Below are 115343 nucleotides of genomic sequence, written 5' to 3' on the forward strand. Positions count from 1 at the left end.
TCTCGGCCTTGCGGTCGGCCGGGACGTTTCCGTCATCGGCCACGATGACGAACTTCCCTTCCTGCGCCCGCACACGCTCGACCCGCCCTTGACCGTGACCCGCAGCCCGATTCGCAAGGCGGGAGAGCGTGTTGCCGATTTCGCCATCCGTCTTGCCACCGGTACGCCGATTGACCGGCTTGCCGAAATCAAGCCCGTGGATCTGGTCTATCGCGGGTCGACGGCCGCGCCGGAGGTCCGGTGATCGTCTCAAGTCCGTCGTGAGTGGTGACGTATTTTTTAAAATGTCAAAGCTTTGATATTATTGAAATAATTAAATTTGTTTGACGTAATGGTAAAATAATCTCTTGCGCGTTTCGCGCCAAGGTGGAATTCTTGCCGCGATCCGATCGCCCCTGTCCGATCTGCCGCCGGCGCCTGGTATGTGCTCCGACGCGCAGGGGACGCGCGACCAACAGGGAGGAAGCAGATGACCGCTGCCATCGTGGGCTGGGCCCATACGCCGTTTGGAAAGCATGCCGAGGAAACCGTTGAAAGCCTGATCATCAGGGTCGCGCGCGACGCGCTTGCGGACGCGGGGCTGGAGGCCGGCGACGTCGACGAAATCGTTCTCGGTCATTTCAACGCGGGCTTTTCGGAACAGGATTTCACCGCTTCCCTGGTGTTGCAGGCCGACCCGGCGCTGCGCTTCAAGAAGGCGACGCGGGTCGAGAACGCCTGTGCCACCGGATCGGCGGCGGTGCATCAGGGCGTGCGCGCCGTGACATCCGGCGAGGCGCGGGTCGTGCTGGTGGTTGGCGTCGAGCAGATGACGACCACCCCCGGACCTGAGATCGGCCGCAATCTGCTCAAGGCCTCCTATTTGCCGGAGGACGGTGACACGCCGGCCGGCTTTGCCGGCGTGTTCGGCAAGATCGCGCAGGGATATTTCCAGAAGTACGGCGACAAGTCCGACGCGCTCGCCGCGATTGCCGCCAAGAACCACAGGAACGGCGTGAACAATCCTTACGCCCAGATGCGCAAGGATCTCGGCTTCGACTTCTGCCGCACCGAGAGCGAGAAGAACCCCTTTGTCGCCGGCCCCTTGAAGCGCACCGACTGTTCGCTCGTTTCCGACGGCGCCGCGGCGCTGGTGCTCACCGATGTCGAAACCGCGCTCGGCCGCGACAAGGCGGTTGCCTTCCGCAGCCTCGCCCATGCGCAGGACTTCCTGCCGATGTCGAAGCGCGACATCCTGAGCTTCGAGGGCTGCGGCGCGGCCTGGAGCCGGGCGCTCGACAAGGCGGGCCTTGGCATCGAGGATCTGTCTTTCGTCGAGACCCACGACTGTTTCACCATTGCCGAACTGATCGAATACGAGGCGATGGGCCTGACGAAGCCGGGCGAAGGGCATCGCGCCATTCTTGAAGGATGGACCGAGGCAGGCGGCAAGCTGCCGGTCAATCCCTCCGGCGGTCTGAAGGCCAAGGGACATCCTATCGGAGCAACGGGCGTATCCATGCACGTTCTGAGCGCCATGCAGCTTACGGGTCGCGCCGGAGACATTCAGGTCAAGGGCGCTGAACTCGGCGGCATCTTCAACATGGGCGGCGCGGCTGTCGCCAACTATGTGTCGGTGCTCCAGCCGCTGCGTTAGGCGGCTTTAGCGGCCTGCGAGGGTCAAAACGGGAGGCGCGATCACCGCGCGCCTTCCGGTCATCGCCTGCCTGTCGGGGGGGGCGCCCTAGATCAGGCTTGCCTCCATTTGCCGCGCCAGATCGAGCAGGTCGAAGGCGATGACGTCCCACGCATCGACAGGCGCGAGATCGGATGTCTGGCCCTTGCCGAACTCCTTCGGTCTGGAGAAGAAACCTGTCTTTAGGCCGGCTGCACGCCCTGCGTCGAGGTCGCGATTGTGGGCGGACACCAGCATGACGTCGCCGGGGTCCAGTCCGATTGCCGCCGCGGAGCGTCTGTACATCCCGGGTGCCGATAGACGGCCAGGTGCCATTTCGGCCCCGAGGATCAGGTCCCACGGCAGTCCGGCGCTTTTGGCAAGCCAGGTCATCATCGAGATCGAGGCATGGGTGCAAGGGGCGATGACGTATTCGCGCCGGAGCGAGCGCAGACCCGGAACGCTGTCCGGCCAGGGGCGCAAGTGTTCCCAGCTTCGCTCGAGTGTCGCCTTTTCCTTGTCGCCCAGGCGATGCGTGAGTTCCGCCTTCTCCACGACCGCGGCCAGAGTCTGGCAGTGGATGGCATCGAGACCCGCATAAGGCATGGAGGCATTTTGGTCCGCGACGGCGTCGATGAGGTGGGAGGCGATCTCTGCGCGCCAGGCGTCGGCGAGGTCAAAAGGCTTGATATCGGCACCGGATTTGGCGAACGCCCTGTCGAAGGCGTTCGCGATTCCGCTTCTCCAGTCCACCACCGTCCCGAAAACGTCGAAGAAAATTGCTTTGACCACGGCATTCACTCATATCGCATTATGGAAGGACTCTCGGTAGAATGCATGTCTGAGGTTGCTTGTTTCAATTAATCAACCTTTGGTGTATTTTGCGAGTAAAATAATAGCATCACAAAATATGATTCGACACGATAAAGAACTGGAAATTTCTGTGAAACTATTGCGAGTGATGTTCATTTCCATTTAGTGTCAATTGATTTTGTTTTTTTCAAACGACAATCAAATCTTTTATCTTTCGGTTGTGGTTAACAAAAGTATGCAATTCTGACTTTGAGTTTTTTCTTCTGAGAAGCGTATAAGAGGATGCGGGTCCAAGCAAATACTGATTGTCGTCGCCGACGAAACCGGATGTCCGTCTTTTTGTTGGTTGTGGCTCGGGTCGTGTTTCGGCTGGAGATGATTTTTCTCTCTTCGTCCGTGCGATTGAAATGCCATGCCCGGCGTTCCGCAGGCGCAGGCCTTATGTGTTGGCGATATCCAATGCAGCCGGAGCCTGCTTTTCATGTTGCGTCAGTCCGATCGGAAACTTGATGTGTTCCCCGCCTTTCAAAAGGTCGCGGGCCGCCGTGTGGTCGTGGTTGGCGGCGGCGAGGAGGCCGCGGCCAAGCTCCGGCTTCTGTCTGAGACCTCCGCCGCGCTTGAGGTGATTTCGCCCGCCGTCGACCACGCTCTTGCTGCTGCCATCGAGAAGACCGGGGCGACCTGGCATCGCACGGCGTTTCGCCCTGCCTTGTTGACCGGCGCCGCCCTTGCCTTTGCGGCAAGCGGCGACGAGGGGGCGGATACGGCCGTGGTCAACGCCGCCCGTGTCTTCGGCATTCCGGCGAATGCGGTCGACCGCCCCGAGCTTTGCGACTTCTACGTCGGCGCCCTGGTGAACCGGGCGCCGGTCGCCATCGCCATCACCTCGACGGGCGTCGGGCCGGTGCTTGCGCGCCACATCCGCGCGCGCATCGAGGCCATGCTGCCCGGCACGACCGGCGATCTGGCGCGCCTCGCCGAAAGCTTCCGCGACACCGTTGCCCGCGTGATCGAGGCCGGCCCGGCGCGCCGCCGCTTCTGGGCACGGTTCTTTTCCGGAAGCGTTGCCGCAAACCTTCAGGCCGGCCGCCCGGACGTGGCGCGCTCCGAGGCGCAGCGTCTCCTGAACACCCGCAATGACGAGCCGGGCTTCGTCTGGCTCGTCGGCGCCGGTCCCGGCGCGGAAGATCTGCTCACCCTGCGTGCCCAGCGCCTGCTCCAGGAAGCCGACGTGATCGTGCATGACGCGCTTGTCCCCGATGCGGTTGTGGCCATGGGGCGGCGCGATGCCGAGCGCATTGCGGTCGGCAAGCGCAAGGGCGCGCATTCCGTGCCGCAGGACGAGATTAACGCAATTCTGGTGCGCGAGGCCTCCGCCGGGCGCCGGGTCGTGCGTTTGAAGAGCGGCGACCCGCTGGTGTTCGGCCGGGCCGGCGAGGAGCTGGCCGCACTCCACGCGGCGGGCATCGGCTGCGATATCGTTCCGGGCGTTACGGCGGCCCTTGCGGCCGCCGCGAGCGCACGCATTCCGCTGACCCTGCGCGGCGTCGCCTCGCAACTTGTCTTCGCGACCGGACATGACAAGGACGGCGACACGCTCCCCGCCTGGGCGGACCTTGCGCTGAACGGAGCCACGGTCGCTGTCTACATGGGGCGCACCGTGGCGGCGCGGGTCGCGGCACGACTGATCAAAGCCGGTCTGCCTGCGAAAACGCCGGTCGCCGTGATCGAGAACGCCGCGCAGCGCGACGAGCGTCTGCTGTCCGGATCGCTCGGCGACCTTGGAACGGTCGCGACGCGCGATGACATCGACGGGCCGGTGCTGATCGTGGTCGGCGCGGTCGTCGGCCATGCGGATCTCGCCGCCAGCCAGCCGTTCCGTCCGGCCGAGGCGCTGCGCGCCATCGCGGCCGCGTGACGAAATCTCTTTGAAAGGATCTCTCACATGAAGGCACTCACCGCAAACCGGCTGATCGACGGCGAGGTCGTCTGGCTCGGCCGGTCCGGCCAATGGGTCGAGATGTTGCATTCGGCGTGGGGTCTGGAAACCCCGGAAGCGGAAGCCGAAGCGATGGCCATCGGCGCGCAGGCCGTGACCGAGCGGCTTCTGGTCGACCCTTATCTCATCGATCTGCGGCGCACCGAAGATGGCATCGAGGCGGTGCGCTTCCGCGAGCGGATCCGCGCGAAGGGGCCGACAACCCGCCCCGATCTCGGCAAGCAGGCACGGCGCGAAACCTCGGCCGCATGACGGCATTGGACGACGCAGCGCGCCTTCAGGAGACATGACATGTACCGCTACGACGAATTCGACACCGACTTCGTGTCGGCCCGGGTGGAACAGTTCACCGATCAGGTACGCCGCCGCCTTGCCGGCGATCTGGACGAGGACCAGTTCAAGCCGCTGCGGCTGATGAACGGCGTCTACCTGCAGCTGCACGCCTACATGCTGCGGGTGGCGATCCCCTATGGCACGTTGAACGGCGCGCAGATGCGCAAGCTCGCCTATGTCGCGCGCACCTATGATCGCGGCTACGGGCACTTCACGACGCGTCAGAACATCCAGTTCAACTGGCCGCGGCTGAAGGACATTCCGGCCATTCTGGAAGAGCTGGCCAAGGTCGAGATGCATGCGATCCAGACGTCGGGCAACTGCATTCGCAACGTGACCGCAGATCATTTCTCGGGGGCCGCCGCCGACGAGATCCTCGATCCGCGCCCCTATGCGGAAATCCTGCGGCAGTGGTCCTCGCTGCACCCGGAGTTTTCCTTCCTGCCGCGCAAGTTCAAGATCGCCGTGACCGGCGCGCCGCACGACCGCGCCGCCGTGCAGGTGCACGACATCGGCCTGCAGGCCAAGCGCGATGCAAACGGCAATGTCGGCTTTGCCGTCTTTGTGGGCGGCGGGCTGGGACGCACGCCGATGATCGCACGCAAGGTGCGCGATTTCCTGCCCGAAGAGGAGCTGCTGGCCTATTGCGAGGCGATCCTGCGCGTCTACAATCGTTACGGTCGGCGCGACAACAAGTACAAGGCGCGCATCAAGATCCTCGTCCACGAGACGGGCGTGGAGACGCTGAAGGCCGATATCGAGCACGCGTTCGAGGAAATCCGCCACGGCGTGCTGCGGCTTCCCCAGGACGAGATCGACCGCATCACCGATTACTTCGCAGCCCCCGCCTTCGCCGCGGGCGCGGACGCAGACGCCCTCGACCGGGCGACCGCCGCCGATCCGGCGCTTGCCGCCTTTGTCGAGCGCAACCTCCAACCTCACAAGGCGCCCGGTTACGCAAGCGTCACCATCTCGCTGAAGCCCATCGGCAAGGCGCCGGGCGATGCAACCGCCGACCAGATGGACGCAGTGGCGGCGCTTGCCGAACGCTACGGTCACGACGAGATCCGCGTCAGCCACGAGCAGAACCTGGTGTTGCCGCATGTGCGCAAGGCGGATGTTCCGGCCGTTTTCGAGGGGCTGAAGGACACCGGTCTGGCGGAGGCCAATGCCGGCCTCGTCACCGACATCATCGCTTGTCCCGGCATGGACTTCTGCGCGCTCGCCACCGCGCGGTCGATCCCGGTCGCCCAGCGCATCTCCGAACGTTTCGGGACGCCGGATCGCCAGCGCGACATCGGCGACCTCAAGATCAAGATCTCCGGCTGCATCAACGCCTGCGGTCATCACCACGTCGGCCATATCGGCATCCTCGGCGTGGAGAAGAAGGGCGAGGAATACTACCAGATCACGCTCGGCGGCTCGGGCGACGAGAACAGCGCGATTGGCGAGATCATCGGCCGGGGCTTTTCCTACGAGGAAGTCGTCGACGCCGTCGAGACGCTGGTCGACACTTACATCGGTCTGCGCGACGCACCGGATGAGGATTTCCTGGCCGCCTATCGCAGGGTGGGCGACGCCCCGTTCAAGGAGGCGCTCTATGGGACGGCATGAGGCCCTTGCGGCAATCGACGACCCGGGCGATCTCGCGGCAAGGCTCGCTGCCCGCTTCGACGGCGCGCCGGCGGAAGAGGTGATCGCAGCGGCACGGGAGCACTTTGCAAGCGGGCTTGCGCTGGTTTCTTCCTTCGGCGCGGAATCGGCGGTGCTCTTGCATCTCGCCGCCCGCGTCGACGCGAGCCTGCCGGTGCTCTTCATCGACACCGGCAAGCTTTTCCCGGCAACGCTGCGCTACCGGGACGCGCTGGTCGAGCGCTTCGGCCTCAAGGATGTGCGCGTTCTGAGACCCTCAGTGGAGGATCTTCAGGCGGAAGACCCGACCGGGGCGCTGTGGATGCGCGACACGGATGCCTGTTGCACCATCCGCAAGGTGCGTCCGCTGGCACGCGCCCTCGCGGGCCTCGATGCCTGGGTCTCCGGACGCAAGCGGTTCCAGGCCAGCTCGCGCTCCAATATTCCGTTGTTCGAGGCCGACGGTCCGCGCGTGAAGGTCAATCCGCTCGCCGACTGGGACCCCGGGGATCTGCGCGCCCATATGCAGACGCACGATCTGCCGCCGCATCCGCTTGTCGCGGAAGGCTATCCCTCCATCGGCTGCATGCCCTGCACCAGTCCGGTGGCTGAGGGCGAAGACCCGCGCGCCGGGCGTTGGCGCGGCGGCGAGAAGACGGAATGCGGGATTCATTTTCCGCTTCCGCTGGAAAACGAGAACGGAGCGGGGATCTGACCATGGCGGCACAGCTTTTCAGGGACGGCGCCTTTGTCGCCGACGACTGGCATCACCTGGGTGAAGACGATCCGCTGCCGGACAGCGGCGCCGTGATCCTGCCGCTCGGGCGCTATCTGGAGGTCGTTGCGACGGCGCCGGCGTCTCTCGGGCTCGCGGTGCTGCTGCGCGCAGGCGACGAGCCGGACGCGCTTCAGCCGCATCTTTCGCAGCTTGGGCTGATCGCCGTCGATTTCGCCAAATTCTCCGACGGCCGCGGCTATTCGATCGCGCGGCTGCTGCGCCAGCGCCATGGCTTCGACGGCGAGCTGCGGGCGGTGGGCGACGTGCTGCTCGACCAGATCCCTTTGATGCGCCGCTGCGGGTTTACCGCCTTCGAGATCGTGCACGCGCCAACGCGTCGCGCCCTGGAGGCTGGTCACGATGTCGAGGTGCCGTTATATCTTCAACCTGCGGAGCGGGCCGGCGAGCGTCCGGCGGGCGCGCGCGCTTGGGCGAGGCGCCCGGCGGCGTCTCGGATTTGAAACGCTCCATCGCTGTGTATCCGGCACGCCGGTCGCGATGCACACTTTGACCGGGCGGGCGTGTCAGGCCTGTCGTGAATTGCGGATGTAAGGATGCATGGCATGAATGTGGTCGATCTTTCCGGTACCGCGGCGGATGTCGTTCCCGCCGGCGCAACGGCCGAGACCGTGACCGAGGTCCAGCATTACACCGACGACCTGTTCCGCTTTCGCATGACGCGGCCGGCGAGCTTCCGCTTTCGCTCGGGCGAATTCGTCATGATCGGGCTGATGGTCGGCGAAAAGCCGATCTATCGCGCCTATTCCATCGCCTCGCCTTCCTGGGACGAGGAACTCGAGTTCTTCTCCATCAAGGTGCCGGACGGTCCGCTGACCGAACATCTCGCCAAGATCAGCGTCGGCGACAAGGTGCTCATGAAGAAGAAGCCGACGGGAACGCTCGTCAACGATGCGCTGATCACCGGCAAACGGCTTTACATGTTCTCCACCGGAACGGGCTTTGCGCCTTTCGCAAGCCTCATTCGCGATCCGGAGACCTACGACAAGTTCGACGAGGTCATCGTCACCCATTCCTGCCGCTTCAAGGCGGAGCTTGCCTATTCCATCGACACGGTGGCGGCGGCCAAGGAAGATCCGCTGATCGGCGAGCTCGCCGCCGAGCGCCTGCGGCTCTTCACCTCCACCACGCGCGAGCCGTCTGATCGCATGGGGCGCATCACCACGCTGATTGAGAGTGGTGAATTGTTCGAGGCGCTTGGGCTTCCCCCGCTCGACCCCGAAACCGATCGGGGCATGATCTGCGGCTCCATGGCCATGCTCAAGGACACCAAGGCGTTGCTGGAAGCGCGTGGCCTCACCGAGGGCGCCAACAACAAGCCCGCCGAATTCGTCATCGAGCGCGCCTTCGTCGGTTGAACGCTCGTGAGGGGCGCGCCGACGGGTTGCGCGTGAACGACAGGAAAACGTCGAAAGACGAGGCGCGCGTGCGCATGCAGGACGCGCGCGCCCCGTGCGACGGCTTTCCCGGCCACCGCGGGGGGAGAGGTGGAGCAACGCTGCGCCGACCGCATCACCCCCCGAATGTCGCGCGACCAACAGGCATGTGATGATGGGGGTGCCAAGCTCCCTTTCGATCCGGCGCGACCGGTCGTGCTTGCGGCTTGCCAACTGCGCATGCCGGTACCGGCGTGCGGCGGTCACTCTGCTTGTTCCCGGCTCACGGCCCCGGCGCGCTTGCGCATGAGGGCGGGCGTTCGCGGTGCTGGAACTTCCGCTGATCCGGACTGTTTTCGAAACGAAGGACGCAAGCGGTCGGGACGCCGAGACCGTTGCGCTCATTCAGGTTCGGCTGTTGCGCCGTCCCGGGCTTTTTGCGTAACCTTGACGTAACGTGCCGGTGCGGCCTTTCGGCCGCCTCCCGGCGATTTCTCCGCAAATCCGAGGATTTTTCCATGTCGATGAACCGTACCGTGCGTCTGGTCAAACGCCCTGCACCGGGCCTTGTCAGTCCGGATTGTTTCGAGGTCCGGGACGAGCCGATTACCGAGCCGGGCGAGGGAGAGTTTCGCCTGCGTGCCGAATATGTTTCGCTCGACCCGGCCATGCGCGGCTGGGTGAACGAAGGCAAGTCCTACGTGCCGCCGGTCGCGCTCGGCGATGTCATGCGCGCCTTTTCCGCCGGCACTGTGGAGGCCTCCAATCATCCCGAGTTTCGCGTCGGCGACAAGGTTGTCGGTCTCTTCGGCGTGCAGACGCACGCGATCTCCGACGGGCGCGGCGTGCAGCGTGTCGACACGGATATCGCGCCGCTGCAAAGCTGGATCGGCGGTCTCGGCATGCCGGGGCTGACGGCCTACTTCGGGCTGTTGCGCGTCGGCGAGGCCAAGGCTGGCGACACGGTGGTGGTCTCGGCCGCGTCGGGTGCGGTCGGCTCGCTCGTCGGCCAGATCGCCAAGCTCAAGGGCTGCCGCGCGGTCGGTATCGCGGGTGGCCCGGAAAAATGCCGGGCGCTGATCGAGGTCGACGGATTCGATGCGGCGGTCGATTACAAGGCGGGCGATCTTGGCGCGCAGCTCGACAAGGCTTGCCCGGACGGCATCGACGTCGATTTCGAAAACGTCGGCGGCGAGATCCTCGACGCCATCCTGCCGCGCATGAATGTCTTCGGACGCATTGCGGTCTGCGGGCTGATCTCGGCCTACACGGCGACCTCGGTGCCGCCGGGACCGGAAAACCTGCGCTATGTGCTCACCCAGCGCCTCAAGATGCAGGGTCTCATCGTCTTCGACTTCGCGCGCGACAATGCGGTCGCGCTTGCCGACCTCGGTGCCTGGGTGAAGGAGGGCAAGCTGAAGCTGCGTGAGGATGTGCGCGAGGGCGGGGTCGACGCCTTTGCCGAGACGCTCAACCTGCTTTACACCGGCGGAAACTTCGGAAAGCTCAGCCTGAAGGTCTGACAGGACCGGCAACCTGGCATCTCGCCATTCTCCTGACACGATGTCGCCGCCATCATTGGGTTGCGGGCAAGCGGTTGGGAGGTTGGCGATGCGGTTTGAGTGGACAGGAAAGAGAGTGCGGGCCGGGGTCGCGGTGGCGGTCCTTGCCGCCGGCATGGCGGTCCTCGCGCCTGCCGCCCAAGCTGCGTCTCTGGACGCCTGCGTCGCCAACATCCGTGCGCAGGCGATCAAGGCCGGTGTCAGCCGGGCGACCGCCGACCGCGCGCTGTCGGGCGTCGCCTACGACGAAAAGGCGGTCCGCTTTTCCCGCAGCCAGCCGGAATACAAGACCCCGATCTGGGACTATCTCGCTTTCCTGGTCGACGAGGAACGCATCGCCGACGGCAAGAAGATGCTCGCCCGTCATCGCAAGACGCTGGCGGGGGTGGAAAAATCCTACGGCGTCGACCGCTATATCGTGCTCGCGGTCTGGGGGGTGGAAAGCGATTACGGCCAGTTTCGCGGCGATTTCCATGTGCCTCATGCGCTTGCCAATGTCGCCTGCAACGGTCGGCGTGCGAAGTATTTCCGCTCCGAGCTGGTCGAGATCCTCAAAATTGTCGACCGGGGCGACGTCAAGCTCAAGGACCTGCAAGGTTCCTGGGCGGGCGCCTTCGGCCAGACCCAGTTCATGCCCTCCACCTACCGCCGGCTTGCGGTCGACCATGACGGCGACGGCCGGCGCGATCTGGTGAATTCCGTTCCCGATGCTCTCGCTTCGACGGCGAATTATCTCAAGAAGGCGGGCTGGGTGACCGGCATGCCCTGGGGCTACGAGGTGCGCCTTCCGAAAGGCTACAAGGGGCCGTCCGGACGCAAGACCCGCGCGACCGTCACCACCTGGGGCAAGCGCGGGATCACCCATCTCGACGGCGGCAAGATCGCGGGCGAAGCGCGCGCCGGTCTCCTGCTTCCGGCCGGCAAAACCGGTCCGGCCTTTCTCGTCTTCAAGAATTTCGACGCGATCTATTCCTACAATGTCGCGGAAAGCTACGCGCTGGCGATCTCGCATCTCGCCGACCGCCTGCGCGGCGCAGGGCCCTTCACGACGCCCTGGCCGACGTCGGACACCGGCCTGTCGCGGGCCGAGCGTCTCAGGCTGCAGGAACTCTTGCTGCGTGCCGGCTACGACATCGGCGAGGCGGACGGGCGTGTCGGTCCGGCGACGCGCGCCGGCATCAAGCAGGCCGAGGCCCGCTTCGGCATGCCGCAGACCGGCCGTCCGGGCCGCAAGATCTACGAGAAGCTCGGAGGCCGCTGAGCGTCTCGGCTCGACCGGGGCCGCCGGGCGCGAGACCTCACCCCTTGCCGGGAATGCCCTTGAAGGCGTCCTTGCCCCACACCCGCTTCACCGTCTCGTCGCGACCGCACGACCAGCGGTAATAGGTGTAGCGCGTGGGGCTCTTTTCGTAGAAATCCTGATGATAGGCTTCGGCCGGATAGAAGGTCGCGGCGTCGAGAACCGGTGTCACGATCTCCGTGTCGAGCCTGTCGGCGGCTTGCGCCTTCGCCCGTTCCGCGACCCGGCGCTGGTCGTCGTCCGTGGCGAAGATCGCCGTGCGGTAGGAGGGGCCGCGGTCGCAGAACTGCCCGCCCGCATCGGTCGGATCGACGCTGCGAAACAGCGCGGCCACCAGCTCCGCATAGCTCACCGTGTCCGCGTCGAAGGTGATGCGCACGGCCTCGTAGTGGCCCGTACCGCCCTTCGTCACCGCCTCGTATGTGGGATTGTCGAGCGTGCCGCCGGTGTAGCCGGAGACCGTTTGCAGGACGCCCGGGATCTTGTCGAAATCGGATTCCACGCACCAGAAGCAGCCGCCGGCGAAAATCGCCGTCTGTTCATCCGCCGCAGCCGCGGGGGTCGGCATGGCGGCCGTCACGGCCGTTGCCAGGAAGAGCGCGCCGATCAGTCCGCTTGCAGCGCGCGTCGCAGATGTCGTTGTCATGGAAATCTCCTTCTGATCGCCAAGCAATTGGCGGTCACGGGGGCGGGGATCAAGTCAAAGCCGTATCACTTCCTCGGGAAGGGCGGGACGGGCACGCGGCCGCCCGAGGCGCCCATTCGGATTGCGGGGGCTGTTGCCATCGGCTACCGTCCGCGCAAGACGGTATTCGTATGACAAACGGGAGGGCGGCTTTGTCCAGCGAAATCAGGCGTTTCCAGGCCGTGATCGACGGCGTCGCCGGAGAGGCGACCGGTGGCCGGCGCATCGACGTGATCGCCCCGAGCACCGGAGAGGCATTCGCCAGCATCCCGCGTTGCGATGCCGGCGACGTGGGGCGCGCGGTGGTTGCCGCGCGCTCTGCCTTGGCGGGCGACGACTGGGGCAGGATGCCGGCGGTGGAGCGCGGGCGCATCCTCACCCGGCTGTCCGGGCTGGTGCTTGCGCATCTCGACGAACTGGCGGCGCTGGAATCGCGCGACACCGGCAAGCCGCTGCGGCAGGGGCGGGCAGATATCGTCAATGCCGCGCGCTATTTCGAATTCTACGGCGGGGCGGCAGACAAGGTCGCCGGCGACACGTTGCCCGCCCAGACCGGCTTCATGGCCATCACGCTGCGTGAGCCGCATGGCGTGGTCGGCTCCATTGTGCCGTGGAACTATCCGGCGCAGATCATGGCGCGGGTCGCGGGTGCGGCCCTTGCCATGGGCAACACGCTGGTGATGAAGCCGGCCGAGGACGCCTGTCTTTCCGTTCTGCGGATCGCCGAACTCGCGCTCGAGGCGGGCCTGCCCGCCGGCGTGTGGAATGTGGTGCCGGGCTATGGCGAGGAGGCGGGCGCTTCGCTTGCCAATCACCCGGGCGTCGATTTTCTCACCTTCACCGGCTCGCCCGACGTCGGCACGCTGATCCAGACGGCGGCGGCCAAGAACCATATCGGCTGCACGCTGGAGCTTGGCGGCAAGTCGCCGCAGATCCTCTTTGGCGACGCCGATCTCGACGCCGCCCTGCCGGTGATCCTGAACGCAATCGTCCAGAATTGCGGCCAGACCTGTTCCGCCGGCAGCCGTCTTCTGGTGGAGGCCGCGCATTTCGAGGCGGTCGTGGAGGAATTGCGTCACCGGTTCCGTGCGCTGGTCAGCGGTCCGCATGACGCCGACCTCGACCTCGGGCCCTTGATCAACGAGGCGCAGGCGCGGCGTGTCGAAGGCTTTGCCGAAGAGGCGGAGGCGTCGGACATCCCGCTGATCGCGGAAGGCGCGATCATGCCGGACAGCCCGGCGGGGGGCTTCTATCAGCCGGCCCGCGTCTATGGCCCGGTGCCGCGCGATGCACGTCTGGCGCGCGAAGAGGTCTTCGGTCCCGTGCTCGCGGTCATTCCCTTCAACGACGAGGCCGAGGCCATCGAGATCGCCAACGGCACGGACTACGGCCTGGTCGCCGGTGTGTGGACCGGCGATGGCGCGCGGGCAATGCGGGTGGCGCGCGCGGTCCGGGCCGGGCAGGTCTTCGTCAATGGCTATGGCGCGGGCGGCGGGGTTGAACTGCCCTTCGGCGGCGTCAAGAAATCCGGCCACGGTCGGGAGAAGGGATTCGAGGCGCTCTACGAGTTCTCGGCCCTCAAGACCGTCGTGTTCAATCACGGATAACCGGCCGACCCTCGAGGCGCGGCAGAAATCGGGAGCGAAAACATGGGTGGACGTCTTGCGGGCAAGGTGGCGATCGTCACCGGCGCGGGGTCGGGTTTCGGCGAGGGCATCGCGAAGCTCTACGCCGGCGAGGGGGCTTCGGTGATTGTCGCCGACGTGAACGGCGAAACGGCCGCGCGCGTCGCCGGCGAGATCGGCGCGAGCGCCCATGCCGTGACCGCGGATGTGGGCAGGCGCGCGGACGTCGAGGCAATGTGCCGGGCCGCGCAGGAGCGCTTCGGCGGGCTGGATGTTCTCGTAAACAACGCCGGCTGCACCCACTGCAACGGCTCGTTGATGGAGGTCGACGAGGACACTTTCGACAGGGTCTTCGCGGTCAATGCCAAGGCGATTTATCTGGCGACCCAGGCGGCGGTGCCGATGCTGAAGGCGCGCGGCGGCGGCGTGATCCTCAACACAGCCTCGACGGCGGGCCTGAGGCCGCGTCCGGGGCTTGTCTGGTACAATGCGTCCAAGGGCTGGGCGATCACCGCGACCAAATCCATGGCCGTCGAGCTTGCTCCCGACAACATCCGCGTCAATGCGCTCTGCCCGGTCGCGGGGGAGACCGGCATGCTGCCGATGTTCCTGGGAGAGGACACGCCGGAAAAGCGGGCGCAATTCGTCGCCAGCATTCCGTTGGGGCGTCTGGCGCAGCCGCGCGATATCGCCAATGCCGCGTTGTGGCTCGCCTCGGACGACGCGGATTTCATCACCGGCGTGGCACTGGAGGTCGATGGCGGGCGCTGTATCTGAGCGCGGGAGAAAAGGGCAAGGCACGCTGACGCGCCTTGCCCCGTGTCTTACTTCTTGAACTTGCGGATTTCGCCGTTGGCGAGCCGGGTGCTGTAGGAATTCAGCTCCTTCTTGACAATCTTCATCAGGAAGTAAATCGCGAAGATGTTCACCACGGCCATGGAGAAGATCGCCGCATCGGAGAAGTCGATCACAGGGCCGAGGCTGGCGGCGGCGCCGATGACGATGAAGATGCAGAAGATCACCTTGAATATCAACTCGGTCGTCTTTCCTTCCCCGAACAGATAGGTCCAGGCCTTCAGGCCGTAGTAGGACCAGGAAATCATGGTCGAGAAGGCGAAGAGCACCACCGCGAGCGCCAGGACATAGGGGAACCACGAAATCGTCGACCCGAAGGCGGCGGAGGTCAGTGCGACGCCCGAGGTGTCGCCGATCGTCTTGATCGAGCCGCCGGCCTCATTGAGGATGAACTGCCCCGTTGCCGGATCGGTGATCAACTGGCCCGAAATGGTGATGACCAGGGCGGTCATCGTGCAGATCACCACCGTGTCGATCAGCGGTTCCAGCAAGGACACGAAGCCTTCCGTGATCGGCTCTTTGGTGCGAACGGCGGAATGCGCGATGGCTGCCGAGCCGACGCCGGCTTCATTGGAGAAGGCGGCCCGCTTGAAGCCCTGGATCAGGGCGCCGACAAGCCCGCCGGCGACGCCGAGACCCGTGAAGGCGCCAGCGAAAATCTGGCCAAAGGCCCAGCCGATCTTGTCGTAGTTGACGAGCAGGATGATCAGCGCCGCGCCGACATAGAGAATGCCCATGAAGGGGACGACCTTTTCCGTCACCCGGGCAATCGACTTGATGCCGCCGACGATCACCGCGAAGACGATGGCGGCGAACACGATGCCCGTGATCCAGCCTGGATAGTCGCCGACGATGCCGGCGATCTGGGCATGCGCCTGGTTGGCCTGGAACATGTTGCCGCCGCCAAGCGCACCCAGGATGCAGAACACGGAAAACATGACGGCGAGAAACTTGCCGCCGGGAAGGCCGAGTTCCGTGAACCCTTTCGACATGTAATACATCGGTCCGCCGGAGACGGTGCCGTCGGGATACTCGTTGCGATACTTCACGCCGAGCGTGCATTCGGTGAACTTCGAGGCCATTCCCATGAGGCCCGCGAGGATCATCCAGAAAGTGGCGCCCGGTCCGCCGATGCCCACGGCAACCGCGACGCCCGCGATGTTGCCGAGCCCGACGGTGCCCGACAAGGCGGTGGCCAGGGCCTGGAAGTGGCTGACCTCGCCCGCGTCCTTCGGGTCGGAATAATCGCCCTTCACCAGCGCGATGGCATGGCCGAAGAAGCGGAACTGGACCAGCCCGAAATAGACGGTGAACACCGAGGCCGCGACGACGAGCCACAGCACGATCCAGGGAAAGGCGGTTCCGGGAAAAGGAGCGAAAATGAAATTGACGAAGGGCCCGGTAACGGCCGCGAAGGTTTGATTGACCTGCTGGTCGATCGACATTGCCTCCTGGGCAAGGGCGGGAGCGGACAGGCCGAAAGCGGCAGCCTGGGCGAGAAGGAGCTTGCTGAAATTCTTCATGACTTCACCTCAGACCACGACGGTGACGGGCACGCTGGCGCTCATCACCAGGTTCGATGTCGCGCTTCCGAAGATGCGCCTGGTGAAGCCGCCCTCGGAGGACCGCCCGACGATGATCTGGTCGGCGCCCTGTTCCTCCGCGAGCGTGTTCAGCGTCTCCGCCACGTCGCCGTGACGAACGATGCCGCTGGCCGCAAATCCGGCATCGCGAAGGCTTTTTACGGCCGGGTCGATGATCCTGCTTGTCGCGGTGGAGAGTTCCTCTTCGCGCCGCTTGTGGCGCTCGGCGTTTTCCTCCTGGGTCTGGAACGAGTAGGGCGACCACTCGATGACGTAGGCGGCAACGAGTTCGCAGTCCCCGATCTGCTTCGCAAGTACCTGGGCATGCGCCATTGCGCGCTCGCCCGATCCGTGGCCGTCCAGGCCGATCAACAGTTTCATTCCCATTTCTTCCTCCTGAATACAGGGTTCCCCGATGGTCAGTTCAAAGCAAAGGTGCGGGCGCGGTTGGAGTCCGCGTCTCTTGCAACCTTGGCGATTCATTATAGGAAAAAAGACTGGTTGATGTGCCTTTTATTAGGCTGTATTAAGGAAAATAACCTAAAAATCAGGAATAAATAGGCAATAAGGCTAAATGGCTAGGCTTTTGGATTCCATCGACCGGCGCATACTGGACGAGCTTCAACGGGATGGACGGCTTTCCATCGTTGAACTGGCAGACCGGGTGGGACTTACGAAAACGCCCTGTGCCCAGCGGGTCCGGCGCCTGGAAAACTCCGGCGTGATCAGCGGTTACAGTGCAAAGCTCGATCCGGTCGAGGTCAACATGAACCACGTCACGATCGTCCAGGTGAACATGATGCAGACCGTCGACACCTCGCTGGACGACTTCAACGAGGCGGTGAAGCGCATCCCGGAAATCCAGACCTGCATGATGATCGCCGGATCATTCGACTATCTGCTTCAGGTTCGCACACGCGACATCGCCCATTTTCGGGCCTTGCTTGGCGAGGAGATCAGCAAGCTGCCGAATGTCATGCAGACGCATTCCTTCGCCGTTCTGGAAACGGTGAAGAACAGCGAGGTCATCGAAATGGCCGAGGAGCACTCGCGGGTGTAGCGGACGCCGTGGCGCCTATGAGGCGACGACGCGGTCCCGGCCGGCGGATTTGGCCGCATAAAGCTGGATATCGGCGGCATGAAGGGCATCTTCCAGTGTCTCCGCGCCGCCGTCGTCGAGGCCGATGCTCAAGGTGACGGTTCCGATCCTGCACAGCGATCCGTCGGAGCTTGTCAGGGCGCGCATGCGCAGGCGCAGATCGTCCAGGAAGCGGGCGCAGGCGTCAGGAGCCAGGTCGGGCAGGATGACGCAGAATTCGTCTCCTCCCAGACGGGCGGGGAATGCTTGCGGCGGGCAGCAGTCGGCAAGCGCGCGCCCGAAGGCCTTGATCAGGGCGTCGCCGGCCTCGTGGCCATGGGTGTCGTTCACACTCTTGAAGCGGTCGATATCGATGGAGGCCACCCGCGCGCCAGCGCCCCTGTGGCGGGCCGCGTCGAAGATCCCGCGCCCCTGGGAAAACAGGTGACGCCGGTTGGAGAGGCCGGTGAGCGCATCGCGGTGGGCCATGTCGGCCAGCGCCTGGATCCGGTCGAGCGTGTCGAGGTTTTGCGAGATCCGGAGCATGAATTCTTCCGGAGTGCATGACTTCGGCAGAAAGTCGTTGGCTCCGGACTTGAGGAAGCGGGCGATGATCTCCGGTCCCGCCTGTCCCGACAGGCCGATCACGGCAAGTTCATGCATGCCGTAACGGGCCCGCAGGTTGCGCAGCAGGTCAAAACCGTCGGTGCTCGGCATGAGGTAGTCGAGCACCACCAGCCGGAGATTGGGAAGCGTGTCGATCAGTGCGAGCGCGGCCGTGTGATCGACCGCCGTGTGGACGTTGAGCTGGTAGAGCCTGAGCCGCCGCGCCACGATCTCCAGGTCGACGCGGCTGTCGTCCACCACCAGCGCATCGATCCTGCGGTTGGCGTAGACGCGCTGCACCAGTGTGGTGACATAGGCAAGGCTGGAGGCATTGTCCTTCAGGATATAGTCGACCACGCCCTTGGCGAGCAGGGTGTCGCGCAGCCGCTCGTCGAACCGGCCGGAGAACACGATGGTCGGCAGACAGGCCGCCATGGTGACGTCGACGATTTCGCCGTCTGGCGCATCGGGAAGCGTCAGGTCGACAAGGGCGACATCCAGGGTGATCGCCGGATCCGCGATCACCCGTTCCGCGTCGGCGCGCGTTGGCACCGAGATCACGTCGAGCCCTGCGGACGTGCTGAGCTGGCGCTTGATCACCCGTTCGAAGAACGGCGTGTCTTCAACAAGGAGAACCTGTCCCATGGCGCATTCTTTCGGTCCTGTGCCGCTCCCGCGACAATGGGAACAATCGTCCTCGAGCGGTTAAGGAAACGTGCATCGGCGGCGGAAGGTTTCACGACGTGATCGCCGTACAACAGAAAACGGCCGGGCACGCGTTGCGCCCGGCCGTCTGTCGTCGATACAAGACTGTCGGGTGCCGCCTCAGGCGGGAACCTTGACCTTCGCCTTGGTGTTGGCGAGCACGTCCTCGATGGTGACGTCGGGAGCCAGTTCAACCACGTCCAGGCCGTCGTCGGTGACGTCGAAGACACCGAAGTTGGTGATGATGCGGTTGACGCATTTCACGCCGGTCAGCGGCAGGGTGCATTCCGGCAGCAGCTTGGGATCGCCGGCCTTGGAGGTGTGATCCATGATCACCACAACGCGCTTGACGCCGGCGACCAGATCCATCGCGCCGCCCATGCCCTTGACCATCTTGCCCGGGATCATCCAGTTCGCCAGATCGCCGGTCTCCGACACTTCCATGGCGCCGAGAATGGCCATGTCGATGTGGCCGCCCCGGATCATCGCGAAGCTGTCGGCGGACGAGAAGAAGCTCGTCTGGGGCAGCTCGGTGATCGTCTGCTTGCCGGCGTTGATCAGGTCGGGGTCGATCTCGTCCTCGGTCGGGAACGGGCCCATGCCGAGCATGCCGTTTTCCGACTGGAGCGTCACGTGGACGCCCTCGGGAATATAGTTGGACACCAGCGTCGGAATGCCGATGCCGAGGTTCACGTAGAAGCCGTCTTCCAGCTCCTGCGCCGCGCGCCGAGCCATGTCATCGCGAGTCCAGGCCATGTCTGTTCTCCTTCGTTTTCTCAGGCTGAGCGCACGGTGCGCTTTTCGATGCGCTTCTCGTGGGTGCCCACGATGATGCGGTCAACGAAAATGCCCGGCGTGTCGATGTGGTCGGGGTTGAGTTCGCCGATCTCGACGACTTCCTCGACCTCCACGACCGTGATCTTGCCGGCGGTGGCCATCTCGGGATTGAAGTTGCGGGCGGTCTTGCGGAAGACGAGGTTGCCTTCCTTGTCCGCCTTCCAGGCCTTGATCAGCGAGAGGTCGGCAACCAGGCCGGTCTCAAGGATGTAGGTCTCGCCGTTGAAGTCCTTGTGTTCCTTGCCTTCGGCAATCAGCGTGCCGACACCGGTCTTGGTGTAGAAACCGGGGATGCCGGCGCCGCCGGCGCGGCAACGCTCCGCCAGAGTGCCCTGCGGGTTGAACTCCAGCTCGAGCTCTCCGTTCAGGTACTGGCGCTCGAATGTTGCATTCTCGCCGACGTAGGAGGAGATCATCTTCTTGATCTGACGGGTCTGCAGGAGAAGCCCGAGGCCGAAGTCGTCGACGCCGGCGTTGTTGGAGATCGCGGTGATTTCCTTCGCGCCATTGTCCCGCAGCGCGACAATCAGGTTCTCGGGAATGCCGCACAGGCCGAAACCGCCGGCCATGATCGTCATTCCGTCGAAAGTTACGCCCTCAAGCGCGGAAGCCGCGTCGGGGTAGATCTTATTCATAGGGATCTCCTTGCATCGGATGAATGCCGGGCGTTCGTCCCAACATGAACCGCTCGTCAGGGGCTTGTGATAACGCCAGAGGCCGCGCACCTCAAGCGCCAAGCGCAGACCGTCCGGTTCCGGACGCCGTCGACGCGGCTTTCGCCTTGAATCATCGCACGATAGAGCCTATTCCCGCACCAGGGGTCGTGCAGCGCGCTCGACGCTCGCCCCCCGCCGGCACAATCGGATCAGGACATGAAACGTCTTCTCGCGTCACTCGCTGCGGTGCTTGTGCTGGGTGCGGTCCTGGTCAGCGCCCCGGCGTTTCTGATTTCCACAGACGCTGCGCGTGCGCGTATAGAAGCGGAGCTTTCCGCCTGGTTCGGCGCGCAGGTGCGTGTCGGCGCACCGCCGCGGGTGGCTGTTTTGCCGCGTCTCAGTCTTGCGCTCGACGACGTCAGCCTGCGGGGAGAGGGCTGGAGCCTGACGGATGCGAGCCTGAGGGCGCGCCTCGATCTGTCCGCGCTTCTGGGCGGAACCACCCGTCTTGCCTCGCTCGTCATTGAAAACCCGCAAATCCGCATCGCTGTGCCGTCGGAAGCGCGCCCCCAGGCGGCGATGGCGGCCGGTCGCGCGTTGCAACGTATCTTGCGTCATCCGCTCACCGTTTCGAATGGCGTTTTGCGAATCGGCGAGGCAAGCGACCCGCTCTTGCGCGAGATCGCGCTGCGGCTTGCCTCGGACGGAGACGGCGCGAGTGTTCGTGGCGCCTTCCTGTTCGCCGACCAGCGGGTCGAGGCCTCCCTGGCGCTGGCAGACACCGCGGTGCTTGCCGGGCAGGGTGCCGGCAGCGTGGTCGCAAGTCTTGCCTCGTCGCTGGCCACGCTGCGCGTCGATGCCATGGCGGGCAAGGGCGGCGCGTCGCACCTCTCGGGAAGTTTCGACCTGTCCACAAGCGATCTGCGCGGCCTGCTGGAGCGGTTCGGTCATGCGCCGGTCGGTGACGCCGCCCTCGGGGTCGCGCGCGTGTCGGGAACCGGATCCGCCTCGCTCTCCGCGCTCGAACTCGATACGGCGCGGGTCGAGCTCGACGGCAATTCCGGCGAGGGGCGCCTGGCGTTGTACGACGGCCACGAGCACCCCCGGCTCGAAGGCACGCTGGCCTTCGAGCGGCTCGATCTGTCCGCCTATCTGCCGGAAGTCCAGGGCGTCGCGCCGGACCCGGACGCGCCGGGGCCGGACTGGCACCGCGTGCCGCTCTATCGGCTGTTGTCGCGCATGGATATCGATTTGCGTCTCTCGACCGCGCGTCTGGTCGCGGGAGAGCTGGAAACCGGTCCGAGTGCCGTGTCGCTGTTGCTGCGCGACGGTGACCTGTCGGTCAACCTGAGCGAGACGCAAGTGGCCGGCGGAACGGGGACGCTGACCGTGCGGGCCCGGCCCGAGACGGAAAGCGGCTATGCCGCGAGCGCGATGCTCATCGGCGAGGATCTGGCCCTCGCGGAAGTCGCCCTGCCCGAAGACGGCCCGCAGTTCGCGGCCGGCAGGGTGCGCGTCCGCATGGACGTGACCGCCCGCGGCGCGACGCTGGCGCATCTTGCCCGGAGCTATCGCGCGGCCATTGCCGCGGATGCGAAAGACATCGAGATCCAAGGCGGCGATCTCGATAGGACGATGGACAGCCTTCTCGCGGGCGAGACCGCGCAGGAGGCCGGCAGCGTGTCACGTTTCGATACGGTTGCCGCGCGGCTCGAGCTGGATGCCGAAGCCTTGCGTGTGAGCGAATTCGATGCGCGAACACCCCGTCACCGGCTGGTCCTTTCGGGCCGGATCGCACGTGCCGACAGCGGGGTTGCGCTGCGTGGATCGGTCGGCCAGCGCCGAGACGACCCGGCAGACGCGACCGCGCCGCCGGCGAAGACGATGCCGGTCCTTGTGCGCGGCACGCTCATGGCCCCGCGCCTTCTGCCCGACATGACCGGTCTGAAGGGCCCGCCGGACCGCTAGGGAATGGCCCGTCGTCCGGTTGACGGCATGGCTTCGCGTGGCCCGCCGGCTCGTGTATGAAAGAGCTGTAAGCTCAAGGGCCGGGGGCGGATTTCTTGCTGCGAATGCTGTCGACACTGTTGAAGATCGGGCTTGCCTCGCTCCTGACCGGCGCGGTGCTGGCCGAATTCGACGTGTCCGCGCAGGATCTTCTGGCGCAAGCCGGCCTCACACCGCAGGACATCGCCGATTTCGCCGTGCGGACCTACCGGTGGGCTTTGCCGAACATCATTCTCGGTTCGCTGATCGTTGTGCCTGTCTGGCTGGTGGTCTACCTGTTCCGGCCGCCGCGCGGCTAGGCCCGGGCCGTCCCTCAGGCCTGTGCCTCGGCCTGGCGCATGTCGCGTTCCTTCAGCACTTCCTGGCGCTTGGTGACGATTGAGGCGGTGACGACGATCACCGTCACCAGCCCGACCAAAATGGTACAGACCGCATTGATTTCCGGTGTCACGCCAAGGCGTACCTGCGAATAGATCTTCATCGGCAGGGTGGTGGCTTCCGGCCCCGTGGTGAAACTTGCGATCACCAGATCGTCGAGCGAGAGGGTGAAGGCCAGCATCCATCCGGCGATGACGCCGGGCAGGATGATCGGCAGTGTCACGGAGAAGAAGGTGCGCAGTGGCGGGCACCCCAGATCCTGGGCCGCTTCCTCCAGCGCCCGGTCGAAGCCGGCGAGCCGCGACTGCACCACCACGGCGACGTAGCACATGGCAAAGGTCGTATGCGCGATCATGATGGTCCAGAAGCCGCGGGCCTGGTCGACGGCGACGAAGAGCAACAGCAGCGACAGGCCGAGGATCACCTCCGGCATGACCAGCGGTGCGTAGACCATGCCCGAAAACAGGGTTCGCCCGACAAAGCGGCCGGAGCGTGCCAGCACGATGGCGGCGAGCGTGCCGAGCGCCGTGGCAAGCGTCGCGGAGAAGAAGGCCACACGCACCGTCACCCAGGCGGCGTCGAGGAGCTGCTGGTTGGAGAGCAGTTCTACATACCACTTGGTGGAAAAGCCGCCCCAGACCGTGACCAGTCGGGATTCGTTGAACGAATAGATCACCAGAAGGACGATCGGCAGGTACAGGAAGGCGAATCCGAGCACCAGCGACGTCACGTTGAACCAGCTTGCCCCCTTGCGCATCAGCGCGGCCCTCCGGGTGTCGCGTTGCCGCTCATTGGCTCTTCTCCATGGCCTTTTGCTGCTGGTTCTGGAACAGCACGATCGGCACCACCAGAATGAGCAGCAGGATCACGGCAACAGCGGAGGAGACCGGCCAGTCGCGATTGGTGAAGAATTCCGTCCACAGGGTCTTGCCGATCATCAGCGTGTCCGAGCCGCCGAGCAGGTCGGGAATGACGAACTCGCCGACGGCGGGAATGAAGACGAGGAAGCATCCCGCGATGATGCCGGGCATGGAGAGCGGGACGGTGATGGTCCAGAAGGTGCGCCACGGCGGACAGCCCAGGTCGCCTGCCGCTTCCAGCAGGCTGATGTCGAGTTTTTCCAGGTTGGCGTAAAGCGGCAGAACCAGGAACGGCAGGTACGAATAGACGATGCCGATGTAGACGGCGATATTGGTGTTGAGGATCGTCAGCGGTTGGTCGATCACGCCGATCCACAGCAGCGCCTGGTTCAGCAGGCCCTCGTTCTTCAGGATACCGATCCAGGCGTAGACGCGGATCAGGAAGCTCGTCCAGAACGGAAGGATCACCAGCATCAGCAGGGTCGCGCGCCATTCCCTGGGCGCGCGCGCCATGCCGTAGGCGATCGGATAGCCGATGATCAGCGTGATCAGCGTCGAGGTCGCGGCGATCTTCACGCTGGAGAGATAGGATTTCCAGTAGAGGTCGTCCTGGGTCAGCCAGATGTAGTTTTCCAGGGAAAACGCCCCGACCGCGTCCACCACGTTGGACCAGCCCTCAGCCAGGTCGATGGTCGGAAGATAGGGCGGGATCGCGACGGCGATTTCCGACAGGGAAATCTTGAAGACGATGAAGAAGGGCGCGAGGAAGAAGACGATCAGCCAGGCGTAGGGAAGGGCGATCAGGAGCCACCCGCCGGCGCTGCGCCTTCGACGGGGCGGGCGCGGAATGTCGCTGCCGGCTGCGGTGGTTGCGACTGACGTCCTGTCCACGCTTGTCATCTGCCGGTCCCTTCGTTCGAAAATGCGCCGGACGTCGCCATGGTGCGGGTCATCGGGTCAGAACGACGCCGGCGTCGCGGTCCCAGGAGAGCCAGACCTTGTCCTCCCAGCTCATCGGGCGTTCCACCACGCGCGAGCGGTTGGCGACCGTCGCGCGCACCGTTTCCTCCTCGGCGATATGCGTGTGGTAGATCGAGACATCGCCGAGATAGCCGATGTCCCAGACCTCGCCGGTGAGCCGGTTTGCAGGACCCTCCGGTTCATCGAAGGAAATCCGCACCTTTTCCGGGCGGATCGCGAACCACACCGTCTCGCCGATGCCGGCCTCGACCGATTGCGCAACCTCGATGGCGCAATCGAACAGCGGCGCGTGCAGCTTCGTCATTTCGCCGTTGCGCGCCACGACCTTGCATTCCATGAGGTTGATATCGCCGATGAAATCCGCGACGAAACGCGAGTTCGGCACCTCGTAGATCTCCGAGGGCGTCGCGATCTGCACGATCCGGCCCTTATCCATCACCGCGATGCGGTCGGCCATGGTCATGGCCTCTTCCTGATCGTGGGTGACGATCACGAAGGTCATGCCGAGGTCCTGTTGCAGGTCGGTGAGTTCGAACTGTGTTTCCTCGCGCAGCTTGCGGTCGAGCGCGCCGAGCGGTTCGTCGAGGAGCAGCACCTTCGGTTTCTTGGCGAGCGAGCGGGCCAGCGCCACGCGCTGGCGCTGGCCGCCGGAAAGCTGGTGCGGCTTGCGTTTGGCGAAGTCCTGGAGCTTGACGAGCGAGAGCATTTCCTCGACACGGCCGGCGATCTCGGCTCTCGGCATGCCTTCCTGCTTGAGGCCGAAGGCGACGTTCGCCTCCACGCTCATATGCGGAAACAGCGCATAGGACTGGAACATCATGTTGACCGGGCGCCGATGCGGCGGGACGCCGGCCAGGTTCTGCCCGTCGAGAAAGATCTCGCCCGCGTTGGGGGTCTCGAAACCGGCGAGCATGCGCATCATCGTGGTCTTGCCGCAGCCCGAGCCACCGAGAAGGGCGAAGAACTCGCGCTCGTGGATCTTCAGGCTGAGGTTGTCGACGGCGGTGAAGTCGCCGAATTTCTTGGTGACGTTGCGGAATTCGATATAGGGCCGGGCCTGGGGATCGTCCCAGGGTGCGAAGTCGCGGCGGATCGGTCCGATCGGTTTCTTGGCCAAGCTCAACCCCTCCCGAGTGGAGCGAATTTGACATTTGAACCCCGTTGGTGGCGAGGCTCCCGCTCAAATGTCAAATTCAACGGCTCCACGAAAGCCATGTATTTATCTGGTGGTTCTTTTGATCCCGACATTTGCTGCGAGGGTGCCCCAAGGGGAGGCAAATGTCGCAATAGAACCACCAGCGGACGTCGTCGGGAGGCCCGTGGTCCGGGCCTCCCGCACACACTCACTGTCCGGTCTTGACCTTTGTCCACTCCCGGGTGCGGGCCCGCATGGCGCGCGGCGACTTGGTGGTGGTGGAGAAGAGGTTGTCGACCGTCTCCTCGCTCGGATAGATCGCCGGATCCTCGAGCACTTCCGTGTCGACGAATTCCTGGCTCGCCTTGTTGCCATTGGCGTAGAATACGTAGTTCGTCGCCTTGGCAACCACGTCGGGGCGCATGATGTAGTCGAGGAAGACATGCGCTTCCTCGGTGTGCGGCGCATCGGCGGGGATCGCCATGTTGTCGAACCACATCATCGCCCCTTCCTTGGGGATGGCATAGTTGACGGTCACGCCGTTGTCGGCCTCCGCGGCGCGGTCGCGGGCCTGAAGCACGTCGCCCGACCAGCCGATCGCCAGACAGATGTCGCCATTGGCGAGCGCATTGATGTACTCGGAGGAATGGAACTTCTGGATGTAGGGGCGCACCTTCATCAGGAGTTCCGTGGCCTTCTTGAAGTCTTCCGGATTGTCGCTGTCCGGGTCGAGGCCGAGGTAATTGAGCGCGGCCGGAAAGATCTCGTCGGCCGTGTCGAGCATGTGCACGCCGCAATCGGCGAACTTCGAGACGACCTCGGGATCGAAGATCATGTCCCAGCTGTCGACCGGCGCGTCGGGCATGCGTTCCTTGATCTTCTCGACGTTGTAGCCGAGGCCGGTGGTGCCCCACATGTAGTTGATGGCATATTCGTTGCCCGGGTCGAACTTCTCGATGCGCTGCATGATCTGCGGCCAGAGATTGTCGTGGTTCTCCAGCTTCGACTTGTCGAGCTTCTGGAAGACGCCGGCCTGGATCTGGCGGCCGAGGAAGGTGCCCGTCGGCACGACGACGTCGTAGCCGGTGCCGCCGGCGAGCAGCTTCGTCTCAAGCATCTCGTTGCTGTCGAAGACGTCGTAAACAACCTTGATCCCGGTTTCCTTGGTGAAATCCTTCAGGATGGATTCGTCGATATAGTCCGACCAGTTGAACACACGCACGGTGCGCTCCTGCGCCGACGCCGTGCCGATCGCCAGGGCGCTTGCGAGCGCCACCCCCGTCAAGAAAAGCTTCTTCATCCCGTTCACCTCCGTTTGGCCCGTGAGCCGGTTTCCGGCCCTGGGCGTTCCGCTCTGTTTGGTGTCCGCGCGCCGGTCTTTGCGGCCGTCTTGTTCTGCGGACCGGCCATCCGCGGGCGGACATGCCCCGCCGGCAGCCTAGAAGCATTTCGCCCGCCGCCTCAAGGGGTGGCGGCGGGCATGCCGTGGAATTCACCGTTTCGCCAACAACTTCCCCCTTGCGTTTGCCGTCGCGAAACGGCACCGCCCGTCAAAGATACGTCTGGCGCTCCAGCGTCGATATTTCGCGCCCGAATGCGAAGAGCTCGTGACGCTTGATGTCGGTAAGCACCTTGTGCATCTCCTCGCCCACCGCTTTCTTCATCTTCTCCGATGCCTCGAAGGCGTCGATCGCCTCGTCCATCCAGGGCGTGAGCCGGGGCGCCGTCTTCTCATAGGCGTTGCCGTCGACGGGCGGGGGCGGCGGCACTTCGCCAAGAACGCCCTCCATCATGCCGGCCAGAACGCCGGTGAGGACGAGATAGGGGTTGGCGTCGGCACCGGCGATCCGGTGCTCGACGCGCGCCGATTCCGGCGTGCCCGCGGGCACGCGGAGCGCCACCGAACGGTTGTCGTGGCCCCAGCAAATCGACGTCGGCGCATAGGATCCGGGCTGCATGCGCCGGAAGCCGTTGAAGGTGGAGACGAACAGCAGATGTGCCTCCGGCATCGTGTCGAGCAGGCCCTTGATGGCATAGCCGAGCCGCGTCTCGCCAGTGTCGGGATTGGCGAAGACGTTGCCGTTGCCGTCTTCCAGCGAGCAATGCACATGCATGCCGTTTCCGGGCCATTCCACGAAGGGCTTGGCCATGAAGGAGGCTTTCAGATTGTGCTTGCGCGCCACGCCCGCGACCAGCCGGCGCAACAGCACCGCATCATCGGCGGCGCGCAGCGGATCGCGGCGATAGTGAAGGTTGAGCTCGAACTGCCCGGGTGCGGCTTCCGACACGGCCGCGTCGGCGGGAATGTCCTGCGCGTCGGCGGATCGGCGGATCTCGTCGACCAGCGGCATGAAAGCCTCAAGGTCGGAGAGCGCATACATGTTCTGGCGCGCCGGGCCGAGGTGGGTCGAAAACACCGGCTGCGGCGCGCCGCTCCAGTCGCCGTCGTCCTGATCCTCGAACAGGTAGAATTCCAGCTCGAAGGCGGCGGTGGCGGTCAGGCCATGGGTGCCGAGCAGGTTTGTCATGCGCGCCAATACATGGCGCGGATCGCACAGGAAGGCGCCGCCGTCGCGGTCGTGCATGGACAAAAGCACCTGCGCCGTCGGCCGCGCCGCCCAGGGCACGGAACGCAGCGTGCCGGGCACGGGCCAGCACACGCCGTCCTTGTCGCCGGTCTCGATGTGCATGCCGGTTTCCTCGACCTCGCGACCCCAGACATCCAGCCCGAAGAGCGAGAAGGGCAGCGCAACGCCGTTCTCGAACACCTTGCGCAGCGCGCTGCCAGGCAGCCACTTGCCCCTGAGCACGCCGTTGCTGTCCGGCAGGATCACTTCCAGCGTGTCCAGATCGGGATGCTCGGCCTCGAAGCGCGCAAGCTCCTCCTGCCAGGCATCGCCAGTGTCCGGACGCGCCCAGGCGGAACGGGACGTGTGAAGCATGAAATCCTCCAGGAGGTCGGGCCGTCGCGGCCACGACAATTGCCGATTGGGTAAAAATGTGATCACGTAGAGACGACCCTGTCAAGCAAGCCCGTTCGGAGGACCGCGACCGCGATGCCCGTTTCCCCTTCCCAGCATGCCGCACCGTCGAGCGATGTGGTGGCGCCGGCGCCGGCGCCGCGCCGGTCCGTTCGCGACGAAGTGGAGCAAAGCCTGCGCGCCGGTCTCCTGTCCGGGCGTTTCGTGCCGGGCCATTCGGTCACCTTGCGCGGGCTGGCGCAGGAGCTGGGGGTCAGCCCCATGCCGGTGCGCGAGGCGGTGCGGGCGCTTTCGGCCGGAAACGCACTGGAAATCCGCAGCAACGGCCGCATCCAGGTGCCGCAAATGACACCGCAACGCTTGTCGGAGATCCTGACCGCACGGCTTCTGCTGGAACCCGAACTGGCGCTGGTCGCGGCTGAAAACCTTGATGCATCCGACGCCGTGGAGCTGCGCAAAATCGACGACCGGGTCGACGAAAGTCTCTCCGGCGGCGACGCGGAAACCTACATGCAGGAGAATTTCGCCTTTCATTTCCATATCTACCGGGCGGCCGGATCGCAGGTTCTGATGCCGCTTGTGGAAAGTCTCTGGTTGCAGTTCGCCCCCTTCATGCGCACGGTCTACGGGCGGGTCGGCACGGCGGCGCTCGACGATCACCACAAGGAGGCGATCGACGCGGTGCGCGGCCGCGACGCGAGGGGGCTGCGCGATGCCGTCGCCGCCGACATCCGCTGCGGCATGGAGCTGCTCGACCGCAGTTCAGGCGAGGGGCTGCAGGACGCGTAGCGGGGAGCTCCGGATTGACATTCGGGCAAATGTGATCACAAATTGGAGGGCCCTGGCTTGCCGCGCAGTCGGCGCCGGGGCGTGCGGCGCGGGACACCCGGCCGCCGTGCGAGGAAAGCAGGTGAAACCGTGAGCAAGAAAAAGAAACCTCAGCCGAAGATCGAGAGCCTGCGCGGCGTTGCCTCTCTGGAGGAGGCGAACACCTGGCTCATCGAGCGGGGCATCGAGGACATCGAGTGTATCGTGCCCGATCTCGCCGGGGTCGCGCGGGGCAAGATGATGCCGACGGAGAAGTTCTTCTCCGGTCCGGTGATGACCATGCCCTCCTCGATCTTCGCGCAGACGATTTCCGGCGACTATCCCCCGGATGACGACCGCTTCCAGCACAATCCGACGGACGGGGACCTGTTCTTCCGGGCCGATTATTCGACGCTGACCACCGTGCCGTGGGAAACCGACCCGACGGCGCAGCTCATTCACGACGCCTACACCCGCGACGGCATTCCGGTGGAAACCGCGCCGCGCAACGTGCTGAAGCGCGTGCTGCAGCTCTATGAAGACGAGGGCTGGGCGCCGATGGTCGCGCCGGAAATGGAATTTTATCTGGTCAAGCCGAACACCGATCCGGACTATCCGCTGGAACCGCCGACGGGCCGCTCCGGGCGTCCGGAAGTGGGGCGGCAGTCCTATTCGATCTCCGCCCTCAACGAGTTCGACGACCTGATCGACGACATCTACGACCTGTCGGAGGCCCAGGGGCTGGAGATCGACACGCTGATCCACGAGGAGGGCGCCGCGCAGATGGAGATCAACCTGCGCCACGGCCATCCGCTGGAGCTGGCCGACCAGGTGTTCCTGTTCAAGCGCACCATTCGCGAGTCGGCGCTGCGTCACAACATGTATGCCACCTTCATGGCCAAGCCGATGTCGAACCAGCCCGGCTCGTCGATGCATATCCATCAGTCGGTGGTGGATGCGAAGACCGGCAAGAACATCTTCTCGATGGACAACGGCGAGGCGAGCCGGGAATTCCTGTCCTTCATCGCCGGCCATCAGGCCTATCTGCCGGCGGTGACGTGCATCATGGCGCCCTATGTGAATTCCTATCGCCGTTACACGCGCGATTCCACGGCACCCGTGAACGTCTTCTGGGGCTACGACAACCGCACGGTCGGCCTGCGGGTTCCCAATTCCAAACCGGAAGCCCGGCGGCTGGAAAACCGCGTGCCGTCGTCGGATGCCAACCCCTATCTGGCGATTGCCGCCTCTCTTGCCTGCGGCTATCTCGGCATCAAGCAGAAGCTGACGCCGGACGAGCCGCGCACCGGCGATTCCAGCGACACGATGCACGCGCTGCCGCGCGGCCTGCTGGAGGCGGTGGCGAAGTTCGGCGAATGCGAGGAATTGCAGGATCTGTTCGGCGAGAAATTCGTCGCGACCTACCGGGCGATCAAGCAGGAGGAGTTCGAGACCTTCATGTCGGTGATCAGCCCCTGGGAACGCGAGTACCTGCTGCTCAACGTCTGAGCGGACGGGACGCGTTCCCCACACACCCCCATACGCGCCTGTTTCGCCACGGGCAGGCGCATAGATACTCACTCGCAGCGCGTCCGCGAGAGGCGCGCCACATTCGGGAGACATCACGCCATGACCGGGGCCTCCAACCTTTATCCGACCCGCGAGCTGCAGGCGCGCGATGCCGCGCATCACATCCACCCCTTCAGCGACACCAAGTCGCTGAATGCGGAAGGGGTGCGCATCGTCACCGGGGCCAAGGGGGTCTGGCTGACGGACAGCGACGGCAACCGTTATCTCGACGGCATGGCGGGCCTTTGGTGCTGCCAGGTGGGCCACGGGCGCGACGAGATCGCCGATGCGGTCAGCCAGCAGATGCGCGAGCTCGATTATTACAACACCTTCTTCAAGACCAGCCATCCGCCCGTGATTGCGTTGTCGGAAAAGCTCGCAGAGCTGTCGCCGCCGCAGTTCAACCGTGTGTTCTTCACCTCTTCGGGATCGGAGGCGAACGACACGGTGTTTCGCATGGTGCGCACCTATTGGGACCGGATGGGCAAGCCGGAGAAGAAGATCATCATCGGGCGCTGGAACGGCTACCACGGCTCGACGCTCGCGGGCACCAGCCTCGGCGGCATGAAGGGCATGCACGAGCAGGGCGACCTGCCCGTGCCCGGCGTGCGCCACATCGCGCAGCCCTACTGGTTCGGCGAAGGCGGCGACATGTCGGCGGACGAATTCGGCCTGTGGGCCGCGCGCGAGCTGGAGCGCGAGATCGATGCCGCCGGCGCCGACAAGATTGCCGCCTTCATCGCGGAGCCGATCCAGGGCGCGGGCGGTGTCATCATCCCGCCGGACACCTATTGGCCGGAAGTGGCGCGCATCTGCAAGGAACGCGACATCCTGCTGGTCGCCGACGAGGTGATCTGCGGCTTCGGGCGTCTCGGCACCTGGTTCGGCTCGCAGTATTACGGCTTCGAGCCGGATCTCATGTCGATCGCCAAGGGCCTGTCGTCCGGTTATCTTCCGATCGGCGGTGTGATGGTCTCCGACCGTGTCGGCGATGCCTTCGTCAACACCGCCGGCGATTTCAACCACGGCTACACCTACTCCGGCCATCCCGCCTGCTGCGCGGCAGCGCTTGCGAATCTCGAGATCATGCAGCGCGAAAAGCTGGTGGAGCGGGTCGCCGACGACATCGGCCCCTATCTGCAGGCGCGCTGGAAGACGCTCGGAGACCATCCGCTGGTCGGCGATGCGCGCATGGTCGGTCTGATCGGCGCCCTGGAACTGGTGCCGGCGAAGGGCGACCGCAGCCGCGCGTTCCCGGATGTCGGTGCCGTCGGCAACCTGTGCCGCGACCTGTCGTTCGACAACGGCCTCGTCATGCGCGCGACCCGCGACAGCATGATCATCTCGCCGCCGCTGGTGCTCACCCATGAAGAGGCCGACGATCTGGTCGCCCGCGCGCACAAGACGCTGGACGAGACCTATGCCGCGCTGAAGCGCGACGGCCGCATCGCCGCCTGAAAGACCCGCGCACCATGACCGACATCACCGAGGCTCATGCGCCGTCCTACTATGCCGCGACCGCGCCGGAACGTTCGGCTCGTCCGGCATTGGCGGACCCCGTTCAGGCCGATGTCGCCGTCATCGGGGCCGGCTTCACCGGCCTCAATGCGGCGCTGACGCTGGCGGAGGCCGGGCGTTCGGTCGTCCTCCTGGAGCAGAACCGGGTCGGCTGGGGGGCGAGCGGGCGCAACGGCGGCCAGCTTCACAGCGGCCAGCGGCAAGATCAGGACCATCTGGAAAGCGCCTACGGCCTGTCGACCGCGCGGCGTCTCTGGGAGATGGCGGAAGAGGCCAAGGCGCTGCTGCACGCGCGTGCCGGACGGTACTCAATCGACTGCGAATGGATGCCCGGGCTGATCGAGGCGGCCCACAAGAAGGGGTTTGTCGACGACGAGCGCGCCTATGCCGAGAAGCTTGCAAGAGACTATGGCTACGACAAGCTCTCGGTGCTGTCGCGCGACGAGCTTGCCGCCGCCATCGGCACGTCGTCCTATTTCGGCGGCGTGCGCGACGCGGGCGCTGGACACCTGCACACACTGAAGCTGGCGCAGGGGCTGGCCGATGCGGTGGAAACCGCAGGCGGCGTTGTCCACGAGGCGACGAAGGTCACGCGCGTCACACCGCGCGGCGGCCGGGTTCTGGTGGAAACCACCCACGGATCGGTCGATGCCGGCTCGGTGCTCCTCGCCGGCAACGGTTATGTGTCGGGGCTCGACCGCGACAGCGACGCCCGCATCATGCCGATCAACAATTACATTCTCACCACCGAGCCCCTGTCGCAGGCCGCGGCCGATGCCCTGATCCCCGGACGCGAGGCCGTTTCCGACAGCCGCTTCGTCGTCTACTACTGGCGGCTGACCCAGGACCGGCGCCTGCTCTTCGGCGGCGGCGAGACCTACCGGCGCGGCTTTCCGCCGGATGTCCGCGCCTTCGTGCGCAATCACCTGAAGAACGTCTATCCGCAGCTTGCCGATGCGCCGGTGTCGCACGCCTGGGGCGGGACGCTCGGCGTCACCCAGACGCGCATGCCCTGCCTGCAACGCACACAGCCCGGGGTCTATGTCGCGGCCGGCTTTTCCGGCCACGGCGTCGCCATGGCGGGGTTCTGCGGCCATGTCACGGCGCAGGCGATCCTCGGCGATACCGGGCGCTTCGACGTGTTTTCAGGCCTTCCAACGCCCCGGTTTCCGGGTGGGCGGGCCTTCCGCTGGCCGATCCTGGTGCTGGCGATGAGCTGGTTCGCGCTGCGCGACCGGCTCTAGGACGCGGGTGCGTTGCACGGTCGCGCGCCGACGTCTTGTCATGTGCGCGCGGTGCTGTGGTCGCGGAAGCTCCTCGCGGAGGTGCGCGCCAGCAGGATCGACGGGAGCAGGCCGACCAGCACGATGGCGAGCGCGGCCAATGCGCCTTCGCCCACCGCCTCGCGCGAGGCGGCGTTGTAGACCGTGGTCGCCAGCGTCTCGAAATTGAACGGCCTGAGCAGGATCGTTGCCGGCAGCTCCTTCATGCAGTCGACAAAGGCGAGCAGCAGCGCGGTCAGCAGCACCGGGCGGATCATCGGCAGATGCACTTCGAACAGGATGCGCCCCGAGCTGCGTCCGAGCGTGCGAGCCGCCATGTCGAGATGCGGCGTGACCTTGCCGAACCCGCCTTCCACCTGCCCGTAGGCCACTGCGAGGAAGCGGACCATATAGGCGTAGACCAGCGCTGCGCCCGATCCGACAAGCAGCAATCCGGTCGAAAAGCCGAAGGTGGAGCGGGCGATGCCGTCGAGGAAATTGTCGAAACTGGCGAGCGGGATCAGGATGCCGACGGCGAGCACCGTGCCGGGAATGGCATAGCCGATCGAGGCAATGCGCCCGAACAGTTGCGTGGCCGCGTTTGGCCGCACGCGCTGCGAATAGGTCAGTACCACGCCGATGACGACCGTGAGCAGGGCGGCTGCGACGGAGAGCGTCAGACTGTTGCCGACGGCGGAAAGCAGACGCGGGTCGGAAAGCTCGTCCAGTCGGCGGCTGGCGTAATCGACGAGCAGGCTTGCGGGAAAGAGGAAGCCGAGCGCAATCGGGGTGGCGCAGGCCGCGATTGCAAGCCCGGCGCGCCACCCGGTCAGCCGGTAACTCGGCAGGGCGAGATAGCGCGATGTGGTGATATGGAAGCGCTGCTTGCGCCGGGCGTGGCGTTCCACCCACAGCAGCGCGAAGACGAGCGCCAGCATGGCCACCGCAAGCTGGGCCGCGCCGCCCAGGCTCGAGCGGTTGATCCAGGTGTCATAGATCGAGAATGTCATCGTCTGCACGCCGAAGAAGGTCACCGCGCCGATGTCGTTGAGGCATTCCATCAGCGCGAGCGACAGGCCGACGACGATGGCGGGACGCGCCAGCGGCAGGGCGACGCGGAAGAACAGCCGCAGCGGGCCGGCACCCAGCGTGCGCGACACGTCGAGCGCGCAGGCCGATTGCAGCAGGAAAGACGCGCGCGTCGTCAGATAGACGTAAGGGTAGAGCACGAAGCTCATCACGAAGATCGCTCCGCCGAGCGAGCGGATTTCGGGAAACCAGTAATCGCGCGAGGTCTGGAAACCGAAGACCGCTCTCAGGGCCGACTGCACGGGGCCGGTGTAGTCCAGGATCTCCACATAGGTGTAGGCGATGATGTAGGTCGGCACGGCGAGCGGCACGAGGAGCGCCCAGTCGAAGAGGGCGCGGCCGGGAAAACGGCACATGGTGACAAGCCAGGCCGTGCCGACGCCCAGAACCAGCGTGATCGACCCGACTCCGGCCATGAGAAGGACCGTCGTCCACAAGGAGCGGGGCAGGACCGTCGAGATCAGGTGGCCCCAGATATCGCCGGTGGACTGGAAGGCAAGAACCACCAGCGCGATCACAGGCATAAGCGTGAGCGCGGCCGCGACGAAGCCGATGCCGATCCAGATACGGTCCGGGACGGTCGCCGCCGATTTCGGCGGACGTGCCGCCGACAGCGCTTCGGAATGGGTTGCGTCGGTCATGCCGGAGGCCCCTGACGGCTCGGCGCGGTGCGCGGCAAGCGGAAATGGGAAACGGCGCCCGGGTGAACGTGCCGGGCGCCGCGTGTCTTGAACGGAGCGGTCTCGATCAGCTTGACGGTCCGTCGTTGAAGCCGACCTTGTCGACCAGTTCGCTGGCGGTCTTGCGGTTCTTGGCGACTTCGGCGAGCGGCAGGCTGTCCGGCGTCAGCTCGCCCCAGGAGGCGACGAGGTCGGAAACGGGCACGCCCGGCTTGACGGGATATTCGTAATTGGAGTCCGCATAGATGCGCTGGGCTTCCTCGGAGGTGAGGAACTCGATCAGCTTCTTCGCGGCATCGGGGTGCGGCGCATGCCTGGCCATCATCACGCCGGCGATGTTGACATGGGTGCCGCGGCCTTCCGCGTTCGGGAACAGGATCTTGACCGAATTGGCCCAGTCCTTCTGCTCCGGCTCCTTCTCGTTGGTCAGCATCTTGCCCATGTAATAGGTGTTGCCCAGCGAGATGTCGCATTCCCCGGCGTAGATCGACTTGACCTGCGCCCGGTCGTTGCCCGACGGTTTGGACGCGAGATTGTCGCGCACGCCGGCAAGCCATTCCTCTGTCGCCTCAGCGCCCTCATGCGCCACGACGGAGGCGAACAGGCCGATGGAATAGACATGCTGTCCGGAGCGGGTGCAGATACGGCCGCGCCACTTTTCGTCGGCCAGTTCCTCGTAGGTGATCGTGTCCTGTTCGACCCGGTCCTTCGACGCGTAAATGACGCGCGCGCGGGTCGTGAGGCCGATCCAGTGGCCGTCCGGATCGCGGTATTCCGCGGGAATGTTGGCCTCGATCACGTCCGAGGTCACCGGCTGGGTGATGCCCATTTCCTTGGCGCCGTCCAGACGGCCGATGTCGACGGTCAGCAGCACGTCGGCGGGTGAATTCGCGCCTTCCGCCTTGATGCGTTCGCCAAGCCCCTTGTCGGCGAAAATCACATTGGTCTCGATGCCGGTTTCCTTGGTGAACGCGTTGAGAAGCGGCTCGATCAGAAACGGCTGACGGTAGGAATAGATGTTCACTTCCCCCTCGGCGGCCGCCGGAGCGGCAAAGCTGGCGGAGGTCAGGAAGAGTGCGGCAAGCGTGCAGGCGCGCACGCCCTTGGTCTTGTTGATCATGTAAAACTCCAGACGATCAGGGGGCAAGGCCCTGCCGAAGAGGCGGATGTCACTGCCGTGCCATGACCCGACGGGCCGGCACGACTGGAGGCATCATAAAAACAGGAGTTTCTGTGTCAACAATAAAAGCGTGCAAAATCAATACCTTGGAATTATTCCAAAGTAACATGAGTGGGCGCGTCCGGTTTCGCGGATGCGGGACCCATGCGCGTCTTGCAAGGCGTTTGCAAAAGCGAAGCCGGGTCAGGGAGTTGGCGTTCCGCCGCCGAGCACCTCGGCCATCCAGCGCGTGTCGATGTTCTGTCCGCAGAGGATAACGCCGGGCGTTTTGCCGCGCTCGGTGTCGGCCATCAGCGCGGCGAGCGGTGCCGCACCGGCGCCTTCCGCCACATTGTGGGTGGCACGGTAATAGAGGCGGATGGCATCGGCGACCTGGTCGTCGCTGACGCGCACGATGTCTTCCGCGCCGGCGCGGATCATCGCGAGCGCCTGTTCGTCGGGGCAGCGCACGGCCATGCCGTCCGCGAAAGTTGCGGCGCTCGCGGTTTCCGTCAGCTTGCCGCTTTCCAGCGAGCGGGCATAGGCATCCGCCTTGTCGGAGACGACGCCGACGATCTTCGTCTTGAGGCCGAGCGCGTCGCGTGCCGAGATCAGTCCGCAAATGCCGGATCCAAGCCCGATCGGCACATAGACCACGTCGAGCTCCGGCACCGCGCGGAAGAACTCCAGCCCGTAGGTGGCGACGCCGCGCACGAGATCGGCGTGAAAGCTCGGGATCATCGTAAGGCCCTGTTCCTCCGCAAGGCGCGCCGCCTCCGCCTTGGCGGCGTCGAAGTCGGGTCCGTGTTCGATCAGGTTCGCGCCGAACGCGCGCATTGCGGCGTTCTTTTCCGTGGCGTTTCCCTCCGGAACGACGATATGGCAGGCAAGTCCCAGCCGGCTGGCGGCAAAGGCAAGGCTCTGGCCGTGATTGCCGCGGGTGGCGGAGATGATGCCGGTGCCGCTCGGTGCCTTCTCTGCCAATCCTTGCAGCAGAACCAGCCCGCCGCGCACCTTGAAGGCGCCGGTCGGCGTGTGGTTCTCGTGCTTGACCCAGACCGTGCGGCCGAGCGCCTCGCTGAGCACGGGCCAGGCATATTGCGGCGTGGGACGCATCGCGCGATAGACGATCTCGGCAGCGTCCTCGATGGCGGCGAGGGTCAGCATGGCAAACTCCGGAAGTGGCGCGGGCTGCGCGGACGGGCGGGGTGCCGGGCCGGCCGCGCGGCCGGTCCCGATCACAAAAGTGTCGCGCGTCGGCAAGGTCCCGGTCAATCCCGGACTGCGGCCGGCCGCTGTCCGGGCCCTATTCGGCGAGGACGCGCTGCGGCGGGAAGGTGATTTCGATCAAGGTGCCCTGATTGACCTCCGAATCGATGCGGAAACTTGCCCGGTTCGCCTCGACGAGCGCCTTGGTCAACGGCAGGCCGAGGCCGGTGCCGCCGCCGTGGCGGGCGGTGTGAAGCTGGCGGAACGGCTCCATCGCCGCCTCCAGGTCCTTGTGGCTCATGCCGGTTCCGGTGTCGCGCACCCTGAGGATCACCTCGCCGCTGTCCTCCAGCGCCGAAGAGACGATCACCTGGCCGCCCGGCTGGTTGAACTTGATGGCGTTCGACAGGAGGTTGAGGATCACCTGTCTGACAGAGCGCCCGTCGGCAACGATATTGGGGACGGATCCGGGCAGGCTGGCACGGATGATCACCCGTTCGCGGTTCGCCTGCGGCTGCATCAGCGCGACGCATTCGCGGATGATGTCATTGGCCGACACCGCCTCGAAGGTCAGCTCCAGCTTGCCCGCCTCGATCTTCGACAGGTCGAGCAGGTCGTTGATCAGGCTCATGATATGCGAGCCGGAATTGTGGATGTCGCGCAGATAGCCCTTGTAGCGGTCGTTGCCGACGGGCCCGAAGCGCTCTTCCATCATCACTTCCGAAAAGCCGATGATCGCGTTCAGCGGCGTGCGGATCTCGTGGCTGATCTTGGCGAGGAAGTCGGACTTCTGCGACGAGGCGTTTTCCGCCTGGCGCTTGGCGTCGGTCAGTTCCTCTTCGGCCGTCTTCCACTGGGTGATGTCGCGCAGCACCGTGCAGAAATGCGGGCCGCTGTCGCCCTGGCCGACCCGGCCGATGGTCATGAACAGCGGGATGAGGCCGCCCGAGCTTATCTGGCCGATGACCTCACGCCCGTCGTTCAGCACGCTCGCGACGCCGTTGCGCGCCAGTCCGTCGAGATAATCCGTGGCATCGCGGCGGCTTTCCGGCGCCAGATAATCGATGAGCGCCACCCCCACCATTTCGTCGCGCGAGGCGTTGAACAGCGCTTCCGCCGAGCGGTTGACCTTCACGATCAGCCCGTCTTCGTCGAGGATCAGCACCCCGTCGGTCGCCGTTTCCAGAACCGCGTCCATTTCCGACACGCGCGCCTCGGAAAGCGCCAGCGCGCTTTGCACCTCGTGCAGCCGGTCGAGGGCCGCTTCCTGTCCGGGGTCGTGCCGGTCGAGCAGCGACATCATCAACGCGTTGCCGCCCTTCCAGGGAACCGTGTGCAGCCGCGCCTTGACCGGCCGAGCGCCGCCGTCTGCAAGCTGCAGGCGCATGGTGCGCTCCGACATCTTGCCCGGAACGGTGGCCGGCCAGTCTTCCGGTTCGGCGAAGAGCGCTTCCAGACCGCCGGCAGCGCTCAGCGTTTCGGTGTCGGGATAGCCGAGCAGGTTGAGAAGCGTCGCATTGGCATAGTCGACATCCGTGCCGTCGATGATCGCGACACCGACCGGCAGCCGGTCGAGCAGGCTGGTGCGCTGCGCGCGCGTCGGCGGTGCTGGAGCCGCATCCGCGGGGAGCGTGTCGTGGCTGCTGTCCGTGCCGTCGTCATCGCCGCCATCGGCGACCGGGTCATCGCGGCGCGTCGGATCGTCCTTGTTGCTGGCAAGCGTCAGGTAAGGCCGGGGCGAGACGGGGTGCGCCTGAACGGGCACGTCCGCGCCGTCCTCCGCTTCGGCCTCGCCATCCTCCGCTTCGGCGCCGTCGCTGTCCTGATCCGGCTCCCCGTCCGTGTGCGCGCCGTCGTCGTCTCGCGTGTCGTCCCCGGATCCGGTGGGGTCTCCGGCGAAATCGTCGTTTGCACCGACGTCGATGATGTCATCGATGTCGTCGTCGTCGTCGTCGTTGTGAAGGCTGGCGACTGCGTCCTCGGGCGTCGTCGCGGCATCTGTCGTGCTTTCGACATCCGTCGCGTCGTCGAGCGCGGCCAGCAGCTCGCTTGCCTCGTGTTCCTCGGTCGCGGCCGAGGGCGGCGCATCGGGCTCATTGCGTCCGCCCAGAGCCTCGGCGATCTTGCGGAACGCCTCGCGCTCGGGCTTTGACAGCCGCGAGGCGGCGAGTGCGGCGTCTTCCGCCGCAGCCCGTTCGCTGGACGCGCCGGCCGCCAGCGTGGCGGCAGCCGCGGCACTTGCCAGGCCTTCGACGCTCAGCGTGTCGTCTTCGTCCGCATCCGGTGTATCGCCGCCCTCGTCTTCGGGATCGTCGGTCTCCACCACGGTCCCGTCCTCGGGCCGGTCGCCGGTGTCCTCTGCAAGGGCGGGGTCTTCCGCAAGAGACGGGCCCTCGTCTTCTTCAAACATGTCGCCGGGCGGATCGACGGGAAAACTCGCTGCCTCAAGCGCGTCGTCAGACCCGAACACGGGATCCTCGGGGACCGCCTCTTCCGACAGGGGCGTTCCGGATGCCGGTTCTTCGAATGCGGCTTCCGCGCGCGCGCTTTCGACGCTGGCGGTGTCGCTCGTGACCGCATCGCTCTCAAGCGTCTCGGCCGGCGCCTCCGCGCCGTCGTCTTCGCCAAGGCTGTCGGTGAGCGCGTCAAGCGACGGGCGCATGCGCAAATGCGTTCCGGTGGCATCCGGGTCGTCCTTGGCGTCGCCCGTGCGGCACACGCCGAACCCCCGGAATCCCTCGAAGATGCGGTTGCGGTCGAAAGCGGGCAGGGCGGCCATGTCGACCGGAACGCGCAAGGCCGCGCCACTGACCGGCCAGTCGACCGAACGACCGCTCCAGGTGTCGCGGCGTTGCAGCGCGGCCGCAACCCGCCCGTCGCCGTCGATGCCGAAGCGTTCGCACACCTCGTCCCAGGTCAGGCCGACAACATCGGCCGCTTCCGGGCCGAGCGCCTCTTCGAATTCCGCCGACAGGAAGGTGAACCGGCGGTCGATGTCCATTTTCCAGGCAAAGCGCACCGGTCGCTCGCGTGCCTCGAAGACGAAGCCGGACGGAGCCGGACCATCCGCCTCGGCAGGCATATCGCCGTCCGCGCCCGTGTCGTCGTCAAGATGCAATTCCGCCGACGTCTCGCCGGTGGCGTCATGCAGATCCGCATCCGCCGCATCGGCGGACGCGTCGTCGGCCGCGTGCGGTTCGGTGGTTTCGTCGGACGCTTCGGTGGGGATCTCCCCAGCGGCTTCGTCCGGTGCAAAGCGGTCGAGCGACAGCCCTTCGTCGACTGCGCGCTCATCCACTGCGGACGCATCCGGCTGGTCCGCTTCGGTGGCCGGCGCGTCCATCGAGGTGTCGAGGGCTTCGTTCGGCATTGCGTCGGCGACGGCCTGCGCGCGCTCCGCGTCGATCCGGGCCTCGGCAGCCGCGCGGTCGGCGCGGGATGTGGACAGGAAGCGTGTCGCACTTGCAAAGCCGAAGAGGCCGCCGGTGGCCATGCCCCACTTTCGGTGCTGCGGCATTTCTTCGGTTTCGGCTGCCGTGCTGTCCCCGTCCGTGACCGCCCGCCCGTCAATGTCACCGGCCTGGATATCGGTGGCCTGCGGGTCGGACGGATCGCTCTCATCCGTGTCGACGGATGTCGCCGCGACCTCGGAGCGGTCGTCTGCGCGATGCGTGTCGTCGATCGCGGTCGGCGCAACGGCGGGAGCCACGGGATCGGAGGCGGGCTCGGCGGCAACAGGCGTGGCCGCGATCACGGCAAGCGTGTGCCCGGTGTCCAGCATCAGCAGCAGGGCGGCATGTTCGCCGTCGCCGAAGGGAAGATGGGTGCGCACCGGAGCATGCTTGGCACTGCGCAGTCGCGCGGAAACGGCGTCGAAGGCGGGCGCCTCGAGATCGCCGGCCGTGTCGACGAGCGCGCCGGTGCGGTCGTAGAGGACGGCCGTGCTGTCATCGGCATCCGCCACCAGGGGCAGGAGCGCGGCGGGGTCCACGTGAGGGGCGGGCGGGGCGTCGTTGGCAACGATCAGCGCCGCGTTGCTGCCGTCTGCAAGCGCCAGGCGGCGGCAGGTGCAGGTCAGCAGCATCACGCGCAGTCCGCGATAGAACCGCAGGCGATCGGTCGTGTCCCGGTCGTCGGGACCGGATGCGGCGATGCGGATGATGTGCGGTCGAGCAGGCGCGCGCGCCAGACCGCTCAGGTCGGCAAGCTCGCGCAGGGAGCGCACGCCGAAGAACGCCGCGCCGGCGGGGTTCGCCCACAGGATGGTCTTGCCGTCCTCCGCCCAGATCCAGGCCGGACGCGGGTCGGTCAGATGAGAGTTGGCGGTCGCAAGACCGCTCAACGCCATGAAGGTGCTCAAATGGCTGTTCATGGGCACGCTTTCTCCGCCGTTGCAGCCCGTCTCAAGCCTGTCCGCCAAGGCCTGGAGCCATGTTTGGTAGACGCGTTTGCGGTAAACAAAGTGTAAATATCGTCTTCCCGCCCTTTCGTCCACGTTGGCAAGCTGATTCTGGGCGATTGTCTCGCAGGCTGGTTAACAACCGGATGCTCGTCATCACGATTTCATCCGGAGGGGACCCGACAAGCGGGAGCGCCATGGCCCGGGGTGGACAGCGTCTCGTCAAGGAGCGGAAAGTCGGGAAACAAGGGTGTTTCCCGACTTTCGCAGCGACAAGGCCCTGCAACCGGTGTCAAATCCGAAAGCCATGGAAATCCTGTCGTGTCGCGGGGCCCCGCCCTTGACCGGGCAACCGGCCCGTGCGCCGCGCTCGTTCTTGCGACGCATCGCCCCTTCAAGGAGATGTCGGCCGTGTTTGCAAGGCGCGCGCCCCGGGATTGCCAAGCGGTTCTTGCGATGTGGGGCAGGTATGCCATCCTGCGGGCGCGGCCGCGCCAGACGTTGCGGCAGCGCCAGCCAACTCAGGCAAGGCGGAAACGCCAGGCAAAGGAGAACGACGTGACGAAGAGCGACAAGACCGGTTTCGAGATCCCCGATCACATGCGCGATATGGCGGATCAGAGCGTCGATCAGGCACGCAAGGCGTTCGACGACTACATGAGCGCCACCCGCAAGGCGGTCGGCAATGTCGAGACGACGGCCAGCACCGTCAAGGCGGGCGCCGATGACCTCGGGCGCACCGCTCTGGAATACACCGAGGAACACATCTCCGCAGCCTTCGACCTGGCGCAGAAGATGGTGCGGGCCTCCACGCCGCAGGAGATGATCCAGCTGCAGAGCGACTACCTGCGCAAGCAGATGGAATCGCTTGGCGAACAGGTCCGCGATCTGGGCGACAAGGCGTCCAGGACCGCCAAGGACGTGTCCTCGCGCAAGTAGGGCCGACATGGCCGCGTCGCCGGGGCGTGGCCGGTTTTCGGAGGGCGCGGGCGGCCGGTCCGCCTGCGCCGCCGGTCGTACGAAGTGAGCGGAACGGCGGAAATTCGTGCGTGGAACGCGACGGCATTTGTGCGTCGCAATATTTATGTTGCATCGCACAATAACCCTCCCTATATTCCTGTTTGTAATCGGCGAGCACTGGCCCCGTTGGTCTGGTGGTCGCAAGGATCGCTATCGGGCGTCAGCGGAAGGTTCCGCAAGCGCTGCCCGTCCAAAGGAGCATAACCATGACCGAGACCAAGTCCGCAGCCGCGGCCCCCAAGGCCGCCCGCGCGAAAACCGCCAAGTCCACCGATTCCACGGTGACCCCGTTCCCGAACTTCGAGGCTTTCTCCATGCCCAATATGGAAATTCCGACCGCGACCCGCGAAATGGCCGAGAAGGGCATCGAGCAGGTGCGTGAATCCTACGCCAAGATCAAGACCGCCGCCGAAGACGCGACGGATCTGATGGAAGACGGCTTCGAGACGACCCGTCGCGGCGTTCTCGACTTCAACCACAAGGCCGTCGATGCGGCCAAGGCGAACACCGACGCGACCTTCAAGTTCGTGAAGGACATGTTCGAGGTGAAGACGCTGGCCGAGATGATCGAGCTGCAGAGCTCTTTCGCCCGCACCCAGTTCGAAGCCTTCACCGGCCAGGCCAAGGACATGCAGGAACTCTCGACCAAGCTCTCCGGCGAGATGACCGAGACGGTCAAGGGCGCCTACGAGAAGGCCAGCAAGGACTTCAAGGCAGCCTGATTGCCTGGATGTCCGGCTGTTCTCAGCCAGAGTTGACGTCCCGTCGAGCGGGGCGAAAAGGCCCGGCGTCCATGGCGCCGGGCCTTTTGCATTTGCCGCGGGCGGCGGTGCGGGGCAGGGCCGTGTTCCGGGTCGCGCGCACGCCTTGCGGCGAACCTGTGGAAGAGGGCGGGCGAAGCATCATTCGCCCTCTTGCATTCGCGGCAGTTTCAAACTAGCTTCCGCCTCCGAATTGACGTGCAGACGTAGCTCAGTTGGTTAGAGCGTCGGATTGTGGCTCCGAAGGTCGTTGGTTCAACTCCAACCGTCTGTACCATTCGCCTTTTTCTCCCTTATCCATCAGTAACTTATTGAAATGCAAGACACACTTGCGGCCGCTGCTACAGGGAACTGCTACAGTGGGGGCCTCAGGAAGGTGTCCGGACATACGCGTCTTTATCGCCGTGGAGCGGTCTATTATCACCGCGCCGTGGTTCCTGCCGACATCGTTGAATCGTATGGCAAGCGCGAAGAGCTGATCTCGTTGCGCACAAAGGATCGTGCCGAGGCGCTGCGCCGTGTGCGCATCAAGGCCGTGGAAGTCGACAACCGCTTCGAACTGCATCGACGGCAGCTTAGCGACCGGGCCTCGGCTCCGGTGCTTGACGATCTCACGCCGGAGCAGATGCGAGCGATCCAGGCCGTCTATCATGCGCATCTTCTCGAGGAGGACGAGCAGGTCCGGATCGAGGGCCTTTTTGAGGAAGGCGATCCGCTGCCAGAGATGCCGGTGCCGAGCTTCGACGAGTGGGGCGAGCTTGCGACTGAATTCTCCGAGGACGCCAAGCGGCTGAGAGCGAGGTTCAAGAGCGACGTCTTCTTCGATGACGAAGCCGAAGAGGTCCTCTCGTGGTCGGACGTGAATCTCAAGGTGCGACCCGGCAGCACGGGCTTCAAGAAGGTGGTCGCCGCTATCCAGGCCGCGATCATCCAGGCTGCCAACGATGTCCTGCGGCGCCATGATGGCGACTATGTCCCGACGCCCGAGCCTGATCCGACCAAAAAGATGCTTGCGACGCCGCTCATGTCGGTGGCGGTCGAGGCATGGGTTCGCGAGAAGACGCGCGAGAGCTGGTCGCCGACCACGGAGCAAGAGCACCGCACATGGACTTCTGCCTTCATGGAAACCTGTGGCGACCGTCAGATCCATGAGTACACAAAGGAAGATGCCCGGCGCTTCAAAGCGGTGATGCTACAGCTCCCTGCGAACTGGAAAAAGAAGGCAGCCATCAGGGGACTGAAGATCACTGATGCGGCGGCCAAGGCCACGGAACTGGGATTGCCACCCATGTCCGCGACCAACATCAACAAGGTCTTGCGGTTCGTTGGATCGTTCTGGCGCTGGGCCGAAGGCAACTATGACGATGCGCCAAAAGGCCTCTTCGCCGGACTGTCGCTCTCAATGCGGCGTCACCGGGCGCGTGACGAGCGCAATCCCTTCACCCTTGACGACCTGCAGCGCATTTTTCGTGCGCCGCTTTTCACCGGGTGCCAGTCGCTCCGGTTCAGGTCGACACCCGGCAGCCTCATTCCCCGCGACAGCGGGTTGTTCTGGACCCCTCTGATAGGTCTCTACACGGGCGCCCGGTCGAACGAGATCCTGCAGCTCCATGTGGACGATGTTCGCAAGGTGCACGGGGTTCTATGTCTCTCGATCAACGACGAGGGTGAGGACAAGTCGCTCAAGACCAAGAATGCCTATCGCGACATCCCGATTCATCAGGATCTCATCCGGCTGGGTTTCCTCGATCACGTGGAGATGCGGCGCAGGGCAGGGAGCCTGCGGTTGTTTTCTGATATGAAGAAGGGTTCGAAGGGGAATTATTCGAACCCTTTCTCAAAGCAGTTCTCGCGTGTTCTCGACGAAGTCGGGATCACCACGCCCAAGACGGCCTTCCACAGCCTCCGCCACAACTTCGAGGACTTCTGTCGGGCGAGCCGCATCTCATCGGATGTCATCCAGATCCTTCAGGGTCGCGCCCAAGCGGGTGAGCGGGACCGATACGGCTATGGCGAGGCCTTCATGAAGGCGATGAACGAGGCCGTGCAGTCCATCGAGTTCGCAGGGATCGATCTGACGCATCTGCATGTGACGTCCGAGGCGACAAAAAACGTGCTATGACACAGAAACAAGCAACTATTCCCAAGCCTGCAGGATCGCTTCGGCTGCTGCCGGGTCGTCTTTGATCCGGTAAACCGTCTGGCGTGACAGGCCCGTGGTCTTCGCGATCTCGCTGATGCCCTTGCCGAGGCCGAGAAGATCGCGCACGCGGTCGAACTGGTCGCGGGTGTAGGAGGGCTTGCGCCCCAGATAGCGCCCCGGCCTCGCCTTGGCTGCTTCGATCCCGGCACGCTGGGCCTGCTTGCGCACCTCCGCTTCCGCCTGTGCCATAGCCGCCATGAAGGCGATCAGGGAGTCGCGCACGGCTGCTTGCATTGGATCTCTGGTCGACCCGTCGAAGGTCATGCCGTTGATCACCGTGCGGATCACCACGCCCCGGCGCATAAACTCCCGGATGGTGTCGGTCACGTCCTGATAGTTCCGCCCGAGCCGGTCGACCCAGCGCACCACCAGCGTGTCGCCGCTGCGGAGCATGTCGAACAGCCGCCTGCCCTCCGGTCGTTCGGCAAGACGCGTCGAGACACCGGAGACGCCATGATCCGCCACCACCTCGTCGATGGTAAAGCCTGCAGCCTCCGCCTGGGTCTTCTGGTGGTCAAGCGTCTGGTCTGCGGTCGACACCCGCGCATAAAGGACGGTCTTCATGGGATCTCCGATATGTCCGTATGGCTCATGTCCGCATGAGTACATGTCCGTAGACTGATTGCAAGCCTTACGGACACGCTTGGGCGAAGCAACGGACATGACCGCTAAGCCATACCCTTGCGGACAAAAGACCCCTCCCCGTTACGGAGCTAACGGCGGGACTATCGCGCGGGATTACCTGATCGGCATGACCGGGGCATGCGGCACCCGGCACCGGGTTGCCTTCGCATCGCTTGCCCTGCCGGTCTGTTGCGGGGTGGGTATGGGGAGACGGGGGGATGCTGACAAAGGTATATACATGAACCCCGTCAGAGATTTTTTGCGAAATCATCCGGGGTCAGAGGTTGCCAACTGCCCAATATGGGCATCTTAGGCATTGGGCACTTGGGGATCCCGATGGCATCGCAGGCCGCCCCCGAGAATCCCATCGGGGCACCTCAAGAGCGGCATGCGCGCCATCAAGATCAGTAGTCGTCGTTCTCGTCGTCCGGCACATCCCAGCCTTCTGGCATCACACTTGGATCCTGCATGCACAGATGCGCCAGTTCCTGACTGGTTTCATAGGCGTGGCGACCAAGGAGTTCCTTGAGAGCGAAGGCCAGGATCTCTGGGTTCTGCCGGATATGGCTGGGCGTGATCTTGCACCAGCGGTCGGCGATTTCCTTTCCGCGTTCCTCGATGATTGTCATGCGGTCTTGTATTTCCTTTTCCTCCAGTTCCTTGCCATCGCGCTTCGCTTGCCATGCTTCGCGTGCTCGCCACCACTCGGCGTAGCACTCGGCCTCCTCGCCAAGCAGCCGCAGCGCCGAGCGCATGTTGTCGACCTGGCCCTTGCTTATCCCGGCTGCCTGCTGGACCTCACTCTTGGTGAAGGCCGCCGACAACACCAGCCGCCACCCGTGGTTCTGCCGGTCCCTGTTGTTCATGGCGAGCTTCGGGCGGCTGTTCCGCTTTCCCGCTTCCAGAACCGCCTCTCTGGCGGTCCCCTCGAAGAACACCACCGGGATCACGCATCGCTCTTCGAGGCGATAGGTATCGAGCCTGTGGTGCCCGTCGATCAGCATCACGCGATTGCCGCATGGCATGACCAGAATGGGCTCCAGGTCACCGGAAACCTTCAGGGCACTCCGCAAATCCGAGATGTGCCGTTCGTCAAGCTCGCCGGTTCGGGGTTGGAAAGCCTCCGGGTCCCGGTCGACAAGCTCAAGCGGCATCTCCTGCGACGACCGATCTACAAGAGTGGACCGGGTTCGCAGGCGCTCCAGCATATCGATACGAGCGGCGAGACGGCTCCTGGCTCTGTCGGTTGCCGCCACAGGAGGTGTTTCGGATAACGTCGGAACGGGTTCAAGTCCTTCGGTCTGCAGCGTCATGCCGACACCCCTTGTCTTGCGATTGTCTGCAAAAGGCGGGTCTGACGTCGCAACGCCTCCCGTGCCAGTCTGTCGGCGCGTTCGTTCAAAGGATCGCCAGAGTGACGGCTCACCCACTCCCAGCGGACAACATGACGGGGGCATACATCCAGGAGTTCTTCCCAGAGATCACGGTTCTTGATGCCCTTCCAACCCCGATCCCGCCATTCAGGCCACCAGATCGATGCGCCTTTGACGACATACTGGCTGTCCGAAATCATGGTCACCTGGGATGGTCTTGAGAGCGCTTTGAGCCCTTCAAGGGCACCGGCGAGCTCCATACGGTTGTTTGTGGTGTGCGGTTCGCCGCCGGATAACAGTTTCGGTGTTCTGCGGCCTGTGAGAATGGCTGCCCAGCCGCCGGGGCCTGGGTTTCCCGAGCATGCGCCATCTGTGTAGATCGTGACGGGACGGGTATCTTCAACCATGAAGATCCTTTCGAGAGAGATGATTGGATGGAACCCCGCATACCACCATCGCCGACATACCCTTCCCTTTAAGGGCAAGGGCTTCAAAGCGATGGAAATGCTAGGCTTTTGGGGTGCCGCATGGAGGTTTTTCCGTGTGGAAACTCCATGGGCTTGAGATCCGGCACCGAAGACCGCGCCGGAGAGAGGCAGACACACGCGAGCGGTCGGTGTACGTATGTGTTCTAGCGGCCGTAAACTGCTGGATATCCGATATAATCTTTATAAATCAGATACTTGAGCGAAAATTTCAAGGATTTCTCGAAAAGAATATCGTGTGGAATTTATTTGAAGTTTCCAAATTTTTCTAGAAGTGGACAGAATAGGAAATGGCTCACACAAAAAAATTCAAGATCAGACGCATGTTTAAAGAACACGTGGGATTGGGTCGCACTGCAATCAATTACAAGTTCCGCAACGGGACAAATCGTTTTGAGATTGTCCGTATCTCGAAATGCGATGGATGCAAAATTCTAGCCTCGGTCATCGGGCACGACCTCGCTGAGAACGTGATCTGTCTTGATATCGACTTGCGTCGCGCTCTCAAGGTTGAACCAGGAGACGAGCTGGAACTCACCGTGAAAAAGGCGGACCTGTTCGATACGATCTGGTGGTATTTGACGGTCCGGGACCCTCGCGTCCGTATAAGTGCCGTATTGGCGCTCATATCAGTCGTTTTCGGGGGTCTCGGCCTGCTGCTCGGCCTGTGCAGTCTTCTCCGCTAGAGCGCTCTTCACCATCTCCGGCCTTGGCGCTATGGTCGTGCCAGCAAAACGTCCGTTACTCGGGAAATGAACGTCGAAAGAATGGTTTGGGCGGTTGCGCGCAGTTCGTCGGCATCTTTCTGTATGGACGGCTGGGTGAGCAACCACCACGATACGATGCGGGCCCGATGAACACGCCTTGCATCCATTTTCTTGACTTGAGGGGCTGATCTTGAACGCTGTTGAAATCGAAGAAGCCATTTCGGCCCTGGCAGCGGAACCGTTCGACGCGGAGGAATTCCCTTACGCCTTCCTGCAGGCCTTCGGGCGCAAGGAGACCGAACTCAAGCGGCTGCGCAGCGGCCATTCCAACAAGTCCGACATCGGCGGTGTCCTGCAGCGCAACCACATCCACATCAAGACCTGCGCGCAAGGCGAGGTGAAAGCGACGCTCGATGCCCTGCGCGCAAGCCCGGCGACGACAAAGGCCAAGGCGCGCTTCATCCTGGCGAGCGACGGCGTCACGCTGGAGGCGGAGGAACTGGGTTCGGAGGTGCCGCCGATCGCCTGCGCCCATGCCGACTTCGCCGAGCATTTCGGCTTCTTCCTGCCGCTCGCCGGGATCTCGACCGTCAAGCAGATCCGCGAGAGCGCCTTCGACATTCGCGCCACCGGACGGCTCAACCGGCTCTATGTCGAGCTTTTGAAGGAGAACCCGGACTGGGGCGCCGCGGAGCGCCGCCACGACATGAACCACTTCATGGCGCGTCTGATCTTCCTGTTCTTCGCCGAGGACACCGACATCCTCAACGGCTCGGACCTGTTCACCGCGACCATCGAACAGATGACCGCCCGCGATTCCTCCAACACCCATGAGGTGATCTCGGAGATCTTCCGCGCAATGGACGTGAAGCCTGAAGCGCGCGCGAAAGCCAGCCTGCCGCGCTGGGCCGATACCTTTCCTTATGTGAACGGTCATCTGTTCTCGGGCTCCGTCGAGGTCCCGCGCTTCAGCCGCATCGCGCGCTCCTATCTGCTTCATATCGGCAATCTCGACTGGCGACAGATCAACCCGGACATCTTCGGCTCGATGATCCAGGCGGTCGCCGATGACGAGGAGCGCGGCGCCCTCGGCATGCATTACACCTCGGTGCCCAACATCCTGAAGGTGCTGAACCCGCTGTTCCTCGATGATCTTCGCGAGACGCTGGAGGAGGCGGGCGACAACGCGCGCAAGCTCCTCAACCTGCGCAATCGGATGGCGAAGATCCGCGTCTTCGACCCGGCCTGCGGATCGGGCAATTTCCTCGTCATTGCCTACAAGCAGATGCGCGAGATCGAGGCGGAGATCAACCGCCGCCGGGGCGAGGCGGAGCGCAAGTCCGCAATCCCGCTGACCAATTTTCGCGGCATCGAGCTGCGCGACTTCCCGGCCGAAATTGCACGCCTCGCGCTGATCATCGCCGAGTACCAATGCGACGTGCTCTACCGGGGACAGAAGGAGGCGCTCGCCGCGTTCCTGCCGCTGGACGCAAAGAACTGGATCACCTGCGGCAACGCGCTGCGGCTCGACTGGCTCTCCATCTGCCCGCCGACGGGCACAGGCGTGAAACACCACGCCGACGACCTGTTCCACTCCCCACTCGATCAGGCGCAGATCGACTTCGAGAACGAGGGCGGCGAGACGTATATCTGCGGGAACCCGCCATATTTGGGGTCGACGTGGCAGAGCAAGGAGCAGAAGTCGGATCTGGAATCCACCTTTGCGCACCGGACAAAGAGCTGGAAGTCGCTCGACTACGTTGCGGGCTGGTTCATGAAGGCGACGGACTTTGGGATGCATACGAAGAGCAGCGCGGCTTTCGTCTCCACCAATTCCATCTGCCAGGGGCAACAGGTGCCGATCCTCTGGCCGCTGATCTTTCAGACAGGGCATGAAATCCACTTTGCCCACACAAATTTGAAATGGGCGAATCTAGCCAGCCACAATGCAGGCGTCACGGTTGTCATCGTTGGTATCTCCAATCACGCCAATGCTACTCGAAGACTGTATTCTTTGAGCGACTGCGGCGAAACTGTTTTGAAGGAAGCGGACAACTTGAATGGCTACCTCGTTGCTGCGCCGAATATCCTGCTTCAGAAATCCTCCAAGCCAATAAACGGGGTGACTCCGATGGATCGAGGTGACAGTGCGGTTGATGGAGGAGGCCTTCTGCTCAGTAGCGATGAGGCTTCTGCCATCCATGCCGAATCAACAGAGGCTTTCCAATCGTACGTTCGCCCATATCTGGGTTCCGAAGAGTTGATTAACGGCAAGCTTCGTTTTGCTCTTTGGATCAAAGACGAAAAATCAAAGCACGCCAGGCAATTTTTGACCATTTCGCAGCGCTTAGGCGCAGTCGAGAAAATGCGCATTGAAAGCTCGAAAGCGCAAACGAAAGAAGCGGCGGCATGGCCGCATCGATTTGGTGAAATTCGACACAAAGATTCGAAATACGTCATCGCCGTCCCTCGCGTCAGTTCAGAGAACCGCGACTACCTCCCAGTGGGTTTGATAAAGGGCGGAACGATCATCGGTGACCGTAATTTCGCTCTCTATGACGCTCCGCTCTGGAACATGGCGCTGATTGCCTCCCGCCTTCATTGGGTGTGGATCGGGACCGTATGCGTGCGGATGCGCACGGATTTCAGCTATTCCAACACCCTCGGTTGGAACACCTTCCCCGTGCCGACGCTGACGGAGAAGAACAAGATCGATCTGACGGCTTGCGCCGAGGACATTCTTCTGACGCGCGAGGCGCATTTCCCGGCGACCATCGCCGATCTCTACGATCCGGAGAAAATGCCCGACGACCTGCGCGCCGCCCATGAGCGCAACGACGAGACGCTGGAGCGCATCTACATCGGCCGCCGCTTCCGCAACGACACGGAACGGCTCGAGCACCTCTTCAAGCTCTACACCGAGATGACCAAGGCAAAGGGCGCGGCATGATGGATATGAGGGAGATCGAGCGGATCGCGGTCGACACCTACGATGGCCTCCCCGAGATGGCGCGCGCTCACGGTTGGTCGCCTGAAATTGCACAGTCGGCGGAGGCCGCGCAGAGAGCCATCGTGGATACTTATGGATCACTCGACGTCTTTCGTCGCGCTCATGCGGGGGACGCCTATCCCGATCCCGAGACCCTCATCAACGTCGATCCACCGAGGGTCTGGCTGACCTCGACCTGGGGGTTCCAGCCGGAAGACTACGGTTCGTTCGGCTTCTCCGACTTCGACAAGCGACGAAGCTTTCTCGAAGAGATACGGCCAGGTGACCTCCTGGTGATCTACTGCACCAAGGTCAAAGGACCACCAGCGCAGCGGGGAAGGGTTCCCGGTCTCCTGCAACTGTCTGGCCGAGCAGGCATCGCACAGAGGTTTATTTCGCCCGTTGAGTGGAAAAAACGACCTGTTGATCCTCTATTGAGAGATAGGTGGCAACACGCGGTGGAGGCTGTGCGTGCCTGGATAATCTCCCCCGACAGCGCCTGGCCGACGATCGAGCAATTCGCGCCAACCACCTATAGGACCAGTCGTGCGCGGCATATCGCAAAATGCCCGGTGCGGGTGACGACGGACGAAGCGCGCAGACTGTTCGATTTCAACCTTCGTGAGGTCTCCGTTTACCCGAACTCCGGTCTACCCTCCGACGACGCGGATGGCGAGGCTTGCCCGGCCCGAGAGGCCCTTCGACCCAGTAAGCCCGGTCCCGTTTCCCAGCACCCGACAGAGCATAAGGAAGCCGAGGGACCGAAGCACCTCTATGTGATGCGTTTGACTGGCAGCCCGTTCGACTTTCTGGATCCCTCCTCGCTGCCGGAGCGAGATGATTCGGCGGAGCTTCAGATTTTCAAGGTCGGCTTCTCTCACAGCCCCAAAACGAGGTGCGACGCGATCAATGCCGGGTTGCCTAGAGACGCGCTCTTCAGATGGGAGATTTTTGTCTCCGGCTCTGGGGTCTATGGAGCGCCGTTGCCGAGTTCCAAAGAGGCCAGGATCGGCGAGGACGCGATGAAGAACTATCTTGAGAAGCGCGGGATGAGTCTTGGGAATGAGTTCTTTCTGTGTACACAGCGAGCCGCGCGCAAGGCGTTGAAAAGAGGGTACGCTGCTGCAGGCTTTGATTGAGGGGCGTTGCGCCGTATTGCTTTAAGGTTGTTGATCTTTGTCTTGGGCCTTGTGGGACGGCCATTCTGATTGTTGCCTGGGAGAAATCATGAGCGACCTGTTTCGGATCGAGAATGGCGCGTTGGTGCGTGCCGCGCGCTCCAAGCTTGCCAACGAACTGATGATTCAGGAGTGGGTGCGAGACAACCTTGCCCTCGTCGGTGTTCAAGGCGTTCTCATCGGCCGGGAGGTCTCGATCGCCAACCGGGGCCGCATCGACCTTCTGGCGATGGACAAGGAGGGTTCGCTCATCATCATCGAGTTGAAGCGGGACCGGACGCCACGCGAGATTGTCGCGCAGGTGCTCGACTATGCCTCATGGGTGGCAACGCTCTCGACCCGCGACGTGCATGCGCTCTGCCTTGAAAAGACCGGGCGCACGCTGGACGAGGTCTATCGGGAGCGCTTCTCGGCGCCGCCGCCCGACACGCTCAATGCCTCGCACCAGATGATGATCGTCGCAAGCAGCATGGACGAGACGACCACGCGCATCATCGAATACCTGTCGGAGGAGCACGGCGTCGGCATCAACGTCTCCTTCTTCAACGTTTTTGAGGACCAGGGTGTGCAGTGGCTGTCGACCGACACACTGCTTGAGCAGGAGGAGGTTGCCGAGCGCGCCACCCGCAAGACCCGCGCCCCATGGAGCGGCTACTGGTATCTGACGGCAGGCGCCGAAAGCGACGTTCCCTGGGAGGACTTGCGCCGCCACGGCTATGTCGTCGCGTCCGGCGGCAAATGGTACTCGGACGGGCTGGCACGGCTTTCGGTCGGCGACCGGGTGTTCTTTTACCAGAAGAACACCGGCTATCTGGGGCATGGCGTCGTGCGCTCCGAAATGCAGCCTGCCGATGACTTCATGCTTGGCGACGGGCGTCGTCTGGTGGACGCCGTATCACGCGCATACTTCACGGAGTTCGGCGACGATCCCGAAAAGCGAGCCTATGTGATAGGTGTCGACTGGAAGAAAACGGTCGACCGGGCACATGCAAAAACCTTTGCCGGGATCTTCGCCAATCAGAACATCGCCTGCAAAATCTATGACGAGAAGACGGTCGAGTTCCTGGTTCGCGAGTTCGGGCTTGATCGGGAGGAAGGGAACTTCTGATGAGCGATGAAACACGGTCGGTCCCCTCCGTCTCCGTCACCTATTCCCGCAATGGCAGCTCGACGAAGTCGAACGAGCTCGGCATGCGTCCGATGCAGGAGCGCGCCTATGAACGGCGCGGCGAGCAGTATCTGCTCATCAAGTCGCCTCCCGCTTCGGGGAAAAGCCGCGCGCTGATGTTCATCGCACTCGACAAGCTGCACCGTCAGGGGCTGCGCAAGGCCATCATCACCGTGCCGGAAAAATCGATTGGCTCAAGTTTCGCCGACGAGCCGCTGACGCAATTCGGCTTCTGGGCAGATTGGCATGTCGAACCGAAGTGGAACCTGTGCAATGCGCCGGGCGGTGACGAGGGCAAGGTCGCGGCCGTCGGCAAGTTTCTCGACAGCGAAGACCGGGTTCTGGTCGCCACCCATGCCACCTTTCGCTTCGCGGTCGAAAAGTTCGGGATCGAGGCCTTCGACGATTGCCTGATCGCGGTGGACGAGTTCCATCACGTTTCATCAAACCCGGACAACAAGCTGGGTGCTCAGCTTGCCGAACTTATCGCACGTGACAAGGTGCACGTGGTCGCAATGACAGGATCATATTTCCGTGGCGATGCCGAGCCTGTGCTGATGCCGCATGACGAGGCGCGGTTCGACACGGTTACCTATACCTATTATGAGCAGCTCAATGGATACAAGTATCTGAAATCGCTTGATATAGGCTATTTTTTTTACTCCGGCGCCTATACCGACGACATCCTCAAGGTTCTCGACACCAACGAGAAGACGATCATCCATATCCCGAATGTGAATTCACGCGAGAGCACCAAGGACAAGATCCGTGAGGTCGAGCACATCTTGCATGAGCTTGGTGACTGGGAAGGCACTGATCCACAAACTGGATTTCAACTTGTCAGGCGAGCGGACGGGCGCTTGCTGCGCATTGCGGATCTCGTCGACGACGATGTTAAGCGAGAGGTCGTATCGGCTGCCCTTAAGGATCCCGCGCAGAAGAACAATCGGGACTATGTCGACATCATTATCGCGCTTGGCATGGCAAAGGAGGGCTTCGACTGGATCTGGTGCGAGCATGCGCTGACGGTCGGGTACCGGGCGAGCCTCACGGAGATCGTGCAGATCATCGGGCGCGCCACCCGGGATGCCAAAGGCAAGACGCGTGCACGCTTCACCAACCTGATCGCGGAGCCCGATGCCTCCGAAGAGGCTGTTACCGAGGCAGTCAACGATACCTTGAAGGCGATCGCGGCGAGCCTTTTGATGGAGCAGGTGCTCGCCCCGCGGTTCAACTTCACGCCCAAGACGGCGACCAGCGGACCGGCGGACGGGTTCGACTATGGCGAGGGTGGATATGACCCGCAGGCCTGCAACGTCGGTTTCAACGAGGACAGCGGCCAGTTCCAGATCGAAATCAAGGGCCTCGTGCCGCCAAAGAGCAAGGAAGCCGAGCGAATCTGCCAAGAAGATCTCAATGAAGTGATCGCCTCTTTCGCCCAGGACAAGACCTCCGTGGAACGGGGGCTTTTCGACGAGGAACTGGTGCCGGAGGAACTGACCCAGGTGCGGATGGGCAAGATTGTCCGTGATCGATATCCAGAGCTTGACGAGGAGGATCAGGAGGCGGTGCGCCAGCATGCCATCGCGGCCCTGAATTTGACGCAAAAGGCAAAGGAGATCGCGGTAGCGGTCGACGACCAAGACGACAGGACTGTCGGCAATACCGCCCTGATCCAGGGTGTTCGCAAGTTCGCCATGGATGTACGCGAGCTCGACATCGACCTGATCGACCGGATAAACCCTTTCAGCGAAGCCTATGCCATCCTGGCGAAGGAGATGAGCGAGGAGAGCCTCAGGCAAGTGGCGGCCGTGATCTCTGCGAAGAAGGTGAAACTGACGCCGGAAGAGGCGCGGGACCTGGCGCGGCGGGCGTTGCGCTTCAAACAGGAGCGTGGACGACTGCCCACCCTCACCTCCGCCGATGCCTGGGAGCGAAAGATGGCCGAGGGTGTCGCCTTTCTGGCACGCATGAAGGCGGAGGCCGCGCGTGGCTAAGCAGTTCACCGAGGAAGACGACGCGCTTCTTGCCGAACTCGGGATCGAGGTCGAGGAGAAGCCCGCCGCCGCGCGTACGCCGCGTGAGGAGCGCATAATCGCCGGGTTTGAGGAGATCCAGCGCTTCTTCGACGAACACGGGCGAGCGCCCCGGCATGGTGAAGATCTGGATATCTTCGAACGGCTTTATGCCGTCCGGCTCGACCGCATCCGCGCGCAAGCGGAGTGCCGGGATCTCGTCGAGCCACTCGATCATCAGGACCTCTTGACCGGCGGGAACCCGGACCCGCAGTCCGAAGAGGATCTGGACGACGATGCGCTGCTTGCGGAGTTGGGTATCGAGGCCGCCGCCCCCGCAATCACCGAGCTGAAACATGTGAGGTCGAGCGCCGAGAAGAAGGCCGCCGAGGAAGTGGCGACCCGCGAGAAATGTGCGGACTTCGAGACCTTCAGGCCGCTTTTCGAAAAGGTTCAGCGTGAACTCGACAATGGCATCCGCGAAACACGACCGTTCGAGATGAAGGCTGAAATCCAGCCAGGAAGATTTTTTATCGTCGGGGGCCAGAAAGCCTATGTGGCTGAAATGGGCGACCTGACGACAACCGATCAAGGGCGCACCGATGCAAGGTTGCGCGTCATCTTCGACAACGGCACCGAGAGCGACATGCTCATGCGCTCACTTCAACGTGCACTCAACAAGGACGAAGCTGGCAGGCGCATCACCGACCCGACAGCGGGGCCTCTTTTTGCGGATGCGTCCGCGGAAGGCGACGAGGCGAGCGGAACGATCTACGTGCTGCGGAGCAAGTCCGACCTGCCGCTGGTGGCTGAGCATCGCAATCTAGTCCATAAGATTGGCGTGACCAATATGCCGGTCGAGAAGCGTGTGGCAGGCGCCAGGCTGCAGCCGACCTTCCTTATGGCCGATGTCGAGATCGCCGCGACCTACGAACTCTTCAACATCAACCGCACGAAACTCGAGAACCTGATCCACCGTGTGTTCGACGCGGCGCGGCTGGACATCGACGTGATAGATCGCTTTGGCAATCCGGTGGTGCCCCGTGAGTGGTTTCTCGTCCCTCTGTCCGTGATCGATGAGGCCGTCGAACGGATCAAGGATGGAACGATCAAGGACTACGCTTACGACCCCGAACAAGCGCGCCTTGTCGAGAACCAGACAGTGAAGGGCTTGGCGATAGGCCCGAAACGTTGATGCTCTGAGAACAGCGGTTTCTCAGATACGGGGAAGCGTGATTGCCCACCGGTCTACAAGGCGTCGACCGTTCACCCACCAGGGCATCAGGTAGCATCCGCTGCGTCTCCTGCACCAGTGCAGCGTTCTTCTCGGCAAGATCGGCTGCGAGACGGAGAGCCTCGGGGAGCGACTGGGGCACCTGCGAGGCGTGTTTTGCCTCCAGCTCCTGCCAGCGGTCGACGACACGAGCGGTGAACTCGGGCGAGAGCTGGGCCACGACGATGTAGCTGGTGCGCTTGTTGAGGAGGTAGACAGACGTCCACTACTTCTTACCTGCGCTGTCGATAAACGACGTTTCCTCCATTGGAGGAAGCGTGAACAGTCCGCGACCCGCAAGGCGTTCGACGGTGCGCTTCACATTGTCGTGACGACAAATCAGAAGGACCGAGATCTCCAAGGACGACATCGTGAGGGGCTGGTCGTGGCCATCGATGACCATCAGGGTCGGGTGGGTGCCGGTCAGGGCATTGGTGGAAACGTGTGCGTTCATGTTGGCGCTTCCGTGAAAGTTGCCGATTGCGCTATCGGCTAGAGCGCCGGATGGGGAGCGCCACGCGCATGTGCATCCTTGAAAACTGCTACAGTGACCTGCTACATCAAGAAGACCTGAGGTGGTACTAAGTTATTGAAAAATATGGATCTAGGTGTTTGAAAAGACGTTTCCAACCGTCTGTACCATTCGCCTTTTTCTCCCCCGCCTCCTGAAAACTTCTCTTGCGAACGGCGCTGCAGGCAATTGCCGTAGCGGGGCTTGCGGGATATGTGCGACCTCTCGGCGGGGACGGGCATGCGGCCCGGGCCGCCTTTGCGCGATCAGGCGAAAAACCGCTCCCAGAGCGCAACGCCCCAGACCATGGTCGCGAGAAGGATCGCGATCAGGACCGCGGCCGACCCGCAGTCCTTTGCGGCCTTGATCAGGTCGTCGTCCTCGCGTGTCACCCGGTCGGCCAGTTTTTCGATCCCGGTGTTGAGGAGCTCGATGCTCAAGAGAAGCAGGAGAGAGCCCCACAAGGCGACCAGCGTCCAGGGGTCGCGCGTGAGCATGGGTGCGAGCGGCACGGACAGGACGATGAAAAACACCTCCTCGCGCAGGGCGGGTTCCCGCATGACACCGAATTTCAATCCGGCAAGCGAATTCCGAAACGCAAAGACCTGACGCAGCATGGACCCTCCGGAGGGATTTCAACAGACCAGCCTTACCTAAGGCCTTGGGCTGCGCGCGTCGCCACTTAATTTCCACGGGCCGCGCTCAAGGCGAACCGGCGCGGGGCCGTGTTTTTTCGCGGTGGTCGCACGGAGATCCGCACCTGGGCGGTTGTCCCGGCCGTGTTCTCGGGTCGCTCCTGGGCGGGCTTGCAGACTGTGTCCGGTCTGCTGTTAACATTAACGCCCGCGATTGCGTTACTTTTATTATCTTTCTTGCTATTTCGGTAAAGCTTTTTAGTGATTCAGGATTTTACCATGCGGAAATTGATAGATTTGGCGGGCCGTTTCCTGGCCCGGAAGGGTGTCGTCGGCGCGGTTTTTCTGGTCGCGCTCGCCGGAATTGCGGTGGCCGAGCGTCATGTCGACACCCTGCCGATGGCGCTTTCGATCGCGCTCGCCATCGGATGTTTCATGGCGCTTCTTTCCGGCCGCCTCCTGACATCGGTGTATGCCTCGGTCGGCTTGATCGCGGTTATTGCGTTCGTGTCCTATGCAAAGATGAAATGGATGTCCGTCGCGCCGAACGTGGTCGACCTCTATTTCCTTGCCTTCGACCCCGGGACCTTGCAGTTCCTGTCCGGATCGTTTCTGCCGTATCTGCTCGTTTTCGGCACCCTCGTGGTCTCCACACTGGCCGCGGTCCTGATCCTGCGCCGGCGGGAAACGGGGTCCAGCCGCATCCGCCTGCGCGCCTGTGCCCTGCTGCCGCTGGCGATCGCCGCGGCGATCCTCACGCAGCCGCGCGACTTCAAGGGCGTGGAAGACCTGATGCGCTATCGCTACGTGACCGCCTTCTTTTCCTCGCTCCGCAATCTGGGTCATATGACCGAAGAGGTGCCGCTGCTGGCGCATCTGGAGGCCGAAACGGCTGGCGCCACGCCGTCGTCCGGCCCCTGCGAGGCGAGCGGAAGGGCACCGGATCTCATGGTGATCCAGTCCGAATCCGTTGTCCTGCCGACCCAGATCCTGGGCGAGGGCGCGCCGGAGGAGCTGGCCCGCGGGTTCGGCGGCATGGATGGACGGTCGCGCGCGCTCAGGGTGGAGACCTTTGCCGGCTACACTTGGGTGACGACGGCCGGCTTCAACACGAGCCTTCCGATTTCCGATCTGGGCTGGCTGAAGAACTATTCGAATTTCGTTCTGGAGGGGCGGGTCGAAAACGCCCTGGCGCAGAACCTCAAGCGCTGCGGCTACCGGACGGTCTATGTCACGCCGCTGCCCTATTCCTTCGTGAACGAGGGCGCTTTCGGCCGGTCGATCGGCTTTGACACCGTGATCGACCAGGCTATGCTTCAGGCGCCCAGCGCGCACCAGACAGACGCCTTCTACTACGACAAGGTGCTGGAGACGGTCAGCCGCTTGCGCGAGGAGGACGATGGTCCGCTTTTTGTCTTCGTCCTGACGATGTCGGCGCATTCACCCTGGGACTATCCGCTTCATCCCGATGCGGCCTGGTCGGGAGAGCCCTATTCCGACGACGCTTCGGTTGCGGAATACTTCCGGCGCGTGGCGAAGAGCCGGGATGACCTGTCCGTCTTCTGGGAGCGGTTGAAGGACCGGGCGACAAAGCGGCCCGTCGCGCTTCTGGAGTACGGCGACCACCAGCCGAGCCTGCTTCGCGCCCACTGGGAGGATCGCCACGGGGTGGACGCTGTCGCCTCGCCCGCGTCGCCGGCCTATCTCACCTATTACCAGATCCTGACCGAGGGGGTGGCGGCGGCGCCGCCGGTGCCGACCTTCGAGGCCATGGATTTGCAGTATCTGGCCCCCACCTTCCTGGAGGCGGCCGGGCTGAACCTGTCCCCCGTCTACGACTATCTTCTCGGCATGCGGGATGCTTGCGCCGGCCGATTTGCCGACTGCGCGATTGCGGAGATGAAGGCCGGCTACTACGCCTGCCGTCAGGACCCCGGCACGTGTGCCGCGACGCGGCAAGCGACGGTTGGCCAAACGGTCGGCCCGAGGCGCGCGCATCACCGGCAGGCACGTGTGTTCGAACCCGCCACGCTGACTGACCGGCGCGCCGCGAAGGGCGGCCACGCGCCCTCCGGAAACGATATGGGGCGTCCGTGACCGACCCGGACATCGATGCGCTCGCATTGCGGTGCATGCCCCGGCGCGCGGCTTTGCGACGGGGCCTTTTCGCCGGCGTTGCCCTCGCGGGCGTGGCACTCGGCCTCGTGCTGGTGCTGCATGCGCCGATCACCCGGCTGCGTCTTCCCCTGGCCGATGCGGTCCAGGCGCCGCGCCCGTTCATCTGGGGGCACAGGGGCAACGGCGGGCGCGGAGCGCCGGAAAACACGCCCGAGGCTGTCGAGATCGCGGCCCGCGAACGGTTTGACGGGGTCGAACTCGACGTTTTCTATCTCCCCGATGGCGCGGGGCTGGTCGTTGCCCATGACGATCCGCGCGTGGAAGGTGCCGTGCGGGGCATTCCGATCGACCGGTTTGCCTTCCCCCCCGCCATGCGGCTGTGGATCGACGCCAAGAACCTTGGCGAGCTGAGCGATGCCGACCTTCATGCTTTCGCCAACGCTTTGAAAGAACATGGGCTTTTGGAGCGCAGCTTCGTGGAAGGCATGGACATGCGCGCTTTGCAGCGTTTGTCGAAGGACGGGGTGCAGACGATCCACTGGCTGGCGGGTTGGAGGCTTGAGCTTCTGCCGGTTCTCAAGTTCTACTACGCGGTCTCCGGCATCGACGGCGTGAGTGTCGATTACCGCTTTGCCCACAAGGTGACACCTCACTTCGATGGCCGCGGGGTCTTTCTGTTCACGGTGAACGCCCTTGGCGATATCGCCCGGCTTTGTGCCGTCGACGCCGTTGCAGTGATCCTCACCGACCTTCCGAACGCGCATGCCGATTGCGCTGAACAGGCGCGTCGCGCGGTCGCCCGGCTGCGGTGACGCCGTTCGCAGGGCGATCGCAGTCCTTGCTCTTGCTGTCGGCGGGAGAGAAGCGCGCCTGTCGAGGATCGCTCGGGGGCCCGACGGACGCCGCCGCTGCGGCGTCATTTGCGACCGGATTGATATAAATCTAGAATTGTCGTCATCGTTAATTTGCACCAATAAGTTATTATATTCGGAGGGCAACACCGCGCCTTTGGGGGCGGGCACCCGGGCTCAAGGAGACTGCCGATGTCATCCAGAAATTCCTTGCAGATGCAGCACGCCGCCAAGGCGTTCGACGATCTGCTCGTCGCGGCGATTTTTCGCAAGTGGGCAGCCGTTGCCGCCGATACGGTGCGCCCCGCCCGGGATGCACGCCTGCTCGATATTGCCTGCGGAACGGGGGTGCTTGCGCGGGAGCTGGCTGCGCGCGTCGGCGATCCGGCCCGGGTGACCGGAGTCGATTCCAACGACGCGATGCTGGATGTCGCCGCGCAGATCGCGCCGGGGATCGACTGGAAACGGGCCGACGCAAAAGCCTTGCCCTTCGAAGACGGGCTCTTTGACCACGTCTTCTGCCAGTTCGGGCTGATGTTGTTCGACGATCCCGAGGCCGCACTCGGCGAAATGTGGCGTGTCCTTCGTCCGGGCGGCCAGATGACGGTGCTGGTTTTCGACGAGCTGGACCGAAACCCGATCTACAAGGCGATTGCCAACGTCTACGAGGAGTGGATCGGACCGGTATTGTCGGACTCCCTGCGCGCTGCATTCTCGCTCGGTCGTCGTCAGGATCTGACATCGTTGTTCGACCGCGCCGGCACCCAGCCGGCGCGCATCGAGGGGCGCCATGTCCTGGCGGAGTTTGACTCCGTCGAGGCGCTGGTCAATTCCGACGTCAGGGGCTGGTTTCCCTTCTCCGGGGTCGTTTTGAAACAGGAGGTCGTCGACGCGATCACGGCCGACATGAAGCGCCACCTTGCGTCGCATGTGCAACCCGATGGCCGGATTGTCTTCCGCGTCGATGCGCATCTGGCCACTGTCGACAGGCCGCTCACGGCAACCGGGCGCGGCCGCGCCCGCACGCGTCGCGACGCGATTGCCCCGGGGGCCCTTTCCCCTGGCGATGGCGCATCCGCGACCCGCCCCGTCTGAACTGACGCGGCGGGTCGGGACAGCGACAGGCCGCCGCCACGTCCTGATCCGGCACGGGCCGGCCGGCCTGTCGGGGGTTTCGCCACGCGGTTGGTTGCATCGCTGACCCGCTCGACGTCATTCTGGAGCCGGGCGCGGCGGGCGCGCCCGGAAGCGGAAAGGCGGCAGGGACATGAGCGAAGCGTATGAACGCGGCGGAGCCCCGACCGACTACAGGCTGAGGCGTCTTCTTGAGGTTTATTACGACCTGACCTTGCAAATGCAGGAGCGGCTCGGGGCCGTGGATGCAAACGATGTCTTGCTGCTGGTGCTTGTCGCGATCGGTGATCTGCGCGGTGCGCCGATGGATGCGGAGTTGCTGGCCGAAAAGCTGGAAAGCTCGCGCTCCACGATCGAACGGCGCCTGAAGCCCTATCTTGCCGCCGGCACGGTTCACAAGGGCCGGCGCGGAAAATCGGTCGTCTATCTGTTTGATTCGGACGCGGGGGAGCTCGGCGAAGGCACAACGGAAGGGGGCGCGCGGGCAGACGCCGACATGACCGTTGGCATGGTTCGGGCCCTGATGACCACCGTCTTCGACATTGCGACGGATTGAGCGTTGCAAGCGTATTCATGTCAAAACATGTGGAAAACCATGATTGCCCACTGTTTTATGGGATGTAACCTGGCGGCAAGGATACGTCCGCGCGTTGCAAGAGGTTGAAACACACCGAAAACGACGCAAACTTCGTCAAATTGACGAAACAACCGGGGAGGGGGACGGGCGTGCCGACTCAGAACGAAGGGTTGCCGACTCAGGCGCACCGTATCCTGCGCCTCTACGAAATGTTTTTCAGCCTGATGTTTCGTTTCATGGAAGAGTACGAGGTCGATGATCTTGGCCAGCTGATGATTTTGACGACAATCGCTATTGCCAACGCAAACAAAGTTGATCCTGACTTAGAGACAATATCTGAGGAAACTAATATTCCTTACTCAACGGCACGTCGAAAGATCGATAAAATGTGTACAGACGGCGTCCTTGATGTGCGGCGTGAAAATCAAAAGCTTCTCTTTTCGATATCGAGTTCAATGAACTTTGCGCACCCCGATCAAATTGAAGAAAATATTAATAAAAAATTTCAGAATGAAGTAATGGATATTGTTGTTGGCTCAATTGGTTCAATAATACTGGAAAGAAAGAAGTAAAATTCAAAATGAAAACGCATATTGATTGACCTGTTAAGGATTTGTTCACTATAAATTAGGCATAGTCGATGGCGAGTTCATCGAAGGTTACGTAGTGATGCGGACAAAGTCCGCGCAACGTCGATCACCGCGATCTCGATCGTGAAATGGGCACAAATCAAAAGTCGGCACCCGTCGATGGCGCTTCAAGGCGGCTCGGCGAAACGGGATCCTTTGTATCTGCGTTCCGGGATCTTCCGACCAAAAAAGACCAGGGGCTAGACATGGCTTGGACAACCGAACGCGAAGATCTCTTGAGGAAACTGTGGCTGCAGGGCCTGAGTGCCAGCCAGATCGCCTACGTCATGGCGGGCGTTACCCGCAATGCGGTGATCGGCAAGGCGCACCGCATGGGACTTCCGAAACGATCTCCGGCGACAAGCCATCGCCCCAAGCAGCGCATCCAGCGCGGCAAGCCGTCGCTTGCATGTGTCGGCGGAAAGCCGGCGGCGCGCGAAAACGCCGCGGAGCTTCGTCCGCGCAGTCGCTTTGACCTCGATCTCGAGGCATCCGCCTTCGAGACGGAGCACTCCTGCGTGTCTTCGGAAGACCGCGTCACGTTGATGACGCTGACCAGCAAGACCTGCAAGTGGCCGATCGGCGATCCGGCGGATGCCGATTTCCACTTCTGCAGCCGCGATGCGGACAACGGGCGCTCCTATTGCGAGTTCCATCACCGCCTTGCCTATCAGGGCATTCGCCGCCGCCGCGGCTCCGCAACGCAGTCCGACGTCAAGCGGGTCGCAACGGTGCGGGCCATCGCGGTCTGACCGGGCGCGGGTACAGGGTACGGGTATTCGTCGTCTGATCTCCCTCCCAAGCAGTCGATGTTTGCCCCGGCGGGGCCGGTGTTCCGGCCCCGCCATTTTTCTGCCCGGCCGGGCGGGGCCGGTGTTCCGGCCCCGCCATTTTTCTGCCCGGCCGGGCGTGGGCCGGTGTTCCGGTCACTCCGTTTTCCGGGCATCTGTGTCGCGATCAGGTTTGATTTCGCTCATTGTCTTCTTTGCCGCGACGCGCGAGGTTGGCGGTTCACCAATTGCGAAAGAAGGAGCCGTGCGTTCATGACCGCACACCTTGGCCTGAAGAAAATACGCCTCAACCTCGCGCGCACCAAGGAATTCCCGAACGGCTCCGCCCGTCACGGCTACGAGTTCATCGCGCCGCTCGACGCGGAGGATCATATCGATCCGGCCGGCTGGAAGCAGCACAAGGAGCATTGCCGCGTGCGCCGATTCTGGGCGGACGAGGAAGAGGACATCGGCCACCTGCGCCACCGTCCGGGCGGCTCCTGGGCCTTCCATTACGATATCGAGGGCGATGAGGACGACGAGGCTGGCTACCGCTTCAACACGCATCCGTTCCGCCCCGGCGAATACGTCTCCATCAAGGACGACGATGGAGATCTCCATACGTTTCAGGTCGTGACCGTCCAGGATCTCTGACGGTCCCGCCTTGCGGTGCGCGACCTGCGCCCGCACAAAAAGAAGCGTGCGATTGCGCGCCCCCGCAGCGGTATTCCGAATTGGAATAGGGTGCGGAGGGTCGCGCTTTTGCCTGTGCCCCCGTCTGAGGTGTATATCGGCGTCAGAGCAATGATATCGCGACAGATCGGGGATCAGGACATCATGACGGCGACGGCGGAAACGGAAGCATCTGCGACGCAGGCGAGCGGCGGCGTCTTGCTGGTGCGCGCGCTTGAAGCGCTTGGCGCGGAACGCGTGTTCTGCGTGCCGGGCGAGAGCTATCTGCCGGTGCTCGACGCCCTGCATGACGCCAGCATTCCCGTCACGGTGTGCCGTCAGGAAGGCGGGGCGGCGATGATGGCCGACGCCTGGGGCAAGATGACGGGTCGTCCGGGCATCTGCATGGTGACCCGCGGTCCCGGCGCGACCAATGCGGCGGCCGGCGTGCATGTGGCGCAGCAGGATTCCACGCCGATGATCCTTTTCGTCGGCCAGATCGAGACCGGAATGCGCGGGCGCGACGCCTTCCAGGAAGTCGATTACCGCCAGATGTTCGGCGGCATCGCCAAATGGGTGGCGGAGATCGAGGACCCGGCGCGCATTCCCGAAATGCTGTCCAGGGCCTATCACACCGCCACCTCCGGACGTCCCGGTCCGGTGGTGCTGGCGCTGCCGGAGGACATGCTGGCGAAATCCGCCGCGCCGCAAGACCTCGCGCCCTTCACGCCGATCGAGACCCATCCGGGTCTGACCCAGATGGCCGATCTGCAAAAGCGGCTGTGGGCGGCAAAGCGTCCGCTCGCCATCCTGGGCGGCAGCCGATGGAGCGCGGCGGCACGTGCTTCGTTTCAGCGCTTTGCCGAACGCTTCGAGATGCCCGTTGCCTGCTCCTTCCGCCGGCAGATGCTGTTCGACAACCTGCACCCCAATTATGCCGGAGATGTCGGCATCGGCGTCAATCCGGCCCTTGCCAAGCGCGTGCGCGAGGCGGACCTGCTAATGATCGTTGGCGGGCGCCTGTCGGAAATGCCGAGCCAGTCCTACGGGCTGCTGGAGATCCCGCAGCCGGCCCAGGATCTGGTGCATGTCCATGCCGGCGCGGAGGAACTGGGCCGGGTCTACCGCCCGGCACTTGCCGTCAACGCTTCGCCCAACGGCTTTTGCGCAGCGCTGGAAGGGCTGCAACCGCCCAACGAAACGCCCTGGGCAGGGCTCGCCACATCCGCCCATGACGACTATCTCGCCTGGTCTTCGGCGCGTCCGAAGGTTCCCGGCGCGCTGCAGATGGCGGAGGTGATGGACTACCTGGAGGAAAACCTCCCCTCAGATGCCATTCTCACCAACGGTGCGGGCAATTACGCCACCTGGGTGCACCGCTTCCATCGCTTCCGCGAGATGAACACGCAGCTTGCGCCGACGAGCGGCTCGATGGGCTACGGCCTGCCGGCCTCGGTCGCGGCCAAGCTGAAGTATCCCGAGCGCACCGTCGTGTGTTTTGCCGGCGACGGCTGCCTGCAGATGACGATGCAGGAGTTCGGCACGGCGGCCCAGGAGGGGGCGGCCATCGTCGTTGTCGCCGTCGACAACGGCATGTACGGCACGATCCGCATGCATCAGGAGCGCGATTTCCCGGGTCGCGTCTCGGCGACCACGCTGGTCAATCCGGATTTCGCGGCCTTTGCCCGCGCCTATGGCGCGCATGCCGAAACGGTGGAGACGGCGGATGAGTTCGGCCCGGCGTTTAAGCGCGCGACAGCCTCCGGCAAGCCGGCGCTTTTGCATCTGAAGCTCGACCCGGAAGCGATCACGCCGGTGAAGTCGCTGAGCGAGATCCGCGCCGGCTGAGGCGGCGCCCGCCGGCACAGTCCATGGTGTGCCGGCTATGACCTGCCGGCGCCGGCCGCAACCGGCAGGGTGACCTCGGCGATGGCGTCGTCGTCGGGCGCGGAGCGGACGGAAAAGCCGAGTGCCTGGCACATGGCCAGCATCGTGGTGTTTTCCTTCAGCACCTCGCCCTTGATCGTCTCGATGCCGTCGGCGGCGGCATAATCGATGATCAGCTGCATCAGGGCCCAGCCGAGACCGATCCCCTTGAGGCTCGACTGCACGAGGATCGCGTATTCGCCGCTGCGGTGATCGGGGTCCGCGTGCAGCCGCACCACGCCGAGGATCTCGCCGGTCTCGGGATCGGTCGCGGCGAAGGCCATGGCGCGCGAGTAATCGAGCTGAACGAGCCGCGCCATGAACGCGTGGTTGAACTCCTTGACCGGTGCGAAGAACCTGAGACGCAGGTCTTCCGGCGACACGGTCTGGAAAAAGGCGCGGTAGCGGTCCTCGTCCTCCGGACGCACCGGCGCGACGCGCACCGTGGCGCCGTCCTTCAGCTCCAGCGTCCGCTCCCATTCCTTGGGGTAGGGCGCGATGGCAAGCCGCGAGGTGCCGCGCCGACCGGCCCGCATTGCCGGTTCGGCAACCGCGATCCTTGCGTCGAGTGCGCAAACCCCGAAGCGGTCCGCCACCAGCGGATTGATGTCGAGTTCGAGGATTTCCGGCAGGTCGATCGCGATTTGCGCGAGCTTTACCAGCGTCAGCGCGATGGCGTCCATATCGGCGGCGGGAAGGTTGCGGAACCCGGAGAGCAGACGGTTGACCCGTGTCTGGCGGATCAGCGCATGCGCAAGATTGAGATCGAGCGGGGGAAGCGCGAGCGCGACGTCGCCGATGACCTCCACGCCCGTGCCGCCCCGGCCGAAGGCGACCACGGTGCCGAAGGTCGGATCGTCGGCAAGGCCGGCAAAGAGTTCGTGGCCCTGCGCCCGGGTGAGCATCGGTTGCAGCGCGAAGCCCGTGATTTCGGCTTGCGGATGGTCGCGGCGCACGCGGTCGCCAAGCGCCCGGGCGGCGTCTTCGACCGCCTCGGGCGTGGCAAGGTCGAGGAGCACGCCGCCGAAATCCGATTTGAAGGGAAGGTCCGGCGACACGAGCTTGAGCGCCACCCGCGTTCCGCCGCGCAGGATCGTCTCCGCGATCTCGCCGGCCTCCACGGCATCGACCGCGAGGCGCGTCGGCACCTGGCGAATGTCGTAGGCGTCGAGAACCGTGGAGATCTCTTCCGGCGTAAGCCAGCTGCGGGACTGGTCGAGCGCGGCGCGCACCACGGTGCGGGCGGTGTCCACATCGGGCGAGAAATCCGACGGCAGGCTCGGCGGCGCGGCCATCAGCATGTCGCGCCCTTCCGCGTAACGCACCAGATGCATGAAGGCGCGCACCGCATCGAAGGCGCTGGCATGGGTGGGAACGCGGGCGGCATCCAGCGCCTGGCGCGGAAGCGGCGCGCCGGCGGCAAGCGCGACCAGCAACGGCTTCTTGCGCCCGTATCCATGGCTGTGTCCGCGCGCTCCATGCGCATGGGCCAAGGCCTCGGCAATGACGGAAACCGGCGAAAAGGCGGACGGAGCGACCACCGCGAGGACCGCATCGACGCTCTTGTCGTCAAGCAACGTCGAAACCGCGCGCGCATAGGCCTCGGCGGGCGCCGTCTCATGCAGAGTGAGCGGATTGACATGCGCCACGCCCGGCCGCTGCAGGCCTTCCAGCGCCGCCCGGGTTTCGGGTTCGGGACATGCCAGCGTGCCGCCCTGGCGCTGCAGCTGGTCGGCCGCGATCATCGACAGGCTGCCGCCGGTCGCGACAATCGCCAGCCGGCGCCCGTTCACCGGCTTGACCCTTGTGACGGTTTCCGCCGCCTCGAACATTTCGTCGATATCGTCGATGCGCAGAACGCCGGCGCGTGCGAGCGCCGCATCGAACACGGCATCGGGCGCCGCGATCCGTCCGGCATGGGTTCGCCCTTCGCCGCGGACCTCGCGACTTGCGCCCGAGCGCAGCACGATCACCGGTTTGGAACGGGCCGCGGCGCGTGCGGCGGAGAGGAACTTGCGCGGATTTGCGATGGTTTCCAGATGCACGAGGATCGCGCGGGTCTTGTAGTCGAGCGCGAACCAGTCGAGCAGGTCGGAGACGTCGATATCCGTGCGCTGACCGAGCGACACCGCGCCGGAGAACCCGATGCGGTTGGAGGCCGCCCAGGACAGCGTGGCATTCACGATGGTGCCGGAGCGCGCGATGAAGGCAAGGTCGCCGCCCTGCGCGTCGGTGGCGCCGAGATGAGCAGCGACATTCGCGCCGGGGGCGGCGATGCCGAGGCTGCCCGGACCGAGCAGACGCAAGGTGTTGGGCCGGGAGGCGGCAAGGGCCGCGCGCACCTGGTCGTCGCTCCAGCGGTCGTAGCCGCCGGCAAGTGCGACGGCAGCGCGTGTGCCTGCGGCACCGGCGGTGCGCAGGATCGCGGCCGCATCGTCGGCTTCCCCGACGTAGAGCAGCAGGTCTGGGGCGTGGTCGAGGTCCTCGATGCGGCGCTTGGTGCGAAAACCGTCGGGCGCGTCCTTGCCGCATCCCACCAGCGTCATCGGTCCCTTGAAGGCGCTGTCGGCCAGGCGGTTGAGCAGGAGGTCGAGCGCCTCGTCGCCAAACCGGTTCGGTCCGACGACCGCGAGCGAGCGGGGGCGAAACAGGCCTTCGAGATTGCGAATGGTCACGGGAACGGTCCTTCACCCGTCAATGCATGATGCAGTGACGTTGCGCTGACGATCTGCTGCCGGTTTCCCGGCAACGCCTCCCGACCGATAACTGGTTCAGTTCGGCAAAACGTCCATGGCACCGCCGCATCGCGAAGTCGCGGCGGCGGTGCCATGCAGGCCTGCAAAGGCTCCCCCCGCTACAGGCCCGATCTGGAGTTCGGGCTCAGTGCGCCATCATTACCGGAACGGTCATCGACGCGAGAATGTCGCGCGTCGCGCCGCCGAACAGGAACTCGCGCATGCGGGAGTGCCCGTAGCCGCCCATCGCCACCATGTCGATGTTGTTGTCCGACACGTAGTTCAGGATCGCATCCGCAACCCCGGACGTGGGCCGCGGCACCACATCGATGGTGACATTGAGACCGTGGCGGGCGAGATAGGTGGCGATGTCCGCGCCGGGCTCCCCGGACGTGCGGCGTCCGGTCTCGACGATCATCACCGTGACCTTTTCCGCCATCTGCAGCAACGGCAGGGCGGCGTGCACCGCGCGCGACGCCGTCGGGCTGCCGTCCCAGGCGACCATCACGTTCTTCAGCGGCAGCGTGCTGCCGATATAGGGCACCACGAGCACCGGAACGCCTGCCTCGAACAGGACGGATTCGATCAGCATCTCGCGCATCGGCTCCGGATCGTCCGCGTTTTCCTGCCCGATCATGACGAGATCGGTCAGCCGGCAATGCGCCAGGATCGATTCCGTCGATCCGCCGGTGATGATTTCCGCCGTGCGGATCTCGCCGGTGACGCCGGCCTTGCGGGCGAGTTCGTTAAAGGCGTCGCCGGCTTCCTTCGCCGCCTTGAGCGCCTGGTTGCGGGCGATTTCCACATAGTCGGGCGGCATCGGTGCGGCGATGAACCCCGGCACGACCGGTTCGAAAGCAACCGTCAATCCCGTCACATGCGCGCCCGTGCGCGCGGCGAGATCCAGGGCGACCTGCGCGGTCTTCTGCTTGCCGTTGAGATCGACAAGCGTTGTGATGTCTTTGATTGCCATGTGGAATTCCCTCCGTTCCGTGGCCAGGTCAGCACGTTAGCCAGTAGCCGCCGCATTCGCAACAGACCCTAGGCTTGCGGATGCAGCCTATCCTTGACCGGGATCAATTGCCGATGATTTACGAATGAATATCCATCGATTTTCATTTTAAGACGCAAGCGCGCGATTACGCAAATTTCAGGGATGTGGATCAAGTGTAAATTGCCTGCCATTTTAGTAAGAATAAATAAAATCCAGAAGGACTGCCAGGCGTAAACCATTGCGACGGCGGCTCTCGATTGTAAGTCGTCGAATATCGAAAGTTATAATGGAGGCAAGTATGCGTAAACTGACAATCGGAATCGCGACAGCGGCACTCTTTGCACTTGGCGGCGTGGCAAACGCGGCGAATATCGTCGAAACGGCAAAGAACGCCGGCTCGTTCAACACGCTTCTCGCCGCGGCCGAAGCGGCGGGCCTTGCCGAGGCGTTGAGCGCTCCGGGTCCGCTCACGGTCTTCGCACCGACCGACGAGGCCTTCGCGGCGCTGCCCGACGGCACGGTCGAGAATTTGCTGAAGCCGGAGAACAAGGACCAGTTGGTCGCCATTCTCACCTACCATGTCGTCGGTCAGAAGATCATGGCGGACGACATTCCTGACGACACCACGGAAGTCGAGACGCTCAAGTCGGACGGCGATACCACCGTCACGGTGGTAAAGACCTCCACCGGCGTGACCGTCGATGGCGCCAATGTCGTTACCGCCGACGTGGCGGCCGACAACGGCGTGATCCATGTGATCGACAAGGTGATCATGCCGTCGGATTGAGTGTGATGCAGGTCGCCGCGCGGCAACCGGCGCGCGACGAAAAGAGGGGTCGGGCCGTCCCGGCCCCTTTATCGTTCGCGTGTCGCATGGGGCGGCCGGATCAGACGGCCTTCATGGCCTCGCGCGCGATGATCAGCCGCTGGATCTCCGAGGTTCCCTCGTAGATCGTCGTGATCCGCGCGTCGCGGGCGAAACGTTCCAGCGGATAGTCCTGGATGTAGCCGGCCCCGCCATGAAGCTGCAGCGCCGAGTAGGTCGCGCGCTGGGCGGCTTCGGAGGAGAAGAGCTTCGCCATCGAGGCCTCCCGTGCAAACGGCTTGCCGGCATCCTTGAGCGCTGCCGCCTGCAGGATCAGGAGGCGCGCGGCTTCCAGCTCGGTTTCGCGATCCGCGATCATCCATTGCACGCCCTGCATGTCGGCGATGGCGCGGCCGAACTGGCGGCGCTCCGCGACATAGGCCCTTGCGCGCTCCATCGCGGCACGCGCGATGCCAAGCGCAAGGGAGGCGATGCCGATGCGCCCGCCGGCCAACTCGCCGACGGCGATGCGAAAGCCGTCGTTCTCCTTGCCCATCACGGCACTTGCCGGGACGCGGCAATCCTGGAAGACGACCTCATTTGTGGCCGAGCCGGTCTGCCCCATCTTCTTTTCCGCCTTGCCGATGACGAGACCGGGCGTGCCGGCCTCCACCAGAAAGCAGGTGATGCCCTTGCCCTTGGGGGCTTCCGGGTCGGTGACGGCCCACACGACGAAGACGCCGGCGTATTCGGCCGAGGTGATGTAGAGCTTGGTGCCGTTCAGGACATAGTGATCGCCGTCGAGGACGGCGCGGGTCTTCATCGCCGAAGGGTCCGAGCCTGCGCCGGCTTCCGTCAGGCAGAAGGCGCCGGCGGAATAGGTGCCGTCGGTCAGCTTCGGCAAATAGGCTTCGCGCTGCTCGCTTGAGCCGACCGCCTGGATCACTTCCGCCACCATGTTGGAGACCGAGACGGTGACGCCGGTCGCGGCGCAGGCGCGCCCGATTTCCTCCACCGCCAGCGCGAAGGCCACGGTTCCCGCTTCCGTTCCGCCATGATCCGCCGCAACGTTCAGGCCCATGTAGCCGTTTTCCGCGAGCATCTTCAGGTTGGCCAGAAACGCTTCGCGCCCCTCGCCCCGGTCGAGCGCTTCGGCCAGCGGTGCGATTTTGTCCTCGGCCAGTTTCCGTGCGGTGTCCTGGATGAGATACTCTTCTTCGCTCAATGAAAACTGCATCGGCGTCCTTTCCGGTCTTCGACGGCCCTGGGGCGCGGTGCCGCGGGAAGCACCATGACGAGAGCAAAGACATATGATCTGGCGCCGCGCAAGTCCACGCCGGACCGCGATGCGCCGCAGGGTTTTCTGCGGTTTGCCCTGTTGCTTCTTCCCGTAGTGGGCGTGCTTGCGGCCGCGGTTTTCGCCGCCGACTGGGTCGAGCGTCGGTCCGAGGCCAGCAGCGATGCGCGCGCCCGCGAGCGGCTGACGCTCTACCGCGAAACCCTGCTGCGGGAGCTGGAGAAGTTCCGCTATCTTCCCTATCTCGTTGCCCGCGATCCCCGCGCGACGGCGGTTCTGGAGGATCCGGCGCAGACGGAGGCGGCCAATCTCTTTCTCAAGGATCTGACGGCGGCGACCGGCGCGGAAGCGCTTTACGTCATGAACGCGAAAGGGCGCACGGTTGCTGCCAGCAACTTCGACAAGGCCAGCTCCTTCATGGGTCGCAACTATGCCTTTCGTCCCTACTTCCAGACCGCGATTTCCGGGGGCGAGGGACAATTTTTCGCCGTTGGCGCCACAACCGGAAAGCCGGGGTTCTTCTTTGCCCGCGCCACGCCGGAGGATGCGTCCGGCCGCGGCGTCGTCGTCGTCAAGGTGGATATGGACGGGCTGGAGCGCAGCTGGCGCGACGGCGGCGAGACGGTGATCGTCTCCGACGTCCATGGCGTCGTTTTCCTCGGGACGCAGGATGCCTGGCGCTATGCCTCCATTGCGCCGCTCACCGACATGGTGGTGGCCGCGATCCGCGAAAACCGGCAATACGGCGGGGTTCGCCTGTCGAGCCTGCAGGAGGGCGCTGCCGACGCGCAGGAGATCGCGATTGCCGGAACGCCGTATCGGCAGGCACGGCTGAAGGTCGGCCTGCTGGACTGGACCGTTCACTATTTCACGCCGCGAACCGAGATCGAGGCCGTCAGGGGGATCGTCTGGGCCGGCGCGCTGACGCTCATCCTTTTGTATGTCGTTGCGATGCTTGTGGTGCGCGGTCGTCGTCTCGGACGGCTCACCGCCGGCCTGAAGCGCGACGCGGCCGGGCTGCGCGACCTCAACCGCCGTCTTGTCGAGGAGGTGGAGGAACGTCGCCGGGTCGAAACGGAATTGCGCGAGGCGCAGTCAGGCCTTGCCCGCGCCAGCCGCCTTGCCGCGGTCGGCGAAATGTCGGCAGCGGTTGCCCACGAACTCAACCAGCCGCTGGCGGCGCTCGGCATGTTCGTCTCCGGCGCAAGGCTCTACCAGGCACGCGGCGAGACGGGAGCGGTTTCGGAAAATCTCGACGAGATCGATGCGCTCAGGCTGCGCATGGCGAGCCTCACCCAGGAATTGAAACGCCTCGCCCGTCCCGGAGAATCGCGCATCGAGACGGTCGACCTGCGCGAGTGCCTCAAGACCAGCGCCAAGCTGGTGCGCCCGCGCATCGAGGAAACCGGGGTGGCGCTGCGCCTCGGCTTGCCGGAGGAGGCCCTGCTTGCCTCCACCGCGCCGCTTCGGGTCGAGCAGGTTCTGGTCAATCTCCTGCGCAATGCCATCGACGCCTGTCTCGCCACGCCCGATCCGCGTGTCGAGGCGCGGGCCTGGCGGCAGGACGATCAGGTCCTGATCGAGATCGCCGACAATGGCGCAGGCATTCCGGAAGATCTGCGTGAGCGGATCTTCGAGCCGTTCTTTTCCACCAAACCCGCCGCCAGCGGGCTGGGCCTCGGGCTTGCGATTTCGGCGCGGATCGTCGATGACCTTGGTGGAACGCTGGCCATTCACGACAGCGACAGCGGTGGCGCGGCCTTCGTGTTGTCGCTGCCGCAGGCGCGGCACGCGGCGCGCCAGCCGGGAGACGAAAAACGCGAAAAGGCCGTCCTGCCTGCCGAGCGAGAGATCGAGGCGACGTGAGCGACACTTCAAGAGACCTGGACGCCGTGCCGGCGAAAGCCGCGGACCGCGAGGCCGCCCGCCCGCCAGAACATCCCCTGGAACGCCCGCCCGTGTTGATCGTCGACGACGACCCGGCGATGCGGGCCGGCCTCAGGCAATGGATGCGGCTTGCCGGCTTCGAGCCGGTCGAGGCGGTCGATGCCGAACAGGCGCTGACGCTGTTGACCCCGGATTTTCCCGGCTGCCTCGTCACCGATGTGCTGTTGCCGGGCGCGAGCGGCGTCGATCTCCTGCGCAAGGTCAAGGCCATCGACGCGGAGCTGCCGGTCGTGCTTCTGACCGGACATGGCGATGTCTCGATGGCGGTCGAGGCCATGCATCACGGCGCCGCCGATTTCATCGAAAAGCCGTTCGATCCGGATGTGGTCGCCGCCGTCGTCCGCCGCTCGGTGGAGCACCGCCGCCTCGTTCTGGAAAACCGTGCGCTCACCCGCCGGCTCGACGACCTGCAAGGGCTGGAGGCGCGGCTCATCGGCGAATGCGCCGAGATGCGCCGGCTGCGTCAGCAGATCTCGCATTTCGCCCGCACCGATGCCTCGGTGATGATCGTCGGCGAGACCGGGACAGGCAAGGAGGTGGTTGCGCGGGCGCTTTTCGATCTTTCCGGCCGCGCCGGCGGTCCCTTCGTCGCCGTGAACTGCGCGGCGCTGCCGGAGACGATGGTGGAGGCGGAGCTTTTCGGCCATGAGGCCGGCGCCTTCACCGGGGCCGAGCGATCGCGCGCCGGGCGGATGGAACAGGCCGACGGCGGGGTGCTCTTTCTCGACGAAATCTCGGCCATGCCCTTGTCGCTGCAACCGAAACTCCTGCGCGTCCTGCAGGAGCGCGAGGTCGACCGGCTGGGCGGGACGCGGCCGGTGCCCATCGATATCCGGGTGGTGAGCGCCGTCAACGTGGATCCGCAGGCAAGCGTAGCAGAGGGGCGCTTGCGCCAGGATCTGCTCTACCGGCTGAACGCGGTCGAGATCCGCATTCCCCCGCTTCGCGAGCGGGCCGGAGATGCGCGGCTCCTGTTCGACAGTTTCGCCAACCGTTTTGCCGCCGATTACGATTGCGAGCGGCCGCAACTGACGGGCGATGACGTCACATTCCTGGCGACGCACGACTGGCCCGGCAATGTCCGCGAGCTGCGCAACGCCGCCGAGCGCTTCGTGCTCAACGCGGCAATGGGCGCGCCGTCGCTGCGTTCCCTGGTTGTTCGCGACGAGGCGCGGCAGGGGGCAGCGCACGGGCGGCTGAAGGACATGATGGAAGCGCATGAGCGGCGGGTGATCGCCGATGCCCTGGCTCGCCACGGCGGCCGGATCGCGCCGGTGCTGATCGAACTCGATCTGCCGCGCCGCACGCTCAACGAAAAGATGACGCGGCTTGGATTGAGCCGGGGCACCGTCGCGGATGACGACAAACCTGCGTCGAAATAAGCAATATTTTGCCGATATTGACCGAGAGTTGGCGAAATATTGCCGAAGTTGATCTGAATTTCATCTGAAAGGAAGGCGGTCGCGCGGCGGTCTGCCCAAGCGGAAACACGGGGATATCGCGTGGTTGACGCGGTGTTCGTGGCGTTGCTTGCGTGCGCGGCGAAATTGCTGGCATGGTGTTTGCGTGAACAAGCTCGGATGCCGGCCTGGGAGGGCCGGTGCAAACCGAACGAAATCCTTGGGAGGACTGATATGACCGCAGGCCGCAAGCTGGCCGTGCTGGGCACGGCTGCCGTTCTTGGCTTTACCTTCGCCAGCGAAACGATCGCGCTTGAGTGGAACGTCTCGCTCTGGGGCAAGCGCCGCGCTTTCACCGAACATGTCGAAAAGCTCGCCGAGCTTGTCAGCGAGAAGACCAACGGCGAATTCACGCTGAACCTTGCCTATGGCGAAGCTCTGTCGAAGTCGCGCGAGAACCTCGACGGCATCTCCATCGGTGCCTTCGAGATGGCGCAGTTTTGCGCCTCCTACCATGCCGACAAGAACCCGACGCTGACGGTTCTGGAACTGCCGTTCCTGGGCGTTCCCGATCTTGAGACGCAGGTCGAGCTGGACCGCGCGCTTTATGCCCATCCGGCGGTCGAAAAGGATCTGGCGCGCTGGAACGCGAAGCTGATCATGTCCTCGCCGATGCCGCAGTACAATTTTGTCGGCAAGGGCGAGGCCCCGTCCGAGGTCGCGGACTTCGAGGGCATGCGCGTGCGCGCGCTCGGCGGCATCGGCAAGGCGATGGAGACCATCGGCGCGGTTCCGACCACGGTGACCGCTTCCGAAACCTTCCAGGCGATCGATTCCGGCACGGTGCGTGCCGCCTCCTTCGCGCCGCATGCGCATCTGTCGTTCAAGACGGTCGAGGCCGGCAGCTGGTGGACCACCAACCTGAACCCGGGCACGGTGAACTGCCCGGTCGTGGTCAACATGGATGCCTATGCAGCGCTTCCCGACAACTATCGCGAAGCGCTGGATTCCTCCATCGAGGGCGCGATCGACCATTACCTGGCGACCTACGCCAAGGTCTACGACAAGTGGTATCCGACGCTTGAGGAAATGGACATCGAGCAGGTCTCCTTCCCGAAGGATCAGCTCGACGCGTTCAAGGCCAAGGCCGGCCAGCCGCTGTGGGATGCCTGGGTCGCCGAAATGGATGCCAAGGGCATTCCGGGACAGGAACTCCTCGACATGGTTCAGTCCAAGCTGAACTGATCGAATGCGCTGACGGCCAGCGCGAGGGGCCGGCGCATCGCGTGCCGGCCCGTTTCGTCGCGCAGCCGGCGCGTGAGGTGACGCAAGCGCTCGAGCCGCGCGTCGAAGCCGGTGCCGTGGTCGGTGCTTCATCCGGATCGCGGTGCCTGCCGGTGGCTCGTGCCGGATTTGTTGCGGCAGCGCCTGCCCCCTCGTCCCCGCGTCCGGATCCTTTGTTTCCCCGACCCGGCTCCGCTTGAGCGGGCTGGCTGGAGTTCGCCATGACATCTTCCTCCGCGACGCATGGGCGACCCGAGACCTACATCCGTTTCGACGGATGGCTCGGCAAGCTCGAGAATGCGTTCAACATGATTGCCGCCGCCAGCATTCTGGTTCTGATGCTGCTTGCCGTCGTGCAGATCATCGGCCGCAACGGCTTCAACCTGCCGGTGCCCGGTTTCATCGACATCACCGAACAGGCGATGGCCGTCTTCGCCTTCATGGGCGTGGCCTATTGCCAGCGGCTCGGCGGCCATATCCGCATGGAACTCTTCCTCGGCAAGCTCTCCGGCCGCCCCTTGTGGATCGCGGAATGCGTCGGCGTCATCTTGATCTGGCTGGTTGTCGCCGCGCTGATCTACGGGTCCTGGTTCCACTTCAACCGCTCCTGGACCATTGGCGACAGCTCGATCGACATCGGCCTGCCGACCTGGCCGTCGAAGCTGGTGATCCCGGTGGCGCTCTCCGTGCTGCTGCTCCGGCTCACGCTGCAGATCTACGGCTACTGGCGGCTGGTGCGCGATCCGCAGGCCGAGCCGATCGCGGTTCCTGTGCTCGCCGACATCGAGACCCAGGCGCGCCACGAGATCGAGGAGACCTTCGACGGTCCGGCCGACGGCTCCGGCGATACCGACACCGACGGCTCCAATGCCGGCTCCACGAAAGGACCGCGCCGATGACCCCCTTCGATATCGGCCTGATCATGACCGGCGTGCTGCTGATCCTCGTCGTGATCGGCATGCGCGTCGCCTTTGCCGCCGCCCTTGTCGGCGTGGTCGGCCTGATCGCGATCTTCACCCAGAAGCTCGGCTTCGAGCGCGGCTTCATCGTGGCGCTGAAGATGGCGGGCACGATCCCGCATTCCAAATCCGTCACCTATTCGCTGTCGGTGCTGCCGACCTTCATCCTGATCGGCTTTCTGGCGTTTTACGCCGGCTTCACCCGTCAGCTCTTCGAGGCCTCCAAGCGCTGGCTCGGCTGGCTGCCGGGCGGCATGGCGGTGGGCACGGTCTTTGCCACCGCCGGGTTCGCCGCCGTTTCCGGTGCCTCGGTCGCGACCGCTGCCGTCTTCGCCCGCGTCGCGATCCCCGAGATGCTGGCGGTCGGCTATTCCAAGCGCCTGTCCTCGGCGGTCGTCGCCGCCGGCGGCACGCTGGCCTCGCTGATCCCGCCTTCGGCGATCCTCGTCATCTACGCCATTCTCGTCGAACAGTCGGTGGCGAAACTCCTGATCGCCGGCTTCCTTCCGGGGATCTTCTCCGCCTTCGTCTATGTCGCGATCATCGTCGGCATGGCGATTTGGAAGGGCGATGCGCCGCCGGTGCGCGGTTTCACCTGGGGCCAGCGCTTTGCCTCGGTGCCCGGCACGCTGCCGATCATCGCGGTGGTGGTGATCATTTTCGGCTCGCTCTACTTCGGCTACGCGACGCCGACGGAGGCCGGTGCGCTCGGTGCCTTCGTCGTGCTCGTCTCCGCCTTCGTCAACGGCATGCGCGGCAAGCAGCTCTGGCAGGCACTGCACGAGACGGCGAAGCTGACGGTGATGATCTTCACGCTGATCTGGGGCGTGCTGGTCTATGTCCGCTTCCTCGGCTTCGCGCAATTGCCGGACGCCTTCCGCGACTTCATCGTCTCGCTGGAGTTCTCGCCCTGGCTGGTGCTGGTGCTGATCCTCTGCGCCTATGCGGTGCTCGGCATGTTCATGGATGCCATCGGCATGCTGATCCTCACCCTGCCGGTCGTCTATCCGGCGGTGATGGCCCTCAACGGCGGCGACACGGTTTCGGCCGCCGACAGCACCTTCGGCCTGTCGGGCGAAATGTGCGCGATCTGGTTCGGCATTCTGGTGGTGAAAATGGCGGAGCTCTGTCTGATCACGCCACCCATCGGACTGAACTGCTTCGTGGTGGCCGGCGTGCGCGACGACATCCCCGTGCAGGAAGTCTTCCGAGGCTGCACGCCGTTCTTCATCGCCGACATCCTGACCATCGGCGGGCTGGTCGCCTTCCCGGCAATCGTCACCTTCCTGCCGTCGATCATGTGAGGTTGGGGCCGGTCCGTCGGGCCGGCTACCCTCTCGGGAACCTGAAACGGGCGCCCGTCGCATCATGCGGCGGGCGCGCGTTTTGGTATCGGTACGTGTTTCGGTTCTCTCGGCGATCCAGGGTCATGCCCTAGACCGAGCGAGTGCCTCAGGCCGTCATCCCGGCCTTGAGCCGGGACCCAATCCACGTTTCCTGTTGCCGAGCGCCTGCGATGAAGGCGGTGCGGTTGCCTCGGTCGCCGCGCGCTTCTGCTCCGGCTGAGGGCGCCAATGGACCCCGGATCTGCGCTTGCGCTCCGTCCGGGGTGACGCGGAGTGTGAGGGGAAGAGGAGTGTCTCGACCGAAGTCCGATCCAGCCCGGCTACGCATCCCTAAAACAGCGAGCCCTGATCCTTCGGCGCGGCGGTGGCTTTCGGCTTGGTCTTGCGCGGCTTTTTGACCGCTGGCGCGGCGGCCCCCTCGGAGACGGCCATCGCGTCGAGCCGGGTGTCGTCGCCGAATTCGATGGAGAGCCGGCCGCCGGGCTGGATCTGGCCGGCGGAGCGCACCGGTGTGCCGGTCTCGTCGCGCACCAGCGCATAGCCGCGCGCCAGAACATTTCGATACGACAGGCTGTCGAGCAGCTTGGCCGAGGCGGTGAGCCGGGCGCGCTCTGTGGCGAGACGCTGGCGATGGGCGCGCGCCATGCGGCCCTCGAGGCCGACGAGCCGCTCGCGGGCAAGCGACACCGCCCGCGACAGCGTGTGCGGCGACAGCCGTGCCGTTGCCGTGGCGAGACGCGACCGCCGGTCGCGCAGGCTGGACTTTAGCGCCGGCGCCAGGCGTTCGCTGTAGGTGTCGAGCCTTTGGCGCGGCAGCGCCAGCAGGTCGCGCGGCGAGGGCAGGGCGGCGGCTGCCGCGCGCAGCTCGGTCCGCCGCGCCGACACCAGCCGCAACAGACCGGAAATCTGCCGCCGCGCGAGATCGTCGAGCGTGGCGATCAGCTCGCCGCGCACCGGCACGGCGAATTCGGCCGCCCCCGTCGGCGTCGGGGCGCGCAGGTCGGAGGCGTGGTCGATCAGCGTCCAGTCGGTCTCGTGGCCGACCGCCGAAATCAGTGGAATGTCGGAGGCGGCGGCCGCACGCACCACGATTTCGTCGTTGAAGCCCCACAGATCCTCAAGCGATCCGCCGCCGCGCGCCACGATGATGAGGTCCGGACGTGGGATCGCTCCGCCTTTCTGCAGGCTGTTGAAACCGGCGATGCCGTTGGCGACCTCCTTTGCGCTGGTCTCGCCCTGTACCCGCACGGGCCAGACAATGACAGTGAGCGGATAGCGGTCGGAGATGCGGTGCAGGATGTCACGGATCACCGCGCCGCTGGGCGAGGTGACAACGCCGATCACGCGCGGCAGAAAGGGAAGGGCGCGTTTGCGCTCGGCATCGAAAAGCCCTTCGGCAGCGAGCTTCTTGCGCCGTTCCTCCAGAAGCGCCATCAGCGCGCCGACGCCGGCTGGTTCCAGCGTGTCGATCACCATCTGGTACTTCGACTGACCCGGAAAGGTGGTGACCTTGCCGGTGGCAATGACCTCCAGCCCCTGCTCGGGCTGGATCTTCAGCCGTCCGGCCTGTCCGCGCCAGATGACGCCGGACAGCACAGCGCGCTCGTCCTTGAGGTCGAGATAGAGATGGCCCGACGCCGGCCGCGAGACCCGCCCCAGCTCGCCGCGCACGCGCACATGGCCGAAGGTGTCTTCCATCGTGCGCTTGATCACGCCGGAAATCTCTGACACCGAGTATTCGGCGATGTTGCTGCTGTCGGCCAAGGGGTGTCCTGCGTGCGAATGTGAGACCGCGAGGGGAGCGCACCCGCCGCCTGTCGTCAAGGGGTGCGTGGGTGCTATCGACAGGCAATGGCCAGAGCTGTGGCGTGTCCGCCGCGCGTGCTTGTGAGGATTTTTGATGCCGCGTTACGAGTTTCGCATGCAACGCCTTTACGTGAGCGAGGACCTGGGCGAGGGCCGCGCCGTGGAGGTCGACCGGGCCCAGGCCAATTATCTCATTAATGTGCTCCGCCTGAAGGACGGCGCCGAGGTGCTGTTGTTCAACGGGCGCGACGGCGAATGGCGGGCCGAGGTCGCGGTGACCGGTCGCAAGCAGGCCAGCTTGCACTGCACGGCGCAGACACGTGCGCAGGCACCGGCGCCCGATCTCCATTATCTTTTTGCGCCGCTGAAACACGCGCGGCTCGACTACATGGTGCAAAAGGCGGTGGAAATGGGCGCGGGCGCCCTGCGCCCCGTGCTGACGCAACACACCCAGGCAAACCGCGTCAATCTGGAGCGCATGCAGGCCAACGCCATCGAGGCCTGCGAGCAATGCGGCGTGCTCAGCGTGCCGGAGATCCGCGAGCCGGTCGCCCTGGAGGCGCTGGTGCGCGGTTTCGCCGAGAGCGATCCGGGGCGGCGGATGATCTTTTGCGACGAGGGCGAGGCGACGCAGAACCCGCTTGCCGCGCTTGAGCGGCTGGAGCGCGGCCCGCTCGCGGTGCTGATCGGCCCGGAGGGTGGCTTTTCCGAAGACGAACGCGCGCTCCTGCGGGCGCACGACTTTGTGACCGCGATCCCGCTCGGGCCGCGCGTGCTGCGCGCCGACACCGCGGCCGTTGCGGCGATGGCGGTTGTGCAGGCCGTTTGCGGCGACTGGAAATAGCAGGGCGCGCGGTGCCGGGCGTGCCTGCGCGAAAAACCCATTTGTTTTGACAGGGGCGGCTGAGTATGGTGCGCGCCGACCATTCGAAGGATTACCGTGCATGGCCCGCGACACCATCGATGCCACTCCGATCACGGGGCTGGCGGAACTCGCTGCGACACTTGAGGCCGGATGCAAGCCGGTCGACGCGTTCCGCATCGGCACCGAACACGAGAAGTTCGGCTTCAATCTCGCCGACCTGTCGCCGATTCCCTATGCGGGACCGCGCGGCATCGAGGCCGTGCTCTCAGGCATGGAAAAGCTGCTTGGCTGGGAGCGGATCGAGGACAACGGGCTGATCATCGGTCTGGCCGATCCCGTCGGCGGCGGCGCGATCTCCATCGAGCCGGGCGGGCAGTTCGAACTCTCCGGCGCACCGCTTGAAAATCTGCATCAGACCTGCCGAGAGACCAACTGCCACCTGTCGCAGGTGCGCGAAGTGGCCGAGCCTCTGGGCATCGGCTTTCTGGGTCTCGGCATGACGCCGACCTGGCGGCGGGAGGACATTCCCGCCATGCCCAAGTCGCGCTACCAGATCATGACGCGCTACATGCCCAAGGTCGGCTCGCTCGGCCTCGACATGATGTACCGGACCTCGACGATCCAGGTGAATCTCGACTTTTCCAGCGAAGCCGACATGCGCAAGAAGATGCAGGTCGGTCTGGCGCTGCAGCCGGTGGCGACCGCGATCTTCGCCAATTCGCCCTTTACCGACGGCAAGCCGAACGGATTCCGCTCCTTCCGTGCGGAAATCTGGAAGGACACGGACAACGACCGCTCCGGCGGCCTGCCGATTGCCTTCGACGACGGCTTCGGCTTCGAGAGCTATGTCGAGTGGGCAATCGATGTGCCGATGTATTTCGTCAAGCGCGGCTCGACCTACCACGATGTCACCGGCACGACCTTCCGCGCCTTCATGAACGGCGCGCTCAAGGGCGTCATTCCTGACCCGTTGCCGACCATCGGCGACTGGAACAACCATCTCTCGACGCTCTTCCCGGATGTGCGGCTGAAGAAATACCTCGAGATGCGCGGCGCCGACGGCGGGCCGTGGCGGCGCATCTGTGCGCTGCCCGCGCTCTGGGTGGGCCTGATGTACGATGACGGCGTGCTCGACCAGGCCCATGAGATGATCCGCGACTGGAGCGCGGAGGAGCGTCTGGCGCTTCGCAACGACGTGCCCGCGGGCGGGCTGGAAACGCCTTTCCGCAAGGGCCGGGTGCTCGACCTCGCCAAGGAGATGCTGGCGCTGTCGCGCGAGGGGCTGAAACGCCGCGCGCAGATGAACGACGGCGGCCAGGACGAACGCGTCCATCTGGCGGCGGTGGAGGAGACCCTGGCGAGCGGCCTGTCACCGGCCGACGTCATGCTGCGCCGCTATGAAGGCGAATGGGGCGGCGATCTCGCCCATGCCTTCAAGGACTACGCCTACTGAGGCCTGTCCTGCCGCCCGCCGGCATGAATTGACCGCCGGACACCGAAGCTTGATGATGGCGCGACCCGAACCGGAAGGCCGCGCCATGACAGACAGCTTCAATCCCTTCGCCGCCTTCGACCCCGCCGCCTTGTCCCGGGACATGCAAAGCCGCTTCGGCTGGGGCGATGCGGATACCCTGCGCGCCGCCGAGGCGCTGATGCCGGCAGCCCTTGCCGGCATGCGCCATTTCGGCTCCTCCCCGTCCGGCTTCGAGGCGTTGATGGCGCTGCTTCCCGGACCCGGTCGGGCGAGTGGACTGCCGCGACCCGACAGTCTCGTCGGCGAGCCGCTGGCGCTCTTCTTCGGCCCGGCCGAGACGCAGGCGGCGCTGGCCGATTTCGTCGCCGAACAGACCGGCCTCGACCGGCCCGGCGTGGAAACCCTGATGCCTGTGGTGGCGACGCTGGCGCTTGGCCAGGTGGCCCGGCGCTTTACGGCCGGTCCGGCTCGCGATCTGCTCGACGCCTTTCTCGCCGGCTATGCGCGAGGCCGCCCCAAGCCTGTCCCCAATCCGATGCGCATGATGGAGCCCTATACGGAGGCCATGCGCTCCTTCTGGGACGGCTACATGGGGGTGTTCGACAGCGCCGCCGAACGCGGCGGGTCGCCTCCCGCACAGGAAGAGGTGGCCGAGGCGCCGCCCGAGGCGACACCGGAAGCGCCCGAGAGCGAGGCGCGGGCGGGCGACGGAGCTGCCCTGGTCGACAACTGGTTGGCGATTGGTCGCGACCTGCAGGAAACGCAGATCCGCAACTTCGAGAGTTTTTTCGAAGGCGGCGGTCGCAAACCCGGTGGCTAGGGGTGGTCTTCGCAAAAAAAAGCCCGCCTCCAACGAGGCGGGCAGGTGTGTCGGCGAGGGGCCGACAGGGCCTCGGAACACGATGACGGGAAGGGATCGGGCCGTCACCGTGCGATGAGGAAACGGTTCCGGGCGCGCCGGACTGCCTCGCTAGCGGCGACGCACGCGCCGGGCGACGGGACGCGCCGTGTTGCGCAAAAGTGCCAGTTGCACGCTCGGGTCGCGGGCGTCGCGGTGCGACAGCGCGATCGCGATGTCGCTGCGGGTGACGCCGATGTCGGCGAGGATGTGCTCATCCAGCTCCAGCAGACCGGTGACGATCCGGCGGTTTTTCCGCCGCCGCCAAGCTGCCTGAACAAGCGCGCCCAATGCACCGGAGAACGCCGTCAGAAACGAGCGCGTGGCAAGGGAAGTCGGCCGTGCGGGCGGGGAGCTGCAGGGGTCGAGGGCATGTGACATGACGTCTCTCCTTTCCGGCAACCGGGGGCGGATGCCTGGGTCTGGATGCGGCGGTCGGGGGGATGTGAAAAGAACTGAGGGGCCGCGTTCCCTTTGGTATGACAAAACCTATGCGGGGCCGATGTATTTCTCAAACGAATGTTTTGAATGGATACCGATCTTAATCTGTGATGTATTGGACGGGCACCCGAGATTGCCGCACGGAAAGTCGCCATGCCTCACGCCCTCGATATCGACCAGCTGCGCACCTTTCTCGCCATTGCCGAGCTTGGCAGTTTCACGAAGGCGGCGGAGGCCGTGAACAAGACCCAGTCGGCCGTCTCCATGCAGATGAAACGGCTGGAGGACAGGCTGGAGCGGGCGATCTTCGTCAAGGACGGACGCCAGTCGCGCCTGACGGAAGACGGGCACCGCCTGATCGAATATGCCCAGCGCATGATCCGTCTCAATGACGAGACGATGGCCTCCTTTGCGGCCTCGACCACCGTCGGCCGGGTGCGGCTGGGCTTGCCGGACGACTATGCCGACCGGCTGCTGCCGCAGGTGCTTGCGGCTTTCGCCCGCCTCAATCCGGCGATCGAGATCGCGGTGCAATGCCAGGCGTCTTCGGTCACCGGCGAGATGATCGAACGCGGCGAGCTGGACATCGCCATCGTCACCTCCGGCGATTGCGTGCGCATGCCGGGCGAGGTGATCCGCCGCGAGCCGCTGCACTGGGTCGCGCCGGCGCATCATTGCCTGCATTGCGAGGAGGTCGTGCGGCTGGCTCTCGGCCCGACCTCCTGTTCCTGGCGGGCGCAGGCGATCTCCCTGCTCGACCGCATCAACCGGCGCTACTGCATCGCCTACAGTTCCTCCAGTGCCGCCGCGCTCAGCGGCGCGGTGCAGGCGGGGCTGGCAATCGCCGTCCTGCCGGAAAGCGCGGTGCGTTCCGGCATGCGGATCCTGGGCGAAAGCGACGGGTTTCCGACGCTGCCGCCTTGTGACATCACGCTTATTCGTGCAGCGGCCGCCATCGACCCCGTGCATGACGCGCTCTGCGCGCATATCCAGGCGGCCATCGGCAACGTGTCGATGCAAATGGCGTCCGCGGCCGAATAGAGCGCGCCGGCTTCAGCCGCGGGCGCGCCCGCTTTTGAGCACAAGAATGTTGCCGGCGATAACCAAGCCCAGGCCAAGCAGGGCCGCGGCCCCCCAGACGAAGCCTTCCAGCACAGTTGAGACCATGAGGGCGACGACGGGAAACAGGACGGTGGCATAGCCGGCGCGCGCCGAGCCGATCCGCCCGATCAGGGTGAGATAGCAGGCGAAAGCGACGACCGAGGCGAAGATCGCAAGATAGACCAGGCTGCCGAGGTAGGGCAGGGCCATCGGCACCGCGAAAGACACGCCGCGAACGGCCGCGAAGAGGCCCAGAAACAGCGCGCCATAAGCCATCCCCCAGGCGCTTGCGGATACGACGGAAATGCCGGCCTTCTGGTTCGACGCCGACACCATGCTGCCAAGCGAAAACGACAGCGTTCCGGCCAGGCACAGGCCGAGGCCCGCGAGAGCGCCCGCGTCGATGCCGGCGTCGTCCGCGCCACCGGTGCCGGCGATCTGGGGCCAGAACAGCAGCGCGACGCCGGCGACGCCCAGGAACCCGCCGACGAGCACGCGCCGGCTGATGCGCTGGCCGAACACCAGAAATCCGAGCAGCAGGTTGAACACCGAGGTCAGCGAAAACACCACGGCCAGCAAGCCCGACGGGACATGCTGGCCGCCGTAGTAGAACAGCGTGAAATTGGTGGAGAAGATGAAAAGGCCAAGCCCGGCGAAACGCGGATGATAGCGCCACGAAAACCGAAGCGGCGCGCGACGCGCCATCGCCCAGCCCATCATGATCGCGGCTGCCAGCACGAAGCGCCAGAACACCGAGACTTCCGGTGCAACGCTGCCGAGCTGAAACTTCAGCGCATACCAGGACATCCCCCAGACCAGCACGGTGGTCGCATAGAGCGCGGCGTCGGCCGGCGAAAACGAGGGGTCGCCGCCGAGAGGGGCGGCGGGAGCGAGCGATGTCATGGGCGTGGGCCTGTCGAAGGATTTTGGATCGGTGTCCGTGCGGAACGCAATGATGCCCGATTGCGGCGGCGTCCACCAATCAGGATATGTGGCGAGATTGATGAGCGGCGTTGATATCCGCGAGCCTCACGGGAGGCGAGCTTCATTTCACACTGTCGTGCCAGTCCGGTGGTTTGTCGGGATCCAGCGTCGCCTGCCAAACGGCGAATACGCTTGAGGGCATTTGCACCACGCCCGCAGGTCTAGGTGTCTTCAGGAAATCCGGGCCGGAATTCAAAAAGTCCTTCCTCGACAAGGAAGGCGCGCCATTGGTCGGCCATGGCTTCGAACAATTCGATGGCTTTAAACCGCTTGTCGCCTACCGTGACATAGGTGAGCACACTTGCGTTCGTCACCAACGGCTCGTGGGTTTCTTTTTCCGGCTGCGACCATGTGAAGATCACCGTGCTTCCAGTCCAGAGGTCGGGTTTTAAATCCGTGCGAACCTCGCGATGCTTCCCGCTGTTTGCAAGCATGTGGCAAAATTCCAGAGCAGGAAGACGATCCTTCTGCATGTCTTTGAAACGCGCCTCCACCGTCAGCCCGTTTTTCCTCGATGGGCCGCAACGCTTGAAGCCGGACAGTCGCTCATAGGAGGCATCGTCAACGCAATGAAGCGTCCAATCCACAAGATGCCATGCGTCTATGGAACAGTCGAACGCGGCATATCTGGAATCAGCGGATGACCGTGCCGATCGCAATCGCTCGATATCGAAAAGCAGTTTCTCGTATAGGTCGGTCGGTTCTCTCAGGCCGAAGGTCTTCGTTCGATCTTGTTGCGCGCTCATGGATCGACCCCTTGCTCCAGACCTTTTTCATTCTGCCGATGCGACGTCAATTATGGAGCTTTGGGCGCTTTTATCCGCTGCCTAACGGCGAGAGCGAGTTTAATCGGCGCTCTGGTGCCAGCCGAGCGGATAGCCGGCCGAAAGGACCCCGATCACCGCAGCCGGTGTCAGCACCTCGACCGGCGTTGCGGCGTCAAGCTCGGGTGCCGGGCGATACCCGGCGAAATCCCATGCAATCAGCCCGCCGTTCCGCTTGGCGAAAAAGCCGCTTTTCGCGCGCACCATCGTGCCGTCGGGACAGGTTCGCAGGATGTCGTTAAGCGCGGTGACGGGCAGGGATGTTGTCGCGGAGACGGCGCGCTGGGCATGTAGCGCGCTGTCCATCGCATCGGCGCCCGGCGGGCGCTCCAGACCGCAGGTCTCTTGCCAGGCGGCCTGAAACGCCCGCGCGTCGGCACGCCGACACTCGAAACAGGGGCGGTGGCCGGCGCAAAGCGCCGTCACTTCGTCCAGAAAGAACAGCTCCGTATAGCCGACGCCCATCACGTTACGCTGCCGGTGGTTGAAACACAGCACACAGGCGATCCACCGTCGTGACGTCCAGCGCGCGCGACCGAGCCGGCCGCTTGCGGGATCGTGCAGCCGCCCGCCGCGATTGCCCATCAGCGTGCCGCGCGCGGCCACGCCGTGCAGCGTTCCGTCCGGTGCCACGCGGTTTTGAAGGGGCGAGGGGCGGGCGGGCATTTCGTTCAGGGGACGTGCCGGCCGGCAGGCCGCTCGAGCCTATCCAAGCCGCCAGTCCTCGATACTCTCGCCCTTTTCGCGCATGTCGTCGAGCCGGGCGTTGGCGTAGCGCTGGAAACCTTCCTGGCTGTAGGTGCCGCTGCGCACCCACTCGAAGAAATGGTAGAAATAGAAGGGCGGAAGATAGCCCTGGATCCGGGTGGCTTCCGCCTCGCGACCGGATTTTCCGGCAACCGCCTCCGGGTCGTTGGGAAAGAACACCAGCGTCGGCGTGAAGTTCACCAGCCACTTGCGCCCCAGGGCGCGTTCCTCCATCGCCTCGCCGTCGAAGTCTGTGACCTCGCGCGATCCGAACAGATCGAGCTGGATGATGGCGAAGTTCTCCTTCAGATACGGGAGATAGTCCTCCCGCTCCAGGTTCACCTCATGGGTCTTGCGGCAGTAGGGGCAGCCGGCCTGCTCGAACATCACCACGAGATGCTTGCCGGCCTCATGGGCCTCTGCCAGGTCGTCGCCAAGGTCCAGAAAACTCTCGACGAACCAGTCCTGATTGTAGAGGCCGTCGTCGCCAAGCGTGGCCGCGCCCGCCGGGCGCAGGCCCGCGCCAAGCGTCAGCGCGGCGCCCGTGGTCAGCACCCCTGTTCCGAATTGCCTGCGTGTGATCATCGTTTCCTCCCCGACGCATTCCATGAAACGAATGTATCAGTTTGTTCGCGCCTTGGCATCCACGGGAAAGATCATCGCTCTTCGGGAAAGAGAGGCAGGGTTTCCGGTTCATCCGTGGCGGACCCGTCCTCCTGCGCCGGCCGGTCGGACGGGAACGCGGTGTCCGCGCTGTCGTGGTACGGGGCGGGGTCGTCGGCGGCCGCGGCTGCGGCTGCGGCTGCCGCATCCGCGGCCGCCGTCTCTTCCAGTTGGCGGCCAAGTGTCTCGATGTCCTGCCAGACCTTGACGGCCAGTTGATCGCGCGCGCCCTGTGCCATGAGCACTGCACGTGCCTGCGTGCCGGCGCCGCAGGCGGCAAGTGCCGTGCCGAGCGCATTGGCCGCCGCCTTGCTCTTCGGCGCCAGATCCCAGGCCGCGCAGGCATGATTGAGCGCGGCGGCGAGATTCCCGGAGCGGCGGTGCGCGTTCGACAGGTTGATCGAACAGTTCGCGTCGCCGGGATCGAGCGCCTGTGCCGCGGAGAAGGCGTCGATCGCGCCGGGCCAGTCCTCGCGCGCCTGCAGGATGGTGCCGAGCAGCGCCAGAGGCACCGGGTCTTTCGGGCGTACCTGGGCCGCCTGGCGTGCATAATCTTCCGCTTCGTCGAATCGGCTTTGGCGAAACAGGATTGTGGCAAGTCCGGACAGCGCCGGCGCATAGCCGGGGTCGAGTCGCAGGGCCTGGCGGTACTGTGCGATTGCCGCCGCAACCTGGCCGATCGGGCCTTGTGCATCGGCATCCAGCGTCAGCGCGGCGGCGGAGGTGGGCAGTGCCTGCAGCAGCCGGCGGGTCAGCGGCGCCGCCTCGCGTGGTTCGTCGAGACGCAGCAGAATCGTTGCCAGTCCGTAGAGCGCGTTGCGGTTGTCGGGTTCGCCCTCCAGCACGGCGACGAAGGCGTCGCGCGCCGGCTCCAGGCGGTCGAGCAGCAGGAGGGCGTTGCCGAGGTTGGCGCGTGCGGCGAGGTGACCGGGGCAGCTGAACACCACCTGACGCAGCAGCGTGACCGCCTCGTCCAGATCGCCGCGCCGAAGCAAGGCGGTTCCGGCCCGGTAGCGCGCCTCATGCGCTTGCGGCTCGCGGTTGACGATGTCGAGATAGACCCGCAATGCACCGTCCAGGTCACCGGCGCTTTCGCGCGCCATCGCGTCGTTGAGCGCGCGGGCGAGGCTGGCTGCGGCGGGATCGTCGGAAGATGGCGGAAGGGAAGACGACATGGCCGGCGAGGCTCCTTGGCTGCGTGACGAGACGCAGGTTGCGCGTTTTGAAACGCGGCGCCGGCAGGCGCCGCCGCGCATGGGCAAAACGTTATGACGAAGGGTAGGGGTGTGTGTCGTCCCGGTCAAAGGAGATGGACAAAACGGCACGCCCGCAGACGGGTTATCCGCAGCCTTCGGGCGACAATGCGGCACTATGAGGGTCCGGACGCAGATTTCGGTTCAAAACTGCGAAGTCTTTGGGTAGAAGCGGCGCATGACCGACCAAGTGCTCATCATCGACTTCGGCTCCCAGGTGACCCAGCTGATCGCGCGCCGCGTGCGCGAGGCCGGCGTCTACTCGGAAATCGTCCCCTTTCAGTCCGCGGAGGCCGCCTTTCGCGAAATGCGTCCCAGCGCGGTGATCCTCTCCGGAGGGCCCGCGAGCGTCACCGACGCCACGACGCCACGCGCGCCGCAGGTGGTGTTCGATGCGGGCATCCCCGTGCTCGGCATCTGCTACGGCGAACAGACGATGGTCTCGCAGCTCGGCGGCGGTGTCGAGGGATCCGACCACCGCGAGTTCGGCCGCGCCTATGTCGATGTGGTTGACGAGTGCCCCCTGTTCGAGGGCGTCTGGACCAAAGGCTCGCGCCATCAGGTGTGGATGAGCCATGGCGACCGCGTGACGGCCCTGCCCGACGGCTTCCGGGTCGTTGCGGTCTCCGACGGTGCCCCCTTCGCGGCGATCGCTGACGAGGCACGTCAGTTCTATGCCGTGCAGTTCCATCCCGAGGTCGTGCATACGCCGGATGGCGCGAAGCTGCTCTCCAATTTCGTGCACAAGATCGCCGGACTTGCCGGCGACTGGACGATGGCGGCATTCCGCGAGGACGCCAAGGCGCGCATCCGCGCGCAGGTCGGTGACGGGCGCGTGATCTGCGGCCTGTCCGGCGGCGTCGACAGCGCGGTTGCCGCCGTCCTGATCCACGAGGCGATCGGCGACCAGCTGACCTGCATCTTCGTCGATCACGGCCTGATGCGCCTGAACGAGGCGGAGCAGGTGGTGACGCTGTTTCGCGAGCATTACAACATCCCGCTCGTCCATGTGGATGCTGCCGACACCTTCCTCGACGCGCTCGAGGGGGAGACGGACCCGGAGAAGAAGCGCAAGACCATCGGGCGGCTCTTCATCGAGGTGTTCGAGGCCGAGGCAAAGAAGGTCGGCGGCGCCGATTTCCTCGCCCAAGGCACGCTTTATCCCGACGTGATCGAAAGCGTCTCCTTCACCGGCGGCCCGTCGGTCACCATCAAGTCGCACCACAATGTCGGCGGGCTGCCGGAGCGCATGAACATGCAGCTCGTGGAGCCGCTGCGCGAGCTGTTCAAGGACGAGGTGCGCGTGCTCGGACGCGAGCTCGGCCTGCCCGAGGCCTTTGTCGGCCGTCATCCCTTCCCCGGGCCGGGGCTTGCCATCCGTTGTCCCGGCGGCGTGACGCGCGAGAAGATGGACATCCTGCGCCAGGCGGATGCGATCTATCTCGACGAAATCGCCAAGGCCGGCCTCTACGACGCCATCTGGCAGGCTTTCGCCGTGCTGCTGCCGGTGCAGACCGTCGGCGTGATGGGCGACGGACGCACCTACGAGTTCGTCTGCGCGCTGCGGGCGGTGACTTCCGTCGACGGCATGACGGCGGATTTCTACCATTTCGACATGGACTTCCTCGGCCGCGCCGCGACCCGCATCATCAACGAGGTGCGCGGCATCAACCGCGTGGTCTATGACGTGACGTCGAAGCCGCCGGGCACCATCGAGTGGGAGTGATCCCGGAGCGCCGGAGATGTCCGGCAGCTATCGGAATATCTCTCAAGTCACTGATATAGTAAAAAATCTGGCGCCCATTCGCCCGCTATCGTCCTGAAGAGAAGTGAGCCGACGGATCGGCTGACGGGCCGAGCTAGTCTTGCCACATTCGCACTTCGGGCATGCCGTCAACCCCAGAGGCCCGGTTGGTGGGAGTTTTTCTGGTATATCACGTTGATAACGCTGGAAAAATGAGGGGGGTGGAGGCGCCGCACCTGCCGATCTCGCGCTGGCCCGTGCGCGCGAGAAATGCATCGACGCTTGATGAACGGTTGGCGAGGGCCTTTTTCCCGCGCAGGAGAAGCGGCGCCTGAAAGAGGCGAAAAGCTTCGGAAAGTTCGGCGCGCGCAGGTTTCAGAATGCGCCGAAGCGCATGTCGAGCGCAACGGCACCTTCAGCATGATCGCCTCGGCGACCCGGATGCCTCGGGATCGCCGGCGCAGCCGAGGCACCGTCGAGCTTCTTTTCGCCAACCATCTGGCCACCGTTGAAAGCCGGGTTGAAAATTTCGACGCATCGCGCGTCAACCCGCCTTGCCCGGAATCGCGATGTGGGTCTCCTGCTCGAGCGAGACGATCCCCGTCGGGGTGATCTGGTGCTTCGCCCAGATGCCCGTGACGGGGATCCCCTCCATCCGGAGCCGCGCGGGGATGGCGGGAAAGGCCGGGTCCCCTACGCCACCTTGAACGGGTTGCTCCAGGCTCGGAGGCCGGCGCGGTCGCCGATCACCAGCCGCGCCCAGCCGCCGGCGAACCGGTCGAGCGGCAGCCGCGCATGGGTGACACCGTCGCCCATGACGACCGCCGTGCGTGCCCCTTGCCCGATCAGCCAGACACTGTCGACCGGGCTCGTCTCGACGCTCAGCCCGTCGCCCTCGAAGTCGACGTGATGGATCTGCGGCCCCTGCGAGGCGTAGTAGGCGCCGGCCTTCAGCGCTGCCAGGATCGCTTCAGGCGTGTTTTCGGTTGCCTTGACCATCACCCAGCCGCGGCACGTCTCGCCCTGGTAGCGGTGCGCGTCGTCGGTCGCCAGTGCGCCGAGCGGCTGCCCGCGGTCGACGAGCTGATCGAGCAGATAGTCGCCAGCCCCGCGCCCCGTCTCCCAGTCGCACATCGAGTTGAACACCTCGACCGCGTGCACCGGCGGCAGCGCCGTCGCGTCCTCGACGGTCAGGCCGTACCAGCCGGGATGGGCGAGCGTAACGAAGGCGCCGGCGTCGAGCGCGCGTCGGGCGAGCTGCGCGGCCGTCTCGTCGTCGCCGGGCTGTGCGAAGTCGAGCGGCAGGCCGTTGGCCAGCAGGTGCCACGTCTCGCCGTTGGCCAGCTGCGGCGCGTGCAGCTCGGCGCCGATCAGCGTCGTGAAGCCGTCGTCGCGATAGGCTGTCGTGTCCACCAGCGGAAAGCCGAAGCGCTCCATGAAATGGTCGGTCAGGCTGATGAAGTCGTAGCCGGCACGGCGGTAGAAGGCGCACACGCGCTCTGGCGTCGGATCGCCGTCCGAGCGCGAGGAGTGGCAGTGCAGGTTGCCGCGCAGGAAGCTGCCGGGCGAGGTGAAGGCGTTGAGCATGGTGAGCTGTCTTTCCAGAAGGGGGGCGGGTGAAGCGGCGGCCGTTGCGCTCTGCGCAAAGCCGCTGGAGCGGTGGCGCGAAGCCGGCCACGCGCTGCGGTGGCCGTCAGATCGGCGCTAGTGTTGGTGATGATGCCAGACGGGTTGACCGGCGGTCGCCGCCGGCTGGCCGGCGACCAGCGTCTGCAGGGACACCGGCGGGTCGCCGGCGCGCTGCGCCGGCATCGGGCACAGATGCCCGTCGCGGTAGACGGCGAAGCGGCGCGGCCGCAGCGCGACCCGCATCCCGGCCATCCAGCCGGCGTCAGGCTCGGCGGTCGCCTTGAGGCGCTGGCCGTCGATCGTCTCGAGATCGATCGCCAGGTGGGCGCCGAAGTCGGTCACCCGCAGCACGCGCGCGCCGCTCTCGTCGGTGGCGGCGGCGAGGCCGAGATCCTCCGGCCGCAACGCCAGCCGTGCCGGGCCATCGGCGAGCGCCACCGGCAGTGCCATGTCGGCGGCGAACAGCCGCCCGCCCTCGACCCGCGCGTCGATCAGGTTCATCTGGCCAATGAAGCCGGCGACGAACTCGGTGCGCGGCTGCCGGTAGACGACCTCCGGGCGATCGACCTGCTCCAGCCGTCCCTCGCGCATCACCGCGATGCGGTCGGCCAGCGCCAGCGCCTCGTCCTGGCCGTGCGTGACGAACACCATGGTGATGCCGGCGCGACGCTGGATTTCGCGCACCTCCTCGCGCAGCCGCTCGCGCAGATGCTGGTCGAGGCTCGCGAAAGGTTCGTCGAGCAGCAGGATCTTCGGCTCCAGCACCAGCGAGCGCGCCAGCGCGACGCGCTGCTGCTGGCCGCCGGAAAGCTGCGTGGGGCGACGTTCGCCGAAACCGGCCAGCCCGACCATGTCGAGCGCCGCCTCGGTGCGCCGGCGCACCTCCGCGCGCGGCAGCCGCCGCAGCTTCAGCCCGAAGGCGACGTTGGCGAAGACATTCATGTGCGTCCAAAGCGCGTGGCTCTGGAACACCATGCCGGTCGGCCGCCGCTCCGGTGCCAGGCGGGTAACGTCGTCGCCGTCGATAAGCACGGCGCCGGCGCTCGGCGGCTCGAAGCCGCCGAGCATGCGCAGCACCGTTGACTTGCCCGAGCCGGACGGCCCGAGCAGGCACAGCAGCTCGCCGTCGCCGACCGCCAGCGACACGTCGTCGACAGCGCGTGTGGGGCCGAAGCGGCGGCCCAGATTCCGGGTTTCAAGCGTGGCCATCGTTTTCACTCCGGTTTGTCAGGCGCCCAGCGCGCGGCCCAATGCCTGGGCGCCGAGGAAGCGGCGGGCGGCGATGAGCAGCAGGAACGAGGGAACCCACATGGCGAGGGAGAGGATCGCGCCGTACTGGACGACGAGCTCGGAATTGATGAAGCGGATCATAAGCAGCGGCACGGTGCGCACCTCCGGCGCGCCGATCAGCCAGGCGACCTCGGTCTCGTAGAAGGTGTTGACGAAGGTCAGGAGCACCGCCGCCGAGATCGCCGGCAGCGCCTGCGGCAGCGTCACCGACCAGAACACGCGCAGCGGCGAGGCGCCGAGGTCGCGTGCCGCCTCCTCCTGACGCCGGTCGACGTTCTGGAACGCCGTCACCGGGATCCACACCATGAACATCAGCGTCGATACGAGCTGGATGAGCACGACGCCCCAGAAGTTGCCGATCAGGCCGAGGCCGATGAAGATCGCGGCGATCGTGATGTAGAGGCCGAATTTGGGGAACGCGTAGACGGTCAGGAACGACATGAAGAACAGGTTGCGCCCCGGAAAATTCATCCGCGCGAAGGCGTAGGACGCCGGCAGGCAGATCACCACAGACAGCGCCGTGACGATGGCGGCCAGCGACAGCGACGTCGACATCGCCTCGCGGACGTCGCCGCGCGCCAGCATGTCGCCCCAGAAGCGCAGGCCGAACTTCTGCGGGATGACAGCGGGATAGCGCCACACCTCGGTGAACGCCCAGACCGCCACGTTGATGAGCGGCAGCAGGATCGCCACCGACAGCGCCGTGGCGATCAGCGGCCCTTTCCAGTCCAGCCGGCGGGGGAGGCCCAGACGCGCGATCATGACGTCTGCTCGCGCCGGCTGCGCGCCACCGAGCGCACGTAGAACAGGGCGAAAACGGCGCACAGCGCGAAGGTCACCACCGCCTGGGTGCGCGCTTGCACGGGATCGTCGACCTCGATGATCGTGCGCCGCATGAACGGGCCCATCATCTCCGGCGCCGCCGGGCCGAGCAGGTAGGGCAGCGTGAAGGCGGAGAACAGGCCGAGAATAACGAAGGAGGCGGCGACCAGCAGCGTGCCGCGGATGCGCGGCAGGATGATGTGCCACAGGATGGTCAGCGAGCCGGCACCGACATCGCGCGCTGCCTCGATCGAAGCCCGCGAGACGTTGGCCAGGCCCGCCAGCACGATCAGCAGCGTCAGCGGCAGGTTGTCCCAAACCAGCCCGATGATCGGCCCCCACGGCGTCAGATAGGGGGTCGGCATTTTCGGCAGGCCGGCGGCGACCAGAAGCGTGTCGACCGTGCCGTTGGGGCCGAGCGTGCGGATCAGCGCATAGGCCAGGAGGATGGACGGCACGAACAGCGGAAACAGCGCCAGCGCCTGGATGTAGCCAGCCAGCCGCGTCTCCGAGAAGCGCAGATAGAGCGCGATCGGGAGGCTGATGACGAGCAGCAGCACCGTGCAGATCGCGGCCACCCGGATCGTCAACCACAGATTGCGCAGGCTGAACCCGTCGGTGAAGAAGAAGCGGTAGGCCTCCAGGCTGAACTCCAGCCCCTGCGGCCCGTGCACGGTCAGCGTGTCGAAGACGGACAGCGCCACCGGCCAGATGATGAGCCCCAGAACCAGCGCCACGGGCGCGGCGACGAGGAGGAGGCCGATCGGCCTCCTCCCGCCGGCGCCGCGCGCTTTCGCGCCGGCGCCGATCGGTGTCGCGTCAACGCTCGACATGTGGCGCCACGCTGCGGAACCAGCCGTCGCTGATGGCCGAGACCCACGGGCCGCCCGGGAAGGTCGGGATCGAGGCGGGCTGCAGCGCGGCGTACTTGTTGGCCAGCTCGGCCGGCAGATGCTCCCAGGCGACCGCCGGGAAGGCGCCGATCTCGGTGACCACCTTCTCCTGGATCGGCGCCGACAGCACGATGTCGGCCAGCTTCAGCGTCGCGTCGAGATTGCCGGCGTTGGTCGGCACCGTCATGTCGGCGAAGCCGCCGGCGAAGGCGAGGTCCTGGAGCTGCGCGAAGGCGATGGTCTCGGGCAGCACGCCCTTGTTGACGGCGTTGAGCGCCATGTCCGACCACACCGGCGCCATCGTCACCACGCCCTGCGCCAGCATCTGGATCGACTGCATGTTGTCAGCCGTGTAGGAGCCCGGACCGTAGGTGTAGGGCGCGATATCCTTGAGCAGCTCGAAGCCCTGGGCGAGCATCGCGTCGCTCTCGCCCTCGACATAGTTGTCGATCTGGAACAGTGACGGGTCGCGGCCGTTGGCCTCGTGGATGGCGCGGCGCACGAAGTTGCCGCCCGAGCCGCCGGTGTCGGGCCGGTTGTAGACGAACTCACCGGGATTGGCCTTCATCCAGGCGACCAGCTCGTCCCAAGTGGTCGGCACGTCGGCCGGGTCGAGCTTGCTGGTGTCATAGGCGAGCACCACCTGCGTCCCGCGATAGGGCAGACCGTAGTCGGTCTCCAGCGTCACCGGGTTGATCTTGTCGTAGTTGACCAGCCCCGCCTCGGTGAAGTCGACCCAAAGGCCCTTCTCGATCGCGCCAGCCGGCAGGTTGGGGTCGTTCTCGTCGAAGATGTCGACCTGCGGGTCGGTCTCGGTGCCCAGCGCGGCCATCGTGCGCTCGACGATCGGCGCGATGTTGTTGCGCGCGCTGACGACGTTCAGCGTGTATTCGGGATGCGCGTCCTCGTAGACCGGCTTGATGACGTTGTTCCAGAAGTTGATGATGTTGGAATCGCCGGTGATGTAGACGTCGATGCGGTCGGCATCGGCCAGCGCTGCACCCGGCGCGGCCATCAGCGCGGCGATCGCGAAAGTGCAACTCAGAAGCTGTCTGCGGTTCATTTCACTCTCCGGTTTTCGCACAGCGAAAGCCGTCCTCCGGCGCATCGGCGCCGGATGCCGCTCACTGTTGCGATGTCTCACTTGCTTCGCAGCCATTCGGCGATGGAAGGGGATCGACGTCCCGGCATTTGGGTAGAGGTGTATTGTGTAACGCGTATGACATCTGTAGGTACAGATCGAGATGCATTCGACAGACCGGCGCCGCCGGTCGACGGGAGGACGACAGGGCCAATGGCATCGCAGTGGCAAGCTCTTTACCGCAGCCTGAAATCGGACATCGACGCCGGCCGGCTCGCCGCCGGTGCGCGGCTGCCGTCGGAAAACGAGCTGTCGCAGCGCCACGGTGTCAGCCGCAACACGGTGCGGCGCGCCTTCCTCGCCCTGTCGCAGGACGGCTCGATCCGAAGCGTCAACGGCAGCGGCAGCTTCGTCATGCCGACCGGCGTCACCTACGAGATCGATGCCCTGTCGCGCCTGAGAACGGCACTCGACGAGCACGGCGTCGAAAGCGATTCGCGGCTCGTCGACAGCGCGGTGGCGCCGGCCGACGCCGCACTGGCCGCCCGGCTCGGCGTCGAGCCGGGCCATGCGGTGCTGTCGCACACCGCCGTCATCCTCGGCGACGGCGTGCCGTTCCTGTTGACGACGCGCTACTTCCCCGCCGACCTGATGGAGGCTTTCCACGCCCGGCTCCTGCGCACCGGTTCCTTCACCGTATTGCTCGCCGAGGCCGGTCTCGGCGCGCTACACCGCACCGCGACGACGGTCGGCGCGCGCTTGCCGGACGCGCGCGAAGCAGCCCTGCTCGAATGCCCGAGCAATGCGCCGCTGCTCGACGTCACCGCGACCGGCGCGCTGGCCGGCGGCCGGGTGGTGGAATGGCAGCAGGCGGTGATGAACAGCCGCCTCATCAAGCTGTCCTTCGCCAACCGCTGAGGTGCGCCGCGCGCTCGACCTTGTCCGGCATGGCGGGGCCGCATAAAGCGATGCCGGGTCGTCGATCCAGGCTTGCGCTTCTGCGAGGGCCACGTCCGGCTCGATCGCCGCTTCGGAGCGTCTGCGGTGCTCGGCTTCGAGTTCAACCAAGGCCGTCGGACCCTTGGGCGTCCAACCGCCCCAGACCGCCTTGTTCCAGCGCGCCTTGAGCGAAACCGCGCACCAGGCGCGGCACGTCGCCGCTGAACAGATATTGCCCGCCAAAGGCGGCCTGGACCGGCGTCCGTTCCGTGGGCCATGGCAGGGCAGGGGCCGGTACATCGTTCCGGCCCTCACGAAGGGGGGTGCGATCAGCTTTTCGGCGGCAAAGAACGGCGCGAAACCGCCATGGAGCATTGTCACGGCGGCGTTGGAAGGTGTCGCGCCGGCCCGCCACCGCACACCGCGCACCCCGCCATCGCATACCGTGCACAAGGTCATTGGCCGGATCGTCCGATGGCGCTGGGCTTGCAAAGAAAAAGCGATCGCCGCAGCCGAGGCCCGCCTCAGAGCATTCCGAAAATCGCCATGCCCATCAGTCTAGTGGTGTGCCCCAGCCACCGCCATTGCCGGTTTGCACGAGAATCCGGTCGCCGGGACGAACCACGACGCCGCTGGCGAACGAATAGTCCTCGCGCACTCCATCCGCCCGCACGAGCGAAAGTCCGTTGGTGCCGCCGTGGCCACCGCCATTCGATCCCCAGACCGGCATCCGGTTCCGGCTGTAGCCCGCGGACAGCACAGCCCTGGCACGCAGCTTGTAGCTGACGGAAACGCCGCGCCCGCCCGAGTGCCTGCCCTTGCCCTCGCCGCTGTCATTCAGCTTCTTGTATCCCACGTCGAGGCCGTAACGTGCCTCGCAGATTTCGATCGGACAATTGAAGGTCTCGCCGTGGCTGCAGGAATACATGGCGTCCAGCCCGTCCCGTTCGGCGGTCGCCCCCCAGCCACCCATTTGCGGCTCCACCATGGTGAAACGGCGTCCCGTATCGGGGTGATTGCCGGCAATCACCGTGCCGCAGATCGAGGCGAAATGGCCGGCGGGCAGGCGCTCGGGCAAGGCCTTCGCCATACAGCGCCAGAGCATGTCGTAAAGGCGGATGCGCGTTTCAAAATAATAGCCGTGCGGCGCGGCGCCCTCCGCGTGGAAGATCGTTCCCGGTTCGGTGATCACCTCCAGCGGCCGGAAGGATCCGGCATTGGCAAAGAGTGTTGGGTCGGCCAGTGCCTTGAAGATCATCTGGGCCGAGATGATCGCCCCGTCGCGGCTGGTGTTGTAGGGGGCCGCCCGCTGCCCGGGGTTGCCCCGCAGATCGACAAGGAACTTCTCGGGCGAAACCGTGATGATGGCCTTCCAGAGCGCTCCGTCATCCTGCTCTTCCTCGATGCTGTAGCTGCCCTCCGGCAGGGCCGCGAGCCCGGCAAGCCCACGCCGCTCGCCTTCGGCGAAGAGATCGTCCAGCGCCGAACGGCACGTGCCAAGTCCGTAGCTTTCGACCAGCTGGCGGATGCGCGCATCCGCCTTGCGGCTGGCCGCCACCTGCGCCCAAAGATCGCCGCGCACGAAATCCGGCAAGCGTGAGTTGGCGGCAATGATCTCGAAGACCGATCGCACCTCTTCCCCGCCATCGAACAGCCGTACCGCCGGCAGGCGCAATCCCTCCTGGTAGATCTCGGTCACGTCGACGGCCATGGAGCCGGGCGTCTGGCCGCCGATATCGTTCCAGTGGGCGATGGAGGCCGTCCATGCGAACAGTTCGCCGTCCGCGAACACCGGCTGCGCGATCACCACGTCATTGAGATGGGTGACGCCTCCGAAATAGGGATCGTTGGTGACGAACATGTCGCCGTCGCGGATGTTGTCGAAGCCGGTCAGCTCGACGATGCGCTTGACCGCCTTGTCGAGCACGCCCACGAAGGTGGGAATGCCGGCTCCCGAACTCACCAGTTCGCCGCGGGCGTCGGTGATGCCCGTGCCCACATCCAGAACCTCATAGATGATCGGGCTCATGGCCGTGCGCTGGAGGACGGCGAACATCTCGTCCGCCGCCGCCGTCAGGCTCGCCTGGATCACCGAGGCTGTGATGGGATCGATCGCTTGCCTCGCCATGATCTAGACCTCGACCACGTGCACATCGCGCGGCAGCGAAGAGAGGATCTCCGGGCCGCCCGCCCGCAGGATCACGATTTCCTCCAGCCGGATGCCGAAGCGCCCGGGAAGATAGATCCCGGGCTCGATCGAGAACACCATTCCCTCCTCAAGAACGGTTTCGGAGGCGGCGGTGATATAGGGCGGCTCATGCCCGTCGATACCAAGGCCGTGGCCGGTGCGGTGGACGAAATACTCGCCGTATCCGGCATCGGAAATCACCTTGCGCGCCGCGGCGTCCACTTCTTTGGCCTTCACGCCCGGACGGGCGGCCTCCATGGCGGCGCGGACGGCATTTTCCACAATGGCATGGACCTGATCGTAGCCTTCGGGCGGGTGACCGACCACCGCCATGCGGGTGATATCGCTCGGGAAGCCCTGTTTGCGCGCCCCGATATCGATCACCACCGCATCGCCGTCCTGAAGCTTGCGGTCACCGGTCTGGTGATGCGGGAATGCCCCGTTGCCTGCACTGCCGACAATGGTGAACTGCGTCACCGCGCCTGCGGAAGAAAAATGCGCGCGGATGACGCCCGCCACGTCTTTCTCCGCCATGCCGGGTTTGATTGCCGCAAATGCCTTTTGCATGGCCTCATCGGCTATTCCCGCGTTCATCTTGATGAGACTGTATTCGCCCTCATCCTTGCGCATGCGCAGCGCACCGACCGTCTCGGCAGTGAAGGCATGGCGCGGCTGGGGCAGCGCGCCCAGCAGGAGAAGCGCGAAATCGGCGCGCATCGTCTCGTCGAGCACCACGGATCTGGCACCGTCGGCCGAGATGGCCGAAAGCGCTGTCGCCAGCGCCGTCTCGGGGCCTTCGTCATCGCTCCAGCAATGGAAGGAAATGTCCGTGTCCTCACGCGTGCCATCTGCATTGAGGATCGGCATCAGAAAGGTTTCGCCCGCCCGGGACACGAGGAGCAGGCAGGGCCGCTCGTCGGGATGCGGGTGGAAGCCCAGAAGCCACTGCATATGAGCTCCCGGGCCCAGCGCCACCAGGTCGGTCCCTGTTTCCCGCATTTTCTGTTTCAGGCGCTCAAGGCGCTTGGCAACATCGGCCATATTCTCTTTTCCTGTAGCTATGGGCTCACGCAGCGCTTCCGGTCGGATCATTGGCCTCGACCACGATCCGGCGACCGAAGGCGTCGCCCTCGTCAAATCCGCCAATGCGAGCGATTTCAGCTTCGGGTGGCGCCTCGCACGACCAGCGCCGGCTGAGGACCCACCCGCATTGTTTCCTGAGGATGGCCGCGTATTCGGCCCTCGTCCGGAGGCAGGGAGGCAATGTGCACCTCCGTGCCCGGCAATTTGCGGTCGCGCGCCATATGGGCAAAGATTTCGTCATGCCCGTGCGAGGCCGCAACCGGGCTGAAATTCATCACCTTCAACGGTTCCACGGCCAACTCCTCCTCCTTGATCGGACTCAGCCCGCAAAACCGTAAATCTCGCGCGCCCGCTCCGCGGTCACATAGCCGTTGCGGATATCGTCGCGGATGGCTTCGGGATCGCGCGCCTTCGGGTCGCCATAGCCGCCTCCGGTGCCGGTGCGGATGGAGATGACGTCATCCTTGTTGACGGTCAGGCCTGAAACGAAAGCATAGCTCTCGCTGGTTCCGTTGCGGCGCAGCACCTCCACATGGTTGGGCGACCCTTCCTTGCCGCCATCAAGCGCCCAGGGCAGCACCTTGGCGCGGGTGTAGCCGGCCGTCAGGAAGGAGCCATCGACGCGGATGCGGTAATCCAGACGAATGCCATGCCCGCCCGACCACTGGCCCTCGCCACCGCCGGGGATATTCAATTCCATCCGGTCGACGATCAGCCCGTTGCGCGCTTCCGAGATTTCGGCGGGGCAGTTGTAGGTCTCGCCGTGAAAGCCGGAGAAGATGGCGCTGTTGCCATCGCGGCCCCTGCTTGCACCCCAACCGCCAATCTGCGGTTCGATGATCGTGTAATGGCGGCCGGTATCGGGGTGAATGCCCCCGATGAAGGTTCCGCAGATCGACGAGAAGTGCCCCGAAGCAAGGCGGTCCGGCACCTGCTGGGCAAGGCAGCGCCACAGGAGATCGTAAACGCGGACCTCGGTCTCGAAGTAAAAGCCGATGGCCGAAGGCTCGCGGGCGTGAAACACCGAGCCTTCGCGCGTCAAGAGCCTGATCGGGCGGAACGAGCCGTCATTGCAGGGCGAATAGGGATCGGTCAGCGATTTGAAGATCATTTGCGCGCAGACCATCACCCCGTCACGGCTGGTGTTGGTCGGCCCTTCATCCTGATCGGGATTGTCGCGCAAATCGACCAGAAACTCGGTCTCGGAAATGGTGATCTTCACGTTGTAGACGCGGCCGTCATCCTGCTCTTCGGAAAGCTCGAACGTGCCATGCGGCAGCTTTCCCAGCTCCCGCAGGGAAACCTTCTCGCCGAAATCCATGAAGGCATCGACGGCTTCCTCGAAGGTCGCGACCCCGTATTTCTCCGCCGTTTCGCGCAGCCGCGATTCGCCGATGCGCACAGAGGCAATGGCCGCCCACACATCGCCTTCCAGAAAGTCGGGCATGCGCGAATTGGCCTTCATGATGTCGAAGACCGGCTTGATGGGCTTGCCTTTGGAGACGATCTTGATGGCCGGCAGGCGCAGGCCTTCCTGATAGATCTCCGTCGCATCTGCCGAGAGCGATCCGGGCGACTTGCCGCCAATATCGGAATTGTGGGCGATGTTGGCCGTCCAGGCGATGATCTTGCCACCGGCAAAGACCGGCATGGCCACGACGATGTCGTTGAGATGCGTCACGCCGCCGTAATAGGGGTCGTTGGTGGTGAAAACGTCGCCGGGCTCGATCTCGCCCGGCTTGTCGAACTTCTCCACGATGACCTGAACGGCCTTGTCGAGAACGCCGATAAAGGCCGGGATGCCCGCGCCGGAACTGGCAAGGCGTCCTTTGGCATTCATGATGCCGGTTCCCATGTCGAGAACCTCGTAGATGATCGAGCTCATCGCCGTCTTGCGCATCGCCGCGAACATCTCATCGGCGGTCGCCTGCAGCGAATTCTGGATGATCTCCAGAGTGATGGGGTCTGTGGTGTTGTTGCTCATGTCCCCTGCCTCACGCCTTCAGATGGATGTGGAGATTGCCGTAGCCGTCCACCTCGACCCGGTTGCCCGGATGAATAACGGTGGTGGTGCCGGGGTCCTCGACCACGGCCGGGCCGCTGAATGTCATGCCGGCTTCCAGCTTGGTGCCGTCATAGATATCCGCCTCATGGACACCTTCGAGGGCATAGTCCACGCTGCGCTGCCCCTTGAGGGCCACCTGCACATCGGTGCCGGTGGGCTCGCTTCTGGCCATGGTCAGCTTGCCGACCTCGGCAGAGGCGACGAGATGAATGCCCACCATCTCCACCGGCGCGTCGAGCCGGTAGGTGTATTCGCGCTCATAGGTTTCATGGAAGGCGGCTTCGATGGCGGCCAGCCGCTCATCGGTGACGACGCCATCCTCCAGAAGGACCTCCGTCGTGTGCTCCTGGTTCTGGTAGCGGAACTTGCCATAGCGCAGGAACTTGACCTGGTCGGCATCGATGCCTTCGCGGTCGAACTGCGCGCGCGCCCGATCCTCGGTTTCGGCAAAGACGGTTTCGAGCCCCTTCGCTGCGCCCGGCTTCAAATCGGCCAGACGGGTCACGAAGTAGTCCCGCCGCAGGTCCGACATCATCATGCCCCAGGCGGAGAACACGGCCGCTGCCGCCGGCACCACCACCTTCTTGACCCCCAGCTCGGCGGCCAGTGCCACCGCATGCATCGCGCCGCCGCCGCCGAAGGCGACCAGTGTGAAATCGCGCGGATCGTGGCCGCGATTGAGCGAGACCAGCTTCAGCGCATTGACCATATTGTTGTTGGCGATCCGGATAATGCCGCGCGCCGCCTCGGCTGCATCGACACCGAGCTTTTCGCCAACGGCAGTGATCGCCGTCTCGGTCGAGGCCATGTCGGCCTCCACTTCGCCGCCGCAGAAATAGTCGTGGTTGATGCGGCCGAGCCAGAGATTGGCATCGGTCGTGGTGGCGCTGGTTCCACCACGGCCATAGGCCGCCGGTCCTGGCGCAGCACCGGCCGATTGCGGGCCCACATGCAGCTTGCCGAAATCGTCCACCCAGGCGATCGACCCGCCGCCATTGCCGATCTCCACGAGATCGACCACCGGCACCATGATCGGATAGCCCGCCGTGGTGCGTTCGCGCTCGATCCAGTAGTCGGTCATGATCTTGACCTGACCGTCCTCGATCAGCGAGCACTTCGCGGTGGTGCCACCAATATCGAGGGCCAGCACATTGGGTTCGCCGATCAGCTTGCCCAGTTCCGCCGCGCCCCAGAAGCCGGAAGCCGGTCCCGATTCCACCATGGTGATGGGAACCTGCGTGACCACATCGAGCGACTCCACACCGCAATTGGACTGCATGATGTAGAGATTGCGGTCAAAGCCCTTGTCCTTCAGCCCGCCGGCGAGGCGCGACAGATAGCGCTCGGCGATCGGCTGGACATAGGCCGACAACACCGCGGTGTTGGTGCGCTCATATTCGCGCCACTCGCGGGTGATCTGGTGCGACGCAACAGCCGAGACGTCCGGCCAGAGCGTCTTCACCTCGGCAAGAACCGCCTGTTCATGTTGTGGATTCGCATAGGAATGCAGGAAGGAAATGGCGACGGCTTCAACGCCATCGGCCCTGAAGTCGTCAAGGATCGCCTGAAGCCCCGAAAGGTCCAGCGGGGTCATTTCCTCACCGCGGTAGCTCATGCGGCCCGGCAGCTCACGCCGCAGGTAACGCGGCACGAATGGTTCCGGTTTCTTGTAATGCAGGTTGAAGAAATCCGGGCGGTTGCCGCGCGCGATCTCCAGCGTATCGCGAAACCCCTCGGTGGTGATGAGCCCCACCTTCACGCCCTTGCGCTCGGTCAGCGCATTGATGACGACGGTGGTGCCATGAGCGAGGAAGTCCACGGATGACGGGTCGAGCCCGGCCTTGTCCAGAACGTTGAGCACACCCTGCTCGAAATTGGGCGGCGTCGTATCGGACTTTGCCGTGATGACGCGCGCAACACCGTTTGCATCGGTTTCGAAGGCAACCAGGTCGGTGAATGTGCCGCCCACATCGGTTGCCACGCGGATTGTCTTGTCGGCCATTACGCCACCTCCTCTTGCTCAAACCGTTCGCGCAGCATGAAACAGACCGCGCCCGGCAGTTTCAGCGTCTCTGCCGCCGCCACCTTTTCTGGCGTATAGAAACCCGCCTCATGCAGGCAGTTGATGCTGCCCACCACATTGCCGGCCAGCTCGACCGGGATGTTGATCACCGACTCGCAGCCCAGCGACCGGATCAGGTCATGGTCGAAAAAGACCTCGGCAATGCTCTCGATGTCATTGGCCACGAACATGCGCCGTTCCTTCAGGACCTGGCGCGCCCAATCCGTCTCGTTGACGGGCTTGGTGCCGGAAACCGGATAGGCTTCGGGCATGTTGGAGTAGAAGCGCGACGACACGCCCGCCCGGAAATCGAAGCTCATCAGCGTGAACAACTTCACGCCGATTACCTGCCGCGTGAGATGATAGAGCGCGTCGAACGCGGTCGCGGGCTGGTTGTCGGCAGCGGCAAGCGCGCGTTCGAAAGACGCGTAGTCGGGCATTTCCGTCATGACGGTTCCTTTGTGAGGCTGTTTTTCAGCTCATGTTCCTCGCGGGTGATCACCGGCACCGCACCGATCAGCCCGCGCGTGTAGGGGTGTTGCGGCCGGGTGAAGATGGTCTCCACCTCGTCGAGTTCGACCATGCGGCCCTTCTCGAAGACGGCCACCCGGTCGGCAATGTTGCGCACCACGGCGAGGTCGTGCGTGATGAAGAGATAGGTGAGCTTTCGCTTCTGCTTGAGCTCGGAAAGAAGCTTCAGGATCCGGGCCTGCACCAGGACATCGAGCGCCGAGGTGGGCTCATCCAGAACAACCAGATCGGACTCGCAGGCAAGCGCCCGGGCAATCGCCACACGCTGCCGCTGACCGCCGGACAGGGCCGCCGGCGAGCGCGACCGCAACTCGGCGGGAAGGCCCACCTCTTCCAGAAGCGTGCCGGTGCAATCCCAACGGCCGCGTTTCTCTCCAATGTCATGAACGTCCAGCGGCAGGCGCAACGATGCGCCGATGGTGCGCTTGGGGTTGAGCGACGAAAGCGGGTTCTGCTGCACGAGCTGAATGGCCCGGCGATGTTTTGCCAGTCGCCGCGCCGGCAAGACTTCACCGCGATAGGTGACGGTGCCGGTGGTCGGCGGGTAGATGCCCAGCGTCATGTTGGCGATGGTCGATTTTCCCGAGCCGGATTCGCCGACGATGGCGAGGCATTCGCCTTCCATGACGTCGAAGGAGATGCCTTCCACCGCACGCACCTCGCGGTCGCCCACATGGAAGATCTTGGAAATGTCCCTGAGGGAAAGAAGCGGAGCCGTCATCGTGCACCTCCCGGCTCGCCGCAGCTCTCGTGAACGATCAGCGGCTCGTGAAACCGCTCCGATGCTTCTTCGATATCCGGAATTCCCCCGCCGGTGATGCGCGGAATGGCGCGCATCAGGGCCTGGGTGTAGGGGTGTTGCGGATTGTCGAAAAGGTCGTCGGTGCGCGCCTGTTCCACCAGCCGGCCCTTGTAGATGACATAGACCCGGTCGGCGAATTCCCGCACCACACCGAGATTGTGCGAGATGAACAGCACCGAGGTGCCATGGCGTGTCACCACATCGCGCATCAGTTTCAGGGTCTGCGCCTGGACGGTCACGTCGAGCGCCGTGCCCGGCTCATCCGCGATCAGAAGCGAGGGCTCGTTGGCCAGCGCCATGGCGATCATCACCCGCTGGTTCATGCCACCCGATAGCTGGAACGGGTAGCTGGCGAGAACCCGCGCGGGGTCCGGGATAAGCACTTCATCGAGAAGCGCCGTGGCCCTCTCCATGGCCTGCGTCTTCCCGATGCCGGGCGCGCTGCGTCTCAAGACCTCATGAAACTGCGCGCCGACCGTATAGACGGGATTGAGGGAAGAGGTCGGGTCCTGAAAAATCATCGACATGCGCGTACCGCGCAGCGCGTGACGCTCGCTCTGCGACAGCTTCTCAAGGTCTCGCCCCTCGAACTGAAGCAGACCGTCGACACGCGTGCCGCGCGCCATCTGCAGGAGCCCGATGATCAGCCGCGCGGTGACCGATTTTCCGGATCCGGACTCCCCGACAAGCGCGACGCGCTCCCCCTTGGCGATATGCAGCGATATGCCATGCAGCACATCGATGATGCCGGTATAGGTGCGAAAGCTCAGATGCAGGTCGCGGATCAGAAGGGTTGGCTCACTCATTCGTCGACCCCCAGTATTTCGCGCAGCGCATCGCCGAGAAGGTTGAAACCGAACACTGCCACCAGGATCGCAAGGCCCGGGAAGACGGTGAGCCACCAGGAATCCGGCAGATACTTGGCTCCCTCCGCCACCATCGAGCCGAGATCGGGTGTCGGCGGCTGGACGCCAAGGCCAAGGAAGGAAAGTGACGAGGCGATCAGGATCACAAAGCCGAGATCGAGCGTCATCTTGGTCAGGATGGCCGGCACGCAGTTGGGCAGGATTTCGCGGAACATGATGTGCAGACGCGACGACCCGATCACCTCTGCCGCCAGCACATAGCCTTCTTCGCGTTCGCCGCGCGCCAGATTGTAGACAAGCCGCGTGTACCAGGGCCACCACATGGCCGTCACGGCGAGCATGCCATTGAAGAGCGTCGGTTCCAGCAGCCCCATGATCGACATGGCCAGCACCAGCGGCGGGATCGACAGGAAGACATCCGTCACCCGCATCAGGATCGATTCCGTCCAGCCTCCGAGGTAGCCGGCGGCAAGCCCGATGGTGACCCCGACGGGAACGGCCACCGCCAGCACCACCACGCCGAGGAAGAGCGAGATCCGGTAGGCGTAGAGGATGCGGCTGAACAGGTCCCGGCCGACAAGATCGGTCCCGAACAGATAGGGCCAGCCGGGCGCCTTGTTGAAGTTGGCGAAATCCACCACCGCGCCGCGATGGTCGGGAAACGGCGCAATGACATCGGCAAAGACGGCCGCCAGAACGACGAGCGTGATGAGGAGGACGCCGAGCGCGGAGAGCGGATTGCGCAGAAGGATCGCGAGCGTACGGGTCATGTGGACCTCTGCGACAGGCGGATGCGCGGATTTATGATGGCGATCAGGATATCCACGATGATGTTGACGATCAGGAACATGGCCGAGATGACCAGCACCGTTCCCACAATGGCATTCAGGTCCTTGCGCAGGATCACGGCCACGCCGTAGCGCGACAGGCCCGGCCAGGCGAAAACCGCCTCCACCAGAAAGGCATTGCCAAGCATGGCCGCGAAATCGAGGCCGATAATGGTGAGCGACGGGATGAGCGAAGGCCGGAAGGCGTAGCGCCGCGCGATCTTGCGTTCAGGAAACCCGTAGGAGCGGGCCATCTCGATATAGGGCCGGCCATATGTCTCGACCATATTGGCGCGCGTCAGCCGCGCGGCCTGTCCGATACCGGAAAGCGCAAGGGCAAAGGCCGGCAGCACCAGATGCGACAGCGCATTGGCGAAGGCCGCAATGTTCCCCGCCGCCAGCGTATCCACCAGCAGGAAGCCGGTGACGCTGGGGATGGCGTAGGAATCCGAAATGCGCCCGGCAACCGGAAAGAGCGGGAGGAAATAGGCGAAGAGCAGCATCAGGATCACCGCCCACACGAAACTCGGTGCCGAGACACCGAGGATCGAGATCACCCGCACCGTGCCGTCGATCCAGCTGTTGCGGTAGCGTGCCGACAGGATGCCCAGCGGCAGGCCGATCAGGATCATCATTGTCCCGGCCAGCAGCACCAGTTCCAATGTTGCCGGCAGGAATTGCGCGATGTCGGCGGTCACCGGACGGTTCGTATAGAGCGATACGCCGAGATCACCGCGTGCGAGATCGGCGAGGAAGTAGCCGTATTGAAGCGGCAGCGGCTCATTGAGATGCAGCTTCTCGCGCAGCACCTCCACCTGCTCGGGGGACGCGCTCGGGCCCAGCGCGATGCGCGCCGGATCGCCCGGAATGATCCGGGCGATGGTGAAGATGAGCATGGAGACCCCGATCAAAACGATCAAAGAAATCCCCAGCCGCTTCAGGATGAGGCGGGTTACAGACGACATTGCGTCACCATTTGCTGAAGGAGCACCGGCCCGGTCGCTTGTTCGACCGAAGCAGTTGCCTCGATCGCTATTGTCCGGTCATTTCCATAAGCCGGAAGCTGAAGCCCATGCCGTCGAGGCCGAAAGCCTTGGCCGGGTCCTGCAGTGCCGGGGCCTTGACCCGGTCGCTTGCAACAAACACCGACTGCCGGTCGTAGGCATAAATCGTCGGCGCAATCTGCATCAAACGGTCATTGAGCTGGGAATAAGCGACCTCGCGCTCTTCGGGCGTGGCAGCCTTGCGCCCCTTGTCGAGCGCCGCATCCACCTGCTCGTCGTCCAGATACTCCGGAGATTGCCAGGTGCCGCGCACCGATGAATGATACATGGGATAAAGCAGCGTATCGGGATCCCCGGTCACCGCATTGGCGAAGATTTGCGAGATATGCGGTGTCGTTTCCGGGTTGGTCACCTGCTCGGTGAAGAGCGCCCAGGGGATCTTGCGGATTTCCGACTTGATGCCGATCTCCGCGAAATTCGCCTGCATGAGAAGAGCAAAGCGCTCCTCGATTGCAACCTCGCCGATCCATGAAACTTGGAGCGTGAACTCGGAAGGATCATATTTGCAGTCAGCAAGATATTGCCGCGCCGCGTCCACATCCCGCTCAAGTTTCCGGTCAACCGGATTGGAACCGTACATGCCGACAGGAACGCCACCCGTCGACGGGCTGCCCTGAGCCACACCGTCGGAGATGGAGACCATTGCAAGACCTGTTGCGTAATCATAGGCCTTGGCCAGTGCCAGGCGGCAATTGGCATCGTCCAGCGGCGCTTTCGCGGTGTTCATCTTGATGTAGAAGCCGCCGCCGCCGGTCTCGGTGAAAAGCTGCGCGCCGTCGGCAGCCAGCGCCTTCATCACCTCCGGCGGGAGCCATTGCGAGGAAATGTCGTGTTTTCCCTGCGCGATCAGGGTTCGTACAGTCGCTGCCTCAAGTCCGTAGCGCAGGCGCACCGTATCCGGCGCCGCATCGGGAACACCGAGAAAATAGTCGGCGTTCTTCTGCATCACGGTTTCATCCTGCGGATTGTGCGCGGAGACCGAGTAGGCACCGGTGCCGGCAGAATTGGACGAAAGAAAAGCCTGCCCCCAGTCCTTCATCTCGCCTTCACCGTCACCGAGATTTTCCATCACCAGTTTCTTGTCGACGATGGGCAGGCGCACAAGCGAGGCAATGAAGGGCGAATAGGTTTCGGTGAGCTTGAAGCGAACCGTGTGTGTGTCGACCGCCTCGGCGCTCTCGACCTTTTCGAACAGGAAGGAAAGACCCTGCCCCAGCGCATTCATGCGCTCGAAGGAAAACACTACATCCTCGGCAGTGAGCGGATTGCCACTTTGGAAGGATACATCGGAGCGCAGCTTGAACACGAAATCCGTGCCGTCCATCTCCCAGCTTTCGGCAAGGTGCGGCGCATATCCCGGCCCGCCCTGAATGGGCAGAACCAGCGTGTCATAGACGTTGAACATCAGGATCGAGTCGGCGTAGTCGCTCGCCTTTCCCGGGTCCATTTCGCCTACGGCGACCTCGTCGAGGCGAAGAACGCTCTCCGCCGCGGCCTCGAGCGGATGAAGCGGCGAAAGCGCGGTCGCGGCAAGGAGCGCCGCAGCCAGGAAGATGGAAGGCTTTTTCATTATGTTTCCCCTTTTTTTTCGTGAGATTCACCGGCGGGAGAATGAAGCGCGCGAAGCCCGGGCTCCTCGCCGAACACGTCCATCGTCCCGACCCACAGAACAGCTGCCGGCTCGTCCGTGTGGTTCCACGTGGCGTGCGTGCGGGAAGACTGGAAATGGATGGAGTCGTTCTCCCCCAGAACGCTCAGCTCCCCCTCGAGCTCGACCGTGATCGCGCCCTTGAGAACGAAGATCATTTCCTCGCCCTCATGGGCAATGGGCTCGCCCCGGTGTCCCGGCGGTTCGTGAATGATGACGCTGCGCAGCACATTGCCGGGAAAGGAGGAGGAAACACGCTCGTAGCTGAGCGAGTTCTCGCTGATGGCATATGTCGCGCGCTGATCATGCCGCGACAGCGCGGCCCCGGCGCCAGGCTGGGACAGGAAGTTGGCCACTTCCACCTGAAGGACCTGCGAAACGGCAACCAGCGAGGAGAGAGAGGGGGTGGCGATGCCTCGCTCGATTTGGGAGATGAAGCCGACTGACAGGCCCGCACCGTCGGCAACCTCTTTCAAGGTCAGACCGAGCTCCCGGCGCCGACGGCGCAGCTTCTTGCCCAACTGTGTTGGCTGCTCAGAAATCTTGGCCAAGACGACTATCAGCCCCTCTAGTCATTTTAGTGCTGTTAAAATTTAAGCGGCACTAAAATTTCACGTCAAGCCCTGTCGTGGCAGTTTTCTGGCTCGTTGACTGAGCTGCTCCCCGATCGTTGGACAGGATCTGGCGGAATTGAAGCGACACGCTGGACCTGCCGACCTGGTCTCGGGCGAGCCGCCACTACTTGCACGAGGGATCGCGCCACGCCTTCGCCCGCCTGCGCGAAACCGGGCGCCGGGTCCGTCACTCGCAAGGCGCGGAGGCACGTCACTCGACTTCATTCACCTCCTCCCCGCGCGCCTCCGCGAATTGGCTGACAGATAGCGATAGTCCGCGAGATTTTTGGCGAGGGTGGGTCCAGAAGTTCCCGTGAATTCAATCGGTTGGTTTTTGGTGGCGCCTTTCGCGGCATGTTTGTAAAAAATGTTGTTTAGCTATTTCAGATGCTTAGGGTGGAAAAATTAGTATAGTGCAAGTGATTCTGGCGCGTCGGGGGCAGGGCGGGGCTGGCGATTATTTCAAGAGCGCGGCCCCTCGCACCCGAAAGCGTCGCCGCGACAAGGTCATGCTGAGACAGACGAAGCGCGCCAGAAGCGCCTTTGTTTGACGGCGTCAGTCAGGGTTATATTGCAGTTGAACAATCGATACGGAAACCTCGCATCCCACGTCTACAATCTCGACAAGCACATCGGAAAATCCTTCGGCGACGTCGAATTCTACCGTGAGCGCCTTCGCGACAGCACAGGGCCGATCCTCGAGCCGGCCGTCGGCAACGGGCGCGTCCTGATCCCGTTGCTCGACGCCGGTTTGCAGGTCGTCGGTTTCGATGCCTCCCAGGAAATGCTCGACCATTGCACGCGTGAATGCGCGGCCCGGTCTCTCTCCCCGCATGTGACGCGCCAGACCTTCGAGGACTTCGCGTATGACGAATGTTTCGAGGCGGTCATCATCCCGGCGGGATCGTTCCAGCTGATCACCGACCACTCCGTGGCGATGGCCGCGCTGAAACGGATCTTCGATCATCTCCTCCCGAACGGGCGGGTGATTCTGGATGTCGATCCGATTGGCAGCGTCTTGAGCGGGGCGAGCGGCATCCGCCGGTGGACGACGCAGGACGGCGACCTCCTGACACTGACGGCGCAACTGGCCGAAACCGATTTCGTCGCCCAGACCACGGTTTCGCACCTTCGATACGATCGCTGGCGCGCAGGGCAACTGGCGGCGAGCGAACTGGAATTCTTCAGCCTGCGATGGTGGGGCGTCGAGGAGCTTGGCCTGGCGCTGCGGGCAACCGGCTTCGTCGATGTGACCGTGTCCGGAAATTACCAGCACGGGAAAGCCCCGGAGAACGATGACCGGTCGATCACCTTCGAGGCCCGGCGTCCGGCGTAGCTTCGTGCCCGCGGTGTCGCATGGCGCGGGCCTGTCACGGGTCAGGGCACATCGACCGGCCGCCGTTCGCGCCGGACGCCGCAATGCGTCACGATCGCGCAAGCCGGCGGCCGGATCCTTCAATGGTCGTTGGCCGGAGCCGGGAAACGGTGGAATGGCATGAAGCTCTTTCGCGTGATCAAACACGCCCTTTGGAAAGCCGGCTTCATGCGTCGCACCGGTGCCCCGTTCTGGGTGGTGCGCGCGCATTTCCTGTCAGACTATTTCCACAAGCACTTCGGTGGTTGC

Annotated in this window: 98 protein-coding genes and 1 tRNA gene (2 of these 99 running past the window's edge); 51 read left to right on the top strand and 48 right to left on the bottom strand. The window is 64.4% G+C overall.

Annotation, left to right across the window (positions count from 1 at the left end; translation table 11 throughout):
• Positions 1–244, top strand: partial view of a substrate-binding domain-containing protein gene (locus tag G572_RS0110525; RefSeq protein WP_029058444.1) — the end only. It extends 779 nt beyond the left edge of the window; the window shows 244 of its 1023 coding nt (coding positions 780–1023); the start codon falls outside the window, past its left edge; the stop codon is at positions 242–244.
• Positions 245–469: 225 nt separating this feature from the next.
• Entirely contained in the window at positions 470–1636 is a 1167-nt protein-coding gene (locus G572_RS0110530) for an acetyl-CoA acetyltransferase (protein ID WP_029058445.1), read from the top strand.
• 87 nt (positions 1637–1723) lie between these two features.
• Here the strand turns inward: G572_RS0110530 and G572_RS0110535 are convergent, their stop codons facing one another.
• Positions 1724–2446 (bottom strand): HAD family hydrolase, encoded by a 723-nt coding sequence (locus G572_RS0110535; protein WP_156884553.1) that lies wholly within the window; start codon positions 2444–2446, stop codon positions 1724–1726.
• Positions 2447–2948: 502 nt separating this feature from the next.
• Between G572_RS0110535 and cysG the strand changes: the two genes are divergently transcribed.
• The 8 genes from cysG (at position 2949) to G572_RS0110580 (ending at position 11426) form a co-directional block, all read left to right on the top strand.
• Positions 2949–4385, top strand: a complete 1437-nt coding sequence (gene cysG, locus G572_RS0110540; protein ID WP_051242227.1) for a siroheme synthase CysG — start codon at positions 2949–2951, stop codon at positions 4383–4385.
• A gap of 27 nt (positions 4386–4412) precedes the next feature.
• Positions 4413–4718: a DUF2849 domain-containing protein gene (locus tag G572_RS0110545; protein WP_029058448.1), complete on the top strand. Its 306-nt coding sequence runs from the start codon at positions 4413–4415 to the stop codon at positions 4716–4718.
• 39 nt (positions 4719–4757) lie between these two features.
• The gene (locus tag G572_RS0110550) at positions 4758–6413 is read left to right on the top strand and encodes a nitrite/sulfite reductase (protein ID WP_029058449.1); all 1656 of its coding nucleotides are present in this window, start codon (positions 4758–4760) and stop codon (positions 6411–6413) included.
• Entirely contained in the window at positions 6400–7146 is a 747-nt protein-coding gene (locus tag G572_RS0110555) for a phosphoadenylyl-sulfate reductase (RefSeq protein WP_029058450.1), read from the top strand. The genes G572_RS0110550 and G572_RS0110555 overlap by 14 nt, the downstream gene beginning before the upstream one ends.
• Before the next feature lie 2 nt (positions 7147–7148).
• Positions 7149–7670: a DUF934 domain-containing protein gene (locus tag G572_RS0110560; protein ID WP_037546491.1), complete on the top strand. Its 522-nt coding sequence runs from the start codon at positions 7149–7151 to the stop codon at positions 7668–7670.
• 93 nt (positions 7671–7763) lie between these two features.
• Entirely contained in the window at positions 7764–8585 is an 822-nt protein-coding gene (locus G572_RS0110565) for a ferredoxin--NADP reductase (protein WP_425423430.1), read from the top strand.
• 536 nt (positions 8586–9121) lie between these two features.
• Entirely contained in the window at positions 9122–10126 is a 1005-nt protein-coding gene (locus G572_RS0110575; RefSeq protein WP_029058453.1) for an NADP-dependent oxidoreductase, read from the top strand.
• Between the two features lie 154 nt (positions 10127–10280).
• Positions 10281–11426, top strand: a complete 1146-nt coding sequence (locus G572_RS0110580) for a lytic murein transglycosylase (protein ID WP_037546616.1) — start codon at positions 10281–10283, stop codon at positions 11424–11426.
• Positions 11427–11463: 37 nt separating this feature from the next.
• Here the strand turns inward: G572_RS0110580 and msrA are convergent, their stop codons facing one another.
• Positions 11464–12111 (bottom strand): peptide-methionine (S)-S-oxide reductase MsrA, encoded by a 648-nt coding sequence (msrA, locus tag G572_RS0110585; protein WP_029058455.1) that lies wholly within the window; start codon positions 12109–12111, stop codon positions 11464–11466.
• A gap of 170 nt (positions 12112–12281) precedes the next feature.
• Between msrA and G572_RS0110595 the strand changes: the two genes are divergently transcribed.
• Both G572_RS0110595 and G572_RS0110600 read left to right on the top strand, forming a co-directional pair.
• Positions 12282–13757: an aldehyde dehydrogenase family protein gene (locus G572_RS0110595; protein WP_029058456.1), complete on the top strand. Its 1476-nt coding sequence runs from the start codon at positions 12282–12284 to the stop codon at positions 13755–13757.
• 42 nt (positions 13758–13799) lie between these two features.
• Positions 13800–14552: an SDR family oxidoreductase gene (locus tag G572_RS0110600; protein ID WP_029058457.1), complete on the top strand. Its 753-nt coding sequence runs from the start codon at positions 13800–13802 to the stop codon at positions 14550–14552.
• Between the two features lie 47 nt (positions 14553–14599).
• On the opposite strand, the gene G572_RS0110605 is transcribed toward G572_RS0110600, so the two are convergent.
• Both G572_RS0110605 and G572_RS0110610 read right to left on the bottom strand, forming a co-directional pair.
• Positions 14600–16153, bottom strand: a complete 1554-nt coding sequence (locus tag G572_RS0110605; protein ID WP_029058458.1) for an alanine/glycine:cation symporter family protein — start codon at positions 16151–16153, stop codon at positions 14600–14602.
• 9 nt (positions 16154–16162) lie between these two features.
• On the bottom strand, positions 16163–16594 hold the full coding sequence (locus tag G572_RS0110610) for a universal stress protein (protein ID WP_245566200.1): 432 nt from the start codon (positions 16592–16594) through the stop codon (positions 16163–16165).
• Positions 16595–16787: 193 nt separating this feature from the next.
• Here G572_RS0110610 and G572_RS23420 point away from each other — a divergent pair, with 193 nt between their 5' ends.
• A complete protein-coding gene (locus G572_RS23420; RefSeq protein WP_051242170.1) occupies positions 16788–17273 on the top strand; it encodes an Lrp/AsnC family transcriptional regulator in 486 nt (161 codons plus the stop codon).
• Between the two features lie 15 nt (positions 17274–17288).
• On the opposite strand, the gene G572_RS0110620 is transcribed toward G572_RS23420, so the two are convergent.
• The 3 genes from G572_RS0110620 to G572_RS0110630 form a co-directional block, all read right to left on the bottom strand.
• Positions 17289–18542 carry a diguanylate cyclase domain-containing protein gene (locus G572_RS0110620; RefSeq protein ID WP_029058460.1) on the bottom strand — a complete coding sequence of 418 codons (1254 nt, stop codon included), beginning with the start codon at positions 18540–18542 and terminating at the stop codon, positions 17289–17291.
• Positions 18543–18722: 180 nt separating this feature from the next.
• On the bottom strand, positions 18723–19358 hold the full coding sequence (locus tag G572_RS0110625; RefSeq protein WP_029058461.1) for a CoA transferase subunit B: 636 nt from the start codon (positions 19356–19358) through the stop codon (positions 18723–18725).
• A gap of 20 nt (positions 19359–19378) precedes the next feature.
• Entirely contained in the window at positions 19379–20074 is a 696-nt protein-coding gene (locus G572_RS0110630; protein WP_029058462.1) for a CoA transferase subunit A, read from the bottom strand.
• Between the two features lie 237 nt (positions 20075–20311).
• Here G572_RS0110630 and G572_RS0110635 point away from each other — a divergent pair, with 237 nt between their 5' ends.
• Both G572_RS0110635 and G572_RS0110640 read left to right on the top strand, forming a co-directional pair.
• On the top strand, positions 20312–22063 hold the full coding sequence (locus G572_RS0110635; protein ID WP_037546493.1) for an AsmA family protein: 1752 nt from the start codon (positions 20312–20314) through the stop codon (positions 22061–22063).
• A gap of 104 nt (positions 22064–22167) precedes the next feature.
• On the top strand, positions 22168–22401 hold the full coding sequence (locus tag G572_RS0110640; RefSeq protein ID WP_037546495.1) for a DUF6460 domain-containing protein: 234 nt from the start codon (positions 22168–22170) through the stop codon (positions 22399–22401).
• A gap of 14 nt (positions 22402–22415) precedes the next feature.
• Here the strand turns inward: G572_RS0110640 and G572_RS0110645 are convergent, their stop codons facing one another.
• The 5 genes from G572_RS0110645 to G572_RS0110665 form a co-directional block, all read right to left on the bottom strand.
• Positions 22416–23237, bottom strand: a complete 822-nt coding sequence (locus G572_RS0110645; RefSeq protein ID WP_029058465.1) for an ABC transporter permease — start codon at positions 23235–23237, stop codon at positions 22416–22418.
• 31 nt (positions 23238–23268) lie between these two features.
• On the bottom strand, positions 23269–24231 hold the full coding sequence (locus G572_RS0110650) for an ABC transporter permease subunit (RefSeq protein WP_425423431.1): 963 nt from the start codon (positions 24229–24231) through the stop codon (positions 23269–23271).
• Positions 24232–24289: 58 nt separating this feature from the next.
• A complete protein-coding gene (locus G572_RS0110655) occupies positions 24290–25438 on the bottom strand; it encodes an ABC transporter ATP-binding protein (protein ID WP_029058467.1) in 1149 nt (382 codons plus the stop codon).
• A gap of 226 nt (positions 25439–25664) precedes the next feature.
• Complete coding sequence (locus G572_RS0110660; RefSeq protein WP_029058468.1) at positions 25665–26756, bottom strand: polyamine ABC transporter substrate-binding protein; 1092 nt, start codon at positions 26754–26756, stop codon at positions 25665–25667.
• 250 nt (positions 26757–27006) lie between these two features.
• Positions 27007–28398, bottom strand: a complete 1392-nt coding sequence (locus tag G572_RS0110665; protein ID WP_029058469.1) for a glutamine synthetase family protein — start codon at positions 28396–28398, stop codon at positions 27007–27009.
• Positions 28399–28512: 114 nt separating this feature from the next.
• Between G572_RS0110665 and G572_RS0110670 the strand changes: the two genes are divergently transcribed.
• The 4 genes from G572_RS0110670 (at position 28513) to G572_RS0110685 (ending at position 33575) form a co-directional block, all read left to right on the top strand.
• Positions 28513–29226: a GntR family transcriptional regulator gene (locus tag G572_RS0110670; protein ID WP_084650033.1), complete on the top strand. Its 714-nt coding sequence runs from the start codon at positions 28513–28515 to the stop codon at positions 29224–29226.
• 129 nt (positions 29227–29355) lie between these two features.
• Positions 29356–30753, top strand: a complete 1398-nt coding sequence (locus G572_RS0110675; protein ID WP_029058471.1) for a glutamine synthetase family protein — start codon at positions 29356–29358, stop codon at positions 30751–30753.
• 120 nt (positions 30754–30873) lie between these two features.
• Positions 30874–32271 carry an aspartate aminotransferase family protein gene (locus G572_RS0110680; RefSeq protein ID WP_029058472.1) on the top strand — a complete coding sequence of 466 codons (1398 nt, stop codon included), beginning with the start codon at positions 30874–30876 and terminating at the stop codon, positions 32269–32271.
• Between the two features lie 14 nt (positions 32272–32285).
• Positions 32286–33575, top strand: a complete 1290-nt coding sequence (locus G572_RS0110685) for an NAD(P)/FAD-dependent oxidoreductase (protein WP_029058473.1) — start codon at positions 32286–32288, stop codon at positions 33573–33575.
• Positions 33576–33613: 38 nt separating this feature from the next.
• On the opposite strand, the gene G572_RS0110690 is transcribed toward G572_RS0110685, so the two are convergent.
• From G572_RS0110690 to G572_RS0110705, 4 genes are all read right to left on the bottom strand, one after another.
• Positions 33614–35323, bottom strand: a complete 1710-nt coding sequence (locus G572_RS0110690; RefSeq protein ID WP_084650035.1) for an ABC transporter permease — start codon at positions 35321–35323, stop codon at positions 33614–33616.
• Positions 35324–35429: 106 nt separating this feature from the next.
• Complete coding sequence (locus G572_RS0110695; protein ID WP_029058475.1) at positions 35430–36482, bottom strand: Fe(3+) ABC transporter substrate-binding protein; 1053 nt, start codon at positions 36480–36482, stop codon at positions 35430–35432.
• A gap of 243 nt (positions 36483–36725) precedes the next feature.
• Positions 36726–37688, bottom strand: coding sequence for a threonine dehydratase (locus G572_RS0110700; protein ID WP_029058476.1), 963 nt, complete (start codon positions 37686–37688; stop codon positions 36726–36728).
• Between the two features lie 139 nt (positions 37689–37827).
• A complete protein-coding gene (locus G572_RS0110705; protein ID WP_029058477.1) occupies positions 37828–42102 on the bottom strand; it encodes an ATP-binding protein in 4275 nt (1424 codons plus the stop codon).
• A 585-nt stretch (positions 42103–42687) separates the two neighbouring features.
• On the opposite strand from G572_RS0110705, the gene G572_RS0110710 reads away from it, so the two are divergent.
• From G572_RS0110710 to G572_RS0110725, 4 genes are all read left to right on the top strand, one after another.
• The gene (locus G572_RS0110710) at positions 42688–43068 is read left to right on the top strand and encodes a phasin (RefSeq protein ID WP_029058478.1); all 381 of its coding nucleotides are present in this window, start codon (positions 42688–42690) and stop codon (positions 43066–43068) included.
• 287 nt (positions 43069–43355) lie between these two features.
• Entirely contained in the window at positions 43356–43871 is a 516-nt protein-coding gene (locus G572_RS0110715) for a phasin (protein WP_029058479.1), read from the top strand.
• A gap of 239 nt (positions 43872–44110) precedes the next feature.
• Positions 44111–44187 (top strand) — tRNA-His (locus G572_RS0110720).
• Between the two features lie 99 nt (positions 44188–44286).
• A complete protein-coding gene (locus tag G572_RS0110725) occupies positions 44287–46032 on the top strand; it encodes a site-specific integrase (protein ID WP_029058480.1) in 1746 nt (581 codons plus the stop codon).
• 15 nt (positions 46033–46047) lie between these two features.
• Here G572_RS0110725 and G572_RS0110730 read toward each other — a convergent pair whose 3' ends face one another.
• The 3 genes from G572_RS0110730 to rnhA form a co-directional block, all read right to left on the bottom strand.
• On the bottom strand, positions 46048–46677 hold the full coding sequence (locus tag G572_RS0110730; RefSeq protein ID WP_029058481.1) for a recombinase family protein: 630 nt from the start codon (positions 46675–46677) through the stop codon (positions 46048–46050).
• Between the two features lie 464 nt (positions 46678–47141).
• Positions 47142–48050 carry a ParB/RepB/Spo0J family partition protein gene (locus G572_RS0110735; RefSeq protein ID WP_084650039.1) on the bottom strand — a complete coding sequence of 303 codons (909 nt, stop codon included), beginning with the start codon at positions 48048–48050 and terminating at the stop codon, positions 47142–47144.
• A complete protein-coding gene (rnhA, locus tag G572_RS25920; RefSeq protein ID WP_037546514.1) occupies positions 48047–48517 on the bottom strand; it encodes a ribonuclease HI in 471 nt (156 codons plus the stop codon). Before rnhA ends, G572_RS0110735 begins: the two co-directional genes overlap by 4 nt.
• Before the next feature lie 368 nt (positions 48518–48885).
• Between rnhA and G572_RS0110745 the strand changes: the two genes are divergently transcribed.
• From G572_RS0110745 to G572_RS23425, 6 genes are all read left to right on the top strand, one after another.
• Positions 48886–49281, top strand: coding sequence for a hypothetical protein (locus G572_RS0110745; protein WP_037546516.1), 396 nt, complete (start codon positions 48886–48888; stop codon positions 49279–49281).
• Positions 49282–49492: 211 nt separating this feature from the next.
• Entirely contained in the window at positions 49493–52252 is a 2760-nt protein-coding gene (locus tag G572_RS0110750) for a class I SAM-dependent DNA methyltransferase (RefSeq protein ID WP_029058485.1), read from the top strand.
• Positions 52249–53430 (top strand): hypothetical protein, encoded by a 1182-nt coding sequence (locus tag G572_RS0110755; RefSeq protein ID WP_029058486.1) that lies wholly within the window; start codon positions 52249–52251, stop codon positions 53428–53430. The genes G572_RS0110750 and G572_RS0110755 overlap by 4 nt, the downstream gene beginning before the upstream one ends.
• An 88-nt stretch (positions 53431–53518) precedes the next feature.
• Positions 53519–54577, top strand: a complete 1059-nt coding sequence (locus tag G572_RS0110760) for an endonuclease NucS domain-containing protein (RefSeq protein ID WP_029058487.1) — start codon at positions 53519–53521, stop codon at positions 54575–54577.
• The gene (locus G572_RS0110765) at positions 54577–56634 is read left to right on the top strand and encodes a DEAD/DEAH box helicase (protein ID WP_029058488.1); all 2058 of its coding nucleotides are present in this window, start codon (positions 54577–54579) and stop codon (positions 56632–56634) included. The genes G572_RS0110760 and G572_RS0110765 overlap by 1 nt, the downstream gene beginning before the upstream one ends.
• Positions 56627–57847 (top strand): GIY-YIG nuclease family protein, encoded by a 1221-nt coding sequence (locus tag G572_RS23425; RefSeq protein WP_037546517.1) that lies wholly within the window; start codon positions 56627–56629, stop codon positions 57845–57847. Before G572_RS0110765 ends, G572_RS23425 begins: the two co-directional genes overlap by 8 nt.
• Before the next feature lie 304 nt (positions 57848–58151).
• On the opposite strand, the gene G572_RS25460 is transcribed toward G572_RS23425, so the two are convergent.
• Both G572_RS25460 and G572_RS0110780 read right to left on the bottom strand, forming a co-directional pair.
• Positions 58152–58379 (bottom strand): Rha family transcriptional regulator, encoded by a 228-nt coding sequence (locus G572_RS25460; RefSeq protein WP_051242176.1) that lies wholly within the window; start codon positions 58377–58379, stop codon positions 58152–58154.
• Positions 58380–58702: 323 nt separating this feature from the next.
• The gene (locus tag G572_RS0110780) at positions 58703–59053 is read right to left on the bottom strand and encodes a diacylglycerol kinase (protein ID WP_029058489.1); all 351 of its coding nucleotides are present in this window, start codon (positions 59051–59053) and stop codon (positions 58703–58705) included.
• A gap of 297 nt (positions 59054–59350) precedes the next feature.
• On the opposite strand from G572_RS0110780, the gene G572_RS0110785 reads away from it, so the two are divergent.
• The 8 genes from G572_RS0110785 (at position 59351) to G572_RS0110820 (ending at position 67670) form a co-directional block, all read left to right on the top strand.
• On the top strand, positions 59351–61168 hold the full coding sequence (locus G572_RS0110785) for a sulfatase-like hydrolase/transferase (protein ID WP_084650042.1): 1818 nt from the start codon (positions 59351–59353) through the stop codon (positions 61166–61168).
• Entirely contained in the window at positions 61165–62001 is an 837-nt protein-coding gene (locus G572_RS0110790) for a glycerophosphodiester phosphodiesterase (protein ID WP_029058491.1), read from the top strand. Before G572_RS0110785 ends, G572_RS0110790 begins: the two co-directional genes overlap by 4 nt.
• A 231-nt stretch (positions 62002–62232) precedes the next feature.
• A complete protein-coding gene (locus G572_RS25465) occupies positions 62233–63135 on the top strand; it encodes a class I SAM-dependent methyltransferase (protein WP_084650043.1) in 903 nt (300 codons plus the stop codon).
• Between the two features lie 172 nt (positions 63136–63307).
• Entirely contained in the window at positions 63308–63730 is a 423-nt protein-coding gene (locus G572_RS23440; RefSeq protein ID WP_029058492.1) for a hypothetical protein, read from the top strand.
• 170 nt (positions 63731–63900) lie between these two features.
• Positions 63901–64323, top strand: coding sequence for a hypothetical protein (locus tag G572_RS0110805; RefSeq protein ID WP_037546521.1), 423 nt, complete (start codon positions 63901–63903; stop codon positions 64321–64323).
• A gap of 263 nt (positions 64324–64586) precedes the next feature.
• A complete protein-coding gene (locus G572_RS0110810) occupies positions 64587–65132 on the top strand; it encodes a GcrA family cell cycle regulator (protein WP_029058494.1) in 546 nt (181 codons plus the stop codon).
• 291 nt (positions 65133–65423) lie between these two features.
• On the top strand, positions 65424–65804 hold the full coding sequence (locus G572_RS0110815; protein ID WP_029058495.1) for a hypothetical protein: 381 nt from the start codon (positions 65424–65426) through the stop codon (positions 65802–65804).
• A 183-nt stretch (positions 65805–65987) separates the two neighbouring features.
• Positions 65988–67670 (top strand): thiamine pyrophosphate-binding protein, encoded by a 1683-nt coding sequence (locus G572_RS0110820; RefSeq protein WP_037546628.1) that lies wholly within the window; start codon positions 65988–65990, stop codon positions 67668–67670.
• Positions 67671–67705: 35 nt separating this feature from the next.
• On the opposite strand, the gene G572_RS0110825 is transcribed toward G572_RS0110820, so the two are convergent.
• Both G572_RS0110825 and G572_RS0110830 read right to left on the bottom strand, forming a co-directional pair.
• Positions 67706–70423 carry a bifunctional acetate--CoA ligase family protein/GNAT family N-acetyltransferase gene (locus tag G572_RS0110825; protein ID WP_029058497.1) on the bottom strand — a complete coding sequence of 906 codons (2718 nt, stop codon included), beginning with the start codon at positions 70421–70423 and terminating at the stop codon, positions 67706–67708.
• A gap of 205 nt (positions 70424–70628) precedes the next feature.
• Positions 70629–71456, bottom strand: coding sequence for a universal stress protein (locus G572_RS0110830; RefSeq protein ID WP_029058498.1), 828 nt, complete (start codon positions 71454–71456; stop codon positions 70629–70631).
• A 319-nt stretch (positions 71457–71775) separates the two neighbouring features.
• Here G572_RS0110830 and G572_RS0110835 point away from each other — a divergent pair, with 319 nt between their 5' ends.
• Positions 71776–72264: a fasciclin domain-containing protein gene (locus G572_RS0110835; protein WP_029058499.1), complete on the top strand. Its 489-nt coding sequence runs from the start codon at positions 71776–71778 to the stop codon at positions 72262–72264.
• 100 nt (positions 72265–72364) lie between these two features.
• On the opposite strand, the gene G572_RS0110840 is transcribed toward G572_RS0110835, so the two are convergent.
• On the bottom strand, positions 72365–73519 hold the full coding sequence (locus G572_RS0110840; RefSeq protein WP_029058500.1) for an acyl-CoA dehydrogenase family protein: 1155 nt from the start codon (positions 73517–73519) through the stop codon (positions 72365–72367).
• A gap of 54 nt (positions 73520–73573) precedes the next feature.
• Here G572_RS0110840 and G572_RS0110845 point away from each other — a divergent pair, with 54 nt between their 5' ends.
• From G572_RS0110845 to G572_RS0110865, 5 genes are all read left to right on the top strand, one after another.
• The gene (locus G572_RS0110845) at positions 73574–75445 is read left to right on the top strand and encodes an ATP-binding protein (protein ID WP_084650044.1); all 1872 of its coding nucleotides are present in this window, start codon (positions 73574–73576) and stop codon (positions 75443–75445) included.
• Positions 75442–76908, top strand: coding sequence for a sigma-54-dependent transcriptional regulator (locus G572_RS23445; protein ID WP_245566201.1), 1467 nt, complete (start codon positions 75442–75444; stop codon positions 76906–76908). Before G572_RS0110845 ends, G572_RS23445 begins: the two co-directional genes overlap by 4 nt.
• Positions 76909–77160: 252 nt before the next feature.
• Positions 77161–78171, top strand: a complete 1011-nt coding sequence (locus G572_RS0110855; protein WP_037546524.1) for a C4-dicarboxylate TRAP transporter substrate-binding protein — start codon at positions 77161–77163, stop codon at positions 78169–78171.
• Positions 78172–78431: 260 nt separating this feature from the next.
• Complete coding sequence (locus G572_RS23450; protein ID WP_051242180.1) at positions 78432–79109, top strand: TRAP transporter small permease subunit; 678 nt, start codon at positions 78432–78434, stop codon at positions 79107–79109.
• Positions 79106–80473, top strand: a complete 1368-nt coding sequence (locus G572_RS0110865) for a TRAP transporter large permease (RefSeq protein ID WP_029058503.1) — start codon at positions 79106–79108, stop codon at positions 80471–80473. Before G572_RS23450 ends, G572_RS0110865 begins: the two co-directional genes overlap by 4 nt.
• 372 nt (positions 80474–80845) lie before the next feature.
• Here G572_RS0110865 and xseA read toward each other — a convergent pair whose 3' ends face one another.
• Positions 80846–82279 (bottom strand): exodeoxyribonuclease VII large subunit, encoded by a 1434-nt coding sequence (gene xseA / locus G572_RS0110870; protein ID WP_029058504.1) that lies wholly within the window; start codon positions 82277–82279, stop codon positions 80846–80848.
• A gap of 157 nt (positions 82280–82436) precedes the next feature.
• Here xseA and G572_RS0110875 point away from each other — a divergent pair, with 157 nt between their 5' ends.
• The 3 genes from G572_RS0110875 (at position 82437) to G572_RS0110885 (ending at position 85480) form a co-directional block, all read left to right on the top strand.
• The gene (locus G572_RS0110875) at positions 82437–83165 is read left to right on the top strand and encodes a 16S rRNA (uracil(1498)-N(3))-methyltransferase (protein ID WP_245566202.1); all 729 of its coding nucleotides are present in this window, start codon (positions 82437–82439) and stop codon (positions 83163–83165) included.
• Positions 83166–83265: 100 nt separating this feature from the next.
• The gene (locus tag G572_RS0110880; RefSeq protein WP_029058506.1) at positions 83266–84639 is read left to right on the top strand and encodes a glutamate--cysteine ligase; all 1374 of its coding nucleotides are present in this window, start codon (positions 83266–83268) and stop codon (positions 84637–84639) included.
• An 85-nt stretch (positions 84640–84724) separates the two neighbouring features.
• Positions 84725–85480: a DUF937 domain-containing protein gene (locus G572_RS0110885; protein WP_029058507.1), complete on the top strand. Its 756-nt coding sequence runs from the start codon at positions 84725–84727 to the stop codon at positions 85478–85480.
• A gap of 150 nt (positions 85481–85630) precedes the next feature.
• Here the strand turns inward: G572_RS0110885 and G572_RS23455 are convergent, their stop codons facing one another.
• Entirely contained in the window at positions 85631–85939 is a 309-nt protein-coding gene (locus G572_RS23455; RefSeq protein WP_084650046.1) for a DUF1127 domain-containing protein, read from the bottom strand.
• A 213-nt stretch (positions 85940–86152) separates the two neighbouring features.
• On the opposite strand from G572_RS23455, the gene G572_RS0110895 reads away from it, so the two are divergent.
• Entirely contained in the window at positions 86153–87040 is an 888-nt protein-coding gene (locus G572_RS0110895; protein ID WP_029058508.1) for a LysR substrate-binding domain-containing protein, read from the top strand.
• Positions 87041–87052: 12 nt separating this feature from the next.
• Here the strand turns inward: G572_RS0110895 and G572_RS23460 are convergent, their stop codons facing one another.
• The 5 genes from G572_RS23460 to G572_RS23475 form a co-directional block, all read right to left on the bottom strand.
• A complete protein-coding gene (locus tag G572_RS23460; RefSeq protein WP_037546528.1) occupies positions 87053–88003 on the bottom strand; it encodes a DMT family transporter in 951 nt (316 codons plus the stop codon).
• Between the two features lie 242 nt (positions 88004–88245).
• Positions 88246–88830 carry a hypothetical protein gene (locus tag G572_RS23465; protein WP_029058509.1) on the bottom strand — a complete coding sequence of 195 codons (585 nt, stop codon included), beginning with the start codon at positions 88828–88830 and terminating at the stop codon, positions 88246–88248.
• A 99-nt stretch (positions 88831–88929) separates the two neighbouring features.
• The gene (locus G572_RS0110910; protein ID WP_051242184.1) at positions 88930–89541 is read right to left on the bottom strand and encodes a hypothetical protein; all 612 of its coding nucleotides are present in this window, start codon (positions 89539–89541) and stop codon (positions 88930–88932) included.
• A gap of 72 nt (positions 89542–89613) precedes the next feature.
• Entirely contained in the window at positions 89614–90240 is a 627-nt protein-coding gene (locus tag G572_RS23470) for a thioredoxin family protein (RefSeq protein ID WP_169391308.1), read from the bottom strand.
• Positions 90241–90311: 71 nt separating this feature from the next.
• Complete coding sequence (locus tag G572_RS23475; RefSeq protein ID WP_169391309.1) at positions 90312–91493, bottom strand: tetratricopeptide repeat protein; 1182 nt, start codon at positions 91491–91493, stop codon at positions 90312–90314.
• Positions 91494–91749: 256 nt separating this feature from the next.
• Here G572_RS23475 and guaA point away from each other — a divergent pair, with 256 nt between their 5' ends.
• Positions 91750–93297 carry a glutamine-hydrolyzing GMP synthase gene (gene guaA, locus G572_RS0110925; protein WP_029058511.1) on the top strand — a complete coding sequence of 516 codons (1548 nt, stop codon included), beginning with the start codon at positions 91750–91752 and terminating at the stop codon, positions 93295–93297.
• Between the two features lie 711 nt (positions 93298–94008).
• Here the strand turns inward: guaA and G572_RS0110940 are convergent.
• The 5 genes from G572_RS0110940 to G572_RS0110960 form a co-directional block, all read right to left on the bottom strand.
• On the bottom strand, positions 94009–94902 hold the full coding sequence (locus G572_RS0110940; RefSeq protein ID WP_029058512.1) for a CehA/McbA family metallohydrolase: 894 nt from the start codon (positions 94900–94902) through the stop codon (positions 94009–94011).
• A 117-nt stretch (positions 94903–95019) separates the two neighbouring features.
• Complete coding sequence (locus G572_RS23480; protein WP_084650065.1) at positions 95020–96153, bottom strand: ABC transporter ATP-binding protein; 1134 nt, start codon at positions 96151–96153, stop codon at positions 95020–95022.
• Between the two features lie 18 nt (positions 96154–96171).
• Complete coding sequence (locus G572_RS0110950) at positions 96172–96996, bottom strand: ABC transporter permease (protein WP_029058513.1); 825 nt, start codon at positions 96994–96996, stop codon at positions 96172–96174.
• Positions 96993–97889: an ABC transporter permease gene (locus G572_RS0110955; RefSeq protein WP_037546533.1), complete on the bottom strand. Its 897-nt coding sequence runs from the start codon at positions 97887–97889 to the stop codon at positions 96993–96995. The genes G572_RS0110950 and G572_RS0110955 overlap by 4 nt, the downstream gene beginning before the upstream one ends.
• Complete coding sequence (locus G572_RS0110960) at positions 97876–99012, bottom strand: extracellular solute-binding protein (protein ID WP_029058515.1); 1137 nt, start codon at positions 99010–99012, stop codon at positions 97876–97878. Before G572_RS0110960 ends, G572_RS0110955 begins: the two co-directional genes overlap by 14 nt.
• 231 nt (positions 99013–99243) lie before the next feature.
• On the opposite strand from G572_RS0110960, the gene G572_RS0110965 reads away from it, so the two are divergent.
• Entirely contained in the window at positions 99244–99948 is a 705-nt protein-coding gene (locus G572_RS0110965; protein WP_029058516.1) for a GntR family transcriptional regulator, read from the top strand.
• A 574-nt stretch (positions 99949–100522) separates the two neighbouring features.
• Here the strand turns inward: G572_RS0110965 and G572_RS23485 are convergent.
• The 12 genes from G572_RS23485 to G572_RS23490 form a co-directional block, all read right to left on the bottom strand.
• Positions 100523–102097 carry a hydantoinase B/oxoprolinase family protein gene (locus G572_RS23485; RefSeq protein ID WP_051242190.1) on the bottom strand — a complete coding sequence of 525 codons (1575 nt, stop codon included), beginning with the start codon at positions 102095–102097 and terminating at the stop codon, positions 100523–100525.
• Between the two features lie 3 nt (positions 102098–102100).
• Positions 102101–103198 carry a M24 family metallopeptidase gene (locus G572_RS0110975; protein WP_037546535.1) on the bottom strand — a complete coding sequence of 366 codons (1098 nt, stop codon included), beginning with the start codon at positions 103196–103198 and terminating at the stop codon, positions 102101–102103.
• Between the two features lie 116 nt (positions 103199–103314).
• Complete coding sequence (locus tag G572_RS0110980) at positions 103315–103539, bottom strand: hypothetical protein (protein ID WP_029058518.1); 225 nt, start codon at positions 103537–103539, stop codon at positions 103315–103317.
• Between the two features lie 20 nt (positions 103540–103559).
• Positions 103560–105224, bottom strand: coding sequence for a hydantoinase B/oxoprolinase family protein (locus G572_RS0110985; RefSeq protein ID WP_029058519.1), 1665 nt, complete (start codon positions 105222–105224; stop codon positions 103560–103562).
• 10 nt (positions 105225–105234) lie between these two features.
• Positions 105235–107307: a hydantoinase/oxoprolinase family protein gene (locus G572_RS0110990; RefSeq protein WP_029058520.1), complete on the bottom strand. Its 2073-nt coding sequence runs from the start codon at positions 107305–107307 to the stop codon at positions 105235–105237.
• Positions 107307–107816: a GAF domain-containing protein gene (locus tag G572_RS0110995; RefSeq protein ID WP_051242191.1), complete on the bottom strand. Its 510-nt coding sequence runs from the start codon at positions 107814–107816 to the stop codon at positions 107307–107309. Before G572_RS0110995 ends, G572_RS0110990 begins: the two co-directional genes overlap by 1 nt.
• Positions 107813–108619, bottom strand: a complete 807-nt coding sequence (locus tag G572_RS0111000) for an ABC transporter ATP-binding protein (RefSeq protein ID WP_029058522.1) — start codon at positions 108617–108619, stop codon at positions 107813–107815. Before G572_RS0111000 ends, G572_RS0110995 begins: the two co-directional genes overlap by 4 nt.
• Positions 108616–109506, bottom strand: a complete 891-nt coding sequence (locus G572_RS0111005) for an ABC transporter ATP-binding protein (RefSeq protein ID WP_029058523.1) — start codon at positions 109504–109506, stop codon at positions 108616–108618. The genes G572_RS0111000 and G572_RS0111005 overlap by 4 nt, the downstream gene beginning before the upstream one ends.
• On the bottom strand, positions 109503–110336 hold the full coding sequence (locus G572_RS0111010; RefSeq protein ID WP_029058524.1) for an ABC transporter permease: 834 nt from the start codon (positions 110334–110336) through the stop codon (positions 109503–109505). Before G572_RS0111010 ends, G572_RS0111005 begins: the two co-directional genes overlap by 4 nt.
• Positions 110333–111358 (bottom strand): ABC transporter permease, encoded by a 1026-nt coding sequence (locus G572_RS0111015; protein ID WP_029058525.1) that lies wholly within the window; start codon positions 111356–111358, stop codon positions 110333–110335. Before G572_RS0111015 ends, G572_RS0111010 begins: the two co-directional genes overlap by 4 nt.
• 67 nt (positions 111359–111425) lie before the next feature.
• Entirely contained in the window at positions 111426–113027 is a 1602-nt protein-coding gene (locus tag G572_RS0111020) for an ABC transporter substrate-binding protein (protein WP_029058526.1), read from the bottom strand.
• The gene (locus G572_RS23490) at positions 113027–113626 is read right to left on the bottom strand and encodes a cupin domain-containing protein (protein WP_208979087.1); all 600 of its coding nucleotides are present in this window, start codon (positions 113624–113626) and stop codon (positions 113027–113029) included. The genes G572_RS0111020 and G572_RS23490 overlap by 1 nt, the downstream gene beginning before the upstream one ends.
• A 670-nt stretch (positions 113627–114296) precedes the next feature.
• On the opposite strand from G572_RS23490, the gene G572_RS0111030 reads away from it, so the two are divergent.
• Both G572_RS0111030 and G572_RS25470 read left to right on the top strand, forming a co-directional pair.
• Positions 114297–115055 carry a class I SAM-dependent methyltransferase gene (locus tag G572_RS0111030; protein WP_029058527.1) on the top strand — a complete coding sequence of 253 codons (759 nt, stop codon included), beginning with the start codon at positions 114297–114299 and terminating at the stop codon, positions 115053–115055.
• A 159-nt stretch (positions 115056–115214) separates the two neighbouring features.
• Positions 115215–115343: the 5' end (the start) of a class I SAM-dependent methyltransferase gene (locus G572_RS25470; protein WP_051242193.1), read on the top strand. 669 nt of this gene lie beyond the right edge of the window; 129 of the gene's 798 nt are visible here — the first part of the coding sequence; the start codon lies at positions 115215–115217; its stop codon lies off the right edge, out of view.

The organism is Stappia stellulata DSM 5886 (genome assembly GCF_000423705.1).
Taxonomy (GTDB): domain Bacteria; phylum Pseudomonadota; class Alphaproteobacteria; order Rhizobiales; family Stappiaceae; genus Stappia; species Stappia stellulata.

Bases quoted from the DNA above. Each gene is read 5' to 3' on its own strand.
- G572_RS0110530 (WP_029058445.1), top strand. From the start codon at position 470: ATGACCGCTGCCATCGTGGGCTGGGCCCATACGCCGTTTGGAAAGCAT.
- cysG (WP_051242227.1), top strand. From the start codon at position 2,949: ATGTTGCGTCAGTCCGATCGGAAACTTGATGTGTTCCCCGCCTTTCAA.
- G572_RS0110545 (WP_029058448.1), top strand. From the start codon at position 4,413: ATGAAGGCACTCACCGCAAACCGGCTGATCGACGGCGAGGTCGTCTGG.
- G572_RS0110550 (WP_029058449.1), top strand. From the start codon at position 4,758: ATGTACCGCTACGACGAATTCGACACCGACTTCGTGTCGGCCCGGGTG.
- G572_RS0110555 (WP_029058450.1), top strand. From the start codon at position 6,400: ATGGGACGGCATGAGGCCCTTGCGGCAATCGACGACCCGGGCGATCTC.
- G572_RS0110560 (WP_037546491.1), top strand. From the start codon at position 7,149: ATGGCGGCACAGCTTTTCAGGGACGGCGCCTTTGTCGCCGACGACTGG.
- G572_RS0110565 (WP_425423430.1), top strand. From the start codon at position 7,764: ATGCATGGCATGAATGTGGTCGATCTTTCCGGTACCGCGGCGGATGTC.
- G572_RS0110575 (WP_029058453.1), top strand. From the start codon at position 9,122: ATGTCGATGAACCGTACCGTGCGTCTGGTCAAACGCCCTGCACCGGGC.
- G572_RS0110580 (WP_037546616.1), top strand. From the start codon at position 10,281: ATGGCGGTCCTCGCGCCTGCCGCCCAAGCTGCGTCTCTGGACGCCTGC.
- msrA (WP_029058455.1), bottom strand. From the start codon at position 12,111: ATGACAACGACATCTGCGACGCGCGCTGCAAGCGGACTGATCGGCGCG.
- G572_RS0110595 (WP_029058456.1), top strand. From the start codon at position 12,282: ATGACAAACGGGAGGGCGGCTTTGTCCAGCGAAATCAGGCGTTTCCAG.
- G572_RS0110600 (WP_029058457.1), top strand. From the start codon at position 13,800: ATGGGTGGACGTCTTGCGGGCAAGGTGGCGATCGTCACCGGCGCGGGG.
- G572_RS0110605 (WP_029058458.1), bottom strand. From the start codon at position 16,153: ATGAAGAATTTCAGCAAGCTCCTTCTCGCCCAGGCTGCCGCTTTCGGC.
- G572_RS0110610 (WP_245566200.1), bottom strand. From the start codon at position 16,594: ATGAAACTGTTGATCGGCCTGGACGGCCACGGATCGGGCGAGCGCGCA.
- G572_RS23420 (WP_051242170.1), top strand. From the start codon at position 16,788: ATGGCTAGGCTTTTGGATTCCATCGACCGGCGCATACTGGACGAGCTT.
- G572_RS0110620 (WP_029058460.1), bottom strand. From the start codon at position 18,542: ATGGGACAGGTTCTCCTTGTTGAAGACACGCCGTTCTTCGAACGGGTG.
- G572_RS0110625 (WP_029058461.1), bottom strand. From the start codon at position 19,358: ATGGCCTGGACTCGCGATGACATGGCTCGGCGCGCGGCGCAGGAGCTG.
- G572_RS0110630 (WP_029058462.1), bottom strand. From the start codon at position 20,074: ATGAATAAGATCTACCCCGACGCGGCTTCCGCGCTTGAGGGCGTAACT.
- G572_RS0110635 (WP_037546493.1), top strand. From the start codon at position 20,312: ATGAAACGTCTTCTCGCGTCACTCGCTGCGGTGCTTGTGCTGGGTGCG.
- G572_RS0110640 (WP_037546495.1), top strand. From the start codon at position 22,168: ATGCTGTCGACACTGTTGAAGATCGGGCTTGCCTCGCTCCTGACCGGC.
- G572_RS0110645 (WP_029058465.1), bottom strand. From the start codon at position 23,237: ATGCGCAAGGGGGCAAGCTGGTTCAACGTGACGTCGCTGGTGCTCGGA.
- G572_RS0110660 (WP_029058468.1), bottom strand. From the start codon at position 26,756: ATGAAGAAGCTTTTCTTGACGGGGGTGGCGCTCGCAAGCGCCCTGGCG.
- G572_RS0110665 (WP_029058469.1), bottom strand. From the start codon at position 28,398: ATGCTTCACACGTCCCGTTCCGCCTGGGCGCGTCCGGACACTGGCGAT.
- G572_RS0110670 (WP_084650033.1), top strand. From the start codon at position 28,513: ATGCCCGTTTCCCCTTCCCAGCATGCCGCACCGTCGAGCGATGTGGTG.
- G572_RS0110680 (WP_029058472.1), top strand. From the start codon at position 30,874: ATGACCGGGGCCTCCAACCTTTATCCGACCCGCGAGCTGCAGGCGCGC.
- G572_RS0110685 (WP_029058473.1), top strand. From the start codon at position 32,286: ATGACCGACATCACCGAGGCTCATGCGCCGTCCTACTATGCCGCGACC.
- G572_RS0110690 (WP_084650035.1), bottom strand. From the start codon at position 35,323: ATGACCGACGCAACCCATTCCGAAGCGCTGTCGGCGGCACGTCCGCCG.
- G572_RS0110695 (WP_029058475.1), bottom strand. From the start codon at position 36,482: ATGATCAACAAGACCAAGGGCGTGCGCGCCTGCACGCTTGCCGCACTC.
- G572_RS0110700 (WP_029058476.1), bottom strand. From the start codon at position 37,688: ATGCTGACCCTCGCCGCCATCGAGGACGCTGCCGAGATCGTCTATCGC.
- G572_RS0110705 (WP_029058477.1), bottom strand. From the start codon at position 42,102: ATGAACAGCCATTTGAGCACCTTCATGGCGTTGAGCGGTCTTGCGACC.
- G572_RS0110715 (WP_029058479.1), top strand. From the start codon at position 43,356: ATGACCGAGACCAAGTCCGCAGCCGCGGCCCCCAAGGCCGCCCGCGCG.
- G572_RS0110730 (WP_029058481.1), bottom strand. From the start codon at position 46,677: ATGAAGACCGTCCTTTATGCGCGGGTGTCGACCGCAGACCAGACGCTT.
- G572_RS0110735 (WP_084650039.1), bottom strand. From the start codon at position 48,050: ATGACGCTGCAGACCGAAGGACTTGAACCCGTTCCGACGTTATCCGAA.
- rnhA (WP_037546514.1), bottom strand. From the start codon at position 48,517: ATGGTTGAAGATACCCGTCCCGTCACGATCTACACAGATGGCGCATGC.
- G572_RS0110745 (WP_037546516.1), top strand. From the start codon at position 48,886: ATGGCTCACACAAAAAAATTCAAGATCAGACGCATGTTTAAAGAACAC.
- G572_RS0110755 (WP_029058486.1), top strand. From the start codon at position 52,249: ATGATGGATATGAGGGAGATCGAGCGGATCGCGGTCGACACCTACGAT.
- G572_RS0110760 (WP_029058487.1), top strand. From the start codon at position 53,519: ATGAGCGACCTGTTTCGGATCGAGAATGGCGCGTTGGTGCGTGCCGCG.
- G572_RS0110765 (WP_029058488.1), top strand. From the start codon at position 54,577: ATGAGCGATGAAACACGGTCGGTCCCCTCCGTCTCCGTCACCTATTCC.
- G572_RS25460 (WP_051242176.1), bottom strand. From the start codon at position 58,379: ATGAACGCACACGTTTCCACCAATGCCCTGACCGGCACCCACCCGACC.
- G572_RS0110780 (WP_029058489.1), bottom strand. From the start codon at position 59,053: ATGCTGCGTCAGGTCTTTGCGTTTCGGAATTCGCTTGCCGGATTGAAA.
- G572_RS0110785 (WP_084650042.1), top strand. From the start codon at position 59,351: ATGCGGAAATTGATAGATTTGGCGGGCCGTTTCCTGGCCCGGAAGGGT.
- G572_RS25465 (WP_084650043.1), top strand. From the start codon at position 62,233: ATGTCATCCAGAAATTCCTTGCAGATGCAGCACGCCGCCAAGGCGTTC.
- G572_RS23440 (WP_029058492.1), top strand. From the start codon at position 63,308: ATGAGCGAAGCGTATGAACGCGGCGGAGCCCCGACCGACTACAGGCTG.
- G572_RS0110810 (WP_029058494.1), top strand. From the start codon at position 64,587: ATGGCTTGGACAACCGAACGCGAAGATCTCTTGAGGAAACTGTGGCTG.
- G572_RS0110815 (WP_029058495.1), top strand. From the start codon at position 65,424: ATGACCGCACACCTTGGCCTGAAGAAAATACGCCTCAACCTCGCGCGC.
- G572_RS0110820 (WP_037546628.1), top strand. From the start codon at position 65,988: ATGACGGCGACGGCGGAAACGGAAGCATCTGCGACGCAGGCGAGCGGC.
- G572_RS0110830 (WP_029058498.1), bottom strand. From the start codon at position 71,456: ATGGCAATCAAAGACATCACAACGCTTGTCGATCTCAACGGCAAGCAG.
- G572_RS0110835 (WP_029058499.1), top strand. From the start codon at position 71,776: ATGCGTAAACTGACAATCGGAATCGCGACAGCGGCACTCTTTGCACTT.
- G572_RS0110840 (WP_029058500.1), bottom strand. From the start codon at position 73,519: ATGCAGTTTTCATTGAGCGAAGAAGAGTATCTCATCCAGGACACCGCA.
- G572_RS0110845 (WP_084650044.1), top strand. From the start codon at position 73,574: ATGACGAGAGCAAAGACATATGATCTGGCGCCGCGCAAGTCCACGCCG.
- G572_RS0110855 (WP_037546524.1), top strand. From the start codon at position 77,161: ATGACCGCAGGCCGCAAGCTGGCCGTGCTGGGCACGGCTGCCGTTCTT.
- G572_RS23450 (WP_051242180.1), top strand. From the start codon at position 78,432: ATGACATCTTCCTCCGCGACGCATGGGCGACCCGAGACCTACATCCGT.
- G572_RS0110865 (WP_029058503.1), top strand. From the start codon at position 79,106: ATGACCCCCTTCGATATCGGCCTGATCATGACCGGCGTGCTGCTGATC.
- G572_RS0110875 (WP_245566202.1), top strand. From the start codon at position 82,437: ATGCAACGCCTTTACGTGAGCGAGGACCTGGGCGAGGGCCGCGCCGTG.
- G572_RS0110880 (WP_029058506.1), top strand. From the start codon at position 83,266: ATGGCCCGCGACACCATCGATGCCACTCCGATCACGGGGCTGGCGGAA.
- G572_RS0110885 (WP_029058507.1), top strand. From the start codon at position 84,725: ATGACAGACAGCTTCAATCCCTTCGCCGCCTTCGACCCCGCCGCCTTG.
- G572_RS23455 (WP_084650046.1), bottom strand. From the start codon at position 85,939: ATGTCACATGCCCTCGACCCCTGCAGCTCCCCGCCCGCACGGCCGACT.
- G572_RS0110895 (WP_029058508.1), top strand. From the start codon at position 86,153: ATGCCTCACGCCCTCGATATCGACCAGCTGCGCACCTTTCTCGCCATT.
- G572_RS23460 (WP_037546528.1), bottom strand. From the start codon at position 88,003: ATGACATCGCTCGCTCCCGCCGCCCCTCTCGGCGGCGACCCCTCGTTT.
- G572_RS23465 (WP_029058509.1), bottom strand. From the start codon at position 88,830: ATGAGCGCGCAACAAGATCGAACGAAGACCTTCGGCCTGAGAGAACCG.
- G572_RS23470 (WP_169391308.1), bottom strand. From the start codon at position 90,240: ATGATCACACGCAGGCAATTCGGAACAGGGGTGCTGACCACGGGCGCC.
- G572_RS23475 (WP_169391309.1), bottom strand. From the start codon at position 91,493: ATGTCGTCTTCCCTTCCGCCATCTTCCGACGATCCCGCCGCAGCCAGC.
- guaA (WP_029058511.1), top strand. From the start codon at position 91,750: ATGACCGACCAAGTGCTCATCATCGACTTCGGCTCCCAGGTGACCCAG.
- G572_RS0110940 (WP_029058512.1), bottom strand. From the start codon at position 94,902: ATGCTCAACGCCTTCACCTCGCCCGGCAGCTTCCTGCGCGGCAACCTG.
- G572_RS23480 (WP_084650065.1), bottom strand. From the start codon at position 96,153: ATGGCCACGCTTGAAACCCGGAATCTGGGCCGCCGCTTCGGCCCCACA.
- G572_RS0110950 (WP_029058513.1), bottom strand. From the start codon at position 96,996: ATGATCGCGCGTCTGGGCCTCCCCCGCCGGCTGGACTGGAAAGGGCCG.
- G572_RS0110955 (WP_037546533.1), bottom strand. From the start codon at position 97,889: ATGTCGAGCGTTGACGCGACACCGATCGGCGCCGGCGCGAAAGCGCGC.
- G572_RS0110960 (WP_029058515.1), bottom strand. From the start codon at position 99,012: ATGAACCGCAGACAGCTTCTGAGTTGCACTTTCGCGATCGCCGCGCTG.
- G572_RS0110965 (WP_029058516.1), top strand. From the start codon at position 99,244: ATGGCATCGCAGTGGCAAGCTCTTTACCGCAGCCTGAAATCGGACATC.
- G572_RS23485 (WP_051242190.1), bottom strand. From the start codon at position 102,097: ATGGCGAGGCAAGCGATCGATCCCATCACAGCCTCGGTGATCCAGGCG.
- G572_RS0110975 (WP_037546535.1), bottom strand. From the start codon at position 103,198: ATGGCCGATGTTGCCAAGCGCCTTGAGCGCCTGAAACAGAAAATGCGG.
- G572_RS0110985 (WP_029058519.1), bottom strand. From the start codon at position 105,224: ATGAGCAACAACACCACAGACCCCATCACTCTGGAGATCATCCAGAAT.
- G572_RS0110990 (WP_029058520.1), bottom strand. From the start codon at position 107,307: ATGGCCGACAAGACAATCCGCGTGGCAACCGATGTGGGCGGCACATTC.
- G572_RS0110995 (WP_051242191.1), bottom strand. From the start codon at position 107,816: ATGACGGAAATGCCCGACTACGCGTCTTTCGAACGCGCGCTTGCCGCT.
- G572_RS0111000 (WP_029058522.1), bottom strand. From the start codon at position 108,619: ATGACGGCTCCGCTTCTTTCCCTCAGGGACATTTCCAAGATCTTCCAT.
- G572_RS0111005 (WP_029058523.1), bottom strand. From the start codon at position 109,506: ATGAGTGAGCCAACCCTTCTGATCCGCGACCTGCATCTGAGCTTTCGC.
- G572_RS0111010 (WP_029058524.1), bottom strand. From the start codon at position 110,336: ATGACCCGTACGCTCGCGATCCTTCTGCGCAATCCGCTCTCCGCGCTC.
- G572_RS0111015 (WP_029058525.1), bottom strand. From the start codon at position 111,358: ATGTCGTCTGTAACCCGCCTCATCCTGAAGCGGCTGGGGATTTCTTTG.
- G572_RS0111020 (WP_029058526.1), bottom strand. From the start codon at position 113,027: ATGAAAAAGCCTTCCATCTTCCTGGCTGCGGCGCTCCTTGCCGCGACC.